Genomic DNA, 102,805 nt, shown 5'->3' on the forward strand with positions numbered 1-102,805 from the left:
TAATAATGGCTTTTCCAACGGCACCGCACGACTTAAAAAAGCTTGAGCATAATTAGGTGCCGGCACGAAATTACGACGATAAGATTTCGGCAGAGATTTAATCAGTGCAATCACTAATTCTTCACGCAAACCTGGAATTTGCCAGTCAAAACCTGTCATTTCCACTTGGTTGAGCAATGGCAATGGAATATGCACGGTCACCCCGTCCGCATCGGTACCTGGTTCAAATTGATAAGTTAATTTGAGTTTCAAATTGCCTTGATGCCAGAAATTCGGAAAATCCAGCTTGCTCACTTGTTCCGCATCATCATTAATCAAGAATGAACGTTCAAAATTAAGCAATTCCGGATCTTTTTGCTGCGCCTTTTTCCACCAGGTATCAAAATGTTTTTGGGAAACTACTTCCGTGCCAATACGTTGATCGTAAAATTCAAAAAGCGTACGGTCGTCCACCAAAATATCGCGGCGGCGACTTTTGTGTTCCAACTCCTCCACTTCTCGAACGAGTCGTTGATTTTCTTTGAAGAATTTATGTTTAGTATTCCAATCCCCTTCTACCAAGGCAGATTGAATAAAGATCTCGCGGCTTACCGTTGGATCAATAGCACCGTAATTCACTGGTCGCGCTGCTATAATCGGCACACCGTAAAGCGTGACTTTTTCATCTGCAATCACGGTGCCACGAGATTTAGACCAACGCGGTTCGGAATAGGATTTTTTAATTAGATGCTCGGCAAGTGGCTCAATCCATTCTGGCTCAATTTCCGCTACCATACGCCCCCAAAGTTTGGAGGTTTCCACTAACTCTGCCGCCATCACCCATTTCGGTTGTTTTTTGAAAAGCACAGAATTGGGGAAAATTGCAAAATGAGCATTACGTGCGCCAAGATATTGTTGTTTCTCCGCTTCTTTTAAGCCGATATGAGAAAGCAAACCACTTAACAGTGCGGTATGAATTTGCTGATATTCGGCTTTTTCGGAATTAATCGGCAAACCCATTTCACGCACGGTTAAACGAATTTGATGATAAATATCCTGCCACTCGCGAATGCGTAAATAATTTAAGAAATCCTTTTGGCATTGGCGGCGGAATTGGTTTTTACTCAATTCTTTTTGTTGTTCTTGTAGATAACGCCAAAGATTGAGGAAAGCTAAGAAATCCGATTTTTTATCGGCAAAACGGCGATGTTTTTCATCGGAAGCTTGCTGTTTTTCTTGTGGACGCTCACGCGGATCTTGAATAGATAATGCGGCGACAATAATCATTACTTCATGCAAGGCACCCTGTGAAACAGCACTCAGTAACATTTTCGCCAAACGTGGATCCACAGGGAGTTGTGATAATTGACGCCCTACTGCGGTTAATTGACGTTTCTCACCCGCTTTAGTGCGAACGGTTTCAAACGCACCTAATTCTTCCAACAGTTTTATCCCATCTTGAATATGGCGTTTATCCGGCGCATCCACAAATGGGAAGGCTTCAATATCATCCAAACCCAATGCCGTCATTTGCAAAATAACGGAGGCTAAATTGGTGCGTAAAATTTCAGGATCGGTAAATTCAGGACGAGAATTAAAATCCTCTTCCGAATATAAACGAATACAAATCCCTTCACTTACACGACCACAACGACCTTTACGCTGATTAGCAGATGCCTGCGAGATAGGTTCAATCGGTAAACGTTGGACTTTGGTGCGATAACTATAACGGGAAATTCGCGCAGTACCTGGGTCAATCACATATTTAATGCCTGGCACGGTCAATGAAGTTTCCGCGACGTTGGTCGCCAACACGATGCGATTTAATCCGCTCGGATGGAAAATTTTATTTTGTTCTTGCGCAGAAAGACGGGCAAAGAGCGGTAGAATTTCCGTATGTTTTAGATTTTGTTTTTGTAAGGCTTCGGCGGTATCGCGAATTTCACGCTCACCATTCATAAAAATCAAAATATCGCCCCGACCTTCTGCTTGCAGTTCATCCACTGCATTGAGAATGCCTTGTAGCTGATCTTGGTCGTCTTCTTCCACTACGGGGCGATAGCGTACTTCAACGGGATAGGTTCTGCCCGAGACTTCGATAATCGGGGCATTGTTGAAATGTTTAGAAAAACGTTCCACATCAATGGTCGCGGAAGTGATGATAAGTTTTAAATCACGACGACGTGGTAAAAGCTGTTTCAGATAACCAAAAATAAAATCATTGTTCAGACTGCGTTCGTGAGCTTCGTCGATAATCAAACAAGAATATTGATTAAGAAAACGATCGTTTTGAATTTCAGCAAGCAGAATCCCGTCAGTCATCAACTTGATTTGCGTATCATCACTGATTTGATCGTTAAAACGAACCTTATAACCAACTAAACCGCCAAGCTCCGTTTCCAGTTCTTCCGCAATACGTGCCGCCACCGAACGAGCGGCAATACGGCGCGGCTGAGTATGGCCAATCATGCCCAAATTGCCGAAACCTAATTCCAAACACATTTTCGGCAACTGCGTGGTTTTACCCGAACCGGTTTCCCCTGCCACTACAATGACCTGATGTTCAGAAAGCAGTTTTTGAATTTCTGCTTTGCGTTGGCTAACGGGCAAACTCTCTGGAAAAACAATCGGATTTTTGACCGCACTTTTACGATTTTCTACACGTAATTGGGCCTGTTCAATCTGCAGCTGAATTTCATCAGCCACAGCTTGTTGAGCTTCTTGGCTTTTAATTTTTCCAATCCCATGAATGCGGGCAGATAAACGGCGTTGATCCACCAACATGATATTCTTGAGTTTCGAAAAGAGAGATTGTTGTATCGGGTTTAATTCACGTCTGACTGATTTATTCTTCATATCTATTTACTTTTAAAACCACCGTAAGCCAAACAAAGCCAACCAATTAAAAATAACGTTCCGCCAATTGGTGTTACCCAAACAAGGAATTTGCTAGCTCCAAGGGCAAGTGCATAAAGACTGCCGCTAAAAAGAAGAATACCGTACGCCCAAGTCCCTGCAGCGAAATTAGCCATTTTGTTGGTAAACAATGCTTCACGGCATAATTGCAAAATGCCAATCGCAAAAATCGCAATGGTGTGGAACATTTGATATCTCACACCTGTTTCAATCCACGCTAATTCTTTAGGTTCTAAAACCTTGCTTAATCCATGTGCCGCAAAAGCACCAATCGTCACACATAAAAAACCGCTTAATCCTGCGATAAATAACCATTTGTTTTTCATTTAAAATTTTCCTATTAATACCGCTAAAATACCTGCGGCGATTAAAGGTCCCACCGGAATACCACCTAAGAAAGACACACCAATAATCGTACCAATTAATAATCCTGTCACCAAAACAGGTTGTTCACTCATTAATGGCACCCCTTTCCCCGCAAGCCATGCGACGAATACCCCTGTTAAAATAGAAACGCCCATTTTCCAGTTTAAAAATGAACTGAGATCGGGCAGTTGGATTGTTCCCGACACTAACGGTGCTAGCACACCAATCGTTAAGATGATGATCCCAATTTTGACACCGTATTGTTCGAGTATAGGAATATATTTGGATAATAAGGTTTGCTGCATGATTAATAACACAGCCGCTGAGATGGTGATTGCGCTGTTTTGACTCATTAAGCCCAAAACGATTAAGAAAACCAATAACAACGCGATCATATTGAATTGTAATGACATAATACCTCTAAAGTGCGGTCAGAAAGATGACCATTTTTTGGCATGTAAAGTTTTTGTAAATTATACCAATTTCTTGCTTTTCTGTGTTTTTTATTTACCTAAAAAAGGCTAGAATACAAGAGAACTTTCTTCTCATACTCCCTGTTTTTACTAAGGTTTCTTTGCCCTATGTCGAATGCCGTCAGCCCTGAATTAATTAAAACTGTTGTTCTACTTGCTACCAGTGTCACTATCGTGCCACTTTTTAAGCGTATTGGTTTAGGTAGCGTATTAGGTTATTTAGTGGCAGGCTGTTTAATTGGTCCTTCCGTTTTCGGCGTCATAAAAGATGCAGAATCGGTTCTCCACATGGCGGAACTGGGCGTGGTGATGTTCTTATTCATCATCGGTTTGGAGATGCATCCAGAACGTTTATGGGCCATGCGAAAAGCGATCTTCGGGCGAGGTTTTCTACAAGTGGGGCTATGTGGTGCACTGCTTACCTTTGCCGGTATCTATATTTTAAATCTTCCTAAAGAGGTAGCGTTTATCGCAGGTATGGGCTTTACCCTTTCTTCCACCGCTATTGTGATGCAGGTATTAGAAGAACGCGGAATTACGAACACACCAAAAGGCCAACGGGTGATTTCAACCTTAATCTTTGAAGACTTATCTATTGTGCCATTATTGGCTTCTATTGCCTTTTTAACGCCTGAAACAAAACACATTGAACATCAAACAAACTGGACATCTATTGCTGTTGCACTCGGTGCCGTTGTTGGTTTAGTGGTTGCAGGTAAATGGTTAATGAACCCTATTTTCCGCTTGATTTCCAAAGCCCATATTCGCGAGATGATGACAGCTGCCGCTTTGCTTGTGGTATTAGGTGCGGCATTAGCGATGGAAGCGAGTGGCCTTTCAATGGCGATGGGCGCATTCGTTGCGGGTGTAATGCTTTCAGAATCCGCATTCCGCCACCAATTAGAAGCCGATATTGAACCGTTCCGTGGTCTATTGCTCGGTCTTTTCTTTATGGGCGTAGGGATGTCACTTGATTTAACCTTGGTGTTCGACAATGCACTTTGGTTATTAGGTATCGTGTGCCTTTATATCATTGGCAAAGCCTTAGCCGTTTACACTGTTGCGCGTATTACAAAACTTGACCGAAAAGAATCCGTTGGACGAATGACCATTATGGCACACGGTGGTGAATTTGCATTCGTACTCTTCTCTGCTGCAACTACGGCAGGTGTAATGACAAAAGATCAAAATGCAACTTTTACTGCAGCTGTCATTATTTCGATGCTATTCTCCCCACTGATTGGTTTATTGATGCGTAAAATCAACCAACGTAAATCAACAAATCAAGAGGAAAAAGTAGACACTAGCGATCTTGATCCAATTGTGGATTTAGAAGATAGCGTACTCGTGATTGGTTTTGGTCGTTTCAGCCAAATCGTCTGTCAATCGCTTCTTGTTCGTGGCATTAACGTATCGGTGATTGACCGTAACATCGAAAACATCCGTGCAGCAGCCAAATTTGGTTTTAAAGTTTATTACGGTGATGGTATTCGCCTTGATGTATTACGTGCTGCCGGTATCGAAAAAGCGAAATGTGTCGTCATCGGGATTAACGATACAGATCGTATTGAAAGCATTGTTCAGAATTTGAAAGATGCTTATCCTAAACTCCCTATTTTAGCGCGAACTTATGACCGTAAAACAACAGTAAGCCTGATTAAACGAGACGTAGACTTTATTGTACGTGAAACCTTTGAATCTGCACTTACGCTCAGCCATGCAACATTAATGCAATTAGGTATCAATAAAATTGAAGCTGATGAGGTCATTGCAGAAGTTCGTTACTTAGATCAAGAACGATTGAATGAAGAAGTTTTACATGGCTTTTCTACGGACATCATCCGAAAATATTGGATGCCAAAACCTTTCATCAAACCACATTCTGATGCTGAAGCATTAAATGAAGAAACGGCTGAAATCTTAGAAAAAGAAGATGATATCAATGATGAAGCCGCAGTTGAAACCCTTCTTCATGATGATTCTGAAACTGAGAAACAAAAAGAAGTTGAATAACAAAAAAGCCCGATAAATCATTATCGGGCTTTTCTATTAGGCTTTCATTGTCACAATCCAGCAATTGTGGATTTGCTTATTCCGCTCAAAATCAAGTGGCAAGGTTTTCGCTGAAATTTCGACCGCACTTAATCCCAATTCATCTAATGCCTCAAAATCCATTTTAAAACCACGTTTATTGTTTGAGAACACGATGGTGCCGTTAGGACGTAAAATACGTTTAAGATTACGCATTAATTTGATGTGATCACGTTGTACATCCCAGCTGTCTTCCATACGTTTAGAATTCGAGAATGTTGGCGGATCCACGAAAATCAAATCAAACTGGCGCTCACATTTCTCTAACCACTGCAAACAATCTGCTTGAATGAGCTTATGCTGCTTACCTTCAATATCATTTAAAATCAGGTTTTGTTCTGCCCAGTTTAGATAGGTGTTTGACATATCCACGGTCGTCGTTGATTTCGCTCCGCCTAATGCAGCATGCACGGTTGCAGAACCGGTATAAGCAAAAAGATTGAGGAAATCTTTGCCTTTTGCCATTTCACCAACCATTTTACGGGTTAAACGATGATCTAAGAATAATCCTGTATCCAAGTAATCCGTTAGATTCACCCAAAGCCGTGCACCGTATTCATTTACATAGAAATATTCGCCTTTATTAGCCAGTTTTTCATATTGGTTGGTGCCTTTTTGTTTTTGACGTACTTTCAAAATCAGTTTATTGGTTTCAATACCGGTGACTTGTAAGGTTGCAGTCACTGCATCCAATAAACGTTGACGGGCTTTATTTTCATCAATATTTTTCGGTGCAGCATACTCTTGCACCACAATATGATCGCCATAACGATCCACTGCCACATTGTATTCCGGTAAATCAGCATCATATAAACGATACGCATCAAGGCCTTGCTGCTTCGCCCATTTTTCAATTTTCTTAATATTTTTCTGTAAGCGATTCGCAAAATCCACCGCTACCGTTGAAGTGCGGTCAAATTCAAGCGGATTTTCAACCGCACTTTCTTTGCGTTCAGAAATTTGATAATTCTTCTGAACACAATCTAACGGACCATTTTTCGCTTTAAATTGACGATGTGAACGCATACGTAAGCAATCAAGCAACGTAGATTCACTACTGAAAATCGACGCATTCCAACCACCAAATTCATTTTTAAGACGTTGTCCAAAGACTGAATATAGTGCAATCAAAGCAGGCGTTGTGCCTAAACGTTCACCGTAAGGCGGGTTACAAATCACTGTTCCCACTTCATCTGGGCTTGGATTTTTTAATGCGGCGACATCACCTTGTTTCCACTGAATTAAGTGTGCCACACCTGCATTTTGTGCATTCTTTTGTGCTTTTTTAAGTACGCGATGATCGAGATCGAAGCCATAAAAATGCGGTTTTGGATTTTGATTAAAATAAGTTTCAGCTTGCTGTACCGCCTCTGCTTTCACCTTATCCCAAGCATCTTGATTATGCCCTTTCCAGCAATCAAAGCCCCAATGTAAACGATGTAATTGCGGCGCAATTTGTGCTTCCATCTGCGCGGCTTCAATTAGCAAGGTGCCCGAACCGCACATTGGATCCACTAATGGTGTTCCTTTTTTCCAACCTGAACGAAGTACTATCGCTGCGGCTAAGGTTTCACGTAAAGGTGCTTGCCCTGTATCTTCGCGATAACCTCGTAAATGTAATGCTTCACCACTTAAATCGAGTGAAACGACGAGCTCTTCTTTATTCAAATAAACATGAATTCGCACATCTGGATAGTCTTTATCCACGTTTGGACGCGCTTTTCCTTGGCGTTCAAAATAATCCACAATGGCATCTTTCACACGCATCGCACCAAATTGGGTGTGACGAATTTCTTGGTTTGTCCCGTTGAAATCGACAAAAAATGTGGCTTTCTCATCAAAATAACTTAACCAATCCTGCCCTGTCACAATTGAATACAAGTCTAAATCACTATAAACCTTGCCATTTACAATGGGTAGCAAAATACGTGAAGCCAAACGTGACCATAATAAGCTGCGATAAAGTGTTTCATCATCAGCTTGAAAATGTACACCGCCTTGTGCAATTTTACATTCTGTTGCACCAAGCTCTGTCAATTCGACTTTTAAGAGTTCTTCAAAACCACGGGCAGTTGTGGCAAATAATTGTTTCATGCGTTTTCTCGATAGGGAAAAATTGGGCGGATTATAGCATAGTTTTAATTAGGATTTCGCCTAAGGCGACCTACTTTTCTTTGCTTGTGCAAAGCAAAGTAGGCAAAAGAAAACACACCCCAATTAAATCGCTAATCCTCATTCTTTTTCAATTTTCTTTACAGAAATTTTCGAACTCGCTTCGCTCAAACAAGCGAAAATTTCTTAAAAATTGAAAATCATTCGGGCGATTTAGATGGGGCAATAAAAAAACAGCCTTAAGGGCTGTTTTTAAAATAAAAGTAATTAAGATTATTTACTTAAACATTGAGCATAGCTATCAGCGGTGGCTTGAAGGAAATTCGCATAAGAATTTGGACCAAGCTGTACGTTATCGCCAATAGGATCTAAACGACCTACGTTAACTTTTGTACTTTGCGCAAGCGAATCAATCACTTTTGGTGTGAATTGAGGTTCAGCAAAAAGACAATTTACATGGTGTTCTTCAATCTCTTCTTTGATGTGAGCAATGGTTTTTGCACCTGGTGCCACTAATGGATTAATGGTGAAATAACCGGTTTGGTTTAAACCGTAAGCATCATTGAAATAGCTATAAGCATCATGGAATACAAAGAAGCCTTTATCTTTAAATGGCGCTAATTGCGCTTTGATTTTCTCGCTTTGCTCGGTCAAAGTGCGGTTAAAATCGGCTAAGTTTTTCGCAATAAGCTCTTTTTTATCCGGGTGTTGTTCTGTTAATTTATCCGCGACTTTCTGTGCCACAATTTGGCTAATGGCTGGTGAATACCATAAATGCCAGTTCACACTTAACCCATTTTCATCAACATCGTGGTCGTGATGGTCATGACCATGCTCGTGTTTATGATCGTGTCCATGTTTGTGATCATGTCCGTGCTCGTGTTCATCGCCTTCATGATAATGCTCATGATGCACTTTGCTTAAAAGTGGTTTAATTTCTGGAATATCAGAAATATTGATGACTTTTTTACTATCAATTTGACTAATCGGTTTTGCTAAGAAAGCATCAATATCTTCACCAACCCAAAGCACTAAATCCGCAGATTTCACTTTTTGCACATCTGAAAGTTTTAAGCTGTAATCATGTGGAGAAGCACCTGCTGGTACTAAAACCTGTGTATCCGTCACACCGTTTGCAATAGACGATGTAATAAAACCGAGCGGTTTCACGGAGGCCAATACATCTGCATTTGCCATCATTGGAAGGGTTAAAAGTGCGGTAGAAATTGCACTCATTTTTAATACTTGTTTCATGTTTGTTTCCTTACTTTTATTGGGAATTATTCTCAAAGCCAACATAGACTACGCCTTTTTGATAAAATTGCAACATTCCAAATAAAAAAATGAAGTGATATTTCTTCATCTTGTTAAATACTTTCATTCATAAAGAAAAAGCAACGTTTTCACGTTGCTTCATTTCTTTATTTTAATAACTTATCGATTACCCGAGAAACGGCAAAAAATCCAAAGGTTGCGGTGATCATAGTTACCGCACCAAAACCATTTGCACAATTCATGGTAGCTGATACTTCACAGCCCTCGCCCATTTTAGGGAAAATCAGAGGCTGGGTGGAAAACACCGCATCAACTGCAAACTTACGTTGTGGATTTTGAGTAAAATTGAAATCCTTACGTAAAACTGACCGCACTTTTGCCAATAATGGATCTTGAATCGTTTTGCTTAAATCAGCAATTTGAATTTTCGAAGGATCGGTCTGACCACCTGCGCCACCAATGGTAATAATCTTGATTTTATTACGTTTGCAATAGGCAATCATCGCGGCTTTCGTTTTCACGCTATCAATGGCATCAATCACATAATCATAGCCACGATTTAAGTATTCTGCTTGATTATCCGGTGAAATGAAATCATCGATAATATTCACCACACATTCTGGATTAATCAGCTTAACGCGCTCGGCCATCACTTCCGTTTTAAGCTTGCCAATATTGCCGCTTAATGCAGGAAGCTGACGATTAATATTAGTGACACAAATATCATCCATATCAATCATAGTGATCTGCCCTACGCCACTTCGCGCAAGTGCTTCCACTACCCACGAACCTACACCGCCAATACCAATGACGCACACATGAGCCTGACGCAAACGCGTCAAGCCTTCTGGTGTGTAAAGGCGACCAATGCCGCCAAAACGTTGTTCGTAGTTATCGACTCGAGCCATTATTGTAGTACCCAAACACGTCCATAGTGTTTTGATAACCCCGCAATATGACCCGCTTGATCGCCAATACCACGATATAAGTCGAAGTGGTGACCATTTACCGCTCCGCCCACATCAAGTGCCACCATTAAGTGTAATTTGTGTGTGCCCATCCAGTTACCCTCATTATCAATATCCGGTACTTCAACCAATAATACGGTTCCTGAAGGAATCACATTACGGTCAGAAGCAACAGCAGCCATTGGCACTAAAGGCACACCGGCAGAACCTTTCACTTCACCTGTTGGATCGTTTTTAAAGAAAACATAAGATGGATTACGTTCTAACAATTCTCGTACTCGAGATGGGTTTGCTTTCCCCCATTCACGAATCGCTTGAATAGACATTTTTTCTTTTGGAATTTCACCATCTTCTACTAACAAACGACCAACTGCTTGATATTTATAACCATTTTGACCTGCATAGGCTAAATAATTTAAATTACCATCACCGTAATCCACATAACCACTACCTTGTACACCAAGTAAGAAGTTATCCATCATTGAATCACTATAAGCAAGCTCTAAGCCTTTTCCTGCCAATGCGCCATTGTAAATTTCCGCACGGCTATAACGTTTATAGCTTGGCATCGCATAAATTGGATGTTGATATTGACCTTGTGCAGTACGGCGTGCATGAATCACTGGCGAATAATAACCTGTCATCAGCACGTTTTGATAACCATCAAAACCTTTCATAATCTGAGGATTAATGCCGTATTGTGCTAATTCATTTACATTTGCTCCTGCAAGCACCCAGTTAGTGATTTTGCCATAATTCGCCGCAAAGCGATTTGTTAATGAATTTGAGTAATCACGAACATTCGTCAACTGTGTTAAAAAATCACCTTGGTTAACGACTGCACCTTTGTTCTCCACGGAAGCCACTGGGCTTAAAATAGCTTGTTGATAAGTACGTCCGCTATACTTTGCCCCAAATTTTTGTGGATCATCGCCCGTTGCTGTACGCGGCAAGCTAGAATTATTTTTAGAAGAGACTTTACTTGGTGCTGAACCACATGACGCAAGCACCGAAACTGCCGCCATTACAGAGAGCATTTTTACAGCGAGATTTTGACGAAATTTCATTCTTATTTTCCTAAATTAAACTAACTCAATACAAAGTTGCATACGCTATCAAAAATTCCCTTTTAGGACTAGCACTATTTCATAAAATGATTAATTAATATTCACATTGTTTATTTTCTTAACAAACGGAAAGTCAAATTCAGTTTAAATCTTGCAATAATTTTTGAAACGAGTATATTACGCGCCATCAGACGCGGGGTGGAGCAGCTTGGTAGCTCGTCGGGCTCATAACCCGAAGGCCGTCGGTTCAAATCCGGCCCCCGCAACCAAATTACAAAGCACCGAAATTTCGGTGCTTTTTTCGTTTTTAGATAAAGATAAAATTGAATCGAAATAAAAAGGCACATGTCGTGAAACATTATGCCTTTATCTATCAATCTTATTAGATTTGATACTTTGTTTTATCGCCAATATCAAAGTGCAATGGCATTCGCCATTTTTGAACCGCAAGAATTAATAATAATCCACCAACGATCAACGATAAAATTCGGGCAATCCAACCCCCTTCAAATACCCAAGTAAACCAAAGTGCGGCGACAAATGCAGGTTGTAAATTTAACAGCGGTACTCTAAAACAGAAGTATTCTTTAAAACATAATCCACCTAGTGTTACTAATGCACCACCTAACGCTAATTCATGCCAACCTAAAAGCGCACATAAGAGTGCAAGCCACGTGGCAAATTGGAATGTTAAGCGGAAATGTTTTAAATAAATATGAAGGGATGATGCACAGCAAGTTGCTGCAATCAATATGGCAATTTGAGCCTGTTGAGGATACCAAGTTAAAGCCAAAATACTAAATGCCGCAATGACAAAGCCTGTGCGATAAATAATGACGGTGAGTTTATCCCAAACATCCATTGGAGATTGAATATGTGGATCAGCCATGTAATTTCCTTATTTTTGATAATAAAAAGTGCGGTCAAAAACACGCTCATTTTTGACCGCACTTTACATTGAGATTATTTTAATCGATCTAAAATCTTTTGATGAATACCACCAAAGCTACCGTTTGACATCACAAGAATATGATCCGTTGGTTTCGCTTCAGCCACAATCATATCGACTAATTTATCAACGCTTCCAGTGTAATGTGCCGGTTGAACACATTGTCCCGCAATTTCAGCCACATCCCATGGAATATTATCTGGTTGTAGCATAAACACGACATCAGCACGTCCAAGTGCTGGCGCAATTTCATCTTTATGCACGCCCATTTTCATGGTGTTTGAACGAGGCTCTAATACGGCAAGAATACGTACGCCACCGCCTACTTTATCACGCAACGCAGTAAGTGTCGCCAAAATGGCTTCTGGATGGTGAGCAAAGTCATCATAAACTGTAATACCGTTTACTTCACCCTTCACTTCTAAACGACGTTTTGCATTGATAAAGCTGCCTAATGCCTGACATGCATCTTCAATTTTCACACCTGCATGGTAAGCCGCTGCAATCGCCATTAAAGCATTGTGCATATTGTGCTGTCCGACAATATTCCATTTCACTTCAGCGACTTTTTGACCGTGATGGAATACAGCAAATTCTGAACAATCATTGGTAATACGTTCCGCAAACCATTCTTTATCTTTACCGATAAATTGCTGTTCTGACCAACAGCCCATATTAAGTGTTTCTTTCACGCTTTGTTCATCTGCAAAAGAAAGAACACGTCCTGTGGAAGGAATGGTTCTGATCATGTGATGGAATTGACGCTGGATCGCATGAAGATCGTCGAAAATATCTGCATGATCGAAGCTAATGTTGTTAATGATCAAGGTTTTCGGATTGTAATGAACAAATTTAGAACGTTTATCAAAGAACGCCGTATCATATTCATCCGCTTCAATCACGAAGAACTCGCTTTCCCCTAAACGAGCAGATGTACAAAAATTCCCCGCAATACCACCGATTAGAAAACCGGGTTTTAATCCATTTTGTTCTAAAATCCAAGTCAACATGCCCGTTGTTGTGGTTTTACCATGTGTACCCGAAACCGCTAACACCCAACGATTACGCAATAAATGGTCGTGTAACCATTGTGGACCGGATGTGTAAGGCAACGCATTATCCAAAACATATTCCACGCAAGGATTACCACGTTTCATGGCATTTCCTACAATCACCATATCGGGCGCAGGCTGAAGTTGAGCCACGTCATAATTAGGAATAATTTCAATACCCTGCTCTTGTAAAAAAGTGCTCATCGGTGGGTAAACATTGGTATCGGAGCCTGTGACTTTATAACCCATTTGTTTGGCAATCATCGCGACACCGCCCATAAAGGTCCCGCAGATGCCTAAAATATGAATATGTTTCATTGTTCTTCTCTAGTTGCTAAAAACGCTGACTATGATAAATCAACTCAAAGATTGAGTAAATAAGGGCTGTTTACATAAACAGCCCTCTTTCTTATTTGATTCGGTCAAAGCCCGCTTGAAGATCGGCAATTAATTCATCCGTGTCTTCAAATCCAATATGCAGACGAATTAATGAGCCCGTTAATTTACGTTCAATACCCGGGCGAATTTTCGCAATTTCTTCTGGTTGATTACATAAAATGAGCGATTCAAACCCGCCCCAAGAATAAGCCATCGTAAAAAGCTCAAAGTGATCCATAAAGGCGGCCAGCTCTTCATCATTTAAACGTTTATGTAATTCAAAAGAAAATAAACCGCTTGCGCCAGTAAAGTCACGTTTAAAGTTTTCATGACCTGGGCAACTTGGTAACGCTGGATGATACACCGCTTTCACTTGTGGTTGTTCACTTAACCATTTGGCCACTTTTAAACTACTTTCATGATGTTGTTTTAATCGTACGCCTAAGGTGCGAATACCACGTGCTGTCGTATAAGCGGAATCAGCGTCAACCATTTGTCCCATTAAATAAGAATGTTCACGCAATTTATCCCAAGTACGTGCATTAGCCACTGCGGTACCGATCATAATATCTGAATGCCCCACTAAATATTTGGTTCCTGCTTGAATAGAGATATCAATACCGTGTTCTAACGCTTTGAATAGTACGCCCCCCGCCCATGTATTATCGATCATAATGACAATTTCTGGGCTTACAGCTCTAACCGCTTTAACAATCGCGGGGATATCAGGCACTTCCATCGTTAAAGAGCTTGGCGACTCTAAAAATAAGACTTTCGTGTTTGGTTGCACGAGTTTGGCAACATCAGCACCTATCATGGGATCATAATAGGTTGTATCAATATGCATTTTTTTCAAAATCACATTGCAAAAATCTTGTGTCGGCTCATACGCCGCACCTGTCATTAAGACATGATCGCCTGTTTCCACAAAGGATAAAATAGCATTGGTTACTGCTGCGGCACCACAAGGATAAAGATAACAGCCAGCGCCCCCTTCCATTTCACACATTAAATCTTGAAGCGCAAAATGCGTTAACGTGCCACGGCGTCCATAGAAAAGCTCTCCCTTGTAACGATTTTTTGTACAATGTTTTTTATCTGCAATAGTGTCAAACACTAAAGAAGAGGCACGTTGGACCACCGGGTTTACCGCCCCTTGGGTAAAACGTTTTTTACGTCCGGCATGAACCAGTGTCGTTGATAAAGTATGATGTTCTGACATATATTTAACCTGTAACTTAGACAATATTAATTAATTCAATAGATAAAAACAGCTGTTAAAGTGCGGTCAATTTTTTTAGAATACTAACCGAATTTTTGCGTTAGCAAAATTTTTATTAACATTTATATAGGAATTATGACTATGGTATTAGTAACTCGTCAAGCTCCAGATTTTACTTCTTCTGCAGTTTTAGGCAATGGTGAAATCGTTAACAACTTCAATTTCAAAAAACACGTTAATGGTAAAGCGGCAGTATTATTCTTCTACCCATTAGACTTTACTTTCGTTTGCCCATCTGAATTAATCGCATTCGACCACCGTTATGAAGAATTCAAAAAACGTGGTGTTGAAGTGGTTGGTGTATCTATCGACTCAGAATTCACTCACAATGCATGGCGTAATACCCCAACTGAAAACGGCGGTATCGGTGCAGTTAAATATGCATTAGCAGCTGATGTTAAACACGAAATCGCTAAAGCATACGGTATTGAACATCCAGAAGAAGGTGTAGCATTACGTGCTTCATTCTTAATCGACAAAAACGGCGTTGTTCGTCACCAAATCGTAAACGACTTACCATTAGGTCGTAACATCGATGAAATGTTACGTATGGTAGATGCGTTACAATTCCACGAAGAACACGGTGAAGTTTGCCCTGCTCAATGGGAAAAAGGCAAAGAAGGTATGAAAGACAGCCCTGAAGGTGTTGCTAAATACTTGAAACAAAACGCTGACAAACTTTAATTTTTAAGAAAAAGCCACATTAAGTGGCTTTTTTTATTTTTGTAGATCCTTTAAAATGAACGTATCTTTAACCAAAGTGCGGTTATTTTTATGAAATATAATATTCCCATTTTCCTGACGATTCTCCGAGTGATTTTAATCCCATTCTTCGTCTTGGCGTTTTATCTCCCTATCCCTTCAGCGCCTTTTATTACCACTCTTATTTTCTTTATCGCGGGTGTCACTGACTGGTTTGATGGCTATCTTGCTCGAAAATTAAAACAAACAACCCGTTTTGGTGCGTTCCTTGATCCTGTTGCTGATAAAGTGATGGTGATTACTGCCCTTGTATTAATTGTGGAATATCAACATTCTTTCTGGATTACTATCCCTGCAATTATTATGATTTCACGTGAAATCATTATCTCTGCTTTACGTGAATGGATGGCTGAGTTGGGTGAACGTAATAAAGTAGCTGTTTCATGGCTGGGAAAAGTAAAAACCACCTCTCAAATGCTAGCTTTAGGTGGATTACTCTGGCGATATAACGTCTATATGGAAACATTGGCAATAATACTACTCTACTTGGCGGCGATTTTAACAGTTTGGTCAATGCTCCAATACTTAAAAGCAGCGAAAGGCAGCTTGTTAGATAACGTTGAATTATAGAATTGGCTAAATTTTAAATAAAAGGTGCGGTTATTTTAATCGCACCTTTTGTTTTTGAATTATTTTTAACCAATCAAAAAAATTTTTTACGAATTTTATTTGACACAATAAGATAAATCCGTAAAATACGCCCCGTTGTTTGGCAACAAGCAAACGCGGGAATAGCTCAGTTGGTAGAGCACGACCTTGCCAAGGTCGGGGTCGCGAGTTCGAGCCTCGTTTCCCGCTCCAAACTAACGGCGTGTTAGCAAAGCGGTTATGCACTGGATTGCAAATCCATGTAGCTCGGTTCGACTCCGGGACACGCCTCCATAACCACGCAGTTAGTTAATCACTCAATGCCCGAGTGGTGGAATCGGTAGACACAAGGGATTTAAAATCCCTCGCCTTTCGAGGCGTGCCAGTTCAAGTCTGGCTTCGGGCACCATTTCAAAATCATACCAGTGGGTCGTTAGCTCAGTCGGTAGAGCAGCGGACTTTTAATCCGTTGGTCGAAGGTTCGAATCCTTCACGACCCACCACTTTAAATCAGCACCTTAACGGGTGTTTTTTTATGCCTAAAATTTAGGATAAAGACTTTCCTACTCTCTTTTCTAAAAAACACATAAAAAAATAACCGCACTTTCGTACGGTTACTTATCCATATTCATTTTAAATAATTAGCCGTGATAACGTCCTACGCCTAATTCATCTTCTTTACGAGTACGATTCATCACTTCTTGTGGAGATTGTGCAATACGTAATCCCATTTGGTCTTCTGTACGCACTACTTCACCACGTAGAGAGTTAGTATAAACATCCGTAATCTTGATATCGACAAACTTACCAATCATATCTGGTGAGCCTTGGAAATTCACAATACGGTTGTTTTCCGTACGCCCTGTTAATTCCATAATATCTTTCTTAGATGGGCCTTCTACCAATACACGTTGCTCTGTACCAAGCATACGGCGACTATATTGTGCTGCTTGTTGGTTGATACGCTCTTGTAAAAGATAGAGACGTTGTTTTTTCTCTTCTTCAGTGACATCATCTGGCATATCAGCTGCAGGTGTGCCTGGGCGCGCGGAATAGATAAAGCTGAAGCTCATATCAAAGTTAACTTGCGCGATGAGATTCATTGTTTGTTCAAACTCTTTATTGGTTTCACCTGGGAAGCCAACAATGAAATCTGAGCTGATTTGAATATTTGGACGCACCGCACGTAATTTACGAATGATTGATTTGTATTCTAACGCGGTATGACCACGTTTCATCATCGTTAAAATACGGTCTGAACCAGCTTGTACTGGTAAGTGTACGAAGTCTACCAACTCAGGCGTATCACGATACACATCAATAATATCATCTGTAAATTCGATGGGGTGGCTGGTAGTAAAACGTAAACGGTCGATACCGTCAATAGACGCCACTAAACGCAATAATTCCGCAAATGTACAGATACCGCCATCAAATGTAGGGCCGCGATACGCGTTTACGTTTTGGCCTAATAAATTAATTTCACGTACACCTTGCTCTGCCAACTGCGCAATTTCAAATAACACATCATCAACAGGACGGCTCACTTCTTCACCACGGGTATAAGGCACCACACAGTAAGTACAATATTTATTACAGCCTTCCATAATAGACACAAACGCGGTTGGACCTTCTGCTCGAGGCTCTGGTAAGCGGTCAAATTTCTCAATTTCTGGGAAACTCACATCCACCACCGAACTTTTACCGCCACGAATTTGGTTAATCATTTCTGGTAAGCGATGTAAAGTTTGCGGACCAAATACGATATCCACATAAGGTGCTCGATGACGAATATGCTCACCTTCTTGTGAAGCCACACAACCGCCCACACCAATCACTAAGTTTGGATTTTGTTTTTTTAATTCTTTCCAACGACCTAACTGATGGAACACTTTTTCTTGTGCTTTTTCACGGATAGAACAGGTGTTAAGAAGTAACACATCTGCTTCTTCTGGAATATCTGTCAATTCCAAACCATGTGTATTTAAGAGAAGATCGGCCATTTTTGATGAATCGTATTCATTCATCTGACAGCCCCATGTTTTAATATGTAATTTTTGCGTCATATTGCTTAAAAAATAAAGATTAGTAAAAAGATAAAATCGGTCGGCTATTGTACAGATTTGTGGGAATTCTGGCTAGTGTAAAATGGACTTTTACCTATTTCGGTATAGAAAAAGTGCGGTTAAAATCATCTAAATTTTAACCGCACTTTGTTTAGTATCCTTCTTCTTCCATATTGGGTAGGAATGTTTTTTGTTTGATTCGTTTTACTCTCGTTTCAATTCGTCCATCTGGGTGTAGCTCAATTTCACGCCAACCTGGTTGTAAGGTATCTAACGCAAAATGATTGCTATCTGGCTTAAATTGAATACAAGTCGCTGGCGTTGCCATGGTTTGATACCCCTGCCAATAACCATCAACCTGTTGATGAATATGCCCGTATAAAATCCCTTTTACATTGTTGAATTGAGCAAGAACGGCTGAGAAGCTATGCGCATTACGCAAGTTATGCTGATCAAGCCATGCTGAATTCGTTGGTAATAAATGATGATGCAATACGACTAAGCTATGACGCGCTGGATTTTCTGCTAATTTTGTTTTTAACCAATCTAATTGGTAAGCACTTAATTCACCATGAGGCACACCGGATACTTGGCTATCTAACAAAATCACTTGCCAGTGTTTACCTAGAAGTAAATGTTTTGACGCGTTAATCGGCGGTTGGCTTAAATGTTCGACCATTTTGGGTTGAAAATCATGGTTACCCGGAAGCCAAAATACTGACTTATTTAACGGTTTAACCATTTCAACAAATCGCAGATAGCCTTCGTCGCTACTATCTTGTACCAAATCCCCTGTTGCAAGCACGACATCGTACTCAAAAGACTCCAACTGAATTTCTTTTAACACCTGAGAAAAACTTTCGTGCGTGTTAATACCTAATAAGTCTTTGCTTGTATCCTTAAATAAATGAGGATCGGTGATTTGTAATAATTTGACAACTTCACTCGCGGGTTCATATTCAAATCTATTGTTCATGGGACTCCTATTGCCAGCGTTGCTGCAATTGGGCGTAATTTAATTGAAGCCATTGCAAGCCCATTACTGCAATGCCATTATCAATTTTGCCATCACACATCCATTGATAGGCTTGCTCACGTTTCACCACATGAACACGGATGTCTTCATTCTCTTCAGCTAAACCATGAAGTCCCTTAGCTTGCGAGCTATCTACTCGACCAACAAACAAATGAATACGTTCGACGACACCACCCGGGCTATCCCACACGCTTAAACAATGAGTGAGATCTTGAACGGATACACCTGCTTCCTCTTCACTTTCACGCAAAGCGACTTCTTCAGGTTGTTCCCCCTCTTCTACCATGCCGGCGATCAATTCTAATAACCAAGGGGAACGAGCTGATTCAGGCTGATATGCACCAATACGTACTTGCTCAACTAAAACCACTGCATCTTCTTCCGGATCGTAAGCAATCACTGCAGAAGCGGCACCTTTGACCAACAACTCCCTTGTCACAACACCACTTTCTCCACCGGCAAAAAGCTTATGTTTAAACTGTACTTTCTTAAGTGTAAAAAAACCTTTATAAACAGTTTCTTCATTAAGAACTTCTATATCATGCTGACTAAACTGTTGAATTTCTGACATCATTACTCTCCTAGTATCGAGGTCGCATAATACTCCCATAAAAAAATAAAAAAAACTGACCCCTCTATTTTTTTGTCGAAACTTTGAAGCTGGTCACAAAAAAAGAAAACCTATGATGATTTCTTATTCATCATAGGTTTACATTAAAAATTTATTTAAATTAACAAACGCGGCTGGTTATCTCCCCATCTGCTACCTTCGTTTTAATGGTGTCGCCTGTTTTGACTTGCTTCACACTCACAATAGCATGTCCTTTGACATCTTCTGCGATGGAATACCCTCGTGCTAATACTTTTAATGGGCTTAATCCATCTAACTTGCCACACAATGTCGCCAATTTATTTTGACGTTCCGTGACTTGACGATTCGCCCCTAAATTTAACCACACTTGTAACTGAGCTAAATATTGGGATTGTTTTTGCAATCGATAAGGCAACGGATTTTGTTTTAAGCGCGCGGAAAGTGCGGTCAATTTTTGTTGCGTTTTATCCATTTGGCGCTGCATCGCTAACACGAGACGATGATGTAATTGCTCCGTTTTGGCTTTTTGCATCAATAATTGATTTTGCGGATGTTGGTTTTGCAGGCGTAAACGTAACTGTTGTAAGCGCTGTTGTTGATGACTAAAAATACGATCCAACGCCATCTCTAAGCGCTGTTGTTTATAGGCTAACTGTTGAAGTAATTCCTGCTGATTGCGACTCACTAACTCCGCCGCAGCAGAGGGTGTCGGCGCGCGTAAATCTGCCACAAAATCTGCGATGGTGACATCCGTTTCGTGACCTACCGCGCTGATAATCGGTAAATTTGAACGAAAAATTGCACGTGCTACTTCTTCTTCATTAAAGCACCAAAGATCTTCTAAAGAACCACCACCACGGCCGACGATCAATACATCCACTTCTTGACGCACATTAGCGAGTTCAATCATTTGGACGATTTCAGCCGTTGCTTCTTTGCCTTGCACTGCCGTTGGATAAATCACCACTTTTAAACTGGGATCTCGGCGAGCTAAAATATGCAGAATATCTTGTAAAGCTGCGCCAGTCGAAGAGGTCACAATACCTACGGCTTTAGCAAAATCCGGCAAGCTTTTCTTCAAGTTTTGTGCAAACAACCCTTCTGCCGCCAATTTCATTTTTAGCGCTTCAAATTGCTGTTGCAACAATCCCTCACCAGCAGGGTGCATAGATTCAATAATCAGCTGATAATCACCGCGAGGCTCATATAAACTGACATTCGCTCGTACCAAGACCTGCATGCCGTTTTGCGGACGAAACCCCACCCGTAAATTTTTCATGCGGAACATCGCACCGCGAACTTGGGCATTTTCATCTTTCAGCGTTAAATACCAATGCCCAGATACAGGTTGAGTGAAATTGGAAATCTCCCCCGTAAGCCAAATCTGTGAAAAATTCCCTTCTAGCATTTGGCGGGCGGCGCTGTTCAGTTGGGAAACAGAGTAAATGTTTTCAGACATTATTCAATCAACACCCAACCGTCATCTAGCCAGTTACAAATCGAATCGAGCAATAATTCCATCGTGCTTTCAGGATCTTCTGTATCATTCACTAAATTATTTAAGAATGTCCAATCTAACGCTTCACCATCAGAAAGGCGTTTCAACACTTCCGCTTCAATAACATTCACTTCATCCAACCATTCGCCATTAGCATAAATGCGGAGCGGATTTTCAGTGTAAAGCAATTTGCAGTTATTGTCCTGTATTAATACACCTTGTTCTTCTTCTAAAATTGACCGCACTTCGTCAGGTTCGGACATTTCATCGGATACTAACATTTCATAGCGACGCGAACTCACTGTGCCTGCTACCGCTTGTTTGAACAAGGCATCAAAGGCTTCAGACTCTGCCAATTTCGCTAAGAATTGTTTTTTCATTGCCTGAATATTTTCATCTGCCAATTTGCCCGTACGCTGCTCTGCTTGCGTTAAACGTAACGGTAATTGGAATTCGCTTAAATTCAATTCAGGATCTTGATGACAAAACGCTTTATTCACGTTATCAAAAATGTCTGCTAAATTCGGATAACGCAAACCAAAAGAAAAGGTCAAACAATCATCTTCAGCCACACCATAATGCGACATGCGAGCCGGAATATAAAGAATATCGCCTGGATTCATGACTTCATCAATGACCAATTCGCCCATATCATCAAAAATACGAATCGGCTGATTCGGTTTAAATTCTGTGGAAGAATCACACCATTTACCTAACTGCCAACGACGGTGGCCATAGCCCTGCACCAAGAACACATCATATTCGTCATAATGTTTACCAACGGAACCGCCTTTAGGTGCATAGGACACCATAATATCGTCACGTTGCCATTGTGGAATAAAGCCAAACTTATTCCAAAGCTGACCGAGTTCTGTACTCCATTGTTCTAGATTTTGGACGAGCACCGACCATTTCTCGGGTACATCTGCAAAATCTTCTTCAGATAACGGACTAAAAAACACTTTCCAATTATCATCTGAAAAGGTTTTTACCAAACGTGCGGTCACATCTTCGCCTTGTGCTAATTCGATAATATCGTCAGGCTCAAATTGACCAACAATTTCAGGCAAACCATTACGAATAATTAATGGTTTTTTCTGCCAATAATCACGCAGGAAAATTTCAGGGGTAATGCCATCAGGCAGACAATATTGGTTGGAAAGTGCGGTCATTTTTTTACTCCTTTTCCTGTTTTTCTTGTTGAGCTTTTTCTTGTGCGGCTTTGGCTTGCTCTGCTGCACGTTTACGACGAATTTCTTTAGGATCGGCTAATAATGGGCGGTAAATTTCAATACGATCGCCGTCTTTTAATTGATCGTTTAGTTTTGCTGGACGGGAATAAATCCCCACTTTATTTTCACGCAAATCGATCTCGGTAAACTGTTGTAAAATGCCCGATTGTAAAATAGCCGTTTGAATCATTGTGCCTTCATCCACTTTGAAGGACTTCAAATAATAGCGATCCGGCAAGGCATAAGCGATTTCAATATTAATTTGTTTCATGTTTTATTCTGTCTTAATGAGTTTTCCGTTATTATAGCGGAAAAGTGCGGTCAATATTAACGATAAAATCAGGAGCACATCATGAATTGGGTATTTTTTGCTATTGGTTCAGCCTTTTTCGCTGGACTTACCGCTATTTTAGGCAAATTAGGGGTTGAAGGCATTAACAGCAATCTTGCGACATTTATCCGTACGATTGTGGTTTTACTCGTTACAGCGGGTATCATTAGCGCACGTAACGAATGGCAACTGCCACAACATATTACCGCAAAACCATTTACCTTTTTAATTCTTTCTGGTGTTGCTACAGGCCTATCTTGGCTTTGTTATTATCGTGCGTTGCAAATGGCGCCCGCCTCTTGGGTTGCGCCCATTGATAAACTCAGTGTCGTGATTGCCATTATTTTAGGTGTGGTATTGTTAGGCGAACCCTTAAGTATGAAATTAGTCATAGGAAGTCTATTAATTCTCTCAGGTGTTTTAGTCTTATCCTTATAGATTGAGAAATTAGCCCTTTTTCGCTACAATACGCCACTATTTTTATTCAAGTAGAAAACTATGTCTGAAATTAAACTCATCGTGGGGCTGGGAAACCCTGGCGATAAATATGCGGAAACCCGCCACAATGCAGGGGAATGGCTGATTGAGCGTTTGGCTCGTCGCTTTAATGTTTCGCTTAATGCAGAAAATAAATTCTTCGGTTATGTAGGAAAAACACTGATTAACGGCAAAGAAGTGCGTTTTTTAGTGCCAACGACGTTTATGAATTTAAGTGGAAAAGCCGTAGGCGCACTTGCTAATTTTTATCGCATCAAACCAGAAGAGATTTTAGTGCTACACGATGAATTAGACTTACCGCCAGGCACCGTAAAATTAAAACAAGGTGGCGGACATGGCGGACATAATGGTTTAAAAGATATCGTGGCACAGCTTGGTAACAGCAACAATTTCTATCGTTTACGCATTGGCATTGGCCATCCTGGACACCGTGATTTAGTTTCAGGTTTTGTACTTAACAAACCCGCGCCGGCAGAAAGAGAAGCGCTCGATAAAGCGTTAGATGAAGCCACCGATTGCATTGAATTGCTTTTCAAAGAAGGCATGGTGAAAGCCACCAATCGCTTAAACAGTTTTAAAATTTAACTCAGAAGTGCGGTGAAAAAACACCATAAATTTTAACCGCACTTACGCTTACAATAAGGAAAACATCATGGGATTTAAATGTGGTATCGTTGGTTTGCCAAACGTCGGTAAATCTACCCTTTTTAATGCATTAACCAAAGCCGGTATCGAAGCGGCAAACTATCCGTTCTGTACAATCGAACCAAATACTGGCGTGGTACCAATGCCGGATCCGCGTTTAGATGCATTAGCGGAAATTGTTAAACCTGAACGTGTGTTGCCAACCACCATGGAGTTTGTAGATATTGCTGGTTTGGTTGCGGGGGCAAGTAAAGGTGAAGGCTTAGGGAATAAATTCTTGGCTAACATCCGTGAAACTGATGCAATTGGCCATGTTGTTCGTTGCTTTGAAAATGACGACATCGTGCACGTTGCAGGTAAAATCGATCCATTAAGCGATATCGAAACCATCAATACCGAATTAGCCCTTGCTGACTTAGACAGCTGTGAACGTGCCATCCAACGTTTACAAAAACGAGCAAAAGGTGGCGATAAAGACGCAAAATTTGAGCTTTCTGTGATGGAGAAAATCCTTCCTGTACTTTCTGAAGCAGGCATGATTCGTTCTGTTCCTTTAGATAAAGATGAGTTATTAGCAATTAAAAGCTATAACTTCCTCACATTAAAACCAACCATGTACATTGCTAACGTGAATGAAGACGGTTTTGAAAACAACCCGTATTTAGACAAAGTACGTGAGTTTGCAGAAAAAGAAGGCTCTGTTGTGGTGCCTGTATGTGCAGCGATTGAAGCTGAAATTGCGGAACTTGATGACGACGAAAAAATCGAATTCTTACAAGATCTTGGCATTGAAGAACCTGGCTTAAACCGTGTAATTCGTGCAGGTTATGCCTTATTAAATCTTCAAACCTACTTCACTGCGGGTGTGAAAGAAGTGCGCGCATGGACCGTTTCTGTTGGTGCAACCGCCCCTAAAGCAGCGGCTGTCATCCACACAGACTTTGAAAAAGGCTTCATCCGTGCAGAAGTGATTGCTTACGATGACTTCATCCAATTCAAAGGTGAAAACGGAGCAAAAGAAGCAGGTAAATGGCGCTTAGAAGGTAAAGACTACATAGTCCAAGATGGTGATGTCATGCACTTCCGCTTTAACGTATAAAAACGCTTCAGACCGCATAACTATGCGGTCTTTTTGTATTTATAAAAGGAAAAAAACAATGTCGGATAAATTAAATCAGCTCATCGAATTGTTAAAATTAGAAAAAATTGATGATCTTATCTTTCGCGGAGCCTGTGAAGACTTAGGTTTTCGCCAAGTGTTTGGTGGCCAAGTTGTGGCACAATCGCTTTCTGCCGCGATGCAAGTTGCACCACCTGAGCGAGTACTCCACTCTTGTCATGCTTACTTTTTAGCGCCGGGCGACAGCCAATACCCGATTATTTACGATGTGGAAACCTTGCGTGAAGGTCGCAACTTCTCTGCATTACGCGTAAAAGCCATTCAACATAAAAATGTGATTTGTCATGTCACCGCGTCATTTCAAGTACCTGAAGAAGGTTTCGATCATCAATCCGCTATGCCACAAGTACCAGGCCCTGAGCAATGTATTGATGAACACGAAATCATGTTAAAAGTGGCGCAGACTTTGCCTGAAAGCTTGAGTGAAAAATTTGCTCAAGAACGACCATTTCAGATTCATAGCCGATATTTGAACAATCCATTTGATGGCCGAGAACTCCCCCCCGAACAATATGCTTGGTTTAAAACCAATGGCGAAGCGCCATTAGATTTGCAGACACAACAATGTCTCTTAGCGTATTTTTCTGATTTCCACTGTATTTTGACCGCACTTCACCCACATGGGAAAGGCTTTTTACAGAAAGGGATGAAAGTAGCCACGATCGACCACAGTATTTGGTTCCACCGCCCTTTCAATTTAAATAATTGGCACTTACATGCCATTGAAAGTAACAATGCTTTTGCAGGACGTGGTTTAGCGAGAGGACAAATTTTTGCTGCAGATGGCACACTAATTGCCACCACACAGCAGGAAGGTTTAATTCGTTATCAAGAATAACCGCACTTTAAAACCAGGTGCAGACTACCCTTCGTAACCAATATCTTCGAAAGTTGGATTTTCTGCACCTTGTTTGGCTAATTCATCACAAATTTCATTTTCACGGTGGCCAGAATGGCCTTTCACCCACTGCCAATTAATGTTATGGGTTTGAATCGCCTGATCTAATGCAATCCATAAATCCTGATTTTTTACCGCTTTGCCCGTGCTCGCTTTCCAATTGTTTTTCTTCCAATTGTAAATCCATTGTGTGATGCCATTTTTCATATATTGGCTATCGCTATAAAGCGTCACATGACAAGGCTCTTTTAAGCCATTTAAAGCCTCAATCACAGCTCGTAATTCCATGCGATTATTGGTGGTTTTGAAATACCCTTTTGAAATATGTTTTTCATGCTGTTTATAGCGCAGGACAATCCCTATGCCACCGGCTCCCGGATTGCCTAGGCAAGATCCATCCGTAAAAATTTCAATCTGTTTTTGCATAACTAATTCGAGCTTGTGTAAAATAGGCAGTATTTTAAAGGAAACAAATAGGTAGAACAATGATAAATCCGGATCGCCAGATTGTACTGGATACTGAAACCACCGGTATGAACCAAATTGGCGCACATTACGAAGGACATTGCATTATTGAAATTGGCGCGGTGGAAATGATCAACCGTAAATATACGGGCAATAATTTCCATATTTATATTAAGCCGGATCGTTTGGTTGATCCCGATGCCATTAAAGTTCACGGTATTACGGATGAAATGCTGGCGGATAAACCGGATTTCAAAACAATTGCACAAGATTTTATTGAATACATTCGCGGTGCTGAACTGCTGATTCACAACGCGCCCTTCGATGTGGGCTTTATGGACTATGAATTCCGTAAACTCGGGTTAGATATCAAAACGAACGATATTTGCCTTGTTACCGATACGTTGCAAATGGCACGCCAAATGTATCCTGGAAAACGGAATAGCTTAGATGCGTTGTGTGATCGTTTAGGCATTGATAACAGCAAACGCACGCTCCACGGGGCCTTACTGGATGCGGAGATTTTAGCCGACGTTTATTTGTCCATGACAGGCGGTCAAACCAGCTTATTTGATGAAGAGCATGCAGATAGTTCGATTATCCAAACGACAGCCAATGTTCAAGATCTTCAAAGTACGGTCAATTTTTCGCAAAATTTAAAAGTGTTACAACCCACCGATGATGAACTCCAAGCCCATTTAGATTTCATTAAATTGGTCAATAAAAAAAGCGATGGCAAATGTTTTTGGTCTATTCGTACGGGTGAGGAAACCTCACATTAATCGGTTATCTATTAATCAGATAAACATAAAAAAGAAAAAAAAGATTGACGGTTTTAACGTTCATCATTATTATACCCAGCACTTAGCGGAGTGGTAGTTCAGCTGGTTAGAATACCTGCCTGTCACGCAGGGGGTCGCGGGTTCGAGTCCCGTCCATTCCGCCAATTTAAAACTTGTCTTAATATACTCACGGAGTGGTAGTTCAGCTGGTTAGAATACCTGCCTGTCACGCAGGGGGTCGCGGGTTCGAGTCCCGTCCATTCCGCCAATTAAGCCGAGATAATGAAGCACCTGAAGGTGCTTTTTTTATACCCGAATTTTACCTGCCAGCCAACATTCGCTATAATTAACTAAATTTACATTTTACAGAGATATTTTTATGACAACTCCTGTCGTTGCCTTAGTGGGTCGCCCAAACGTAGGTAAATCCACCCTATTCAACCGTTTAACCCGTACTCGTGATGCGCTTGTCGCAGACTTCCCCGGTTTAACCCGAGATCGTAAATACGGTCATGCCAATATTTCTGGCTATGATTTTATTGTGATCGATACTGGCGGTATTGATGGTACTGAAGAAGGCGTTGAAGAAAAAATGGCAGAACAATCCTTATTAGCGATTGAAGAAGCCGATGTCGTGCTTTTCTTAGTGGATGCACGCGCAGGTTTAACAGCAGCAGATATTGGCATTGCCAATTACTTACGTCAACGCACCAATAAAACAACCGTTGTTGTGGCAAATAAAACTGATGGTATTGATGCAGATTCACACTGTGCGGAATTTTATCAATTAGGATTAGGTGAAATTGAACAAATTGCTGCATCACAAGGCCGTGGCGTGACTCAATTAATGGAGCAAGTACTTGCCCCTTTAGCGGAAAAATTACAAGAAAATGAAGCAGAAAATGACCGCACTTCTGATGAAGAAGAAAAAGATGAATGGGATCACGAATTTGACTTCGATTCAGAGGAAGATACCTCATTAATTGATGAAGCATTAGACGAAGAGCTTGAAGAAGAACAAGATAAAAATATCAAAATTGCGATTGTAGGCCGTCCAAACGTCGGTAAATCCACATTAACCAATCGTATTTTAGGTGAAGAGCGCGTGGTCGTTTACGACATGCCAGGCACAACGCGTGACAGTATCTACATTCCAATGGAACGTGATGGTCAGCAATACACCTTGATTGATACAGCAGGTGTGCGTAAACGTGGTAAAGTGCATTTAGCCGTTGAGAAATTCTCTGTCATCAAAACATTACAGGCGATTCAAGATGCAAACGTGGTATTACTCACAATTGATGCGCGTGAAAACATTTCAGATCAAGATCTCTCTCTACTTGGCTTTATCTTAAATGCGGGTCGCTCACTGGTGATCGTCGTAAATAAATGGGATGGCTTAGATCAAGATGTGAAAGATCGCGTCAAATCCGAATTAGATCGCCGTCTTGATTTCATTGATTTTGCTCGTGTGCATTTTATTTCTGCTTTACACGGCAGTGGCGTGGGTAACCTTTTTGATTCGATTAAAGAAGCTTATACTTGCGCGACGCAAAAAATGACGACGTCTCTTCTCACCCGCATTTTACAAATGGCAACGGATGAGCATCAACCACCAATGATTGGCGGTCGTCGTATTAAATTAAAATATGCTCACCCAGGCGGCTATAATCCACCAATCATCGTGGTGCATGGTAACCAAATGGATAAATTACCGGATTCATACAAACGTTATTTATCTAATTATTATCGTAAGAGTTTGAAAATTATTGGTTCGCCAATTCGCTTGCTATTCCAAGAAGGTTCAAACCCATTCGCGGGTAGAAAAAATAAACTCACACCAAACCAATTACGTAAACGTAAACGCTTGATGAAGTTTATCAAAAAAGCGAAACGCTAATCTTAATAAACAAAGAGCGGTCAAAAATCACTGTGAATTTTGACTGCTCTTTTTATTGAAAAATAAATTATTCGTCTATGACTACTTTACCAATATAGCCTAGATTACGATAACGTTGAGCATAATCAATACCATAGCCGACAACAAATTCATCCGGAATAGAAAAACCAATCCATTCAACAGGTACTTCCACTTCTCGGCGAGAAGGTTTATCTAACAAGGTACAAATCGCTAAGCTTGCAGGATCGCGTAAATTTAAAATACCACGCACTTTTTCAAGGGTGTAACCCGTATCAATAATGTCCTCAACAATTAGCACGTGTTCATTACGAATATCGCCTTCAAGATCTTTCGTAATTTTCACATCGTGATTACTTGTCATTCCGCTACCATAGCTTGAAGTGGTCATAAACTCCACTTCTACCGGTAATTTAAATTCACGCACCAGATCGGCCATGAACATAAATGAACCACGTAAAAGACCGACAACAATCAGTTTATCAATGGCTTTTTGTTGATAAAAATGCGTAATTTCCGCGCCAAGTTCAGCTATGCGACTACGGACATCCGCTTCTGAAATCATAATATCGACGTGGTGTTTTTTCATGGTCTTTCCTTTTTAATTTAATCGTTTGCGTATTCTACAATAAAAAAGGCTGAAGTTTAAACCTTCAGCCTTTTTAACCCTAACGAATTTACTTTCTACTCTACCTGTTGAAGCAACCTGCAATCGCTACGAAACAGATGTGTGTATAGTAGCAGAAAGAAAATATCTGTCAATAAGAATTATTATCATTTTTATAAATTTATTAATTCCCTGAGATTTTCATCTTGTCGAGTAGGATTGAACCAGTTTGGATATTGGATCGATGTTCAACATCATCTGCTACTGCCACAATATTTTTCAACATATCTTGTAATTGACCAGCAATGGTAATTTCGGCAACCGGATATTGGATCTCGCCATTTTCCACCCAGAAACCGGCTGCGCCACGAGAATAATCCCCCGTCACAATATTGACACCTTGTCCCATGACATCGGTAACCAATAAACCAGTGCCCATCTGACGTAAAAGTGCGGTCAATCCCCCCGTTAAATTTGGTTTCACGAGCCAGTTGTGAATACCACCTGCATGACCAGTACTTTGCATGCCCATTTTTCTACCGCTGTAACTGGTGAGCAAATAGGTTTGCAACACGCCATCTTGAATAATCTCAAGATTCTGTGTGCGAACCCCTTCGCTATCAAAAGGCGTAGAGGCTAAACGTCTTAACAAATGAGGACGCTCACTAATTTGGAACCAATCTGGCAATACTTGTTTTCCAAGATGATCGAGCAAGAAACTAGATTTGCGATATAAGCTGCCGCCACTAATCGCCCCCGTTAAATGAGAAATTAATCCTGTTGCTACATCATTTAAGAAAATCACGGGCACTTCACGTGTCGTTAATTTTTGTGGATTTAGACGCGCAATCACTTTTTTCGCACAATTTTGCCCAACCCAATCCGCTGAAGAAAGCGCATCAAACTCACGTGAAACCGTATATTCGTAGTCATTTTCAAGTTGATCTAGCTCGCCACCAATCACCGAACAAGATAAAGAATAACGGCTAGATAAGTAACTTTGTAGCATGCCATGTGTATTGCCATAAACACGCACGCCGGTATGTGAATTAAAGCTTGCACCATTGCTATTCACAATTTTTTCATCGTATTCCAACGCCGCTTTTTCAGCTTCTAGCGCTAATTTTGTAGCCTGTTCAACATCAACATTTGCGCTATGATAAAGTGCTAAATCCGGTGCTTCGAAAGCCATTAATTCTTTATCGGCGAGCCCTGTGCAATCATCTGGCGAGGTATATTTTGCAATAGCGAGCGCGGCTTCAACGGTGTTTTTAATCGCTTCTTCACTTAAATCTGAAGTAGAGGCATTGCCTTTTTGTTGGCCTAAATAAACGGAAATACCTAATGCCCCATCGTTAGTAAATTCAACATTTTCAATCTCTTGCAGACGGGTGGAAACCGATAAACCACTCACTTTTGTCACACCTACTTCCGCGGTGGCGCCCGCTTTTTGGGCGGTTTCAATCGCAAAACTGACTGCATCACGCAATGTTTGCTCTTGAGATTTTAAAAGTGCGGTTAAATTTTCTGCTGTTTTCATGGTGATAATCCTATTAAAAATTTGCGCCATTTTATCTTATTTTGAAAGTTTATGCTAAAATGCACCAAATTTTTCATAAGGTAACAGAATGGCAAAACGTAAGAAAAAAGAAGCTTTTGATTGGGAAGATGAAGACCAAGAAGAGATTATTTGGGTAAGCAAAAGTGAAATCAAACGCGATGCTGAGGATTTAAAACAGCTCGGCGAGAAATTGGTGAACTTAACCAAAGCAAATCTGACTAAGGTTCCACTAGACGATAGCTTGAAAGATGCCATTGAATTAGCGCAACGCCTGCAAAAAGAGGCGCGTCGTCGCCAATTACAATATATTGGTAAGCTCTTACGCTCAATTGATGCAGAGCCTATTCGTGAAGCTTTAGAAAAAATTGAAAACAAACATAATCAACAACAAGCGATGCTGCATAAGTTGGAAATCTTACGTGATGAATTGGTTGCGAAAGGTGATGCGGCTCTGACTGATTTGTTAAATGAACATCCTTCTGCAGATCGCCAACACTTACGTAATTTGATTCGTGCAGCACAGAAAGAGAAGGAACAAAATAAGCCATCAAAAGCTTATCGCGAGATTTATCAGATCTTAAAAACACTCATTTTAGAAGACTAAAATACGGCTATTTTTGACCGCACTTTGTGTCAAAAAAGTGCTATGATTAGTTACCCTTTTAAGAAGGAAAGAACGTTATTTATGAATATTCGTTGGAATATTATTTTAGGTGTCATCGCCTTGGCTTTATTAGGCTGGTATTATTCGCTTAATCAAGATCATGGCGATTTACAAAGCCTAATCAAAAAGCCTGATAGCCCAGAATACGTCGGTAATAAAATGGAAACGACTGTATTCTCGCCAGAAGGAAAAAAACAATATCTCGCGATTTCCGACAAAGTGGAATATTACACACAAGACGGTCATACGGATTTTATTTCGCCGTTAGTCTATCTTTTTGATGTCTCTTTAGATAATAAAGACAAAGATACGAAAACCGATAAAATTCAATTAGAAAAACAAAATTGGAAGCTTAGCGCGAAAAAGGCAAAATTAACTAAAGATCAAATGCTCTATCTTGAAGGCGGCGTGGTTGTCGAGAGCCTTGATCCTTTATCTCGCCTACAACGTGTTGAGACTGAAGCCGCAGTAATTAATTTAAAAACACAAGACATTACTTCCGATACACAAGTAAAAATTAACGGATTAAACTTTAACTCTAGCGGATTGAAGCTCGTCGGAAATTTACGTCAGCAAGTTGCAACTCTAAAGGAACAGGTAAAAACATATTATGAAATCAACAAACAATAAAATTCTGCTTTTAACAGCGTTAATGATGACTTCTTTGTCTGCTTTTGCGTTAAAAGATGATACCAATAAACCGATTAACATTGTCTCAGATAATCAATCTTTAGATATGGAAAACAGCGTCGTAACCTTTACGGATAACGTTGTGATTACGCAAGGTTCCATCTTGATTAAAGCCAATAAAGTGGTCATTACTCGCCCACCAGAAAATTCAGGTAAAAAAGAAACTGTTGAAGCATTTGGTAGCCCTGTTACCTTCCACCAGCAACTTGATGATGGTAAACCTGTTGACGGTAGAGCGAATAAAGTTCACTACGATTTAGGCACTGAATTCTTAACATTGACCGGTAATGCTGAATTAAAACAATTAGATAGTAAAATTAACGGTGAACTCATCACTTATGATGTGAAAAAACAACAGTTAAAAGCCAATGGTAATGGAAAATCACGCGTGCAAACTGTCTTAATTCCGACCCAATTACAACAAAAAGGTAAAAAATAACCGATGTCTGTATTACAAGCTGAATTCCTCGCAAAAAGCTATAAGAGCCGAAAAGTGGTTTCTGATGTGAGTTTAACCGTAAACTCCAATGAGATTGTTGGCCTACTAGGTCCAAATGGTGCAGGTAAAACCACTACTTTCTACATGGTCGTCGGTTTAGTGCGTCACGATCAGGGAAAAATCACCATTGATGGCGATGATATTAGCGTATTACCGATGCATGAACGTGCACGTCGAGGAATTGGCTATTTACCACAAGAAGCCTCTATTTTCCGTCGTTTAACGGTGTATGAAAACCTTATGGCGGTATTAGAAATTCGCAAAGATCTCACTGCAGAACAACGCAGAGAGAGAGCGGATGAGTTAATTGATGAGTTCAATATTGGCCATATTCGTGATAGCCTGGGACAATCGCTTTCTGGTGGTGAACGTCGTCGTGTGGAAATTGCACGCGCCTTAGCGGCAAATCCCAAATTCATTTTACTAGATGAACCGTTTGCCGGTGTTGACCCTATTTCGGTGACGGATATTAAGAAAATCATCACGGATCTCCGTAATCGTGGCTTAGGCGTGTTAATTACCGACCATAACGTACGCGAAACCCTTGATGTCTGTGAACGTGCTTACATTGTTGGTGAAGGGAAAATTATCGCGACCGGCACACCGGAAGAAGTCATGAATGATGAGCACGTTAAACGTGTCTATTTAGGCGAACAATTTAAACTATAACCTATGAAATTTACGACATTGCTCTCCCCTGATGATATTCGTCAGGGGGTTGCTTTTTCTAGCAAGAAACGATTATTTGAATCTATTGCCGCTTTCGTTGTGGAAAAACTTCACTGCGAAAATGGTGAACAGGCTTGTTTTGAATGTTTATTTGAGCGGGAAAAATTAGGTAATTCAGGATTAGGTAATGGTGTCGCTATGCCTAAAGCCAAGTTACCTACTACTGTGTCAGATAAGATCCTAACGGTATTTATGCAATTAGAAACGCCTGTCGAATATGATGCTGTTGATAATAAACCGGTAGATATCGTTTTTGCAGTGCTCGTACCCGAAAATCACTGCCAAGAATATATTCCTGTTCTGGCAGAACTCAATGAAAAATTAACTGATAAAAACTTAATTAAACAACTTCGTTCAGCACAAAGTGCGGATGAAATTTGGCAAATTTTTGAATGTGCTGATCATTCAGAGGAATCTGAAGACGACACAAATTTAGATAATGTGGAACCTCAAGAGGTATAACCTAACCAACTAACCATAAGGAATCACGCAGATGGAAATTATTATTATCAGCGGTCGCTCCGGCGCAGGGAAATCTGTCGCATTACGAGCTTTGGAAGATATGGGCTATTATTGCGTGGATAATCTCCCTCTCGATTTACTTCCTCAACTCACCAATATTCTCGCCAAAACTCAAACGGCTGTTGCCATCAGCCTCGATATTCGAAATCTTCCCCATTCAAGTGCTGATTTAGACAAGATTCTGACAGATATTCAAGCCACTTATTCCGTCAAAATTATCTTTCTAGATAGCGATCGTAGTACACTTATTCGTCGTTACAGCGATTCACGTCGTCTTCACCCACTCTCAGCACAAGATCTCCCGCTTGAATCAGCGATTGATTTAGAATATCAGCAACTTGAGCCTTTAATTCAACATGCTAATTTTATTATTGATACCGCACCGCTTTCTACCCATTCGTTATCTGAACGTTTAAGAGAAGTTTTACGTGGTAATACGGATAAAGAACTTAAAATCGTGGTTGAGTCGTTTGGCTTTAAATACGGCATTCCGCTTGATGCCGATTATGTCTTTGATGTACGTTTTCTACCTAATCCGCACTGGAACCCAGAACTTCGTCCAATGACGGGGCTTGATGAACCTGTTGCACAATTTTTACTTGCGCATGATGAAGTGAATAATTTTATCTACCAAACACGCAATTACATTGAAACGTGGTTACCGATGTTAGAGCAAAATAACCGAAGCTATCTCACAATTGCTATCGGCTGTACAGGAGGTAAACATCGTTCTGTTTACATCGCTCAACAAATTGGTGAATATTTCCAAGCCAAAGGCAAGAATGTAAAAATTCAACATAAATCCTTGGAAAAGAATAAAAAGAATTAATCAAACCATAAAAAACGCAGCAACTTGCTGCGTTTTTTGTTAAACCACATATTGCTCAAAAATCTCGGGCAAATGCGTAATTAACGTTTCTTTTCCCGCCACGGTTTCATTCTGCCAAACTTGCAATAGCACATCTGGCGTAAATAATCGTGAGGCCTGTTCAGCTAAAGGTAAATAGCTAATATGCCAAGGCTCTCGACCCACTTTTTTACCTTCTGGTTGGCTTATAAATGGCAAAACAAAATCAAAGTGCGGTAGATTTTCAGTGAGAAATTCACTTAGCTCAAAAAAATAGCCACCGCTTTCATATTCCCATGGTTCAAGTTGTAATGATTGGCCTTGAGGTAAAAGATCAGGATCAAAAATATCGATTTCCGTTCCCCAATGATGACGACTTCCTCCTGGAAGCGCTGACCAACGTAAAATAGCTTGTGCTTTTTGCCAATCATCTAACGACGCTAAATCTAATGGATTTCCCGCATCATCATGCACTTTGCGTTCGCCGTTAAATTTACCGTTCCAAATGAGTTGTTGACGCTCAAAATCACGAAAGCTACTCGCGGGCTGCAAATTAAAGCCATTTTTGACCGCACTTTGCTGCAATCCTTGAAACGCTTTCATTGCCTCTGCTTGCAAAAAATGATTTGGAGAATGAGGTGTAGGCAAATTGATCAAATGTTCACGAGATTTGCCAGTTAACATTTCAGGCGTTAATTTCATCTTACTTGTCCAATAAATTCACTAACATTTGATGATAAATCTGACCGCACTTGGCTAGATCATCTACACTCACACATTCATTCACTTTATGAATCGTCGCATTAAGTGGCCCAAATTCCACCACTTCAGCTCCCATTAACGCAATAAAACGCCCATCAGAGGTACCACCGCCTGTTTCTGCTTGTGGTGTAATACCGGTTGTTTGCTCAATTGCCGTCGTTAATGCATCTAATAATTTACCCGGTTTCGTTAAAAATGGTTTACCTGATAAATTCCAATCAATACGGTATTTCAAACCATGCTTTTCGAGCATTTCTGCCACTTTCTGCTTAATAATTTCATCAGTTACTTCCGTACAATAACGTAAATTGAATTGCACATAAAGCTCACCTGGGATGACATTATTGCTTCCTGTGCCCGCATGAATATTCGCGATTTGCAAACTGGTCGGCGGGAAAAATTCGTTACCGTTATCCCATTGATATGTGGTTAATTCCTGTAAGAACGGCGCTGCTTTATGAATGGGGTTTTCCGCTAAATGAGGATAAGCGACATGACCTTGAATACCTTGAATATAGAGGTTGCCAGTAATCGAACCCCGACGACCATTTTTGACTACATCGCCTAATGTTTTTGAACTAGACGGCTCGCCTACCATGCAATAAGTGATTTTCTCACCGCGCGCCATTAAGGTTTCGACAACACGTACCGTGCCATCTTTCGCGGCAGCCTCTTCGTCAGAAGTAATCAACAAAGCAATCGTTCCTTTATGATTCGGATTAGCTTTCACATATTCTTCTGCCGCCACAATCATTGCTGCTAATGAGCCTTTCATATCTGCCGCACCACGACCATAAAGCACATCATCTACAATTTCGGCAGAAAATGGCGGATAAGTCCATTGCGTTTCATCTCCCGTTGGTACTACATCAGTATGCCCTGCAAAGGCGATAACAGGCTCACCGGCACCATGTTTTGCCCATAAATTTAACGTATCGTTGAAAGGCATCCATTCAATTTGAAAGCCGAGTTTTTCCAAACGCTCAGCGATTAGTTGCTGACACCCCTCATCATTCGGGCTAATAGAAGGGCGACGAATTAATGCTTGTGCAAGCTCAATAGTTTTTTGTTTCATAATATTCAGTGACGACTAAAAGTGCGGTCTAATTTAACAAAATTTTCCTTCAATTTAAATCTGTTCAAATAAAAAACGGATAACCTCGTTATCCGTTTTTATTAGTTTATGAAGAATCCTAGAATTGAACTTGTAAACGTAACCAATATTGACGTCCTGGCTCGTTCACTCGAACAGTTTGAAGCCCCGCTGAAGGATCTGCGCCTTTACTCACAAATTCTGCATAGGATTTATTAAATAAGTTATCAATTCCGCCCTGCAAAGTGGCATATTTATTAATTTTCCACCCTGTATTAAAGGATAACGTTCCAAAGCCTGCTGAAGCACCGATGTCCTGCCCAATAATGTTGCCTTGTCCCGTTGCATAGCGTTTTTGTGCAGAAACCACTCGCCATAATATTCCCGCGCTCAAGGTTTCATTATCCCAAGTTAATGAGTTTTTCCATTCTAATGGTGGTGTTTGAGCAAGTGGACGGTCGTCCGTGCGATTTTTACCATAAGTATAAGCCAGACTACTACCGATTTCCCAGTGATGTGCAAATTTCCATTTGCCTTCAATTTCGCCGCCTAATCGAGTTGCCTTGATATTACGAGCCGAGACATCTTTACCTACTCGTTCTAACATAATGAAATCGCGGACATCACTACCAAATAGCGACACAGAAAAATCAAAGGTATCATTTTTCCACATCAATCCCGTATCAATTTGACGGTTTTGCTCTTTATCTAAAACTTGGCTTGCACGGCGCTCCCAATAATCTGGCGCTCGCTCTGCAATCCCTACACCAGCATAATATTTAATACCATTTATTTCCTCTTCCCAACGGAAGAAACCTGAATGTAAACCATACGTATGATGTTTATTTGGGTGATTTGCAATTAAAGTGTCGTATTCAGCTTTCACTTCATCATAGCGATAACCAGAAATAAACTTACGACTATCACTTGCTGTCCAGGCCCCCTCAACAAATCCGCCCCATTGAGTAAAGTTTTGCTGTGGTTGATAAGGCTTGTGTCTATAGCCCTCACCATTCATTTCCATACGTGAAAGGTGTTTATCACGCATATAATCAATGCCTGTTTGCAAATTAATATCCGGCCAATCAAAGGTTGCTTTCAAATGCCCTGTATTGGTTTCACGCTTTGGATTCATTGCTTTTTTAACTTGATTTCCCATCATGCTTAAATAACGCATACTATAAGTATCCATCACGTGATCAATCTTGCTTTGACCGTAACGTAATTCTAGTTCAGTGAACCACGGGGTAATATTACGTTGTACAAATCGCACATTCCACGCATCACGATCAAATTTACTCCCATCCATCATTCGATCTGCATAAGCCGCTTCGCCTCGACTACGTTCATAAGTTCCGGTTAATAAGGTGTTTTCTGTCGGTGTGAAACCAAGCTGTAACATTTGATTACGACGCTCAAAAGAGGAATGAACTCGATTGCCATCGCCATCTTTGTAATTCCCCGCCTCATTGTGTGACATACTCGTACGTAAATAACCATATTTACCACCCGCCATCGCATCGAAATAAGCATCTCTACGTTTGTTTCCGCCAAGTGTGACACTGCCGTTTAAATAGGTATTTTGAGTATCAAATTCAGGCTCTTTACGCACAAAACGAACTGCGCCAGCCACCAAGCCAGAACCTTCAGTTACAGTTTGGGGACCTTTGGTCACCACCACTTCATCATAAGCTGATGGGAAAATATAAGCTGTAGGCGGATCCATTCGGTTGCTACACCCACCATAAATGAATTGATCGTCTGCTTGAATGTTCAAGCGAGAACCACCTAACCCGCGAAATAACGGATCGCCAGAACTCCCACCTTTACGAATCACGCTCATATTTGCCACAGATTGCAATAAATCTGCACCATCACCAGCAGGTAAAGGTTGAAGCGTTGTTTTAGGATTAAGTTTGACCGAATTGGTATTCGTCTGAGTAACACCTGTTACCACAATAGGATCCATTAATGTTACAGACTGCATATCCTCAGCAAAAGCATTAGATATAAAAAATGAAAGTGGAAGGAGGGCAAAATAAGATTTGTTATTCATAATCAATCCCTTGTTTTGGCACTTGAGTCATAAAAACCACAATTCAACCACATAAAATCTTTCAAACAAATACGCAACCGTTATAAAACATTTATCACATTAATGATTGAGATTGTAACAATACTGTAATGAATATGATTCTTATTAAGTGCAAAAGACAAGGTTAAAAGATGGCTATTTACTTATGCATTTCTGGTAAACATACTACTGCCAGCACTAATTGAGCTAATGCCAAAATAGTGCAAGGAAGGCCTAATAAAAAATAAGCTCCTATAATTGTATCAATAGTGCTATCCCAGTTTAAATCAACAAAATGCAAAGATAATCCGACGATAATAGGGATTAAAAAAGGCATAAAAAATGCCACCAATAAATACCGCCCATAGTAGCGACTTGCTTTTTCCCGAGTAACAAAAAAGATAAGTGTTGTCATCACCCCTGGTATAAATGAAATAAGAAAAGAAAGAAAAAATGCATCTCCAACAAACTCAGAAATAATGACTGCACATAATAATGCAATAAAAAAACTCCCAATAAAAAAACGTGGTATAGTCTTTTGTAATGCATTATTCATCTTTATATTTCCTTTCAAATAAAATTAATAACTCTAATAAGCAGATAAGAAAGCCTCCAGCTTTAATAAAGAACAAGGTTAAGAGGTTACTGTGTGTCCCATATTTTTATAAAACACGCTTGTGCTAACACCAGTTGAGCTACTCCCAATATACAAGCCAAAATACCGTGCGTTAGATAATACTCTACAAGCGTATCAATAGCATCATGCCAACTGTTTAAACAAATCAAATCGAATAATGTGGTCAGGATCGGAATTAAAAAGGGTGGCATCAAAAATGCCAGTAACAAATACCGCGAATAGTAGCTACTTGCTTTTCCCTGAGTGATGTAAAAAACAAACGTTGTAATCGCACTAGGTATAAATACGATAAAAAAAGTATAAAAAAATACCCATACCACGTCATCTGATGAGCTGCCATCCATTGAAGCAAGAAATAAATCAACGACGACTGTGCATAATAATGCAATAAAAAAACTCCCAATAAAAAAACTCCCAATAAAAAAACGTCGTATAGCTTTTTGCTGTTCATTTTGTTGTTCATTATTCATTTTTATATTTCCTTTTTTAATCAAAATTAGTAGTTCTAATAAGTAGATAAACAAGTAAAAATAAATTCTCTACTTTAATACTACTTAAATACTGCAATATATTCTTTTTCGTTGAAGCCAATCAATGCCTTACCATCTTGCAAAATAATCGGTCGTTTGATTAACGTTGGATTTTCAGCTAATACGGAAAGTGCGGTAGATTTCGAGAGTGTATTTTTCACATTTTCATCAAGATTACGCCAAGTTGTGCTGCGTTTATTGACTAAATTTTCCCAACCAAATTGGGCTTCTGCTTGTTGTAAGAATTGAGTATCTAATCCATCCACACGATAATCATGTAATTTATGTTGAATATTATGTTCAGTTAGCCACTTCAATGCTTTTTTCACCGTATCACAGTTTTTAATGCCATAAACGATAATCATATTCTCACCTCTAAAAACAAAAAATCCTCAATTCATTTAGAACGAGGATTTTAACTGCTACATGAATAAATCACAAATAGATTAGCCCGATACAAATTTTCACATCCAAAAGAAAAAGTGCGGTAAAAATCAACCGCACTTTTCAAAAGGGAAATTAGAATTCGTAACCTACGCCCACTTTAGCGCCATAGTTATTCACTTTAGTATCGTCAAAGCTACCTAAACGGTTATATTCTAAACCACCGTTTGCATACACTTTTTCTGCTAATTTATATTTAGCACCCGCGACTACGCCATAACCCACTTTGGTTTCAGAAGAGCTTTTATAGCGTTGATCCGCACGTTCTTCAAATTTGAAACGGTTTGCCGCAAGACGAGCACCAACATAAGGTTCAATTTGAGAGTTGGTATCGAAGTCATAGAATACTGTCGCACCTAAACCTTGAACTTTAGTTCCTTGGAAGTTACCGTGATGAGTATAATCACCTGCTACACGCACATTACCTAATTTGTAACCTACTGCAACACGAGGCTCAATTTTAGTTTTGCTTGAACCACCATTGCTTAATTTAGTTCTTGAAAGACCAAGATCACCTTCTGCATATAAACCTGCATTTGCAGTTGAAGCAACCGCTAATGCACCGACAACGATAGCTAATAATGATTTTTTCATTGGATAACCCCTGTTATTTGATTGAAAACACTAGAAATATACCACACTGCTTATGAATTTTCACTATGAAAAACCAATTTTCCCTGACATTTTCGACATAAATAGGCAATTTTATCTCGTTGAATGCGATTATGCCGACGAATCGTTAAATAATGGGTCTGACATTCGCATTGATAAGCAAACATTTTACCCTGTACACTTTCCACATCGAATTGATGGCAAGTATCAGCTGGAAGATTAAATAACTGTGTCATCACCGCTTGCCATTCCTGTCCATGCGGTTTCACTCGACCAAATACTTGATACACAATAAGATGGGCTAATTCATGGGGAACAACCTGATGAATAAATTCATCTGAGTTCTCGAGTAGCAAAGTGCGGTTAAATTTAATCTCATTTTTCTGCAAGTATGCAACGCCGGCCTTTACACCTCGCAAGTCATAACTGATTGTCGGAATGGGAAATTTCTGTTGAAAGTGACGTTCAGCCAGTTGTAATGTTTCTGCAAGCTTGCGTTGCACCTGCATTTTTAAATGCCGAAACTGAGTTTGATATGACATCATCATACTAAGTAAACAAAAACCGCTAAATTAGCGGTTTTTATCATATACATTTAATTTACTTATTTTAGACCTGCTGCCGCACGTAACTCTTCAGCGCGATCTACTTTTTCCCATGGGAACTGTTCACGACCAAAGTGTCCATACGCCGCAGTTTGGCGATAGATTGGTTGAATTAAATTTAACATTTTAATTAAACCATAAGGGCGTAAATCAAAGAATTCACGCACTAACTTAACCAATACTTCGTTTGATACTTTTCCTGTACCAAAGGTTTCTACCATGATAGAAGTTGGCTCTGCCACACCAATTGCATAAGAAAGTTGAATTTCACAACGATCTGCAAGGCCAGCCGCAACGATATTTTTTGCCACATAACGTGCTGCATAAGCGGCTGAACGGTCTACTTTTGATGGATCTTTACCAGAAAATGCACCACCGCCATGACGAGCTGCGCCACCGTATGTATCGACAATGATTTTACGACCTGTTAAGCCACAGTCTCCCATTGGGCCACCAATCACAAAACGACCAGTTGGGTTGATGAAATATTTTGTTTGTTGAGATAACCATTCACTTGGCAAAATTGGCTTGATGATTTCTTCCATCACGCCTTCATAAATTTCTTTTTGTGACACTTCTTCACTATGTTGTGTAGAAAGGACGACTGCATCTACACCCACGATTTTATTATCTTCGTATTTTAAGGTCACTTGGCTTTTCGCATCAGGGCGTAACCATGCTAATTTTCCGCTTTTACGCACTTCTGCTTGTTTTTCCATTAAACGATGCGCATAAGTAATCGCCGCAGGCATCAAGACTTCTGTTTCATTTGTCGCATAACCAAACATAATCCCTTGATCACCCGCACCTTGATCTAATGGATTCTCACGATCCACACCTTGGTTAATATCAGATGATTGCTTACCAATCGCATTTAATACCGCACAAGAATTGCCATCAAAACCCATCTCTGAGTGTTTGTAACCAATATCACAAATGACTTGTCGAGTGAGATTTTCAATATCAACCCATGCTGATGTAGTAATTTCACCACCAACTAACGCCATCCCTGTTTTTACATAGGTTTCGCAAGCCACACGAGCTTTAGGATCTTGTTTTAAAATTTCATCAAGTACCGCATCAGAAATTTGATCGGCAATCTTATCTGGATGTCCTTCTGAAACCGATTCAGAAGTAAATAAATAGCTAGACATAAGTTCTCTTCTTTTGGATGTATTGACGTATAGACGGCTATAATACGCTTTTTTGACTAATAAGCAAGCATTCCTATCAAGTATTTTTGAAATGTGACAAGAAGAACCTAAGCTTTACGACAGAATTCAGCTCATTAATGCATAAAATGGGCGACAAACGCCCATTTATTTACCAGATTTTACTTCACTAAATCCAACATTTCTTGTGCATTCGCCAAGGCAAGCTCTGTAATTTCACTGCCGCCGAGTAATCTTGCAAGAGCTGGAACTCTCTCTTCTTGAGAAAGTGCGGTCATTTTAGTTTCTGTTTTATCATCAACGGTAAATTTCTCAACATTAAATTGATGATGTCCATGGCATGCGACTTGTGGTAAATGAGTCACACAAAGCACTTGGCATTTATCGCCTAATTGACGTAATAATTTACCCACTACACTCGCGGTTTTACCGCTAATACCAACATCGACTTCGTCAAAGATCAGCGTTGGAATCGCCGATTGATCTGATGTTAAGACTTGAATAGCTAATGAAATACGAGAAAGCTCACCACCAGATGCCACTTTTGCTAATGGTTGTGCTTGTTGTCCTAAATTACTACGTAAAGTAAAGACGATATTATCTGCCCCATTTGACGCAACTTTAGTTAAATCCGAATTCACTTCAATAAAAAACTCGGCATTTTCCATTGCAAGTCCTTTGATAGAATGTGTAACCTGTTGGGCTAATTTCTCTGCAGCTTGGCAACGGCTTTCATGTAATTGTTTTGCCGTACGTTGCATTTTCTCAAAGGCAGCTTTTTCTTCTAGAATCAGGCGTTCTTCACTTTCTGAAAAATCTAAAAGTGCGGTCAATTCTGCTTTTAATTTTTGATGCCATTCCACCAACTCTTCAGGTTTCACATTATGCTTGCGAGCGAGTTGTAAAGCTTGACCTAGACGTTGTTCAATCTCTTGTAATAACATCGGATCTTGCTCAATATGAGAAGCAAGATGCTGCACTTCACTTGTCGCCTCTTGCACTTGAATAAGTGCATCATTCAACATTGTTTGAACAGAAGCATAGCGAGGATCTAACTCACTTAATTCATCAATATACTGTGTCGCACGATAAAGCATCGAATCGATACTCACGGTCTCATTTTCACTGAGTAACTGTAAGGCTGATTGTGATAACTGTGTCAGCTGTTCGCTATTTGATAGACGACGTTGATCCTCTTCCAATTCTAAATATTCATTTGGACGAAGTGCAAACTCATCCAACTCTTCTACCTGATATTGTAAAAGCTGTTTCTTCGCTTCATTTTCAGTAACTTTTTGTTGGAAGGTTTTAACTTGTGTTTGGAGATTTTTCCACGCGCGATAATCTTCTCGCATTTGTGCGAGCAAATCATGATGATGTGCAAATGTATCCACCAACTGAAGTTGGTAGTCATTTTTCAATAATAATTGTGAAGCGTGCTGCCCATTAATATGAATAAGATATTGACCAATTTCTTTTAATTGAGAAGCCGATACAGGCGTGCTATTAATAAAGGCTTTAGAACGCCCATCTGCATTGATGACACGGCGTAAAATACAATCGGAGGGATTATCAGGATCTAGCAATTCTTGTTCTTGCAACCATTGATAAGCGGGGTTCGTTGGTTCAATAGAAAAGGAGGCGCAGATTTCAGCTCTTTCCTGCCCTTCTCGAACCATAGACGTTTCAATACGTTGCCCTAAGCATAACCCCAACGCATCAATAGCAATGGATTTCCCTGCGCCGGTTTCCCCCGTGATCACAGACATTCCTTTCGCTAATTCAATCTCTAATTGACGAACAATCGCAAAATTATTGATGGTAAGTTGGGTTAACATAAAAAAATCTCCTTAACTGTATATTCATATATTATAACTGTCACAATATACAGTAAAGAGATTTTTAACTTTTGGGATTAGAAATTTTTAAGCCAACCTAATTTTGTACTTAATACATTGTAATAATTATAATTTTTAAGATGTAATAAACGTAGCTTGTGAGGGCTTTTTTCAATATGCACCACATCATCTGGGCAAAAATCTAGTGCAATTTGACTATCACAGCCTAATTCCAACTGTGAAGTATTATGTTCCGCAAAACGAATTGAAATCTTACTGTCGCCATCAATTACTAATGGTCGAGAAGAAAGTGTATGTGGGAACATCGGCACAAGGGCAATCGCATTTAAATTTGGTGTTAAAATTGGGCCGCCTGCGGAAAGCGAATAAGCGGTTGAACCTGTGGGAGTGGAAACAATCAAGCCGTCTGAACGTTGAGAAAAGGCAAATTTATCATTGATATAAACATGGAAATCAATCATGTGCGCAATTTTAGCGGGGTGAATCACCGCCTCATTTACAGCATTGCTACTGGAGATAATTTCTCCGTTTCGTTCAATTTTAGCTTCCAATAAAAAACGCTCTTCTACAAAAAATTCACCATGTTCTAAACACGCTTCGAGCTGTGCATAAGCATTTTTCGGGTCAATATCGGTCAAAAAGCCTAAGTTGCCTCGGTTAATCCCAATCATTGGAATATTATATTTAGCCAAAATGCGAGCACGCCCTAGCATATTGCCATCACCACCGATTACAATCACGAGTTGAGCTTGCTCTCCAATTTCTTCAACCGTTGCTAACACCTCTTCCGGTAAACCGAATTTTTCACCCACCTCTTTTTCAACTAAAACTTGATATCCTCGCTCTTTCAGCCATTGATACAAGTTTTTATGCATTTGCAAATTAATATCGCGACGTGGTTTTCCCATCAAGGCGATGGTTTTAAATGATTTGACTAATTCATCCATAACTATGATTGCTCCCAAGTACAGACTTACTGATTTTTGACCGCACTTGAATTTAAAATTTTAGCCATTATATTACATAGCAATTCAGTTTTGCTAAAATAGCACTAATTTTTGATAAATGGAGAAAAAGATGTCAGAACAAGCACAAAACTTAAATGAAAATGAAGAACTTGTTGAAGAAGTTCAGCAGGAAACCACCGCAACGGAAGATCCGTTAGAAGAAGCGATTGCCCGTGTACAAGAACTTGAAGAACAATTAAAAGCACAAGTAGAAGAAACCTCTAAAAAAGAGCAAGATTTATTGCTTCGTACGCGTGCTGAAATTGACAATATGCGTCGTCGCAGTGAACAAGACATCGAAAAAGCACATAAATTTGCGCTCGAAAAATTCTCAAAAGACATTTTAAATACGATTGATAACTTAGAGCGTGCGCTTGCAACGCCTGCCAATAAGGAAGATGAAAATATCAAAGCCTTATTCGATGGCGTCGAGCTGACTTTAAAAGAGTTACTCTCAACGGTTTCTCGCTTTGGTGTAGAGCCTGTTGGTGCAGTAGGTGATACCTTTAATCCAGATCTTCACCAAGCTATCTCTATGCAACCAGCAGAAGGCTTTGCAACGAATCAAATCACTACCGTTTTACAAAAAGGTTATACCTTAAATGGTCGAGTGATTCGCCCAGCCATGGTAATGGTTGCAGCTTAATTTCTTTTCTAAGACTAAAAGAGCGGACGATTTTTCGTCCGTTTTTTATTGCCAAAAATCTTGACATAGATCAAATTTATTAAAAAATAATTTGAGAATAATTCTCAATAAAAACTCTCTTGATTTCCAGATTTAGCAAGGTTCCTCCACAATTTTAAGCATCAAAAAACATAAAATAACACTACATATTGTGTGTTGATCTATTAAATAAAACTATATATAGTGCTTTCGTTTTTTTTAAAGTTAGCCTATATAGGAGTCATAAAATGAATGCTTTCTTCGTGATTAAGCGTGATGGTTCACGAATTGGGTTTGACCTACAACGTATTACTAATGCAATCAGAAAAGCGGCAAGTGCGGTCAATATTGTTGATGAAATGTATATCCATGATCTGAGCCAGCGAATTAATACCGAGATTTTTAGTCACTATCAGCATGAAATTGATATCAACCAGATTCAAAAAATCGTTGAAGATCACTTAATGACAAGCAAGTATCCACAAATTGCACGTGCTTATATTGAATATCGTCACGATCGTGATCTTGCTCGTGAAAAACGCAGCCAATTAACCAAAGAAATTGAAGGGCTGATTGAACAAAGCAACGTGGAATTACTCAATGAAAACGCAAATAAAGATGCGAAAGTGATTCCTACCCAACGTGATTTACTAGCAGGTATTGTGGCCAAACATTATGCTAAACGTCACATTCTGCCAAGAGATGTCGTGGAAGCTCACGAAAAAGGCGAAATCCATTATCACGACTTAGACTACGCGCCATTTTTCCCAATGTTTAACTGCATGCTGGTTGATCTAAAAGGTATGCTTTCACATGGTTTTAAAATGGGTAATGCCGAAATTGAACCGCCTAAATCTATCGGCACAGCAACAGCGGTTACTGCACAAATTATTGCTCAAGTAGCCAGCCATATTTATGGCGGTACAACCATTAATCGCATTGATGAAGTGCTTGCGCCGTATGTTCAACTCAGTTTTGAAAAACATTTGAAAAACGCTGCACAATGGCAAATTCCGGATGCGGAAGGTTATGCAAAAGCGCTAATTGAAAAAGAATGTTTTGATGCGTTTCAATCCCTTGAATATGAAGTTAACACGCTCCATACGTCCAATGGTCAAACGCCGTTTGTTACCTTTGGTTTTGGTTTAGGTACAAGTTGGCAAGAACGTTTAATTCAACAGTCGATTTTGAAAAACCGTATTCGTGGTTTGGGTAAAAATCATAAAACACCGGTCTTCCCTAAACTGGTCTTTACCATTAAAAAAGGCGTGAACCAAAACGAACAAGATCCGAACTATGATATTAAAAAACTGGCATTAGAATGCGCATCAAAACGCATGTATCCGGATATTTTAAACTATGATCAAGTGGTTAAAGTCACAGGCTCATTCAAAGCTCCAATGGGTTGTCGTAGCTTCTTGGGTGCTTATGAAGAAAACGGCCATGAAGTGCATGATGGTCGCAATAATTTAGGTGTGGTGAGTTTGAATCTACCTCGTATTGCTCTTGAAGCACAAGGAAACGAAGAAAAATTCTACCGCACTTTAGATGAACGCCTAGCCCTTGCGAAGAAAGCCTTGCTTACCCGTATTGCTCGGTTAGAAAATACGAAAGCCCGTGTCGCGCCAATTCTTTATATGGAAGGTGCGTGTGGGGTTCGATTAAAAGCCGATGATAACGTTGCCGATATTTTCAAAAATGGACGAGCATCAATTTCTTTAGGCTATATTGGCATTCACGAAACCATCAATGCGCTGTATAAAAAAGGGCATATTTTTGACGATGAACAACTGCGTGAAAAAGGCATCGCGATTGTTCGTCGTTTAAGCGAAGCGGTAAAACAATGGCAGAAAGAAACCGGCTATGCATTTAGCCTTTATTCCACACCAAGTGAAAACTTGTGCGATCGCTTCTGTCGTTTAGATACCAAACAATTTGGAGTTATTGAAGGCGTTACCGATAAAGGCTACTACACTAATAGCTATCACTTAGATGTAGAAAAAAAAGTGAATCCATACGATAAATTAGACTTTGAAATGCCTTATCCTGAATTAGCGAGTGGCGGCTTTATCTGTTATGGCGAATATCCTAACATTCAACATAACCTGAAAGCACTCGAAGATGTGTGGGATTATAGCTACGATCGTGTGCCTTATTACGGCACCAATACGCCAATTGATGAATGTTACGAATGTGGTTTCACAGGAGAATTTAATTGCACAAGTAAAGGCTTTGTTTGTCCGAAATGTGGCAACCATGACAGTGCAAAAGTGTCTGTAACCCGACGAGTTTGCGGTTATCTCGGCAGTCCTGATGCTCGTCCATTCAATGCGGGCAAACAGGAAGAAGTAAAACGTCGAGTGAAACACCTATAATGTCGCAACATTGATTATGATAAAATAGCTCATCAAAAGTGAGCTATTTTTATTTCAATAAATAAGGAAGTACCATGTCAACACTTACACAAATCACGCAATCCATCATGCAAGATCCCGATAATCAATCGTTCACAGCAAAAGGCATTGAACCGCTTTTTGCCGCGCCAACCACGGCTCGTATTAATATTGTCGGACAAGCCCCCGGAATTAAAGCCCAAGAAAGTCGTTTATATTGGAATGATAAAAGCGGTGATCGCCTACGTGAATGGCTCGGTGTGGATCGTGATACCTTCTATCATTCTGGTTTGTTTGCTGTCATCCCGATGGACTTTTATTACCCTGGAAAAGGCAAATCCGGTGATTTACCACCGCGCAAAGGCTTCGCAGAAAAATGGCATCCGCTAATTCTCGCTAATTTGCCTAATATTGAGCTGACGATTCTTATTGGACAATATGCACAAAAATACTATTTGCCAGAAAATAACCTTAATGTCACTGAGACTGTTCACCATTTCCGTGATTTTCTCCCTCAGTTTCTTCCGCTCGTTCACCCTTCTCCACGTAACCAAATTTGGCTCAAGAAAAATCCATGGTTTGAACAAGAGATTGTGCCAACATTACAAAAGCAAGTGAAAGCGATTTTATCCCGTTAAACAAATATTCCACGAATAAAGAGCGGTCAAAAATCAGGAGGTTTTTGACCGCACTTTGCTTTAATACTAATCAATTTTTAGTATGCATTATTTTCTGATTAATTACTCTTGTGCTACAATCGGCGGCCATAAAAAATATAAGGAGAAATATGCAATCAATCCCCGTCACCAATTCTCAACGAAAAGCGTGGAATAAACAAACCATTATATTCCTCTTTGATGTCGCGCTCTTTTTTATTTTACTTAATACCCTTCCTTTTGAACCGGCGGCAAATAAAGGATTATCTTTACTCGCATTTGTAGCCATTTTATGGCTTACCGAAGCCGTCAGTGTAACGATCACTGCATTGTTCGTGCCTATTTTATCTGTTCTGTTAGGATTAGCTAATAGTCGTGAGGCGCTTGTTGCCTTTGCAGATCCCACTATTTTCTTATTCTTTGGTGGTTTTGCACTTGCTACGGCATTAAATGTGCAAAAGATCGACCAAATGATTTCCAACAAAATCATGCAATTAGCGAAAGGTCGTCTCTTTGTTGCGGTGCTTTACCTCTTCTTAGCAACAGCATTTTTATCTATGTGGATGAGTAATACGGCCACGGCGGCGATGATGATCCCGCTTTCAATGACCATTTTAAGTCAGTTAGACCGTAATAAAGATCACAATACTTACGTATTCGTGTTATTAGGGATTGCCTATAGTGCCACCATTGGCGGGATGGGAACACTTGTGGGAAGCCCACCTAATGCGATTGCAGCCTCCCAACTTCATTTAGGTTTTGCTGACTGGTTAATGTATGGCACGCCAGCCATGTTAATTTTATTCCCGCTTATTATTGGTTGGTTATATCTTGTATTTAAACCTAAATTAGGCCTTCGTTTTGCTGCTGAATTTGAAAAAATTCACATGACCAAACAACGTATTTTAACGTTGGTCATTTTTATCACTGTAGCAATTCTGTGGATTTTTGGTGGGTACCTTAACCCAATTATTTCTCAATCATTAGGTTTGCCAAAACCTATTGGCAGCTTTGACAGTATGGTTGCACTCTCCGCAGCAATTGTCATTTGTGTAACGGGTATCGCAAGTTGGAAACAAGTGCAAGAAAATACAGAATGGGGTGTGCTGTTCCTCTTCGGTGGCGGTTTAACCTTAAGCTCGGTATTGACTGAGTCTGGTGCAAGTAAAATCATGGCAGATGGTATTGTCTTCATTATTGAAGGCGGTCACTACTATGTGATGGCATTAATTGTTGCCGCCTTTATTGTCTGCTTGACTGAATTTACGTCAAACACTGCAAGCGCAGCTTTACTGGTTCCAATCTTTATTTCCATCGCACAAGCACTGAATATGCCACCGCTTGGTTTTGCAATGATTATCGGCCTAGGGGCATCTTGTGCCTTTATGATGCCGGTCGGTACACCACCGAATGCGATTGTGTACTCAACAGGTTTTGTTAAACAATCCGAAATGATCCGCGTGGGTAAATTTATTGATTTAACCTGTATGCTAATTATCGGAACAATTGCTTATATCTTCTGGATGTAACCTTTAAAATCGAATAAGTGCGGTTAAAAACAAGATGATTTTTAACCGCACTTTTTTATTTTATTTACGCAAACGTTTGCCTGAAATAAAAATTAACGTATAATTCGCACAATTTTTTTACTTAGGGAAACCAAATGAATAACAACCTGCTTTATACGGTGGAAGACAAACCACCTTTCGGATTGAGTTTACTCCTTGCCGCACAACATTTACTTGCTGCACTAGGGGGAATTATTGCCGTACCATTAGTCATTGGTAACGTCTTAAAATTACCTACCGAAGACACCATTACGCTAGTGAATGCTGCACTTTTGATTTCTGGTGTGGTGACCGTTATCCAATGTAAAGGCTTAGGCCCTGTGGGTATTCGTTTGCCAAGTGTGATGGGGACCAGTTTTACTTTCGTTGCTGCTGCACTTGCCATCGGTTTCAGTGAATATGGCATCGCTGGTATTTTAGGTTCTTCTCTCATTGGTTCCTTAGTGATGATTATCGGCAGTTTCTTCATGCCGTATATTCGTAAATTATTCCCACCACTTGTGACAGGAACTGTCGTTATGATGATCGGCTTAAGTCTTATTCCAGTTGCCGTTGACTGGTTTGCTGGTGGTCAACGTGGTGATGCGAATTATGCGACGCCAGAAAATTTAATGATGGCGAGCTTTGTATTAGTGATAGTGGTCGCTCTCGTACAATGGGGTAAAGGCATTTTCTCTGCCGCAGCGATCGTTATTGGCATGATGACAGGCTATCTCGTCTGTTTAGCCATGGGCTGGGTAAGCTTTGAAGGTGTAAAACAAGCACAAACTTTTGCGATTCCGCAACCACTACACTTTGGCTTAGCTTTCCCTATTTCAGGTATTATCGGCATGTCTATTGCCTATTTAGTGACGATCGTTGAATCAAGCGGTAACTTCTTAGCACTAGGTAATGCCACCAAAACCGAAATCACTGGTAGACATTTACGAGGCGGGGTTTTAGCCGATGGTTTAGGATCAGCCTTAGCCGCCATTATGTCCACCACACCATTCTCTTCATTCTCACAAAACATTGGTGTCATTTCTCTAACTGGCGTGGCTAGCCGTCACGTGGTTGCGCTAACCGGTGTACTTCTAGCGCTAGCGGGCTTATTCCCTGTATTCGGTGCATTAATTGTATCAATTCCATTACCAGTATTAGGCGGTGCAGGCTTAATGATGTTCGCGATGATTATCGCTGCGGGTATCCAAATGTTGGATAAAGTGGCACGTAGCAAACGTAATGGTTTAATTATCGCGATTTCCATTGGCTGTGGCTTAGCCGTGACGACTCGTCCAGAATTACTTGATAAATTACCGCACTTTTTCAAAGAAGTGCTCGGTTCAGGCATTACTGTTGGCTCATTACTTGCCTTAATTCTTAACCTTGTGCTTCCAGAAGATAAAGTGGAAGAAACAAAAGAATAAAAATGCATCTCAACTAAGGGCAGATTAACACTGCCCTTTTCTTTTCCTGTAAAACATTTCTAAAACTGACCGCACTTTGTTAAAATCATGCATCATTTTCCATTTATGAAGGAATAAAAATGGCAGATTTACCTTTCTTCGTTGAGCTCAACGAACAAAATCTTACTGAAACGTTGCAACGTTCTGTTGAAACGCCACTTGTCATTAACTTTTATGCGCCAAGCCATAAAGAATCAGCTGATTTTGCAACAGTCCTACAACGTGTTGCAGAACAACATCAAGGACAATTTATTCTCGGCTTAGTCAATTGTGAAACAGAGCAAATGATTGCTGCTCAATTTCGTATTCAAGCATTGCCTACGACCTATCTTTTCAAAGAGGCTCAAGCAATAGATGCGTTCCCTGGTGCATTAGATGAAGCCAGTTTATTGCAACGTTTGAGTGCAATTTTGCCAAAAGAAGAAGATTTAAAATTCCAAAAAGCCTTGGATTTTTTACAAGTAGAAGATTACAACTCAGCCCTTCCATTACTGAAAGAAGCCTGGGAACTTTCGGATAAGAAAAACAGCGATGTGGCGTTACTTTATGCGGAAACCTATATCGCCATGAAAAAAACAGAACCTGCGGCAGATATTTTAGTGCAAATTCCGATTCAGGATCGCGATAGCCGTTGGCATGGATTACAAGCGCAGATTGAGCTTTTAATTAAAGCCGCTGATACGCCAGAAATTCAACAACTACAAGCGGATTATGCGAAAAATCCAACGCCTGAAATTGCGTTGAAATTGGCAGTACAGCTACATCAAGCTAATCGAAACGAAGAAGCATTGGGCTTATTATTTAGCATTCTTAAACAAGATCTTTCTGCGGAAAATGGTGAAGTGAAACAACAGTTTTTATCTATTTTATCAGCCATTGGCAATGCGGATCCTATAACCAATAAATATCGCCGATTGCTGTATTCATTGCTTTACTAATACGATCAACTATTTTTTTATGCATGAAGGCTTTATAATGAACGAATTCCAAAAGCCTCATGCTTTATTTTATAAACAAAGGATTCTTTATGTCAGACGTTAAACACAGTAAATTATTAATTTTAGGTTCAGGCCCTGCGGGTTATACCGCCGCTATTTATGCCGCACGTGCAAACTTAAAACCTGTTTTAGTGACCGGTCTTCAACAGGGCGGGCAACTTACCACTACTGATGAAATTGAAAACTGGCCGGGTGATTTTGAAATGACCACTGGTCCAGGTTTAATGCAACGTATGTTGCAACACGCCGAAAAATTTGAAACGGAAATCGTGTTTGATCATATCAATAAAGTCGATTTATCTTCTCGCCCATTCAAACTTTATGGCGATATGCAAACCTTCACATGTGATGCATTAATCATCGCAACAGGGGCATCAGCACGTTATATCGGATTAGAATCTGAAACCGCTTATAAAGGCCGTGGTGTTTCTGCTTGTGCAACCTGTGATGGTTTCTTCTATCGCAATAAACCCGTTGCGGTTGTCGGTGGCGGAAATACCGCCGTTGAAGAAGCTCTTTACTTAGCTAATATTGCTTCTGAAGTACATTTAATCCACCGTCGCGATAGTTTCCGCGCAGAAAAAATCTTAATCGATCGCTTATACAAAAAAGTCGAAGAAGGCAAAATTGTGCTTCATACTGACCGCACTTTAAATGAAGTGTTAGGTGATAACATGGGTGTAACAGGTGTTCGTTTAGAAAACGTGAAAACTGGCGAAAAAGAAGACGTGAAATTAGACGGTTTATTTATTGCCATCGGTCATGCGCCAAACACTGAAATTTTCCAAGGTCAGCTTGAACTTAACAACGGTTATATCGTCGTTAAATCAGGCCTTGAAGGCAATGCAACAGCGACCTCTGTAAAAGGTGTATTTGCTGCGGGTGATGTAATGGATCATAACTATCGCCAAGCCATTACTTCAGCAGGAACAGGCTGTATGGCGGCATTAGATGCTGAACGTTATTTAGATGCACAAGAATAAGTGCGCTAAATTCTCATGTAAGGTGCGTAAAACAAGGTTTCACGCACCTATTATTTTTCAAAGGTAGATTTTTTAATCCTCCATCCAACTCATCCTATCCTAGGATAAATAAAAACAATGGACAAACTTCGCCAAAAATATTTACAAAAATGGCTTCGTGCGCAGCAACAACCTGTTAAAAAATTAATGCGCACCAATATTGCCCTTGCCACACTTTCCTCCTTAATTCTGGTGGTTCAAACCTATTTTCTTGCGACATTGCTCGACAAGCTCATTATGCAACATGTCGATCGCGCTGAATTGATTCCATATTTTATTGCATTAATCATTACTTTTGCGTTGCGTGCGGTCATTTTATGGCTACGCGAAAAAATTGGCTTTAAAGCAGGTCGATTACTGCGCAATCACATGCGTCAAAAGATCTTAGACAAAATCCACCAAGTGGGACCTGCGACTATCAATAACAAACCAGCCGGAAGCTGGGCAAGTATCATGCTTGAACAAGTGGAAAATCTGCATAACTTCTATGCGCGTTTCTTACCACAACAAAGTTTGTCTGCCATTGTACCAATGGTGATTTTAATTGCCGTATTCCCACTCAACTGGGCGGCTGGACTGATTTTGATGGTCACTGCTCCACTTGTACCCATTTTTATGATTCTGGTGGGGATTGCAGCAGCAGATAGCAGCCAAAAAAATATGGCTACCCTTTCTCGCTTAAGTGCACAATTCTTGGATCGCTTACGTGGTTTAGAAACCTTACGTCTTTTCAACCGCACTTCAGAACAAACACAACATATTGAAAGCACAACGGAAGACTTCCGTGAAACGACCATGTCGGTACTTAAAATGGCGTTTCTCTCTTCTGCCGTGTTAGAGTTTTTCACGTCCATTTCCATTGCTTTAATGGCAGTGTACTTTGGTTTTAGCTACTTAGGCCAAGTTGAATTTGGTACTTATGGCACCACGCTGACCTTATTTACCGGCTTTTTCTGCTTAATTCTTGCACCAGAGTTTTATCAACCACTGCGTGATCTCGGGACTTACTATCACGATCGTGCAGCTGGTATTGGTGCTGCTGATGCCATTGTCGATTTCTTAGAAGCAGACTATTTAATTGCACATCAAGGCAATGAACAAATTCCAGCACAAAATGCGGTCGAAATTCAGGCTGAAAATTTAGTGGCGCTTTCGCCACAAGGTCAACCATTAACGAAGCCGCTTTCATTCCATATTCCGAAAGAAAGTCATATTGCCCTTGTGGGCCAAAGTGGTGCAGGAAAAACCTCTTTAATCAATGTATTACTCGGCTTCTTGCCCTATGAAGGCAGCTTAAAAATTAACGGTGTAGAACTTAATCAAAGCCGTTTAAGCTACTGGCGCAAACAAATTGCTTGGGTAGGTCAAAACCCATTACTGCTACAAGGTAGCATCAAAGAAAATCTACTTTTAGGCGATATTCAAGCAACTGAAGAGCAAATCGAACAAGCCTTGATTTCTGCGCAAGCGAAAGAGTTTACCGATAAATTAGGCTTAGATAGTGAAATTAAAGATGGTGGGATAGGGGTATCCGTAGGCCAAGCGCAACGCTTAGCTATCGCTCGCGCTTTACTACGCAAAGGCAATTTATTATTACTCGATGAGCCAACGGCTAGCCTCGATGCTCAATCTGAAAATCTGGTACTTGCTGCCCTTGCAGAAATGAGCCATAACCAAACCACCTTAATGATCACACACCGCATTGAAGATCTGAAACAATGTGACAACATTTTAGTGATGCAAGAAGGTGAAATTGTTCAACAAGGCCATTTCAACCAATTAAAAGATCAAGGCTTCTTTGCCGAATTATTGGCTCAACGAAAAGAGGATATTCAATAATGCGGGCTTTACTTCCCTTTTTACGTTTATTTAAATTCGCCAAGTTGCCTTTATTTTTAGGCTTGGTTTTAATGATCACAGGTCTAGCATCCAGTATTGGCTTACTGACCACATCGGGTTGGTTTTTAGCAGCAACAGCAATTGCGGGACTTGGTACATTATTTAATTTCTTCTATCCATCTGCTTCCGTGCGTGGGCTTGCTATTAGCCGCACCCTTTTCCGCTATTTTGAAAAGTTGGTGACACACGATGCGACTTTCCGCATTTTGGCTAAATTACGGGTACAAGTTTTTGAGAAAATTATTCCATTAAGCCCTGGTGTGTTAAATCGCTACCGTAACAGCGATTTGCTAAACCGCTTAGTGTCTGATGTAGATACTCTCGATAGCCTTTATCTTCGCTTAATTGCGCCATTTATTACGGCTATTTTTGTGATTCTAGCTATGTGCATTGGCCTAAGTTTCGTCAATACTCCTTTAGCCTTAGGTTTAGGCATTAGCCTACTTTTATTGGTATTCGTTATTCCAACCGTTTTCTACCAACTAGGTAAAAAATTTGGCGACAAACTCGTGCATTCACGTGCACTTTACCGCACACAATTCCTAGAATTTATCCAAGCGCAAGCTGAATTATTACTCTTTAATGCCGAAGATAAATTGAAAAATAACATGGCTAAAACTGAAGCTAACTGGCAAGCAGACCAGCAAAAAGAAGCCAATTTAAGTGGATTTTCAACCGCACTTTCACTCTTCTTAAATGGTTTGATTATTGCCGCAATGTTGTGGTTTAGCTCACAAGCGGAATTTGGCAACGATGAATATCGTATGGCATTTATTGCGCTCTTCACTTTTGCGGCCCTTGCATCGTTTGAAATCTTAATGCCATTAGGTTCTGCGTTCTTACATATCGGGCAAGTCATTGCGTCAGCTGAACGCGTGACAGATATTATCGAGCAGCAACCATTAGTGACCTTTAATGGCAAAGCGGAGTTCGATCAAAACGCCACAACATTAATTGAAACCAAAGATCTTTCTTTCACTTATCCTGAACGTCAAAATCGTGCTTTAGAGAATTTGAATTTAACCATTCAAAAAGGTAAAAAAGTCGCCATTTTAGGTAAAACAGGCAGCGGAAAATCCACGTTATTACAGCTTTTAGTACGCAATTACGATGCAAACCAAGGTCAGCTATTTCTTGCTGGCAAGCCGATTGCTGATTACGCCGAAGACACATTACGCAGCCAATTCTGCTTTTTAACGCAACGTGTTCATGTATTTAGCGATACACTTCGTCAAAATCTGCAATTCGCAAGTGCGGTCAATATTTCAGATGAAAAAATGATCGAGGTGTTAAATCAAGTTGGTTTAGGCAAATTGTTGGAACAAGAACAAGGCTTAGATATTTGGCTAGGTGATGGCGGCCGTCCACTTTCTGGTGGAGAACAACGTCGTTTAGGCTTAGCGCGTATTTTGCTTAATGATGCGCCAATTTTATTATTAGATGAGCCAACAGAAGGTTTAGATCGCGAAACTGAGCGCCAAATTTTACGTTTGATTCTTGCTCATGCTGAAAATAAAACCTTAATTATGGTGACTCACCGCTTAACGGCGATTGAGCAATTTGATGAACTTTTTGTGATTGACGAAGCGAAGCTAATTGAAAAAGGCACTTATGCAGAATTATTGCAATTAGAAAAAGGGTTCTTCAAACAATTAGTGGAGCGTGTGTAAAACAAGGAAGGATAAGTTGGGTGGAAATCTTCCCAGCTTATTCTCGGCACACAGAAATTCCGACTTTGGCTGCTTTCTTCCGAACCTGACCGAGTAAACCGGACACCGTTGCGAGAGACTGAGAAGATTTCCATTGATATCGCAATGCGACTAGGTGGGCTATTATGCAAGAATTGGCCCTGTATTGCAAAGGTTAATTTATCAATTCGGTGAATTTGACGAGAAAATCAACCGCACTTTTAAGGTAAAACCATGAACTATCTCCAATACTACCCTACCGATGTTGTAAATGGCGAAGGCACCCGTTGTACTCTTTTCGTTAGCGGTTGTACGCATGGTTGCCGTGGTTGCTACAACCAAAAGAGCTGGTCTTTTGATAATGGTGTATTATTTGATGAGGCGATGGAACAACAGATCATCAATGATTTAAAAGATACGCGCATTAAACGTCAAGGGCTCACACTTTCTGGTGGAGATCCGATGCATCCTCGTAATGTTGAAGCCTTACTTCCTTTTGTTCAACGTGTCAAAAAAGAATGTCCCGATAAGGACATTTGGGTGTGGACGGGATATAAACTGGATGAACTTGATGATTATCAACGTCAAATGTTGCCTTATATTGACGTGCTCATTGATGGAAAATTTATACAAGAACAGGCTGACCCAAGCTTAGTTTGGCGTGGTTCAGCCAATCAAGTAATTTACCGTTTTAAGGTTTAACCGAATAAGGTTAAGCTATTCTGCCAAGCCGTTTCTTTAATCACTTCAGCATTTTCACTTCTTAAACGGCATAACGCCTCAAAGGTGTGAACAATCCGTTCTGGTCGATTAGGTTGTCCTTGAAAGCCAAACACCGGCATATCTGGTGTATCCGTTTCTAACACCAACGCCTCTAATGGCAACTTCGCAATCGCCTGGAGCGTTTTATTCGCGCGCTCATAAGTAATAGTGCCGCCTACGCCAATTTTATAGCCTAAATCCACAAATCGTTTCGCTTGATCGTAACTCCCTGAAAAACCATGCACCACACCACATTTTGTCAAATTAGCCTGTTTCAAAAAGCGGAATAATTGCTCGTGGGATTTTCGACTATGCAAATTGACCGACAGATTGTATTTCTTCGCTAAATAAAGCTGACTTTCTAAAAAGTGCTGTTGCTTTTGCCATAATTCATCCGTCAATAAATCTGGAATCGCACACTCTAAACCAATTTCGGCTACGGCTGTACAATTTTGATCACGTACAGATAACGCCGTATCCAAAATTTCTAAATCGTTCTCTTGGTGTTCTTTGATATAAAGAGGATGCAACCCAAGTCCACAATAAAGATGCTCAGGGAAAAGTGCGGTCATATTTTGGATTGTTTTAAAATCCGATTCTTTTACCGCCACAATCAAAATTTTTTGCACATCAGCTTGCTTAGCGTTCTCCACGAGCTGAGCTAATGGCTCACCAGTGTCATGATGAAGATAATCAAGGTGGGTATGAGTATCGAAGAAAGGCATTGCGTTATTTCACTTAAGAAAAAAGTGTGTAGATTACGCATCCACACACCGAATTAATTATTCGACAGACACCGATGTAATCACGACATCTTCTGTTGGAACATCTTGGTGGAAACCTTTATTACCGGTTTTTACTTTTTTGATTTTATCAACCACATCCATGCCTTCAACCACTTCACCGAATACGGCATAGCCCCATTCTTGTACCACTTCACGGCCAAACATCTCTTTTGAACGGTAGTTTAAGAAGTCATTATCTGCCACGTTAATGAAGAATTGTGCCGTTGCAGAATGTGGATCAGAGGTACGCGCCATGGCGATTGTGCCACGTTTGTTACTTAAACGATTGTTAGCTTCATTTTGGATCGGTGCGTTTGTTGCTTTTTCACGCATTCCGCTTTCCATACCACCGCCTTGAATCATAAATCCATCAATAACACGATGAAAAATTGTGTTATTATAGAAACCGTTTTTACAATAGTTTAAAAAGTTTTCTGCAGTGATTGGCGCTTTATCAAAATCAAGTTTAATTTTAATATCGCCAAAATTTGTGTGTAATGTAACCATTTTGTTTTCCTCTTGAAAATTAAGGCATTCATTATTCCACAAATGGCGAGAAAGTGCCACAAGGAGCAGAAAAAGTACGGTCGTTTTCCAACTAGTTTTAAGAGAAAAAATATGTTAAAGATTTTTAATACCCTCACTCGTGAAAAAGAAGTGTTCAAACCTATCCATAAAGGAAAAGTGGGTATGTATGTGTGCGGCGTGACCGTTTACGATTTATGCCATATTGGCCATGGTCGTACCTTTGTATGTTTTGATGTGATTGCCCGCTATTTACGTTCTTTAGGTTACGATTTAACTTATGTGCGTAATATCACTGATGTGGACGATAAAATCATTAAACGTGCATTAGAAAACAAAGAAACCTGCGATCAACTTGTAGATCGCATGGTGCAAGAAATGTATAAAGATTTTGATGCGTTAAACGTACTACGTCCAGATTTTGAGCCTCGTGCGACGCATCATATCCCTGAAATTATTGAGATTGTGGAAAAACTGATTGCACGTGGTCATGCTTATGTTGCAGACAATGGTGATGTCATGTTTGACGTGGAAAGCTTTAAAGAATACGGCAAATTATCGCGCCAAGATCTTGACCAATTACAAGCCGGTGCACGTATTGAAATTAATGAAATCAAGAAAAATCCAATGGATTTCGTGCTTTGGAAAATGTCGAAAGAAAACGAACCAAGCTGGCCATCGCCATGGGGTGCTGGTCGTCCAGGTTGGCACATTGAATGTTCAGCGATGAACTGTAAACAACTTGGTGAACATTTTGATATTCACGGCGGTGGTTCTGATTTAATGTTCCCGCACCACGAAAATGAAATTGCGCAATCTTGCTGTGCTCATGGTGGTCAATATGTGAATTATTGGATCCATTCTGGCATGATCATGGTAGATAAAGAAAAAATGTCGAAATCCCTCGGCAACTTCTTCACTATTCGTGATGTATTAAACCACTACAATGCAGAAGCGGTGCGTTATTTCTTACTAACAGCACACTATCGCAGCCAGCTCAACTACAGTGAAGAAAACCTGAATTTAGCACAAGGTGCATTAGAACGTTTGTACACCGCTTTACGTGGCACCGATCAAAGTGCGGTTGCTTTTGGTGGTGAAAATTTTGTGGAAGCCTTCCGTGAGGCAATGGATGATGATTTCAATACACCGAATGCCCTTTCTGTCTTATTTGAAATGGCTCGTGAAATCAATAAATTGAAAACTGAAGATACAGAAAAAGCCAATGGTCTTGCTGCTCGTTTACGTGAATTAGCGGGTATCTTAGGTTTACTTCAACAAGATCCAGAAAAATTCTTACAAGCGGGCTCTGACGATGATGAAGTCGCAAAAATTGAAGCGCTCATCAAACAACGCAACGAAGCGCGTGCTGCTAAAGATTGGGCTGCTGCAGATGCGGCTCGTAATGAACTCACTGCAATGGGAATTGTGTTAGAAGACGGCCCTAACGGCACGACGTGGCGTAAACAATAATCTCACTTTGATACAAAAACTGCGGTCAAATTGACCGCAGTTTTTCTTTTAAGAAGAAAGCATTACATTTTCGGTTTTTCCATTGTTTTTGCTTTTTTCTTCATTTCTTTTGCTTTCATTTCTTTTGTTTTCATATCATCAGATTTCATTCCTTCTGATTTCATATTATCCATTTTCATGTCGTGAGATTTCATATCATGAGATTTCATCATCCCATCAGATGCCATTTTGTCATTTTGCATTGGCATAGCGTCTTTTGTCATCGGCATGGAATCTTTTGTCATCGGCATGGAATCTTTTGCCATCGACATTTCATTAGATTTCATATCGGTCGCATAAAGACTGGTTGCGAAGAAAAGTGCAGCAATAGCAGTAAAGGTTGTTTTTGAAGTAATATTTTTCATTTTGAATCTTCCTTAATTTGTGAATAATTAGCATTGGATGGAAAGGTTTCCCCTTTCATTATCATTAGACGAATGAGAAATCTATTTCTTACACTTTTTTCAAGGAAAAAATATGAAAACTGGAATTTCCAATAAAGACTTGGCTCAAATTAGAGAGCAAATGCTGAAATTTGCCACATTACAGGTGGGCGATTCTGTATTAGCTGAAGATTTGGTGCAAGAGAGTTTTTTAAGTGCATTTAACCATCTTGAGCAATTTAAACGACAAGCGGCATTTAAGACCTGGGTCTTTGCTATCTTAAAAAATAAAATCATTGATTTTCTTCGCCAGAAAGGCAAATTAGTGCTAGAAACCGAAATTGAAGATGAAGAACAAACTAATCATTTCTTTGATGAAGGGGGCCACTGGAAAGCTGAACATTCTCCACTCGATCTCGAACTGAGCGAAAGTGCGGTCTATTCTGAAGAATTCTGGCTGATTTTTGAAACTTGCTTAACTTGCCTGCCAGCCAAACAAGCCAAGATTTTTATGATGAGAGAGTTTTTGGAATTATCTTCCGAAGAAATTTGCCAAGAAAATCAACTAAGCATAAGTAACTTGCACACGACACTCTATCGTGCTCGCTTACAACTTCAAAACTGCTTATCTCATAAACTTTAAGGAGTGATTTTATGAAATGTCGCCAAGCGACTCGACTCATTTCAGATGCGCAAGAACGCTCATTAATGACTAAAGAAAAAATTGGGCTCAATTTGCATCTTGCCATCTGTACACATTGCCGTAAATTTCAACGAAATTGTGGCACATTGAGAAAATTAATGAAGGATTTCAAAGGATAAAAAAGCGGAAGAGAACTTCCGCTTATTACTCTATTACTTCGCCATTAATGCTGTTGCACGTGAAATCACTTCTTTGACTTCATCATCCGTCAATTTACCTTCTTTCACAAATTGCACCTTGCCGGTTTTATCAAGCAAAATAATCACGCTGTCTTTTTCACGTAATCCCCACGCATTTTTAACCGCACTTTTATCATCTAAAATCACTTGGCTATGGGCATTTTCTTTTTTGCCTTTTTCTGCGCTACTTTTCACAAACATACCCGTGCCCACAACGGCATCATCAGCATTAATAATGGTCGTGGTTTGATATTTGGCTTGGTTAAAATGAGCTGCTTTGATGGCTTCGATCATCGCTTGATTTTTCTCTTTTGCCGCACTTCTGCCTGCAATATGCTGAATCACACGGACTTTGCCAGGTAATGCCGTTGAGCTCCACGATTTATACGCTACATCATTGCCATTTAAAGTGATTTCGCCTTTATCCGAAACCGTTACATTGGCTAAAAGTTGATTAGGTTGAATATTGTGAGCGAATGTATTGGCTGAGATTAAACTCCCCATCACAGCACTCAAAAGCATGATTTTTTTCATAAATACCTCATAAATTCCGTGAAATGCCCATTTTTTGGCGAATAGTCACTTTTTTGTTATACTCCGTGCGCATTATACTTTGCTTAAATCAGATAAAGAAGGAAAAAGAAATGGATCAAATGCCAGCTTGCCCAAAATGTAAAGGTGAATATGTTTATCATGATTCTGTGAATTTTATTTGCCCTGATTGTGGCAATGAGTGGAATGGTAACGAAGCAGTTGAAGCCGATGAAGATCAACTGATTGTCAAAGACAGCAACGGTAATTTATTAGCCGATGGTGATGATGTGCTTTTAATTAAAGATTTAAAATTAAAAGGTTCATCTGAAGTGTTGAAGAAAGGCACTAAATTCAAAAACATCCGTTTAGTCAACGGTGATCACAACGTCGATTGTGGCAAAATCATGTTGAAATCAGAGTTCTTGAAAAAAGCTTAAGAATTCCCAATAAAAAGAGCGGTCGATTTTAACGTTGTTTTAAATCGACCGCTCTTTTTTATTTTCATTATACCTTCGCAGGTTTCACTATTTCACTTGGATAACAACCAAGCACTTTCAGATAATTACTGAATTGCTTAAGCTCTTCCAAGGCAATTTGGGTATCTGGATGATGAATATTTCCTTCAATTTCTAAATAGAACATTTCTTCCCAAGGTTTGCCATAAATAGGACGAGATTCAAGCTTGGTCATATTAATACCGTGCTTTTTAAACACAAGTAAGGCGTCTACTAAAGAACCGGCTTGTTGCGATGTGGTCATCAACAATAAGGTTTTCGTGTGGATTTGCGGTGAAACTTCACGTGCTTGTTTGGCTACGACAATGAAACGCGTAATATTGTTTTCTTGGTTGGCAATATTATGTTTTAACACATGTAAGCCGTAAAGCTTGCCACCATCTTCATTGCCTAATGCCGCAATATTCGGTTTATTCAAGCTTGCCACGAGTTGCATCGCATGAGAGCTACTTTCACAGAATTCAATATGCACACGCTCAAGACTTTGAATAAATTGACTACACTGCTGGATCACTTGTGGATGGCTATAAAGCGTATCAATTTTGCTTAAATCATCTTGCTCATTCACTAAAACACAGTGCTTGATAGGATAAGCTAACTCGCCCACCAAAGATAAGGTGGTATGTTGAAGCAAATCATAAACTTCATTAATTGCACCTGACGTAGTGTTTTCTAAAGGCAGTACACCATAATCAGCTTCTCCACTTTCAACCTTTTCAAAAATTTGAGCAAAGGAATCACAACTGATTTCAGCAAACTGCTGATTATAACGAGCCGCATAATTACGCGCAGCCAAATTAGAGTAAGAACCACGCTTGCCTAAAAAAGCAATATGTAACGTTTCTTCTCGTTGCTCATTGAGCTTTTTCTGCAAATACACTTGCTGTGTGAGCACAGAATCTTCAATGATCTTTTGGAAGACCGATGTAATATACTGTGGTTCAAGCTGATAATTTTGGCTTTCAGCAAATTGCACAAGCTCTTGTAAAAGTTGCTGCTCACGCTCTAAATCACGCAACGCTTTTTGCGTCACTTCTTTGCTTCTTACTACATCATATGCCAGGCGATGACGCTCAGAAAGCAGCTTTAACAAGCTACGATCAATTTGCGTAATTTGCTGACGAATTTCTGATAAATCTAATGCCATTTCATTCCTTATTTAAAGGTTACTTCATTATGAGGGATATATTTTTCAGCATTAATAGGTGAATTTTTCTCAAAAAATTCTTTTAAAACATCCGCATCAATAAAACCTGTGTTGACGAAAGTTGGATTTTTTGTCATGACTGGATAACCATCTCCACCTGCTGCATTATAGCTTGGTAAAGAGATACGGTAAGTTTTATTTAAATCCAATGGTTTACCTTGAATTTTCACATTTTCAACTTTCTTCTCCGCACAATTTACTGTCATGCTGATACCTGAGTATTGTGCGTAAGCACCAGAATCCACTTCTTTCAATGCCACCACATTTAAATAATCCAGTAATTCTTTACCGGTTAATTCAAAATAGCTCACAATATTACCAAATGGATGGATTTTTAAAATATCTTTATAAGTTACATCACCTTCTTGGATAGAATCACGAATACCACCAGAGTTCATGATACCAATGTCAGCTTTCGCTTTTTGGCGTTGTGCTTCTGCAATTAAGTGACCAAGGTTAGTTTGTTCAAAACGGATAATGGTACGATCGCCTTCTAACTTACCTTTTAGTTTACCCACTTTTTGGCTTAATAATGCATCGCCTTTATCTTGGTAAGTTTTTAAAAGTTTTTCCATTTCTGGATCTTGTGGAATCTCTTCGGCATAGTTCACATATTCTGTTTTACCGTCTTCTTTTTTCACTTTTTTCTTCAAGTTCACTGGAATTAATTGATAATTCACTAATTTTAATTCACCATTTTTGAACTCAAAGTCAGCTCGACCAACGTATTTGCCCCATTCAAACGCTTGCATAATCCAAGTGCCGTTTTGGAAATCTGGTTTACATGGCTGAGTTGGTTGATAATCTTTAATCCATACGCCTTTATCATCCACACAAATCGGATCATGGCTGTGACCACCGATAATCATATCGAATGCGCCTTTATCTAAATTACGTGCAAGGCTCACATCACCCGGCGCATTTGAACCATGTTTCGCATCATAGTAATAGCCCATATGCGTTAAAGCAATTTTTACATCTGGCTTAACTTTTTCATTTAGCTCTTTTAATGTGGCTTTTGCTACTGTTGTAGGATCTTCAAACTTCACATTGTGAAGATATTCTGGGTTGCCTAATTTTGCAGTATCTTCTGTGGTTAAACCGACCACTGCAATTTTAAGATCTTGTTTATTTAAAATCGTATAAGGCTTAACTAAGGTTTTACCTGTTTTGGTGTTAATTACGTTTGCTGATAAGAATGGGAAGTTTGCCCATTTTTCTTGCATATCAAGAATTTGTAGTGGATTATCAAACTCGTGGTTACCTAATACAGTTGCCTCATAACCCATTGCGTTCATTGCTTTAATATCAGGTTCTGCTGTTTGCATATCTGACTCAGGTACACCAGTATTAAAATCACCTGCATTTAATAAAATGAGTGACCCACCTTTTTGCTCGACTTCAGCTTTTACACGATTAACAATTGTTTTGTGAGCAGGAAAGCCATATTCACCTTTTGCATTCGGCCAAAAATGTCCGTGCGTATCATTAGTGTGCAATATGGTAAATTGATAGGTTTTGTCCTGTTCATATGCCATTGCAGCAGACGTTACTAGCACAAGAGGAAGCACGGTAAATAATTTTTTCATAATAAAAATACCTCTATTTTTGACCGCTCTTTACCTTCGCAGAAAACAAAAATAACAGAGCAAGATGGGAAATAAAAAAGCTATACTCCCGAAAGAAGTATAGCTTTTCAACAAAACATTGTTAGATGAGTACCTGTGCAGGTGCAACATAACCTTGTGGAACTTGTTTCTTATCTTCAAAGGTAACAAATTCCCACGCTTCCTGATCAGCTAGTACTGCACGGAGTAACTTATTATTTAAACCGTGACCAGATTTATAGGCTTTGAAATCACCGATAATGTTATAGCCACACATATAAAGATCGCCAATCGCATCAAGCATCTTGTGACGAACTAATTCATCTCTGAAGCGTAATCCGTCTTCATTTAAGATACGGTAATCATCTAATACGATGGCATTATCTAGGCTACCACCTAATGCAAGACCTTGAGATTGAAGATACTCAATATCTTTCATGAAACCAAAGGTTCTTGCACGGCTAATTTGATGTACGAATGCTTGTGCAGAGAAATCCATCACATAATTACGTACATTTTTACTAATCGCTGGATGATCAAAGTCGATTGTAAAATCTAAACGGAAACCATTATAAGGTTTGAATTCTGCCCATTTGTCACCGTCTTCTACTCGTACCTTTTTCTTAATACGAATAAATTTCTTCGGTGCATTTTGTTCTTCAATACCTGCGTCTAAAAGCAAGTAAATGAATGGGCTTGCACTACCGTCCATGATTGGAATTTCAGGTGCATCAACTTCGATAATGATGTTATCAATACCTAAACCAGCCAACGCTGCATTTAGGTGTTCTACAGTTGAAACACGCACACCTTGCTCATTCACAAGTGCAGTACAAAGCATTGTATCACGCACTGAATCTGCATTCGCAGGGAAAGTCACCGGCGGATTGAGATCAGTACGGCAGTAAATCACACCTGTATTTGGCATAGCCGGACGCAACGTTAACGTTACTTTTTTACCGCTATGTAAGCCTACACCAGTGACTTTAATGCTTTGTTTTAATGTTCTTTGTTTAATCATCTCTTTTACCTTATTGCTTCACAACAAGATTACTTCTACTCTTATTTCTCATCACGACCAAATGATGCCGGATTAAAGAAATTAGGATTATTTCTTAACTGTTCTAAACGGCTTGGGTCAAGCGGTTTATTTAAGTTACCGTATTGTGGATTTTGCTCCTGTGCTGGTTCTGGCTGTGGATTATGTCTTAATGCATCTAAACCATGTAAACCAACTGGCGGTTGTGGCTGAATCGTTTCTTGTGCTACGGGTTGTTGAACTGGCGCTTGTTGTACTGCTGCTTGAGGACGAGCAATTACGACTGGCTCAGCCGCAACAACATCACCTAAACCTGTTGCAACGATCGTGACACGAATTTCATTGCTCATTTCAGGGACTAAACTGGTACCCACAACGATAGTCGCGTCTTCTGATGCAAAGCTACCTACAGTGTCACCTACCACGTTAAATTCGTCAAAGCCGAGATCCATACCTGAGGTAATATTAACAAGGATACCCTTAGCGTTAGAAAGATCGACTTTCTCTAATAAATCATTTTTAATTGCAAGACGAGCTGCTTCTTCTGCACGGCCCGCACCTGGTTCACTTTGAGCTGAACCGAAACCAATCATTGCTTGGCCCATTTCCGACATAACGGTTCTTACGTCTGCAAAGTCCACGTTGATTAAACCTGGAGACGTAATCATATCGGAGATGCCCATAACAGAGTTACGTAATACGTCATTTGCAGCAGCAAAAGCATCAATTAACGTTGCATTTTTCGGGAGAACTTTTTGGATTTGTTGGTTAGGAATAATGATCATTGAATCCACGTATTGTGAAAGATCTTTAATCCCTAATTCAGCAAATTGCATACGTTTTTTGCCTTCAAAGCTAAATGGCTTAGTAACAACAGCAACAGTTAAAATACCTAATTCTTTCGCAACTTTAGCGACGATTGGTGCGGCACCAGTACCTGTACCACCGCCCATACCGGCTGCGATAAAGACCATGTCTGCACCTTCAAGCATTTTACGGATTTCTTCTTGGTCATCTTCAGCCGCTTTACGACCTACATTTGGGTTTGCCCCCGCACCAAGACCTTTCGTTGTTGCCCCACCAATTTGTACAGTTTGTTGAACTTGGCTTTTGCGTAATGCTTGCGCATCGGTATTCACCGCATAGAATACGATTTTACCGTGCTCTTCGCTATCAATTGCACTTTCGCCCAAGAAATTACCATTGAATTCTTGTTGCACCATGTTAGCAACCATGTGGTTAACTGCGTTACCGCCGCCTCCACCGACACCGACAACCTTAATCAGTGCACCTGTTTGCTCTTCAAAATCACCATACTCTGGGTATAACATTTGCTGTTCTCCGTTACTGCTAATACTCTGCTAGCATATTAATAAAAGTTAAATCTTTCTTATTGTAAATGAAAAAGTCAAAATGATCAAAATTCTGATTTCACTTTATTGAAAATATTTTTAAGGCCTTTCCAGAATTTTCTGCCAACACCTTCATCACCATAGTTACTATCTACAGGATCATTATCACTATTTTGATGATGGTATTGTAATAATCCAACTACAGTTGAATATTGTGGACGGTTTACATAATCCGTTAAACCCGTAATATTCAATGGACTACCAATACGCACTTGGCAACCAAATACATTTGAAGCACAATCTTTTAAATCTTCAATTTGTGCGCCACCACCGGTAATAACGACACCAGCAATTAATTCAAATTTAATATGTTTGCTTTCTAAATCTGCTTTGAGCTTATCTAATTCGTCCTTAACAACGCCTAATAGTTCAATATATCTTGCTGAAGTGATTAAAGATAAATCACTTTTTGTTAAAGCACGTGGCGCTCGACCACCAATACTTGCTACTTCAATTTTCTTATCGCCATGTAAACGTGCCGGATATAATGCACTCGCATAATTCACTTTAATGCGTTCAGCTTCTGCACGAGAAACGGTACATGCATGGGCAATATCATTGGTTACAATGTTCCCTGCGTAAGGAATAACCTTGCTGAAACGCAACGAGCCATTGGTGTAAACCATCATATTCATGGTACCTGCACCAAAATCAACTAAGCAAACACCAAGATCTTTTTCATCTTCAGTTAAAACAGAATGTGTTGCTGCAAAGCCGGAGAACACGACTTTATCGACTTGTAATCCGCAACGCTCTACTGCTTTTTTCAAGTTATTTTGCCAGTCTTGATGACACGCAATTAAGTGTACGTTTGCTTTTAAACGAACACCTTGCAAACCTAATGGGTTTTTAATATTAACTTGTTTATCTACGGCATATTCTTGTGGAATGATGTGTAATAAAGAAAGACCCTCAGGTAATTTTACTGAGCTCGCTGTATGTAAAGCATCATCAATTTCATCTTGAGTTACTTCATTTTCAGAAATAGCAACAAAGCCGCTCTCATTCAGGCTTTGAATATGTTCACCTGTAATCGCAAGAGTCACGCTCATAATTTGACAATCGGCCATTGATTCAGCTGCTTCAATGGCACGTTGGATAGAATTAACAACGGCATCTAAATCAGTAATACTGCCACGATCAATCCCTTTTGATGGACAACTGCCCACGCCAAGTACATTTACTACGCCATCAGGAAGGACTTCCCCAACGACAGCAACAACTTTTGATGTACCAACTTCAAGACCTACAATTACTTTCGGTTCCAACTCTTTTGCCATTTTCTTATTACACCCAATGAATTATTTTTTATTTCTCTGTCAATCCAACCGCTGCTGATGCAGATGCATAGCGCAAATCTACATAATCAATTCGTTTACCTTCAGGCACTTCAATTTGTGGATAAATCGTTACAAATCGATCTAATTTTGGTTTCCAATCTCCGCGTCCAAGTTTCAATACTATATCATTATCTAGCGTAACTTGCCACGCACCACGATCATCAATTGTCACACCTTTAACCACCAAATTTTTCGCTTTAAAATCAGCAAAAATTTGATTCCAAGCCTCTAATACTTTCAAGCTTTGATAATCCGGACCACCTAAATAAGGTAAAGCTTTTTCTTTTAACTTATCCATCGGCAATTGGAAAACTGTTCCCTCTTTTGTAACGAACTCTGTTTTGTTCCAAATGGCGACTGGCTGATATTCTGATAACCAGATACTTAAACGATTTGGCCAAATTTTACGAACTACCGCACCTTTTACCCAAGGAATTGTTTCAAGCTGCTCTTGAATTTGCTTAACGTCCTGTCCCCAGAAGCCCTTAAGTGACCCCATTTTGAGTAATACATCTTGCACATCCGGATAAGTGGTAAATTCATTTTGACCTACTAAGGCATAAGCAGTAATTTTTCTATCACCGTCTAAGCTTTCCAGCCAACTTTGCCAGTTTGAATAAACAAAATACCCTAGCCCCGCACAAAGTAACACCAAAGCAAGTTTAATCGGCAACATAAAACGGAATTTACCCTCTCCGTTAGATGAGCGACCAAATTGCGTTGGCGGTGTATTTTTGCGCTTAATTACATTCATTACGCACTCAACTCCAAAATTTTCACGACGAGTTGTTCAAATGAAATACCGACTGTTGACGCTGATTTAGGGAACAAACTGTGACTTGTCATGCCAGGATTTGTGTTTACTTCGACTAAACGGAAATTACCTTGTGCATCAGTCATCACATCAATGCGGCTCCAACCACGACACCCTACGACGTCATAAGCACGTTTAACTAATTTCGCTAATTCTTGCTCACGTTCAGCTGAAAGGCCCGCAGGGCAAAAATATTGAGTGTTATCTGAAATATATTTCGCATCGTAATCATAAAACTCACCTTCTGGCACAATGCGAACAGCCGGCAATACTTCGCCACCTAAAACAGGTACCGTTAATTCATCACCCGCTAACCATTCTTCAATCAAAATGGTGTTATCAAATTTAAGTGCATAATCGACCGCACTTTTTAATTCTTCGACTACTTTTACTTTCGTTAAACCCACACTTGAACCTTCAAGAGACGGCTTAACCATTAAAGGTAAACCTAATTTTTCGACCACAGCTTGTGGGTTTAGTTCGTGAGCGTTTTCTTTCGTCACGATCTCCATATCGGCAACAGGTAAACCAAAGGCTTTCCATAACATTTTAGTGCGCATTTTATCCATGGTTAACGCCGAAGCCATCACACCACAACCGGTGTAAGGTAAACCGATTTGTTCTAATAAACCTTGCATGGTGCCATCTTCACCACCGCGACCATGTAAAATGTTAAAAACGCGATCAAAACCATCTGCTTTTAAATTCGCGACATTATATTCTTTAGGATCGATACCGTGCGCATTATAGCCTTGACTCACTAATGCATTTAACACAGCTGCACCAGAATTAAGAGATACTTCACGTTCAGCTGATGTGCCGCCTAACAACACGGCAATTTTTTCTTGTTTTAAATTCATTGTTTTATCCTGTTTTCCTTTTATTCTTCATTGAAAAGTGCGGTTATTTTTTCAATGTATTTATGCTTTCCAACGCTCTGCTAAACCACGAGAAATTTTGCTTACACTTCCCGCACCTTGGGCAAGAATTAAATCACCATCTTGAATAATTTGATCTAATACATCACCAAGTTGTTCCGTATCAGAAACTAAAATAGGATCGACTTTTCCTAGGTTACGAATAGAACGACAAAGTGCTTTACTATCTGCACCGACAATTGGTGCTTCACCTGCGGCATACACGTCTAACATAATCAATGCATCCACTTGGGATAATACCTGCACGAAATCATCAAATAAATCGCGAGTACGTGAATAACGGTGTGGTTGGAAAATCATCACAATACGTTTATCTCCCCAGCCTTCACGTGCTGCTTTGATTGTCACGCCAACTTCTGTTGGGTGATGACCATAATCATCCACTAAGCGTACTTTACCATTTGGACGAATAAACTCGCCTAATTGGTCGAAACGTCTGCCCGCACCTTGGAAATCAGCAAGCGCTTCTAAAATCGCTTCATTGCCAATGCCTTCTTCTTTTGCTACTGCAAGTGCTGCGGTTGCGTTTAACGCATTGTGTTTACCCGGTACATTTAATAATACATTAATACGTTCACCACTTGGACAAACTACGGTGTAATGGCCTTGGAAACCGGTTTGTTCATAATCTTCGATACGATAATCAGCATGTTCACTGAAGCCATAGGTTAATACTTGGCGACCAACTTGAGGAACAAGTTCCATTAATACCGCATCATCTGCGCACATCACCGCTAAACCGTAAAACGGTAAGTTATGTAAGAATTTTACATAGGTGGCTTTCATTTTCTCAAAGTCACCTTCATAGGTATCCATATGATCCGGTTCAATATTGGTCACCACAGAAACCATCGGCTGTAAGTGTAAGAAAGAGGCATCACTTTCATCTGCTTCAGCGATTAAATAACGACTTGCACCTAAATGCGCATTTTTACCGGCTGATTTAACTAAACCACCATTAACGAAAGTTGGATCCAGTTTCGCTTGAGTATAAATCATCGAAATCATAGCTGTAGTAGTGGTTTTACCATGGGTACCTGCTACCGCAATACCATGACGGAAACGCATAATTTCAGCCAACATTTGTGCTCGCTGAATCACTGGAATACGATTTTGTTTTGCGGCGATTAATTCAGGGTTATCTTCATGGATCGCACTTGATACAACTACTACACTTGCCCCTTGCACATTTTCCGCTTGGTGACCAATGAAAATTTTTGCGCCTGCTTGAGCAAGACGCTGAGTCACAACACCATCTGCAATATCAGAACCAGAGATATCATAACCTTCATTTAATAAAATTTCGGCAATTCCACTCATACCAGCACCACCGATACCAATGAAATGAATTTGTTGAACCCGACGCATCTCAGGGATAATCTTTCTAATTTCGTCCGAAATATGTTTCATATTATTTCACCTTTATTTTTAACCGCACTTTTAGATTAAGGATTTATTTACTCCCCTTAACTTCTCTGTTCTTATTTCGCATTCTCTACGATGACATCAGCTACACGTTTAGCCGCTAATGGTGCTGACATTTCTTTTGCTTTAATCGCCATCACTAACAAGGTTTCACGATCTATTTTTTCTAAGAAATCAACTAACACATCCGCATTTAATTCATTTTGCTGAACGATTTTTGCTGCACCGACATCGGCAAGATATTTTGCATTTAAATATTGTTGCTGATCTTTATGCTGGAATGGTACGAAAATTGCTGGAGTCCCTACTGCAGCTAATTCACATACTGTTAAGGCACCAGAACGACAAATCACCACATCCGCCCAGGCATAGGCTTCTGCCATATCATCAATAAATTCTGTAATTTTGACCAAACCGGCATGTTCACCATAAAGTGCGGTCACACTCTCAACTGAACCTTTACCCACTTGATGACGCACTTCTAGTTTATCTGCCAAACGTGCTACTACTTGTGGAATCGTTTGATTGAGTACGCGAGCACCTTGACTCCCCCCCACGACAAGCACTCTCAGTTTTCCACTTCTTTCTGAAAAACGCGATTGTGGTGATGGCATTTCAAATAAATCTTGGCGAACCGGGTTTCCTACCACTTCGGCATCTTTGAATGCCGTTGGGAAAGCTTGTAATACACGTGTCGCAATTTTTGCTAACCATTCATTGGTTAAGCCCGCTACGGCATTCTGTTCATGTAAAATAACCGGCACGCCACAAAATTTTGCCGCGATGCCACCTGGGCCAGATACATAACCACCCATACCTAATACCGCATTAGGTTGATATTCTTTGATAATTTTACGAGCTTGCAATACTGCTCTTAAAATAGCAAAAGGTGCGCCTAGTAATGCTTTAATGCCTTTACCACGCAACCCAGAAATTTGAATAAAACGAATCGGAATACCATGTTTTGGTACAAGTTGTGCTTCCATTCGATCTTTGGTACCTAACCAGCAAATTTCCCAACCTTCTTTTTGTAAGGTTTGAGCAACCGCAATGGCGGGGAAAACATGTCCACCAGTACCACCCGCCATAACTAATAATTTTTTACTCATAAATATCCCTAATCATCTCTCAAACGCGCTTGACCACCTCGTTGTAATCTATTCTCATGGTCAATACGCAATAAAATCCCTACGGTCGCCGACATAATAATGATACTTGAACCACCGTAACTCACTAATGGGAAAGTTAAACCTTTTGTTGGTAACATCCCTAAGGCCATGCCTAGATTGACAAAACCTTGGAAGAAAATCCAGAAACTAATACCTAAAGCAAAAAAGCCACGGAAACGTTGTTCTAACATGAGTGATTCTCGTCCGATTTTCATCGCTCGGAAAATCAGTAACCCTAAGAGAATCACAACCACTAAAATACCAATAAAACCGAACTCTTCACCAATAATCGCCATGATAAAGTCAGTATGTGCTTCAGGAAGATAATCGAGTTTTTGAATGGAGTTACCGAGTCCTTCCCCACTAATTTCACCACGACCAAACGCCATTAAAGAGTTAGTCAGCTGGAATCCTGTTCCGTATGGATCTTTAAATGGCTCTAAGAAACCGGTAAAACGTTTTAAACGATAAGAGGCGGAGAGAACCAGCCATACAAAGAGGAGTATGCCTGTACCAATTAGCAAAATAAATTGCCAAAAATTTGCACCGACAATAAAAAGCATGCCAAAGGTAATAACGAAAAGTACAACGGTACTCCCTAAGTCAGGCTGAGCTAGTAAGAATATCCCTAATACGCCCATCACAATGAAAGGCTTAGCCGCACTGAATTTTTTACCACGAACTTCATCATAACGACGCGTAAAATAGCTCGCCAGGAAACAAGTTAAAGCTAGCTTAGCAAATTCCGCAGGCTGGAAATTTAAAATTCCTAAAGAAATCCAACGTTTAGCCCCATTAACAGAAGTCCCGATACCAAGAACCAGTATTAATAAAACAATAGCTAACAAGAAGACTTTTGCGTGCCACTTTTCCCATTGAGAGGAAGAAATTTGGAGAGTTAAATAACAAGTTGCTAAAGAAAGTAAGACATACACGGCATCACGTTTAGCAAAATAGAATGTATCATTAAATACGCGTGCACTGTAAGGCATCGAAGCAGAAGTTACCGCCACTAAACCAATCAGTAATAGCACGACAAAAAGCCAAAACAATGCGCGATCATAGAGCAACCCTTGCGGCGTCACTCTCGCCCATTGTTCATAATTTTGTTTAATTTTATTGATAAATTCCATTACTATCCTAATTCTTTAAGCTAATTTTGCTAAACGAGTAAACTCTTCGCCACGTTTTTCAAAAGAGGCAAACTGATCCAAACTTGCACAAGCAGGAGATAATAACACCATATCGCCTGATTTTAAATGTGGACGTAAAAATGCAATCGCTTGTTCCATAGTTTCAAACAAATGGCTTTGACTTGAAAGTGCGGCTAGTTGTTTGCCATCACGACCAAAGCAATACGTTGAAATATGAGGCTGATTGATTAAATCCTTTAATTCAGAAAAATCTGCACCTTTACCATCACCACCTAATAAAAGGTGTAACGTACCCTCAACATATAAACCTGCTAATGCGGCAACGGTGCTACCTACATTAGTGGCTTTGGAATCATTAATCCAACGAACGCCATTCGCTTGATGCGCTAATTGGAAACGATGGTCTAAGCCTTTAAATTGACGAAGTGCGGTACGAATTGCCTCTAAATTTATGCCTACTGCTTGCGCTAACGCTGTCGCCGCTAAAATATTCATGTAATTATGACGGCCAACTAAGGTCGCTTCATCACAAGGTAAAATCACTTCCTCTTTCGCCATTAAGTACTGTTTACCATTTTCGGTTTTTAACCAGTAATCCGCTTGATTTTCAGCAAAAGACACTACCTTCTTAGCTTGATTTTCACCTTCGCCAAACGTGAGTTTATCTTCTAAATTCACTACTGCTGTTTCCGCATTGTGGTAAATACGCAATTTGGCTTGGCGATAATCTTCTAAATCAACATAGCGATCCATGTGATCTTCAGTCACATTAAGCACTGTCGCTGCAGCCGCTTTCAAACTATAAGTGGTTTCAAGTTGGAAACTGGAAAGCTCTAATACATAAAGATCGCAATCTTCATTTAATAATGACAACGCAGGGATGCCAATGTTTCCCCCCATGCCTACTTTTATTCCTGCAGCTTTCGCCATTTCATAGACTAATGTTGTTACGGTGCTTTTACCGTTAGAGCCTGTAATCCCGATAATTGGCTTGGTGGCAGTTCGACAGAATAATTCAATATCCCCTATTACTTCTACGCCCGCTGAAAGTGCGGCCTGAATTTCAGGTGTTTTTACCGCGAGTCCTGGGCTAATGACAATAATATCGCTTTCAAGTAACCATTGTTGATTTAGGCTACCTGTATGTAAGGGAACATTTTTAGGTAATTTATCCGCACCTGCTGGATGTTGACGTGTATCAATCACTCGGATGTTAGCTTGTTGAGATTGAAGATATTCAACGCAAGAAAGGCCTGTTTTTCCGAGACCTATAATGGTGATAGTTTTATTTTGATATAGAGTTGTCATGTTGTTTTTCTTCTCTCGTATTCTGGGATCACGCAGGGTGCAACAAGTGCACCCTACAAAAATTATCTTAGTTTGAGCGTTACAAGCCCCATCAACACCAACATCAAGGAAATAATCCAAAACCGAATAATCACTCTTGGTTCTGGCCAGCCTTTCAATTCAAAGTGGTGATGAATTGGCGCCATTCTAAAAATACGTTGTTTTCTTAATTTGTAAGAACCCACTTGCAAAATCACAGACAAGGCTTCAACAACAAATACACCGCCCATAATCACTAATAAGAATTCTTGACGAACAAGGATGGCAACAACACCCAGTGCGCCACCAAGGGCAAGGGAGCCGACATCGCCCATAAAGACTTGAGCTGGATAAGTATTAAACCATAAGAATCCTAAGCCTGCGCCTACGATTGCGGTACAGAACACCACCACTTCAGAACTATATTTGATATAAGGGATATGTAAATATTCTGCAAAATTAACGTTACCGGTCGCCCATGCGATTAAAGCAAATGCACCTGCAACTAACGCTGTTGGCATGATCGCAAGACCATCTAAACCGTCAGTTAAGTTTACCGCATTGCCTGTACCCACAATTACAAAGTAAGACAACACAATATAGAATAGACCCAATTGCGGCATGATATCTTTGAAGAATGGAATCACTAAACGGGTTGCATCGGTATCATGACCTAACCAATACAACCAAATGATTGCTACTAATGCAACTACTGACATCCAGAAATATTTCCAACGCGCAATTAAACCATCGGTATTTTTACGCGTGATTTTACGGAAATCATCCACAAAGCCAATGGCACCATAGCCAAACAATACAAATAAGCAAATCCAGACGTAAGGATTCGTTAAGTTAGCCCATAATAACGTACTCACACCGATGGAGAATAAAATCATCACTCCGCCCATGGTTGGGGTGCCTTTTTTAGCAAAGTGACTTTCAGGACCGTCATTACGCACTTCTTGACCAAATTTTAAAATTTGAAGGCGTTTGATCACTTTCGGACCAATCCATAAAGAAATGAAAAGTGCGGTTAATAATGCCAAAATCGCACGTACAGTAATATAAGAAATGGCATTAAATGCCGTTTCATAGCGAACTAAATATTCAGCAAGCCAAACTAACATAAGCTATCCTTTAATGAATAAATCGTCTCTTCCATTTTCATTGAGCGCGAGCCTTTCGCTAATACGACGACTTTTTGGTTTTCTTGTAATTTCTGTTTAATAATATCTAACGCATAAGCTGTTAATTCAGCTTTATCTTTAAAATGTTTTCCCAAAACAGCCTCAGAAATGACCGCACTTTCTGTTCCATAAGAAAGCACTAAATCTAATTTAGCTTGTTTTGCATGCTCGCCCACTTGTTGATGACATTTTAGACTATCCTCGCCTAATTCTTTCATATCGCCCACAAGTAGAATACGGAAAGCATCGTAACCTTTTAAAACATCAATTGCCGCTTGTAAAGAATCCACATTTGCATTGTAAGTATCATCTAATAGCAACAAATTTTCATTCACTTGAATAGGGAATAAACGCCCTTTTACTTGAGAACGGTGTTCAAGTCCTGCTTTAACATCAGCAAGACTTGCGCCGACATTCATAGCAAGTGCGGTCGCTGCCAAGGCATTTTTTACATTATGCTCACCTAAATAAGGCAAATTAATTTCAGTGCTACCTTTTGGTGAAACTAACGAAAACGTTGAGCCATTAGATGAATGTTTTACATTTTCAGCTTTGTAATCGCCACCATTAAAATATTGAATAGCATGGGAACCAATTTCTTTTTGCCACAATTCAATATAATTATGTTCACAGTTAATAATGGCTACACCATTTGGGGTTAAACCACAATAGATTTCCCCTTTCGCACGAGCTACACCTTCAATTGAACCAAAACCTTCTAAATGTGCAGCCGCGACATTATTCACTAATGCAGCTTCAGGCTGTGCAAGATGCGTCGTGTAATCAATTTCACCTTGATGATTGGCACCTAACTCAATGACAGCAAATTTATGCAGCTCTGTTAAGCGTAATAATGTGAGTGGTACGCCAATATCGTTGTTGAAATTACCATTGGTAAACAGCACTGCCTCTGCATTACCTGCAGTTTGTTGCAGAATCGAGGCTGTCATCTCTTTCACTGTAGTTTTGCCCGATGAACCTGTCATCGCCACGGTACGAGGATTAATTTTTTCACGTAACCATTTTGCTAATTGACCAAGGGCTAAACGCGTATCTGCAACAACCAATTGTGGCGTGGCTATTTCGGTGTTGGCTTGTTGCACGACTAAGGCTGTCGCACCTTGCTCAACGGCTTTATCTAAGTATTGATGTGCATCAAAATGCTCACCTTTTAATGCAAAGAAAAGCGAGTTGGATACCGCTTTACGAGTATCCGTATTGATATTTTCAACAACGACCTGCTCATCGCCAATAAGATCAGCATTTAAAATTTGGGCAAGTTGTTGGGTAGTAAGTTTAATCATTATGTTTATTTTTTCGTTAAATAGATTTCAGCCACTTCTTGATCAGAGAAATGAAGTGTTTTATCCCCAATGATCTGATAGTTTTCATGACCTTTACCAGCAATCATAATCACGTCATTTTCAACTGCATTCTCAATGGTAAATTTAATGGCTTCTTCACGATCCGGAATCACACCAACATCTTCCATTCGGCTAAAACCTGTAAGGATATCTGCTTCAATTTTATTTGGATCTTCTGTGCGTGGATTATCTTGGGTCACAATGACTAAATCAGCAAATTGCTCTGCCGCTTTTGCCATCAGCGGACGCTTGCCCGCATCACGATCACCGCCACATCCAAAGATACACCAAAGTTTACCTTTACAATGTTCTCGTGCGGCATTTAATGCTTTTTCCAATGCGTCTGGAGTATGCGCATAATCAACGATAACTGTTGGTTTGCCTGCTTTCTTAATCAATTCCATTCTTCCATTTACTCCTTTTAGCTGTGAAACAGTACGGATAAGATCATTGAAAGAATAACCTAAAGCCAATAAAACGGCTGTAGCTAACAACAGATTACTCACGTTAAAAGCGCCAATTAATGGGCTATGTAATGTTCCATTACCCCAACTTGAAGCAACATCAATTACAGCACCTTCGTGAGTAAAACGAATCTGTGTTGCATAAAGCCATTGTTTAGAAGTTGGTTGAAAATCTGGGCGACAGCTGACAGCAATACCATTTGGTAATTCACTTAACCACGCAGCCCCAATTGGATCGTCAGCATTGAGAATTTGTAATTCGGGCGCTAAATCAATGAAAAAGCGTTTTTTAGCTTCGGCATACTTTTCCATTGTCTCGTGATAATCCAAGTGATCACGACTTAAATTAGTAAAAATAGCAGCCTTAAATTTAAGGGCTTCAACGCGATGTTGAACTAAACCATGTGAAGATACTTCGATAGAAGCAAAATCTGCCCCTTTCTCCACAAAATCAGCGAGGTTTTCTTGAACTTCAACGGCTGAACCTGTGGTATTTTTTGCTTCCTTGACTTGACCTAATAAACCATTGCCAATGGTGCCCATGACAGCGGCTTTGTGGCCTAATAGCGTAGCCCATTGAGCTAATAATTGAGAAACCGTAGTTTTACCGTTTGTTCCTGTGACACCAACTAAAGTTAATTTTTCGGAAGGATTGTCATAAAACTGACCTGCCAATGCTGAAAGATTGGCAGATAAATGATAGTAGTGAATCACTGGCACATTATTTTGCCATTGGATGTTCAAATGATCGTTTTCTAAATCTGTCTCTAAAACGACCGCACTTGCACCAGAAGAAATAGCTTGAGGAACAAATTGACTCGCATCAAAACGATGCCCTTTTACTGCCACAAATAGATCTCCTTGAGTCACTTTGCGGCTATCTAACACCATCGCCTTTACATTAATGTCTGAAAGCACCGGAAGATCAAAAAGTGCGGTCAATTTTTTCATTGTTTTGCCTTTTCTTAATTCATTTTTTCAAGTTTTTGATCGCTTAAGCGAACAGTGCGTCTTGCTGTTTTTTCTGTTGGTTCTGCATCTGGCGCAATACCATTAGCGCGTAATGCATAACCCATAATGCTAGAGAATACTGGCGCTGAAACCGCACCACCATAATACTGCCCTGCTTTCGGATCGTTAATCAAAATAACTAATGCATAACGTGGATCGCTAATTGGTGCAATACCCGCTGTAAATGCGACATATTTATTAACATAGTGACCATTTTCAATTTTACGCGCCGTACCTGTTTTCACACCAACACGATAACCTTCAACCATCGCACGTTTATTTTTGATTGCCACTTTCTCTAACATACCCACGACGTCTTTCGTGATTTTTTCAGAGAAAACACGTTGACCAATAACCGGCGGATCAACTTTAGTGATAGAAAGTGGACGATAAATCCCAAAGCTACCTAAAGTAGCATAGGCACGCGCAATTTGTAATGGTGTTGAAGTAATACCATAACCATAAGCCACAGTTGCACGTTCGATATCTGCCCAACGTTTACGGTTTGCATTTAATACACCGCGTTGCTCACCGATTAAGCCTAACTCAGTATCTTTACCTAAGCCTGCATTTTGGTAAGTTTCCATTAATGCTGAAGGTGGCATACGTAACGCAAGACGGCTCACACCACGGTTACTGGAGTTAATCAAAATTTCATCTAAGGTTTGTTGTGGGCGAGGTGCCACATCGACAATTTCTTTACCACTTACGGTAAATGAACCCGTATTAATTACCTCATCACGTCTCACTGCGCCACGTTGAAGTGCGGTCAACACGACGAAAGGTTTTACGGTTGAACCCGGTTCAAATGTATCAGTAATGGCACGGTTACGTTTTAACTCGTCTTTTACATTAGCTAAGTTATTCGGATTGTAGGAAGGCGCGGTTGCCATGGCTAATACTTCACCCGTACGTACATCCACCAATACGGCTGTGCCTGATTCTGCTTTGTTCTCTGTTACCGCTTTTTTGATTTCACGATACACCATGGATTGTAACTTTTCATCAATACTTAAGGTGACATCTTGTGCATCGTATTTTTTCTCATCAGCAATATGTTCAACCACATTACCACGTTTGTCTTTACGAACAACACGCGCACCGTCTTTACCCACTAACATTGAATTGAAGCTTGCCTCAACCCCTTCAATCCCTTTACCATCAATGTTAGTAAAGCCAATTAATTGAGCCGCCTCTTCTACACGAGGATAAAAACGACGTGGTTCTGTCTCTAATGAGATACCTTTAATTTTGAGTTCACGGATATAATTCGCTTTGCTCGCTTCTACTTGACGTGCTAAATACAAGAAGCCTGATTTTGCATTTTTCTCAATTTTTTTCACCAACTCGGCTGGTGTCATATTTAATTCGTTAGCAAGGGCTTTAATACGTTCTTTATCATCTAATGCATTTTCTTTTAGCATTAAACGCGGTTCAGCCACGATTGCACTCATCGGTACACTCACCGATAACAATTGACCGTTACGATCTAAAATTGAGCCGCGAACAGAGAGGACATCATCTTTACGTAGTGAACGTTTGTCCGCTTCACCAGAAAGGGTTTCAGAATTAACAGATTGCACATAAGCAGCACGAGCCACTAATGCGCCTAAGCCTAAGAAAATAAAACTTGTCGCGATGAGATAACGACCACGAAGGAAGCATTTCTCAAACACCATCTTCGGTTTATTTGGTTTTACTGACGCAGGTTGAGCCAATTTTCTAATTGTTTTCTTTGGCTTTCCTGGTTTCTTAGAGGAATTAAATCTAACCATTTTATTCAAAATCCCTATTCAAAAATAACCACTTCTTGTTCACTTTGAACACGTTGCATTTTTAATGTACCGATTGCAATGGATTCAACTCTTGTATTATCACTTTCGGTTGCTTCTTGTAATTGCAAATTGCGATATTCGTTTTCAAGGGCTTGGTGTTGTAATACCAACTGCCCGTTTTCAGAAATTAAGCCTCGTGTTTGGTGGGTCATCCAAATTGTGCCCATTGCAGAAGCTAAAATTAATAAAAGTAAGACGACAATTAATTTATTAGAAGAAAAAATATCTTCAACGAGAATATGTTGTAAAGGATAACGTTCGCTATTTTCTAACATTTTATTTCACCCTTTCCGCTATACGTAACACCGCGCTTCTTGAACGTGGATTCGCTGAAATTTCTGCCTCACTTGGCTGGATTGCCTTACCAATGATTTTTAATTTTTGATTACGTTGGATTTGATCTTCACGTAATGGTAAACCTCTCGGGATATCCTCACCTTTACTTTGTTTACGCATGAAATGTTTTACCATTCTGTCTTCAAGTGAATGGAAACTGATAATCGATAAACGCCCTTCTGGTGCCAACATATCTAATGCAGAATTCAATACACTTTCTAACTCATCTAATTCAGCATTAATATAAATTCGAATGGCTTGGAAGCTACGAGTTGCTGGATGTTTATGTTTATCTTTAAACGGTACAGATTGAGCAATTAATTCAGCGAGCTGAGAAGTACGACTTAAACATTCTGTGCCATTTTTAATCGCACTTTTGTTGAACTCTACGATGGCAGTCGCAATTCGTTTTGCAAAACGCTCTTCCCCGAAGGTTTTTAACACCCAAGTTAAATCATCAACAGATACCTGTTTTAGCCACTCTGCCGCGGATAAACCTTGTGTGGTATCCATGCGCATATCTAACGGGCCATCTTTCATAAAACTGAAACCACGCTCTGCTTCATCAAGCTGTGGAGATGATACGCCTAAATCCAGCAAAATACCGTCAATTTTACCAACTAAATCGAGTTTTTGACAGATATCTGGAATGTGTGAAAAGCTATTATGTTCAATATGAAAACGAGGGTCTTGAATTTTTTCAGCTTCAGCAATTGCACGAGGATCACGATCCACTGCAATTAAACGACCATGTTCAGAAAGCTGCGAGAGAATGAGGCAAGAATGACCACCACGACCAAAGGTACCATCGATATAAATTCCGTTTTCTTTCAACGCCAAACCATTCACCGCTTCGTGAAGCAAAACCGTGATATGTTCAGGTGCAGAAAAGGAATTTTGCGTAGTCATAAATAAAAAGTAAACGTTAAATCAAAATCGATAAAGAAAAGATAGAGCGGCGCAAGCACCGCTTATCCTGCTAGTGCTGCTGTTCTATAATGACAGCATTTTTAGTTCTTCAGAAGCACCAAATTCAGCACTTGAGCCAATTTCAATGTCTTCATCAATTTGTGCATACCATTCGGTATCACTCCAAATTTCAAATTTATTCAACTGCCCTACCAACATTAAGCCTTTTTCTAATTTTGCGTGTTGACGTAATGGACCACTTAATAAGATACGACCTTGCGCATCCATTTCACATTCTGTGGCATAACCGAGCATAACACGTTGTAAACGGCGTTGATTTGGGTCAAAGTTGGAGAGTGAAAGTAGTTTTTGTTCGATTTTTTCCCACTCATCTAAAGGATAAAGTAATAAACAAGGCTGACGAATATCAACAGTACAAACCATTTGGCCTTGGTTCTTTTCCATGATTTCAGCACGATAACGAGTAGGAATCGCTACACGACCCTTCGCATCTAAATTTACCGCTGCTGCACCACGAAACATTTTTCTACCTTTAAACGTTTATTTTTAGAAAAATTAGCAGAATTCTCCACAAAATTCCACTTTTCACCACTTTATGTAAGTTTATCGGTTGTAGCCTTAACTTGCAAGCAATTAAAACGTAAAGATTGGTAAATTTTGGTAATAAAATAAACAAAAAAACCGTTTGAGGTTTTCCTCAAACGGTTTTTCAATTTTTAACTCAATTTGACTAGTTATTTACATACGCTTCTTCGTCACGTTCACCTAATGGTTTAAGCTGTGTGAAGAATAATACTAAACAAAGTACTGTTAAACCTAAGCCGATATAAACAGATAATTGATAGTCTAAACCGAAACCAATTTTGTTGTATGCAAGGTAAGTAAAACATACGGTACTGATAAATGCCGCAGGGATTGTACATATCCAGTGGAATTTATTATAGCGATATAAATACGCAGCTGCAGTCCATAACATAACCATCGCAGTAGTTTGGTTCGCCCAAGTGAAGTAACGCCATAAGATAGAGAAATCCACTTTTGATACGATATAACCAACCACGAATAATGGCACAGCAATAATTAAACGTTTAGCTAAGGTTTTTTGTTCTAAATGGAAAAATTCTGCAATAACAAGACGTGCCGCACGGAATGCTGTATCGCCTGATGTAATTGGAAGAACAACCACACCTAACACGGCAAAAATACCACCAACAAGACCTAAGAAGTGGATAGAAGAGTCATAAACCACTTTAGAAGGAGAACCTGCTTTAATCGCTGCTAATAAATCTGGTAAAGAATCATAGAAACTTAAACCAACTGCACACCATACTAACGCAATCACACCTTCACCGATCATCGCACCGTAGAAAATGAAACGTCCTTCTTTTTCGTTTTCAGTACAACGCGCCATTAACGGGCTTTGTGTTGCGTGGAAACCAGATAATGCACCACAAGATATTGTTAAGAACAAGAGTGGCCATAATGGTAAATCTGCACGGGTTTCAAAGTTTTGGAAGAATTTCTCAAAAGACATACCGTCCACAGAACGATAGAAAGAAATTGGGTCTGCTGAGCTAAGATCTGCACTTACTAAACCATATACCATACCTACAGACATAAAGAGTAATAATGCACCGAAGAATGGGTAGATACGACCGATGATTTTATCAACCGGAAGTAATGTCGCAAGAATATAGTAAATGAAAATGATACCAGTCCAAACACTGATAACAGTCGCTTTATCCATACCCCAAACGGTAATACCACCTGCTTCAGCTACCTGATGGATTTCTTCCGCATTGCTAATAGAAATGCTACCTGATGCAGCACCGAACACATCCATTGTAATCGTACCCATTAATTGAGCTGGACTTGCAACGAATACCACACCCACTAATAATAAAAGTACAACCGCTAAGATGTTAATAAATGCTTTAACTGGACGACCTAAGTATTTACCTGCGAGGTTAGGCATAGATGCACCGCCATTACGCACACTTAACATTCCACAGAAATAATCGTGTACCGCACCCGCAAAGATACAACCCACCACAATCCAAAGCATTGCAACTGGTCCGTATAACGCACCAAGAATCGGACCAAAGATTGGGCCTGTACCTGCAATATTTAATAATTGAATTAACCAAATCTTAGTTTTAGACATTGGCATATAGTCAACGCCATCATTCATGGTATACGCTGGCGTTTGACGATTTGGATTGATCACAAAAATGCGCTCAATCACTCGACTATAAAAGAAATAACCTGCAAGCAATAACGCCACGCAGAAGAAAAACCACAACATAAAAAATACTCCTCAGGAATAAATGAATACCGAAATTTAGTCATATACTAGACTTCGTCGGCGGTATTCTAAGTGAAAATCATCAAAATCAAAATTTTAATTTTTACATTGTTTCAATTTTGTGATCCATGTCACGTTTATCATTACGTTTTTTTCACTTACAATAGGGATATAAATTAAAATAACTAATAAAGGATCATCAATGGCTCTCACCCGCTGCCCTGAATGTCGTAAAAAAATCAGCGAATCTGCTCAATTTTGTCCAAATTGTGGTTTTTCTTTTAAAGAAGAAGATCTTGAAATTTACAAACAAAAACTCGAAGAACGACGCCAGCATAATGCCGAAATTAATCGAAAAAGCACTAAACTTCACCTTATCTGGTTCGCTATTTTCACTATCGTTATTTTGCTCGCAAGCTGGCTGACAGGAGAATAAAAAATGCGGTCAAAAAACCATAAAAATTATGACCGCACTTTAATTAGAACCCTATCCGTCTTGTCGTTGCAGAAAACGCTGGTTTCACTTCACATTCACCTTGTAATGCGCTCAGCCAATCTTGCACCTTTTGAAAAGGGGAAAATTGATGACGACGAGCCACCGCAGCAAAATCCCCAGGCGTCAGCAGATTAAGCGATTCAATCTGACTTAAATCCTCTTCCGATAATGATGGCAACCCTAAGATTTCAGCCTGTTGTTTAGCGAAATCTAAACGTTGTGGCAGCGTTAAATAATCAAACTTCAGTTTCAAATCAAAACGGCGTAAAGCAGCAGGATCGAGTACCTCAATTAAATTTGTTGATACCACCATCAATCCCTCAAAACGTTCAATTTGCGTTAGCATTTCATTTACTTGTGAACGTTCCCAACTACGTTCTGCGCCATCACGTGAAAACAGGAACGTATCCACTTCATCTAGCACCTATAATGCATTATCAGCTTTCGCTTGCTCAAAAGCTTGTGCGATATTCCGTTCTGTCCCGCCTACATAAGGATTAAGTAAATCTGAGCCTTGTCTTAGCAACAGCGGCATATCTAACTGTTCTGCAAGCCATGCTGCCCAAGCAGTTTTTCCTGTTCCCGGCGGGCCATAGCAACAAATTCGCCCTTTTTTCGACCGTTTTAACCCTTCACTAATACGATGAATATTGTCATTACAAGCCACATAATCTAAGTTATAGTCAGCTTTACCTAAAACAAGCGGTTCGATTTTCGGTTTATTTTGCGACTTTAACGTTTGATTAAACATCATGAGCAAAGTCTCAGCAAAATTTGACGTATTGAGTTCCTTTGCCACCCGAATTGTGCGGCTTAAAATCGCAGGCGTTAATAACCGCACTTTAGCAAAATGCTGGACATAAGCCGGACTTAATTTTCCCTCAGTCAGTTGCGTAATGAGTGCTGACTTATTTTTCAACGGCAAATCTGGCATTTCTAAAATTAAATCAAAGCGACGTAAAAAAGCAGGATCTATGCCCGAAACAGAATTAGATGACCAAATCATCGGCACGTTATTGTTTTCCAATAACTGATTCATCCAAGCTTTATTCTGCTGTGCCACTGATTGCTCAAAGAAACTAGCGCGAAAAACATCTTCTATTTCATCAAAAATCAATAGCGAAGATTGTCCTTCTAACACCTTCTGCGCAAAACGACATTTATTCAAACGATCTTCTGCGCTAATCACATCCCCATCTCCATCCATATAGGTAATGTTATGCACCGAAACGCACAACGCTTTACCCAACAAAGTTGCCAACTCTGTTTTTCCCGTACCTGGTGCACCATAAATTAAAATATTTACGCCTTTTCTATGAGTAGCAAATGAGGACTGAAGATAATCCAGCATCATGGTTTTCATCTTACCTAGATAAGAAAAATTGTCTAAACTTAAACTCGTTTCAATCGCAGGCTGAGTGCACGATTTTAATAGCATCTGTTCATTTAATGCTTCCGAGATAAACTCATCAAAATCTAGCATTTTGCCCCAATCCAAATATTCATGGATTCTATCTGGATTATAGTTTCGAGCGAGCAAGCCATAGCCTAATAGTTTTCCTTTATCTTTTAAGGCAGAAATAATGTCCGATTTGGGTAAATCAAATAAATTTGATAATACCTCACCTAGCTCTGCCAAATTAGATTTTGGTAATGCTCCACTCAATTCTTTCAATGCTTCATCTAAACGGAACTGAATAGCTAAGCGAAAAACTGTCTGCTCAGCTGTATTCAATGATAATAATTGAGTCAATTTATCGATATTTTGTTGAATAATTGAATTCTCGTTTACGCAAAGTGCAGTCAATTTGGGCAATGTTTTATTTCGTGCTTGTAATAATTTTTTCACTTTCGCACGGAAATCATCACAACGCTCCATTTCACCCGGTAAACCTAAAGCCGCTGCAATATTGTCATATCGCCAAACATCCTCATGAAAAACCTCTGAAAATCCTCGATGCTCTAATAAAAGTTGCAACATTAATTTTTCGGTATAAGGAGAAACCAACGACGGGTTAAGTTTGAATTTCGACATAATCATCACTCCAATAAAAAATGCTCAAACCTAATAGGTTTGAGCATAGTTTAAAAAGGATAGCGACAGATTGTGTCGTCTAGATTAAATGTAACGTTTTTAGATAATCATCCATATCTATTGGTGTAAATGCTTGATATGAGAGATATAATGGATGTCTAGGCTGACCTCTTTTCGTCAATGTCCCCACTTGAAACCAATTAGGCTTACAACTCTCCAGTTTTTTATAAATCATTTTAATACTGTCTAGTAAATAAGCACGAGAAAAAATATTATTTCCCCATGCCAATAAGATATTAGCCTGCTTTTCTTTTTTTATTAACTCATAAATAATAGAAAGATTTTCCTCCAGTATTTTTTTATCAGCCTCATCAGGTAAATCATCTGGATACGTATCTCGTTTAGGATATAAATTTAGCATAATAAAGCTAGTGTAGCCGTTATACTCAGCTAATCCCATTACCTTTCTAATTGTATTATCAGGTGTTTTATCACATGCAGTACTTGGATTTAACCCAATTACAAAAAGTGTTTTTTCTGACTGATAACCTAACGCATAACGATAATTATTTTCTGCATCAGTAAGATAAACATCAATAAGATATTCCATAACATACTCCATTAATTAACTTATTTTGATTAATAATTATACTCTACAAATCACCACCGATAAATCATCATAAAACTTCTGTTTCGTAATTAATTTACGACACACCGTCAATCTTGATTTGTCATTATCATATTGTTTCCAAATCTTTTCTCTCATTTCTTCTGAAAGGCCATCTGTTAACCCATCAGAACACAGTAATAAACTTTCCCCTTGTTGAATTTCAATTTCTTGATAAAAAATTTTATCTTGGAATTCGGAATAATCGGCGACTAAACAAGAAGAAACGCCGCCATAAATCGTGGCAAAATCTTCCTCTTTTTTATCGGGGAAATCAGCTAACAATTCAGAAAGAATAGAATGATCTTGGGTGATTTGTTGCCATTTATCTTGGGCATCAATTAAATAAGCACGGCTATCCCCTACGCTGAGAATTTTGGCTTTACGAGTGATTTGATCAATTTCGGCAGCCACAAACGTGGTCGCCGAACCAAAATAATCCTCTGCTAACTCTGCTGATAAACTGGATTGTAAATCGTAGATCGTTTGGCGACTTAGGCTTTCCATTTTGCTTAATAATTGCATTGCCAATTTGCTCGCTTTTTCCGAACGATTGCTATTGGAAATACCGTCTGCCACGCCCACAATAAAGTGCGGTCGGTTTTCAAGGCGTTTTTCAGCCGTTTTGAGTTTATATTGAAACACCGACTCGCCATTAAAAAGGGCATCTTGGTTGTGTCGCTTATTGCTGCCAATTTGTTGGCAGAAGGTAATTTCGCAAAAATTTTCCATTATTCAACCGCTTGTTGAGAAGGATTTAGAAGGCGATCAATCGCTTTTAGCGCATCTAACGCTTTCATTTCTAGACTTAAAAAGTGCATTTTCGGCACGCCTGCATCTTGTGGGTTAATACGGATAAATCCGCCCTTTTTTGCTTTTGCCGTACGTTCAGAAAATCGACGCACAGTTGGAATGGCTTTCCCCGCTCCCAGTTCGATAACGACGAGATTTTGCACTTCTTTCAACCATAAATCGAGCTTATTTCGTTTTAAATTTTGATAATTACTGCTGTAAAAATAATCGTCAAACATGAGTACATTTTGTCTTGCCAAACGCTGACAATAAGGGCAACGAGGTGGCTCACTTAATAAGCGCAAGTTTTCGTTATCCACCACTGGTTGAAATTCTTTTGCAGACCAGCTCAAATCACGGCAATTATGCGCACACTGCAAGCGCTCTAGTGTGCCATGCACTTCATAAATACGCCCCTCTTCAAACCCCGCTTTCTGAAAATGCCCATCCACATTGCTTGTAAAAACAAAATAACCATGCGGTTTGCTTTCTGCCCAACGTTTTAAAATTTGGTAGCCCTCATGCGGGCTTGTTGCACGATATTGCGACAAACGATGCCCATAAAACCAATAAGCTAACTCTTGATGGGTTTCATAAGCCAATGGTGTCGCAATATCTTGGAAATTGATATTACGGCCTTTAAACATTGGGTAGGCATTCCAAAACCCGCCTACACTTCTAAAATCCGGCAAACCTGAATCCACGCTCATTCCTGCCCCAGCAGTAATTAAAATGCCATCGGCCTTTCGGATAAGTTCCACTGCATAATTTAAATCATTTTTCATAATACTTTTCCCTGTCCATTTTTCATTGATGAAATAACGCCTGCTTCTTCTAGTTGTTCTACAATTCTCGCAGCTCGATTAAAGCCTAAACTAAATTTGCGTTGAATCCGTGAACCAGATGTAAATTTTTCTTGTTGCACGAATTTTTTTACATCCTCAAAAAGTGGATCTCGTTTAAAAGTGACTTTCATTGCCATAAGTTTTCTCCTGTGTTGTTTCTATAAAAGGGCTTAAGCGTGTTGTAAGAGGTAAAAAACTCTCTTTTATGGAAAAAATTATATGGAAGGAAGCGACATTTCGTGTCGCTGGAGAATGTTACAAGCGGTTATTTTTAGAAGATCTTTTACAAATAAGATTATCCTTATTGCAATATGTATATTTATCTGTTTATATATACATATAACTTATTAAGGAAAAGAATATGAATCATCAAAATCCGATTGAAATTTACCAAGCTCAAGATGGCACAACGCAAGTGGAAGTGAGATTTGAAAATGATACCGTTTGGCTAAGTTTACAGCAGATGGCTGATTTATTTGGACGAGATAAGTCTGTTATTTCACGTCATTTACGCAATATCTATACTGATGGCGAGTTAAATAGAGAAGCAACTGTTGCAAAAAATGCAACAGTTCAAATTGAAGGCAAAAGACAAATTAATCGAACAATCGAATACTATAATCTTGATGTAATTATATCTGTGGGTTATAGAGTTAATTCTATTTTAGGTACTAAATTTAGAATCTGGGCAACTGCACGTTTAAAAGAATATCTGACTCAAGGCTATACCATTAACCAAAAACGTTTGCAGCAAAATGCTCACGAATTAGAGCAAGCACTTGCACTTATTCAAAAAACGGCAAATTCATCGGAATTAACGCTAGAAAGCGGTCGTGGACTAGTGGATATTGTCAGCCGTTATACGCATACCTTTTTATGGCTACAACAATATGATGAAGGTTTACTTACTGAACCACAAACACAGCAAGGCGGTACATTACCGACTTATGCCGAGGCTTGTTCTGCACTAGCAGAGTTAAAATCACAGCTGATGGCAAAAGGTGAAGCAAGTGATCTGTTTGGACGTGAACGAGATAATGGCTTATCTGCGATTCTAGGTAATTTAGATCAAAGTGTATTTGGTGAACCTGCTTATCCAAGCATTGAAGCAAAAGCGGCACATTTACTTTATTTTGTCGTCAAGAATCATCCTTTTTCAGATGGTAATAAACGTAGTGGCGCATTTTTATTTGTAGATTTCTTACATAGAAATGGGCGTTTGTTTGATCAGAATGGACTTCCTGTTATCAATGATACTGGGCTTGCAGCACTCACTTTATTAGTGGCAGAATCTGATCCAAAACAAAAAGAAACGCTTATTAGGCTTATTATGCATATGCTTAAACAAGAGAATAAATGATAAATAGCGACCGAAGTCGCTATTTATTTAAAAAGTGCGGTCGATTTTCTATGATTTTTTAATTTTCTCTAATAATTCGGCGACCACCTTCGGAACTCCCTCACCCGCTTTTTCTTTTATTACGATAACTTGCTTACGAACAAAGCCTGTGTTGGGATTAGGATCGATCAAATAGATAAGTGAACCATATGGAGCGAGATTTACCAATCCATTAGCTGGATAAACTTGTAATGAAGTGCCAATAACAATCACAATATCTGCCTTTTTCACTAACTTTTCTGCTTTAGGAAACATGGGTACATTTTCCCCAAAAAAGACTATATGTGGACGCATTGGATGACCGTGATTATCCTTATCCTCTAACAGTTGATCACCCAAACATGGAACAATGTAATCGGTATTAAAACTGCTGCGAGCTTTATTCAATTCACCATGTAAATGGAGTACGTTAGTACTTCCCGCTCGCTCATGTAAATCATCCACATTTTGAGTGATTATATGAACTTCATAAAACTCTTCCAATTCAACCAAAGCTAAGTGTGCAGCATTTGGCTCTGCAGCTTGAGCATTACGACGTCGTTCATTATAAAACGCCAATACTTTTGCACGGTTTTTCTTTAAGGCTTCAGGCGTACAAACTTCCTCCACTTTATGCCCAGCCCATAAGCCATCTTCTGCTCTAAAAGTAGGAATACCACTTTCAGCACTAATTCCAGCTCCCGTTAATATCACGCAAATTGGTTTATTTTTCTCTGTCATTTTTCAGGCTCCTTTTTCTTCTAAAATTTCATCAATCTGTCTATCTCTAGCCATCATGCCAAATATATTCCCTGCTTTATAAAGGGGTTGATAAGTATAGCTTTCAATATGCAAGAATGACTTCTCTGAAAGGCGTTGAAAATATTGTTTTAGCTGTGATTTTGAGCGTAATAACACGTCATATTCGGCTTGAATATGAGCACACATTGCTTCAATACGCATTTTAAATTCATCACTGAGATAAGGGCTGATAATTAAATAGACCGTTTTGTGTTCGGTTGATGTTTCATCCGCATAAATACAGGCTAAATTAAACACTTGCCATTTATAGCGATCTGCAAAAGCAGCAATGACTCGGCTTTGCTCCTCATTTTCAACTTGCACGAGGGCGGCCGGCTTTTTTAAACAATCTTGCAAAATGTCACTTGGTGTAAAAGGCCCGCAATCTAAGTAAGATAGTACACAGTTCCAGTTAGCAAATTGTTCAGTACCAAAATGTAAGTGTTTGCCTTCGAATTTATCCGCCCCATTTTTAGTGCGATCATCAATTAAATAATCGCCTTTGTTCAGGTTTTTATGGTGAGATAAAATTAACCGTTTGTATAATGCCGAGCCTTTTTCTTCGCCGAAATAACGCTGAATCCATTTTACTTTATCACTCCAAGCTGATGGATTATGCCAAGGGGCGGTAGAAAGTGCATAAATATGATATTTCTTCATCAATTTATGAACGGCTGAAATGGCGTTAGGTATCGGCTCCATTAAGCTAAAAATGCCCTCGACCTCATCATATCGACCTTCATACTCTTGCTTAGTTTTCTCATCTAATTTTGCAATACCAGACGGGAAATCAACCATCACATTATCCATATCAATATAAACAATTTTCTTCATTTTAATGCCCTCTCTGTTGATGGCTTAATGATAAAAGATGAAGCGACAATTTATGTCGTTAGGCATTTTCGTCTAAATAAGTGCGGTCAATTTCTTGGTAATCTTCACCAAAATGGGCAATCCACCACTCCAGCATAGCGCTCTCAATCACGGTAGCGGAAATTTCATATTCAGAGCCACAATCTTTTACCGTTTGATCGGTTGATAATGGTGTTTCTGTCAAAAATCCACCTGTTTCTTTATCAATGCGGAAGGTTAGGCGAATTTTCTTACCTGAGCTAAAACCAAAGTTTTGGCTTTCGATATGCGCTTTTAAACTAAATTTTGGGCGTTCAAATTGCATCGTACTGACATTAACCGAAATAAATCGATGTAACGCAAGATGTCTAATCGCTCCACTCTCATATTGAACCACCAAATAAGTACTTGGACCTTGCTGCACTAATGCAAGGGGTTTAACTTGAGCATCACGTATATTTCCATCATTCTTACGATAGATCATGTTAATGTATTTATTATGATAAAGAGCAATACTTACTTTATTGAATACTTCAGGATCAATCTTTGCGGGTAATAATGGCTGGCTAGTGGGAGCAATCCCAGCTTTATTCAACCACTCAGAGGCTTCCTTTTTCTGATTTTTGCCATAAGCTAAATTATATTCCGCCTGTTTAAAGAAACCGTCCATTGACCGCATAATATTGGTTGGCAAAATACCAGTTAAATATTGCTTTGCCAGCATCAACACTAACGATTGTTGTTCATTTAAAATCGGCATATCTAAGCCTTTCGCATCAGGCTTCCAGCGATAGCTATAGGGCTTATCATTGGTATTGCAATCAATTTCAAACTGCTCACATAACGTATTCAGTGCACGCTGAATACTGCGCAAATCGCGCTCAATGCCTAATGCGAGCAATTTCTCTCGCAATTCTAATGAGCTAATGGAATAGTTTTTCGGAATTAAACGTAATAGTTCGAGATGGAATTTTAGGGAAGATGATTCGGACATAATTGCCTCATAAATAAAAATATTTTCTTTAATCATATAAAAAATCGGGCAATTTTTAAACTGCCCGATTTGTTTCTATTTTTGACCGCACTTTATGCTTTGGCGGTATCAATACGTTCGAATGACAACACTTTATTTTCTAACTGACGAAGTAATAAAGTGGCAATGCCGGTAATGATGAGATAAATTCCACCTGCAATACCGTAGATAGTGAGTGCATCATATTCTGTGCCGTAAAGTTGGCGTGCATATCCCATGATATCCATGATCGTGATGGTAGAAGCTAATGCTGTACCCTTAAATACCAAGATAATTTCATTGGTATAAGAAGGAAGCGCACGTTTTAATGCATAAGGAATTAGGATTTTTAACGTCTGCATACGACTTAACCCTAATGCCGCACAGCTTTCCCATTGACCTTTAGAGATCGCTTTGACTGCGCCATGGAATAATTGGGTTGAATAAGCGGCACTATTCAAGGCTAAAGCTAATGCTGCACAGAACCATGCGTTGGAGAATAATCCCCATAATGGACTTTCCACCAACCATTGGAATTGACCAGGGCCAGCATAAATTAAGAAAAATTGCACTAAAAGCGGGGTCCCTGTAAATAAAACAAGGAATAAATTGACCGCACTTTTCACCAATTTATTGCCAATAGAAAGCAAGAAGGTTAGTCCCAATGCTAAGAAAAAGGCAATAAACAAAGATACGACTGTAAGCAACAGGCTAGTCGGAATGCCTTGAGCAATCACTGCTAAATACTCTTGAAACATTATTCGACTCCCCGTTCAAATCGAGTGAAACGTAATTCTAATTTGCGAATACCCGCTTGGCTGATCAACGTAATCACTAAATAAATCAACGCAGCAATACCATACCAAGTAAAAGGTTCATGAGTATTTGTATTGATGTACCCAGCCTGACGCATTAAATCATCAACACCAATTAATGACACCAATGCCGTATCTTTTAATAACACGAGCCATTGATTGCTTAAGCCCGGTAAAGCGTGTCGCCATACTTGCGGCATAATCAAATGAATGAAAGTATAAGGTCGGCTTAATCCTAACGCTGCACCTGATTCCCACTGCCCTTTTGGAATAGCTTGGATCGCACCACGTAAGGTTTGTGAAGCATAAGAGGCAAAAATCAAAGACAATGCAAATACTCCACAACCAAAGGCGCTGAATTCAATATACTCCCCCGTCAGCATTTCTACTACTTGGGTTGAACCAAAATAAATCAGTAGAACCACTAAAATTTCCGGTAAACCACGCAATAAAGCGATCACAACAGAAGCGGGTTTCGCAATAAAGACATATTTATTCGCTTCTAAAGCCGTAAAAATAATACTGAGCAATAAACCGACAATTAACGAGCAAATAGCAAGCCCTAAGGTCATTAGGGCTGCATGTCCAATTAATGTAAGATAATCATAAAACATAGATTATTTTGTCATCCATTTGTCATAGATTTTTTGGTATTCACCATTTGCTTTCACGGTTTCTAAACCTTTATTTAAGCTTTCTAGCAATTCTTTGCTTGATTTATTCACCGCAATACCTAAACCATTACCGAAATATTTTTTGTTAGTCACTTTCTCACCAACAAATTGAATTTCAGGCTCTTTAGAAATCATATCAGACAATACGGCAGTATCACCGAAGATGATATCAATACGACCATTTTTTAAGTCTAAGATCGCATCTTGTAAGCTTGCATAAGATTTTGCATTATATTGCTTGGTTTCTGCTGCGGTATATTGTTGGAATGTTGTTCCGTTTTGAACACCAATTGTTTTTGCTGAAGCTAAATCTGCTTTGCCTTTTAAAGCGACATAACTTGCTGTGCTGTCATAATACGCATTAGAAAATGAAACTTGTTTTGCACGCGCTTCAGTAATATCCATTGCAGAAATCGCTGCATCAAAACGTTTTGCTTTCAAGCTTGGAATTAATGCATCAAAAGATTGGCTTTTGAAATGACAAGTCGCTTGAATTTCTTTACAAATTGCATTCGCTACATCCACATCAAAACCGATAATTTCACCTTTTTCATTTGTTGTTTCAAATGGCGGGTAGCTCGGCTCCATCGCGAAAGTGATTTCTTGTGCATTTGCAGCAAAAGCTGAGCCCATTAACATTGCGCTTAAAAGTAATTTTTTCATGTCGTGTTTCCTTATTCTGAGTGTGAAAGATATTGTTTAAATTGTTCGGTTTTTGGATTATCAAAGCAATCTGCACTGCCCATTTCAATAATCTTACCTTGTTCCATATAGACGACCTTGGTCGCCACTTTTTGTGCCACGTTCACTTCGTGGGTCACAATCACCTGAGTAATACCTGTTTGTTGAAGTTCTTTAATAATATCAACGACTTGAGCTGTAATTTCAGGGTCCAGTGCTGCCGTTGGTTCATCAAACAACAACACTTGTGGTTTCATCATTAATGCTCGAGCAATTGCAACACGTTGTTGCTGACCGCCTGATAAGTGAAGAGGAAAACGATCGGCATGCTCTTCCAAACGTAAACGTTTTAAAAGTTCTAATGCATCTTTTTTCGCTTCTTCTTCGCTAATGCCTAATACTTTTTGGGGCGCTTCAATTAGGTTTTCAATCACCGTTAAATGCGGCCAAAGATTGTATTGTTGAAATACCATGCCCACATCTTGACGAAGTTGACGAATGGCTTTCGGATTATTATTCGCTTGAGACAAATCAAAATGATTATTCGCAATATGCAATTCGCCAGAGGTCGGCACTTCTAATAAATTTAATGTACGGATTAACGTACTTTTTCCTGCGCCACTTGGTCCAAGTAACACCACGGTATCGCCTTCTTGTGCATCAAGATTGATATCAAACAATGCCTGTGATGAACCATAAAAGAAATTCAAATTTTTAACACTAATCGCCATACTAAGTTTACTGCTATCCTCTCTTGATTTCTAAGAATGAATAAATATTACTTTTTAGTGATTAATTATGCAAGTATTTTTGTAAAAAAATCCCAAAAAACTTTTTGGGATCTTTAAATCATTGAATTTTAAACCGCACTTATCGCGAATTAGGCCTCTTTCGCCATCTCAAATTCAACTAACATCATCAAAATATGAATCACTTTGATGTGGATTTCTTGAATACGATCTGCATAACCGAAGTGTGGCACACGAATTTCAACATCCGCTAAGCCTGCCATTTTACCGCCATCTTTACCAGTCATCGCAATCACTTTCATGCCTTTTGCTTTCGCGGCTTCAATCGCATTTAAGATATTTTTAGAATTCCCAGAGGTCGATAATCCAAATAAAACATCACCTTCTTTACCCACTGCTTCAACAAAGCGAGAGAATACATATTCATAACCAAAGTCATTACTTACACAGCTTAAATGACTCACATCTGAAATTGCAATCGCAGGATAACCTGGACGATTTTCACGATAACGACCAGTGAGTTCTTCTGCAAAGTGCATGGCATCACAGTGGGAACCACCATTACCGCAAGATAATACTTTACCGCCATTTTTAAAGCTTTCGGCTAACAATTTAGCTGCTTTTTCAATGAGTTTGATGTTGTTATCATCTGAAACAAACTTATTTAATACATCTTGAGCTTCCACAAGCTCAGCTTTAATTTGATCAAAATACATTTTATTCTCCTTAAAAATTAAATTCGAAATAGCGTTGGCATTGTATAGCGTTCATTTCAAATAATCTAGCGCCCTTTTTCAGCTTACGTCTCATTATTTTGCGATATCTATCGCAAATCCAGCTAAAAACACTTCAAAAAATGACCGCACTTTTTAAACTCAATAAATTTAAAAAGGAGAGATTATGCGAGCGATTTACTTTTTACTTTACCTTCTATTCAGCCAAATAACCTGGGCGAACGAGCGTGATTTAATGCTATTAAGCACTTATGAAAACCAAGATGTTCAAGGTTGGGTGATGTCTGAAAAATTGGATGGGGTACGAGGTTATTGGGACGGCAAAACATTATTAAGTCGTCAAGGGCTACCCTTGCCTGCGCCGACCTATTTTACCGCTCAATTTCCACCTTTTGCCATTGATGGTGAGCTCTTTAGTGAACGTAATCAATTTGAAGAGATTGCTTCTATCACGAAGTCTTTTAAAGGTGATAATTGGGCAAAATTAACACTTTATGTTTTTGATGTGCCTAATGCATCAGGCAATCTCTTTGAACGTCTCAAAACCTTAGAAGATTATTTGAAAGAACACCCTACGCCTTATATCAAGATTATTCCGCAAATTCCGATACGAGATAAAACACATTTATTCGAGTATTTGCATGAAGTGGAAGCGAAAAAAGGTGAAGGGATTGTATTACGTAATCCTCATGCGCCTTACGAAAGAAAACGCAGTACACAAATTTTAAAGTTAAAAAGCACTTATGATGAAGAATGCACTGTGATAGCACATCACAAAGGAAAAGGACAATTTGAGAATATACTCGGCTCGCTTACCTGTGAAAATCATCGTGGAAAATTCAAAATCGGCTCAGGATTTAATCTGAGTGAGCGTGAAAATCCACCACCTATTGGCAGCACAATCACCTATAAATATCGTGGATTAACCAACTCCGGAAAACCTCGTTTTGCCACTTATTGGCGAGAGAAAAAATAAGAGCGGTCAAAAACATCGCTATTTTTGACCGCTCTTTATATTTAATAACTCAATTATAGGTGTTGATTAATAAACGCCGCTAATTGATTTTTCGGTAATGCACCCACTTGTGTTGCAACAAGTTGGCCATTTTTGAAAAGTAGTAAAGTTGGGATACTACGTACACCAAATTGACCTGCAACTAATTGGTTGTCATCTACGTTGATTTTAACGATTTTTGCTTTACCTGCGAATTCAGGTGCGATTTCATCTAAAATTGGCGCAATCATTTTGCAAGGGCCACACCATGGTGCCCAGAAATCCACTAATACAGGGATATCAGATTGCACAACAGTAGTTTCAAAATCTGCATCATTAATATGTAATACTTCGCTCATTTTTGTTTCCTTATTTAATAAGGTGCTGACGAATCAACACCTAACGTTAATTAATGTTGTGCATAATAACACAAGGTATATTGGATTGCACAGATTAGTCCGATTGATAAAAACTAATTACTTAAGCTGTGCAAATGCCTGTAATAAATCGGCTTTGATGTCTTCCACATCTTCTAAACCAACAGAAAAACGTAATAATGTGTTTGTAATACCACGAGCGACGCGTTCTGCTTCTGGAATATCCATATGGGTTTGGGTCGCAGGATAGGTAATAAAACTTTCTGTACCGCCTAAGCTTTCCGCAAAGGTAATCAACTTGATCGATTTTAAGAACGTATTTACCCAATTTTCATCTTTCAAACGGAAAGATAGCATTCCGCCTTTGTTTGGATATAACACGCTATCAATTTGTGGTTGTTCGCGTAAAAATTCCGCAATCGCCTTCGCATTATCTTGATGGCGTTTCATACGTAATGAAAGGGTTTTCATACCACGCACGGTTAACCAAGAATCAAATGGCGAAAGTACGGCACCTGCACCATTTTGAATATAAGCGATACGATCACAAAGTTCTTGTCCTTTTGCAATAATCAAGCCCACTAAACTATCATTATGACCTGCAATATATTTTGTACCACTGTGGATCACAATATCTGCGCCTAAATCTAATGGACGAGATAGCACAGGAGTTAAGAAGGTATTATCCACAATCATTAATAAATTGTGCTTTTCCGCTAATTTCGCAATTTCTGCTACATCACACTCTTCCATTAATGGATTTGATGGGGTTTCAATAAAAATTGCTTTTGTATTCGCTGTAATTGCGGCTTCAATTTCAGTTAAAGAAGCGGTGTTCACATAAACGGGTTTTACGCTGTTGTTATTTTTATAGGCAAAATCCAATAAACGATAAGTCCCACCATATACATCACTTGACACAATCCATTGATCAGGGCCTTTAAATAGGTTCATCAGCACTTGAATTGCCGCCATGCCAGAGGAAAAGGCAAAACCACGATCACCATTTTCTAATTTTGCTACGGTATCTTCCAAAACACTACGTGTTGGGTTTTTCGTGCGGGTATAATCAAACCCTGTGCTTTCACCAATCCCATGGTGGCCATAAGCCGTTGAAAGATAAATGGGCGTTGAAACCGCACCAGTGCGCTCATCACTGCGATTTCCCGCTTGAGCTAATAATGTATCGATAGAATATTGTTGTGTCATAATTTACCTCTAAAACATGCAAAAATTTGACCGCACTTTTCTTGATTTAATGGCGAACAAAACGCTCCAATTTTGTCACAAACCCAATCACGATAAAAGTAGAAATTGAAAACTAAGCTAAAATTATATTCTTGAGTCAAATTTTGCTGTAATTTCAACCGAAACGAAGATTTTTTCAACATTTGAATTTTTTTTTCAGATCTTCGATTGACAGAATTTCAAATTCCCGTAAAATGCACCGCACTAACAGCGTATGCGGGAATAGCTCAGTTGGTAGAGCACGACCT

Annotated in this window: 99 protein-coding genes, 7 tRNA genes, 1 other RNA gene and 1 pseudogene; 39 read left to right on the forward strand and 69 right to left on the reverse strand. The window is 39.6% G+C overall.

The genetic code is table 11. The features are described from left to right. From hrpA to HMPREF2732_RS03725, 3 genes are all read right to left on the reverse strand, one after another. On the reverse strand, positions 1–2,835 hold a 2,835-nt coding region (hrpA, locus tag HMPREF2732_RS03715), incomplete at its 3' end, for an ATP-dependent RNA helicase HrpA (RefSeq protein WP_070591264.1). Between the two features lie 2 nt (positions 2,836–2,837). Then, entirely contained in the window at positions 2,838–3,221 is a 384-nt protein-coding gene (locus HMPREF2732_RS03720) for a DUF423 domain-containing protein (protein ID WP_070591267.1), read from the reverse strand. Continuing rightward, positions 3,222–3,674: a DUF441 domain-containing protein gene (locus tag HMPREF2732_RS03725; protein WP_070591270.1), complete on the reverse strand. Its 453-nt coding sequence runs from the start codon at positions 3,672–3,674 to the stop codon at positions 3,222–3,224. 168 nt (positions 3,675–3,842) lie between these two features. Here HMPREF2732_RS03725 and HMPREF2732_RS03730 point away from each other — a divergent pair, with 168 nt between their 5' ends. Continuing rightward, complete coding sequence (locus HMPREF2732_RS03730) at positions 3,843–5,747, forward strand: monovalent cation:proton antiporter-2 (CPA2) family protein (protein WP_070591273.1); 1,905 nt, start codon at positions 3,843–3,845, stop codon at positions 5,745–5,747. A 36-nt stretch (positions 5,748–5,783) separates the two neighbouring features. Here HMPREF2732_RS03730 and rlmKL read toward each other — a convergent pair whose 3' ends face one another. The 4 genes from rlmKL to mltA all read right to left on the reverse strand — a co-directional run bounded on the left by rlmKL (position 5,784) and on the right by mltA (position 11,247). Next, positions 5,784–7,919, reverse strand: coding sequence for a bifunctional 23S rRNA (guanine(2069)-N(7))-methyltransferase RlmK/23S rRNA (guanine(2445)-N(2))-methyltransferase RlmL (rlmKL, locus tag HMPREF2732_RS03735; protein ID WP_070591276.1), 2,136 nt, complete (start codon positions 7,917–7,919; stop codon positions 5,784–5,786). A 291-nt stretch (positions 7,920–8,210) separates the two neighbouring features. Next, positions 8,211–9,191 carry a zinc ABC transporter substrate-binding protein ZnuA gene (znuA, locus tag HMPREF2732_RS03740; protein WP_070591278.1) on the reverse strand — a complete coding sequence of 327 codons (981 nt, stop codon included), beginning with the start codon at positions 9,189–9,191 and terminating at the stop codon, positions 8,211–8,213. 167 nt (positions 9,192–9,358) lie between these two features. Next, a complete protein-coding gene (gene tcdA / locus HMPREF2732_RS03745) occupies positions 9,359–10,120 on the reverse strand; it encodes a tRNA cyclic N6-threonylcarbamoyladenosine(37) synthase TcdA (RefSeq protein WP_070591280.1) in 762 nt (253 codons plus the stop codon). Next, on the reverse strand, positions 10,120–11,247 hold the full coding sequence (gene mltA / locus HMPREF2732_RS03750) for a murein transglycosylase A (protein WP_070591284.1): 1,128 nt from the start codon (positions 11,245–11,247) through the stop codon (positions 10,120–10,122). Before mltA ends, tcdA begins: the two co-directional genes overlap by 1 nt. Before the next feature lie 192 nt (positions 11,248–11,439). On the opposite strand from mltA, the gene HMPREF2732_RS03755 reads away from it, so the two are divergent. After that, positions 11,440–11,516: transfer RNA gene (locus tag HMPREF2732_RS03755), tRNA-Met, on the forward strand. 113 nt (positions 11,517–11,629) lie between these two features. On the opposite strand, the gene HMPREF2732_RS03760 is transcribed toward HMPREF2732_RS03755, so the two are convergent. From HMPREF2732_RS03760 to metC, 3 genes are all read right to left on the reverse strand, one after another. Then, complete coding sequence (locus HMPREF2732_RS03760) at positions 11,630–12,136, reverse strand: DUF2301 domain-containing membrane protein (protein ID WP_070591288.1); 507 nt, start codon at positions 12,134–12,136, stop codon at positions 11,630–11,632. 74 nt (positions 12,137–12,210) lie between these two features. Beyond that, complete coding sequence (gene mpl / locus HMPREF2732_RS03765) at positions 12,211–13,566, reverse strand: UDP-N-acetylmuramate:L-alanyl-gamma-D-glutamyl-meso-diaminopimelate ligase (protein WP_070591290.1); 1,356 nt, start codon at positions 13,564–13,566, stop codon at positions 12,211–12,213. A 91-nt stretch (positions 13,567–13,657) separates the two neighbouring features. After that, the gene (gene metC / locus HMPREF2732_RS03770) at positions 13,658–14,848 is read right to left on the reverse strand and encodes a cystathionine beta-lyase (protein WP_070591293.1); all 1,191 of its coding nucleotides are present in this window, start codon (positions 14,846–14,848) and stop codon (positions 13,658–13,660) included. 141 nt (positions 14,849–14,989) lie between these two features. Here metC and HMPREF2732_RS03775 point away from each other — a divergent pair, with 141 nt between their 5' ends. The 6 genes from HMPREF2732_RS03775 to HMPREF2732_RS03800 all read left to right on the forward strand — a co-directional run bounded on the left by HMPREF2732_RS03775 (position 14,990) and on the right by HMPREF2732_RS03800 (position 16,761). Continuing rightward, on the forward strand, positions 14,990–15,592 hold the full coding sequence (locus HMPREF2732_RS03775) for a peroxiredoxin C (RefSeq protein WP_049370140.1): 603 nt from the start codon (positions 14,990–14,992) through the stop codon (positions 15,590–15,592). A gap of 90 nt (positions 15,593–15,682) precedes the next feature. Beyond that, the gene (gene pgsA, locus HMPREF2732_RS03780; protein WP_070591295.1) at positions 15,683–16,240 is read left to right on the forward strand and encodes a CDP-diacylglycerol--glycerol-3-phosphate 3-phosphatidyltransferase; all 558 of its coding nucleotides are present in this window, start codon (positions 15,683–15,685) and stop codon (positions 16,238–16,240) included. A gap of 155 nt (positions 16,241–16,395) precedes the next feature. Then, a tRNA-Gly gene (locus tag HMPREF2732_RS03785) sits at positions 16,396–16,471 on the forward strand. Positions 16,472–16,478: 7 nt separating this feature from the next. Further along, positions 16,479–16,552, forward strand: a tRNA-Cys gene (locus HMPREF2732_RS03790). Between the two features lie 28 nt (positions 16,553–16,580). Next, positions 16,581–16,667: transfer RNA gene (locus tag HMPREF2732_RS03795), tRNA-Leu, on the forward strand. Positions 16,668–16,685: 18 nt separating this feature from the next. Further along, positions 16,686–16,761 (forward strand) — tRNA-Lys (locus HMPREF2732_RS03800). A 138-nt stretch (positions 16,762–16,899) separates the two neighbouring features. Here HMPREF2732_RS03800 and miaB read toward each other — a convergent pair. From miaB to HMPREF2732_RS03830, 6 genes are all read right to left on the reverse strand, one after another. Further along, complete coding sequence (miaB, locus tag HMPREF2732_RS03805) at positions 16,900–18,324, reverse strand: tRNA (N6-isopentenyl adenosine(37)-C2)-methylthiotransferase MiaB (protein WP_070591298.1); 1,425 nt, start codon at positions 18,322–18,324, stop codon at positions 16,900–16,902. A gap of 151 nt (positions 18,325–18,475) precedes the next feature. After that, entirely contained in the window at positions 18,476–19,300 is an 825-nt protein-coding gene (gene cpdA, locus HMPREF2732_RS03810) for a 3',5'-cyclic-AMP phosphodiesterase (RefSeq protein WP_070591300.1), read from the reverse strand. A 7-nt stretch (positions 19,301–19,307) separates the two neighbouring features. After that, the gene (nudF, locus tag HMPREF2732_RS03815; RefSeq protein ID WP_032804069.1) at positions 19,308–19,931 is read right to left on the reverse strand and encodes an ADP-ribose diphosphatase; all 624 of its coding nucleotides are present in this window, start codon (positions 19,929–19,931) and stop codon (positions 19,308–19,310) included. Between the two features lie 160 nt (positions 19,932–20,091). Then, entirely contained in the window at positions 20,092–21,411 is a 1,320-nt protein-coding gene (gene xseA, locus HMPREF2732_RS03820; RefSeq protein WP_070591302.1) for an exodeoxyribonuclease VII large subunit, read from the reverse strand. Continuing rightward, positions 21,411–22,622, reverse strand: coding sequence for a ribosomal protein uL16 3-hydroxylase (locus tag HMPREF2732_RS03825; RefSeq protein WP_070591305.1), 1,212 nt, complete (start codon positions 22,620–22,622; stop codon positions 21,411–21,413). Before HMPREF2732_RS03825 ends, xseA begins: the two co-directional genes overlap by 1 nt. Positions 22,623–22,626: 4 nt before the next feature. Further along, the gene (locus tag HMPREF2732_RS03830) at positions 22,627–22,953 is read right to left on the reverse strand and encodes an RnfH family protein (RefSeq protein WP_049355806.1); all 327 of its coding nucleotides are present in this window, start codon (positions 22,951–22,953) and stop codon (positions 22,627–22,629) included. Between the two features lie 81 nt (positions 22,954–23,034). On the opposite strand from HMPREF2732_RS03830, the gene HMPREF2732_RS03835 reads away from it, so the two are divergent. The 4 genes from HMPREF2732_RS03835 (at position 23,035) to tesB (ending at position 26,174) form a co-directional block, all read left to right on the forward strand. Further along, positions 23,035–23,451 carry an EamA family transporter gene (locus HMPREF2732_RS03835; protein WP_070591308.1) on the forward strand — a complete coding sequence of 139 codons (417 nt, stop codon included), beginning with the start codon at positions 23,035–23,037 and terminating at the stop codon, positions 23,449–23,451. A 60-nt stretch (positions 23,452–23,511) separates the two neighbouring features. Further along, the gene (gene pth, locus HMPREF2732_RS03840) at positions 23,512–24,096 is read left to right on the forward strand and encodes an aminoacyl-tRNA hydrolase (RefSeq protein WP_014065080.1); all 585 of its coding nucleotides are present in this window, start codon (positions 23,512–23,514) and stop codon (positions 24,094–24,096) included. 67 nt (positions 24,097–24,163) lie between these two features. After that, complete coding sequence (gene ychF, locus HMPREF2732_RS03845) at positions 24,164–25,255, forward strand: redox-regulated ATPase YchF (protein WP_005698295.1); 1,092 nt, start codon at positions 24,164–24,166, stop codon at positions 25,253–25,255. A 58-nt stretch (positions 25,256–25,313) separates the two neighbouring features. Continuing rightward, positions 25,314–26,174, forward strand: coding sequence for an acyl-CoA thioesterase II (gene tesB, locus HMPREF2732_RS03850; protein WP_070591310.1), 861 nt, complete (start codon positions 25,314–25,316; stop codon positions 26,172–26,174). Between the two features lie 24 nt (positions 26,175–26,198). On the opposite strand, the gene rnhA is transcribed toward tesB, so the two are convergent. Next, on the reverse strand, positions 26,199–26,660 hold the full coding sequence (gene rnhA / locus HMPREF2732_RS03855) for a ribonuclease HI (RefSeq protein ID WP_070591313.1): 462 nt from the start codon (positions 26,658–26,660) through the stop codon (positions 26,199–26,201). Positions 26,661–26,719: 59 nt separating this feature from the next. Between rnhA and dnaQ the strand changes: the two genes are divergently transcribed. The 4 genes from dnaQ (at position 26,720) to der (ending at position 29,381) form a co-directional block, all read left to right on the forward strand. Beyond that, a complete protein-coding gene (gene dnaQ / locus HMPREF2732_RS03860) occupies positions 26,720–27,481 on the forward strand; it encodes a DNA polymerase III subunit epsilon (RefSeq protein WP_070591317.1) in 762 nt (253 codons plus the stop codon). Between the two features lie 87 nt (positions 27,482–27,568). After that, positions 27,569–27,645: transfer RNA gene (locus HMPREF2732_RS03865), tRNA-Asp, on the forward strand. Positions 27,646–27,672: 27 nt separating this feature from the next. Next, a tRNA-Asp gene (locus tag HMPREF2732_RS03870) sits at positions 27,673–27,749 on the forward strand. A 111-nt stretch (positions 27,750–27,860) separates the two neighbouring features. After that, positions 27,861–29,381 (forward strand): ribosome biogenesis GTPase Der, encoded by a 1,521-nt coding sequence (der, locus tag HMPREF2732_RS03875; RefSeq protein WP_049366279.1) that lies wholly within the window; start codon positions 27,861–27,863, stop codon positions 29,379–29,381. 67 nt (positions 29,382–29,448) lie between these two features. Here der and hpt read toward each other — a convergent pair whose 3' ends face one another. Together hpt and pmbA are read right to left on the reverse strand one after the other, a co-directional pair. Further along, positions 29,449–29,988, reverse strand: a complete 540-nt coding sequence (hpt, locus tag HMPREF2732_RS03880; protein ID WP_049366276.1) for a hypoxanthine phosphoribosyltransferase — start codon at positions 29,986–29,988, stop codon at positions 29,449–29,451. 202 nt (positions 29,989–30,190) lie between these two features. Then, on the reverse strand, positions 30,191–31,546 hold the full coding sequence (gene pmbA / locus HMPREF2732_RS03885; protein ID WP_070591321.1) for a metalloprotease PmbA: 1,356 nt from the start codon (positions 31,544–31,546) through the stop codon (positions 30,191–30,193). 88 nt (positions 31,547–31,634) lie between these two features. On the opposite strand from pmbA, the gene yjgA reads away from it, so the two are divergent. The 6 genes from yjgA (at position 31,635) to rapZ (ending at position 35,500) form a co-directional block, all read left to right on the forward strand. Then, complete coding sequence (gene yjgA / locus HMPREF2732_RS03890; RefSeq protein WP_070591325.1) at positions 31,635–32,171, forward strand: ribosome biogenesis factor YjgA; 537 nt, start codon at positions 31,635–31,637, stop codon at positions 32,169–32,171. 81 nt (positions 32,172–32,252) lie between these two features. Then, positions 32,253–32,861, forward strand: coding sequence for an LPS export ABC transporter periplasmic protein LptC (lptC, locus tag HMPREF2732_RS03895; RefSeq protein ID WP_070591329.1), 609 nt, complete (start codon positions 32,253–32,255; stop codon positions 32,859–32,861). Beyond that, positions 32,842–33,360: a lipopolysaccharide transport periplasmic protein LptA gene (gene lptA, locus HMPREF2732_RS03900; RefSeq protein ID WP_049366269.1), complete on the forward strand. Its 519-nt coding sequence runs from the start codon at positions 32,842–32,844 to the stop codon at positions 33,358–33,360. The genes lptC and lptA overlap by 20 nt, the downstream gene beginning before the upstream one ends. Positions 33,361–33,363: 3 nt before the next feature. Beyond that, the gene (lptB, locus tag HMPREF2732_RS03905; RefSeq protein ID WP_005696470.1) at positions 33,364–34,089 is read left to right on the forward strand and encodes an LPS export ABC transporter ATP-binding protein; all 726 of its coding nucleotides are present in this window, start codon (positions 33,364–33,366) and stop codon (positions 34,087–34,089) included. Positions 34,090–34,092: 3 nt separating this feature from the next. Further along, positions 34,093–34,611, forward strand: a complete 519-nt coding sequence (ptsN, locus tag HMPREF2732_RS03910) for a PTS IIA-like nitrogen regulatory protein PtsN (RefSeq protein WP_070591331.1) — start codon at positions 34,093–34,095, stop codon at positions 34,609–34,611. A gap of 31 nt (positions 34,612–34,642) precedes the next feature. Continuing rightward, entirely contained in the window at positions 34,643–35,500 is an 858-nt protein-coding gene (gene rapZ / locus HMPREF2732_RS03915; protein WP_014065069.1) for an RNase adapter RapZ, read from the forward strand. Positions 35,501–35,539: 39 nt separating this feature from the next. Here rapZ and HMPREF2732_RS03920 read toward each other — a convergent pair whose 3' ends face one another. The 11 genes from HMPREF2732_RS03920 to HMPREF2732_RS03970 all read right to left on the reverse strand — a co-directional run bounded on the left by HMPREF2732_RS03920 (position 35,540) and on the right by HMPREF2732_RS03970 (position 46,253). Further along, complete coding sequence (locus HMPREF2732_RS03920) at positions 35,540–36,220, reverse strand: M15 family metallopeptidase (protein ID WP_070591334.1); 681 nt, start codon at positions 36,218–36,220, stop codon at positions 35,540–35,542. 1 nt (position 36,221) lies between these two features. Next, a complete protein-coding gene (dapE, locus tag HMPREF2732_RS03925) occupies positions 36,222–37,355 on the reverse strand; it encodes a succinyl-diaminopimelate desuccinylase (RefSeq protein WP_070591336.1) in 1,134 nt (377 codons plus the stop codon). A gap of 118 nt (positions 37,356–37,473) precedes the next feature. Beyond that, positions 37,474–39,429, reverse strand: coding sequence for a TonB-dependent copper receptor (locus HMPREF2732_RS03930; protein ID WP_070591339.1), 1,956 nt, complete (start codon positions 39,427–39,429; stop codon positions 37,474–37,476). A 178-nt stretch (positions 39,430–39,607) separates the two neighbouring features. Continuing rightward, on the reverse strand, positions 39,608–40,003 hold the full coding sequence (locus HMPREF2732_RS03935) for a hypothetical protein (protein ID WP_070591340.1): 396 nt from the start codon (positions 40,001–40,003) through the stop codon (positions 39,608–39,610). 86 nt (positions 40,004–40,089) lie between these two features. After that, positions 40,090–40,554: a hypothetical protein gene (locus HMPREF2732_RS03940; protein ID WP_070591342.1), complete on the reverse strand. Its 465-nt coding sequence runs from the start codon at positions 40,552–40,554 to the stop codon at positions 40,090–40,092. A gap of 80 nt (positions 40,555–40,634) precedes the next feature. Further along, positions 40,635–40,979: an ArsC family reductase gene (locus tag HMPREF2732_RS03945; RefSeq protein WP_005699881.1), complete on the reverse strand. Its 345-nt coding sequence runs from the start codon at positions 40,977–40,979 to the stop codon at positions 40,635–40,637. A gap of 154 nt (positions 40,980–41,133) precedes the next feature. Then, the gene (locus HMPREF2732_RS03950; RefSeq protein ID WP_070591344.1) at positions 41,134–41,652 is read right to left on the reverse strand and encodes an opacity family porin; all 519 of its coding nucleotides are present in this window, start codon (positions 41,650–41,652) and stop codon (positions 41,134–41,136) included. A gap of 50 nt (positions 41,653–41,702) precedes the next feature. Continuing rightward, positions 41,703–42,218 carry a SprT family zinc-dependent metalloprotease gene (locus tag HMPREF2732_RS03955; protein WP_070591346.1) on the reverse strand — a complete coding sequence of 172 codons (516 nt, stop codon included), beginning with the start codon at positions 42,216–42,218 and terminating at the stop codon, positions 41,703–41,705. A 56-nt stretch (positions 42,219–42,274) separates the two neighbouring features. Continuing rightward, on the reverse strand, positions 42,275–43,429 hold the full coding sequence (gene metK, locus HMPREF2732_RS03960; protein WP_005696483.1) for a methionine adenosyltransferase: 1,155 nt from the start codon (positions 43,427–43,429) through the stop codon (positions 42,275–42,277). A 179-nt stretch (positions 43,430–43,608) separates the two neighbouring features. Then, positions 43,609–45,285 (reverse strand): DNA repair protein RecN, encoded by a 1,677-nt coding sequence (gene recN / locus HMPREF2732_RS03965; RefSeq protein ID WP_049370120.1) that lies wholly within the window; start codon positions 45,283–45,285, stop codon positions 43,609–43,611. Between the two features lie 77 nt (positions 45,286–45,362). Next, entirely contained in the window at positions 45,363–46,253 is an 891-nt protein-coding gene (locus tag HMPREF2732_RS03970) for an NAD(+) kinase (RefSeq protein WP_049370119.1), read from the reverse strand. A 130-nt stretch (positions 46,254–46,383) separates the two neighbouring features. On the opposite strand from HMPREF2732_RS03970, the gene grpE reads away from it, so the two are divergent. The 9 genes from grpE (at position 46,384) to cydC (ending at position 58,628) form a co-directional block, all read left to right on the forward strand. After that, the gene (grpE, locus tag HMPREF2732_RS03975; RefSeq protein ID WP_148129038.1) at positions 46,384–46,959 is read left to right on the forward strand and encodes a nucleotide exchange factor GrpE; all 576 of its coding nucleotides are present in this window, start codon (positions 46,384–46,386) and stop codon (positions 46,957–46,959) included. A 266-nt stretch (positions 46,960–47,225) separates the two neighbouring features. Further along, positions 47,226–49,352 (forward strand): anaerobic ribonucleoside-triphosphate reductase, encoded by a 2,127-nt coding sequence (gene nrdD, locus HMPREF2732_RS03980; protein WP_070591350.1) that lies wholly within the window; start codon positions 47,226–47,228, stop codon positions 49,350–49,352. Positions 49,353–49,426: 74 nt separating this feature from the next. Next, positions 49,427–50,008: a uracil-DNA glycosylase family protein gene (locus tag HMPREF2732_RS03985; protein ID WP_070591351.1), complete on the forward strand. Its 582-nt coding sequence runs from the start codon at positions 49,427–49,429 to the stop codon at positions 50,006–50,008. A 149-nt stretch (positions 50,009–50,157) separates the two neighbouring features. Continuing rightward, a complete protein-coding gene (locus tag HMPREF2732_RS03990) occupies positions 50,158–51,555 on the forward strand; it encodes a DASS family sodium-coupled anion symporter (protein ID WP_070591355.1) in 1,398 nt (465 codons plus the stop codon). Between the two features lie 134 nt (positions 51,556–51,689). Further along, positions 51,690–53,000 (forward strand): nucleobase:cation symporter-2 family protein, encoded by a 1,311-nt coding sequence (locus tag HMPREF2732_RS03995; protein WP_070591358.1) that lies wholly within the window; start codon positions 51,690–51,692, stop codon positions 52,998–53,000. 119 nt (positions 53,001–53,119) lie between these two features. Next, a complete protein-coding gene (locus tag HMPREF2732_RS04000; protein ID WP_070591362.1) occupies positions 53,120–53,977 on the forward strand; it encodes a co-chaperone YbbN in 858 nt (285 codons plus the stop codon). An 89-nt stretch (positions 53,978–54,066) separates the two neighbouring features. Next, positions 54,067–55,020: a thioredoxin-disulfide reductase gene (gene trxB / locus HMPREF2732_RS04005; RefSeq protein WP_049367778.1), complete on the forward strand. Its 954-nt coding sequence runs from the start codon at positions 54,067–54,069 to the stop codon at positions 55,018–55,020. Between the two features lie 117 nt (positions 55,021–55,137). Continuing rightward, positions 55,138–56,898, forward strand: coding sequence for a heme ABC transporter permease/ATP-binding protein CydD (cydD, locus tag HMPREF2732_RS04010; RefSeq protein ID WP_070591364.1), 1,761 nt, complete (start codon positions 55,138–55,140; stop codon positions 56,896–56,898). Beyond that, positions 56,898–58,628 (forward strand): heme ABC transporter ATP-binding protein/permease CydC, encoded by a 1,731-nt coding sequence (gene cydC, locus HMPREF2732_RS04015; protein ID WP_070591366.1) that lies wholly within the window; start codon positions 56,898–56,900, stop codon positions 58,626–58,628. Before cydD ends, cydC begins: the two co-directional genes overlap by 1 nt. A 26-nt stretch (positions 58,629–58,654) precedes the next feature. On the opposite strand, the gene ffs is transcribed toward cydC, so the two are convergent. Next, positions 58,655–58,753, reverse strand: an RNA gene (ffs, locus tag HMPREF2732_RS04020) — signal recognition particle sRNA small type. 127 nt (positions 58,754–58,880) lie between these two features. On the opposite strand from ffs, the gene nrdG reads away from it, so the two are divergent. Next, positions 58,881–59,348 (forward strand): anaerobic ribonucleoside-triphosphate reductase-activating protein, encoded by a 468-nt coding sequence (gene nrdG, locus HMPREF2732_RS04025; RefSeq protein WP_005696501.1) that lies wholly within the window; start codon positions 58,881–58,883, stop codon positions 59,346–59,348. Here nrdG and HMPREF2732_RS04030 read toward each other — a convergent pair. Together HMPREF2732_RS04030 and HMPREF2732_RS04035 are read right to left on the reverse strand one after the other, a co-directional pair. Further along, positions 59,345–60,133: a TatD family hydrolase gene (locus HMPREF2732_RS04030; protein WP_070591369.1), complete on the reverse strand. Its 789-nt coding sequence runs from the start codon at positions 60,131–60,133 to the stop codon at positions 59,345–59,347. The two genes, nrdG and HMPREF2732_RS04030, sit on opposite strands and share 4 nt — an antisense overlap. A gap of 57 nt (positions 60,134–60,190) precedes the next feature. Beyond that, complete coding sequence (locus tag HMPREF2732_RS04035) at positions 60,191–60,700, reverse strand: peptidylprolyl isomerase (protein ID WP_005699853.1); 510 nt, start codon at positions 60,698–60,700, stop codon at positions 60,191–60,193. 111 nt (positions 60,701–60,811) lie between these two features. Here HMPREF2732_RS04035 and cysS point away from each other — a divergent pair, with 111 nt between their 5' ends. Continuing rightward, the gene (gene cysS, locus HMPREF2732_RS04040) at positions 60,812–62,191 is read left to right on the forward strand and encodes a cysteine--tRNA ligase (RefSeq protein WP_049366230.1); all 1,380 of its coding nucleotides are present in this window, start codon (positions 60,812–60,814) and stop codon (positions 62,189–62,191) included. A 62-nt stretch (positions 62,192–62,253) separates the two neighbouring features. Here the strand turns inward: cysS and HMPREF2732_RS04045 are convergent, their stop codons facing one another. After that, positions 62,254–62,595 (reverse strand): hypothetical protein, encoded by a 342-nt coding sequence (locus HMPREF2732_RS04045; RefSeq protein ID WP_049370109.1) that lies wholly within the window; start codon positions 62,593–62,595, stop codon positions 62,254–62,256. 112 nt (positions 62,596–62,707) lie between these two features. Here HMPREF2732_RS04045 and HMPREF2732_RS04050 point away from each other — a divergent pair, with 112 nt between their 5' ends. Both HMPREF2732_RS04050 and HMPREF2732_RS04055 read left to right on the forward strand, forming a co-directional pair. Further along, positions 62,708–63,256, forward strand: coding sequence for a sigma-70 family RNA polymerase sigma factor (locus HMPREF2732_RS04050; protein ID WP_049370108.1), 549 nt, complete (start codon positions 62,708–62,710; stop codon positions 63,254–63,256). A gap of 11 nt (positions 63,257–63,267) precedes the next feature. Continuing rightward, positions 63,268–63,435 carry a zf-HC2 domain-containing protein gene (locus tag HMPREF2732_RS04055; RefSeq protein WP_049366225.1) on the forward strand — a complete coding sequence of 56 codons (168 nt, stop codon included), beginning with the start codon at positions 63,268–63,270 and terminating at the stop codon, positions 63,433–63,435. 33 nt (positions 63,436–63,468) lie between these two features. On the opposite strand, the gene HMPREF2732_RS04060 is transcribed toward HMPREF2732_RS04055, so the two are convergent. Further along, positions 63,469–64,029: a YtfJ family protein gene (locus HMPREF2732_RS04060; protein WP_049366223.1), complete on the reverse strand. Its 561-nt coding sequence runs from the start codon at positions 64,027–64,029 to the stop codon at positions 63,469–63,471. Positions 64,030–64,139: 110 nt separating this feature from the next. On the opposite strand from HMPREF2732_RS04060, the gene HMPREF2732_RS04065 reads away from it, so the two are divergent. Beyond that, on the forward strand, positions 64,140–64,466 hold the full coding sequence (locus tag HMPREF2732_RS04065) for a zinc ribbon domain-containing protein YjdM (RefSeq protein ID WP_049370107.1): 327 nt from the start codon (positions 64,140–64,142) through the stop codon (positions 64,464–64,466). A gap of 67 nt (positions 64,467–64,533) precedes the next feature. Here the strand turns inward: HMPREF2732_RS04065 and pheA are convergent, their stop codons facing one another. From pheA to HMPREF2732_RS04160, 19 genes are all read right to left on the reverse strand, one after another. Beyond that, positions 64,534–65,691, reverse strand: a complete 1,158-nt coding sequence (pheA, locus tag HMPREF2732_RS04070; protein WP_049373917.1) for a prephenate dehydratase — start codon at positions 65,689–65,691, stop codon at positions 64,534–64,536. 8 nt (positions 65,692–65,699) lie between these two features. Then, positions 65,700–67,340 (reverse strand): bifunctional UDP-sugar hydrolase/5'-nucleotidase UshA, encoded by a 1,641-nt coding sequence (gene ushA, locus HMPREF2732_RS04075; RefSeq protein WP_070591370.1) that lies wholly within the window; start codon positions 67,338–67,340, stop codon positions 65,700–65,702. A gap of 121 nt (positions 67,341–67,461) precedes the next feature. After that, positions 67,462–68,379, reverse strand: coding sequence for a UDP-3-O-acyl-N-acetylglucosamine deacetylase (gene lpxC / locus HMPREF2732_RS04080; protein WP_049370105.1), 918 nt, complete (start codon positions 68,377–68,379; stop codon positions 67,462–67,464). A 41-nt stretch (positions 68,380–68,420) separates the two neighbouring features. Beyond that, positions 68,421–69,728 (reverse strand): cell division protein FtsZ, encoded by a 1,308-nt coding sequence (ftsZ, locus tag HMPREF2732_RS04085; RefSeq protein WP_005696524.1) that lies wholly within the window; start codon positions 69,726–69,728, stop codon positions 68,421–68,423. Positions 69,729–69,814: 86 nt separating this feature from the next. Beyond that, complete coding sequence (gene ftsA / locus HMPREF2732_RS04090; protein WP_070591373.1) at positions 69,815–71,089, reverse strand: cell division protein FtsA; 1,275 nt, start codon at positions 71,087–71,089, stop codon at positions 69,815–69,817. Between the two features lie 28 nt (positions 71,090–71,117). Next, complete coding sequence (locus tag HMPREF2732_RS04095) at positions 71,118–71,903, reverse strand: cell division protein FtsQ/DivIB (RefSeq protein ID WP_070591377.1); 786 nt, start codon at positions 71,901–71,903, stop codon at positions 71,118–71,120. Then, a complete protein-coding gene (locus HMPREF2732_RS04100; RefSeq protein ID WP_070591379.1) occupies positions 71,903–72,823 on the reverse strand; it encodes a D-alanine--D-alanine ligase in 921 nt (306 codons plus the stop codon). Before HMPREF2732_RS04100 ends, HMPREF2732_RS04095 begins: the two co-directional genes overlap by 1 nt. A gap of 60 nt (positions 72,824–72,883) precedes the next feature. Then, the gene (gene murC, locus HMPREF2732_RS04105; RefSeq protein WP_070591383.1) at positions 72,884–74,311 is read right to left on the reverse strand and encodes a UDP-N-acetylmuramate--L-alanine ligase; all 1,428 of its coding nucleotides are present in this window, start codon (positions 74,309–74,311) and stop codon (positions 72,884–72,886) included. A gap of 71 nt (positions 74,312–74,382) precedes the next feature. After that, the gene (gene murG, locus HMPREF2732_RS04110; protein ID WP_070591386.1) at positions 74,383–75,435 is read right to left on the reverse strand and encodes an undecaprenyldiphospho-muramoylpentapeptide beta-N-acetylglucosaminyltransferase; all 1,053 of its coding nucleotides are present in this window, start codon (positions 75,433–75,435) and stop codon (positions 74,383–74,385) included. 8 nt (positions 75,436–75,443) lie between these two features. Next, complete coding sequence (ftsW, locus tag HMPREF2732_RS04115) at positions 75,444–76,628, reverse strand: putative lipid II flippase FtsW (RefSeq protein ID WP_049366214.1); 1,185 nt, start codon at positions 76,626–76,628, stop codon at positions 75,444–75,446. 15 nt (positions 76,629–76,643) lie between these two features. After that, positions 76,644–77,957 (reverse strand): UDP-N-acetylmuramoyl-L-alanine--D-glutamate ligase, encoded by a 1,314-nt coding sequence (gene murD / locus HMPREF2732_RS04120; protein WP_070591389.1) that lies wholly within the window; start codon positions 77,955–77,957, stop codon positions 76,644–76,646. Between the two features lie 62 nt (positions 77,958–78,019). Further along, positions 78,020–79,102, reverse strand: a complete 1,083-nt coding sequence (gene mraY / locus HMPREF2732_RS04125; RefSeq protein WP_005696533.1) for a phospho-N-acetylmuramoyl-pentapeptide-transferase — start codon at positions 79,100–79,102, stop codon at positions 78,020–78,022. Further along, the gene (gene murF, locus HMPREF2732_RS04130; RefSeq protein WP_070591391.1) at positions 79,096–80,466 is read right to left on the reverse strand and encodes a UDP-N-acetylmuramoyl-tripeptide--D-alanyl-D-alanine ligase; all 1,371 of its coding nucleotides are present in this window, start codon (positions 80,464–80,466) and stop codon (positions 79,096–79,098) included. The genes mraY and murF overlap by 7 nt, the downstream gene beginning before the upstream one ends. Before the next feature lie 5 nt (positions 80,467–80,471). Then, positions 80,472–81,941 (reverse strand): UDP-N-acetylmuramoyl-L-alanyl-D-glutamate--2,6-diaminopimelate ligase, encoded by a 1,470-nt coding sequence (murE, locus tag HMPREF2732_RS04135; protein ID WP_070591395.1) that lies wholly within the window; start codon positions 81,939–81,941, stop codon positions 80,472–80,474. Positions 81,942–81,955: 14 nt separating this feature from the next. Beyond that, on the reverse strand, positions 81,956–83,776 hold the full coding sequence (locus HMPREF2732_RS04140; RefSeq protein WP_049366208.1) for a penicillin-binding transpeptidase domain-containing protein: 1,821 nt from the start codon (positions 83,774–83,776) through the stop codon (positions 81,956–81,958). Between the two features lie 14 nt (positions 83,777–83,790). Beyond that, positions 83,791–84,111, reverse strand: coding sequence for a cell division protein FtsL (ftsL, locus tag HMPREF2732_RS04145; RefSeq protein WP_005696538.1), 321 nt, complete (start codon positions 84,109–84,111; stop codon positions 83,791–83,793). A 1-nt stretch (position 84,112) separates the two neighbouring features. Continuing rightward, the gene (gene rsmH, locus HMPREF2732_RS04150; RefSeq protein WP_070591397.1) at positions 84,113–85,081 is read right to left on the reverse strand and encodes a 16S rRNA (cytosine(1402)-N(4))-methyltransferase RsmH; all 969 of its coding nucleotides are present in this window, start codon (positions 85,079–85,081) and stop codon (positions 84,113–84,115) included. An 84-nt stretch (positions 85,082–85,165) separates the two neighbouring features. After that, entirely contained in the window at positions 85,166–85,624 is a 459-nt protein-coding gene (gene mraZ, locus HMPREF2732_RS04155) for a division/cell wall cluster transcriptional repressor MraZ (protein WP_005696540.1), read from the reverse strand. Positions 85,625–85,832: 208 nt separating this feature from the next. Further along, a complete protein-coding gene (locus HMPREF2732_RS04160; RefSeq protein WP_070591399.1) occupies positions 85,833–87,407 on the reverse strand; it encodes a carbon starvation CstA family protein in 1,575 nt (524 codons plus the stop codon). A gap of 202 nt (positions 87,408–87,609) precedes the next feature. Here HMPREF2732_RS04160 and HMPREF2732_RS04165 point away from each other — a divergent pair, with 202 nt between their 5' ends. Continuing rightward, positions 87,610–87,843 carry a zinc ribbon domain-containing protein gene (locus HMPREF2732_RS04165; RefSeq protein WP_014065022.1) on the forward strand — a complete coding sequence of 78 codons (234 nt, stop codon included), beginning with the start codon at positions 87,610–87,612 and terminating at the stop codon, positions 87,841–87,843. 43 nt (positions 87,844–87,886) lie between these two features. Here the strand turns inward: HMPREF2732_RS04165 and HMPREF2732_RS04170 are convergent. The 5 genes and pseudogenes from HMPREF2732_RS04170 to HMPREF2732_RS04190 form a co-directional block, all read right to left on the reverse strand. Further along, positions 87,887–89,938: pseudogene (locus tag HMPREF2732_RS04170) on the reverse strand (AAA family ATPase). Between the two features lie 79 nt (positions 89,939–90,017). Then, positions 90,018–90,548, reverse strand: coding sequence for a DUF1643 domain-containing protein (locus tag HMPREF2732_RS04175; protein WP_070591401.1), 531 nt, complete (start codon positions 90,546–90,548; stop codon positions 90,018–90,020). 36 nt (positions 90,549–90,584) lie between these two features. After that, complete coding sequence (locus HMPREF2732_RS04180; protein ID WP_070591404.1) at positions 90,585–91,337, reverse strand: PP2C family protein-serine/threonine phosphatase; 753 nt, start codon at positions 91,335–91,337, stop codon at positions 90,585–90,587. Next, complete coding sequence (locus tag HMPREF2732_RS04185) at positions 91,337–92,182, reverse strand: SIR2 family NAD-dependent protein deacylase (protein WP_070591406.1); 846 nt, start codon at positions 92,180–92,182, stop codon at positions 91,337–91,339. Before HMPREF2732_RS04185 ends, HMPREF2732_RS04180 begins: the two co-directional genes overlap by 1 nt. Then, complete coding sequence (locus HMPREF2732_RS04190; RefSeq protein ID WP_070591408.1) at positions 92,179–92,379, reverse strand: DNA translocase FtsK; 201 nt, start codon at positions 92,377–92,379, stop codon at positions 92,179–92,181. Before HMPREF2732_RS04190 ends, HMPREF2732_RS04185 begins: the two co-directional genes overlap by 4 nt. Positions 92,380–92,603: 224 nt before the next feature. On the opposite strand from HMPREF2732_RS04190, the gene rhuM reads away from it, so the two are divergent. Then, entirely contained in the window at positions 92,604–93,602 is a 999-nt protein-coding gene (gene rhuM / locus HMPREF2732_RS04195) for a virulence RhuM family protein/type II toxin-antitoxin system death-on-curing family toxin (RefSeq protein ID WP_070591411.1), read from the forward strand. A 48-nt stretch (positions 93,603–93,650) separates the two neighbouring features. Here rhuM and HMPREF2732_RS04200 read toward each other — a convergent pair whose 3' ends face one another. The 8 genes from HMPREF2732_RS04200 to lpcA all read right to left on the reverse strand — a co-directional run bounded on the left by HMPREF2732_RS04200 (position 93,651) and on the right by lpcA (position 99,920). Further along, on the reverse strand, positions 93,651–94,361 hold the full coding sequence (locus HMPREF2732_RS04200) for an SIR2 family NAD-dependent protein deacylase (protein WP_070591413.1): 711 nt from the start codon (positions 94,359–94,361) through the stop codon (positions 93,651–93,653). Between the two features lie 3 nt (positions 94,362–94,364). Further along, positions 94,365–95,255, reverse strand: coding sequence for a 5' nucleotidase, NT5C type (locus HMPREF2732_RS04205; RefSeq protein ID WP_070591416.1), 891 nt, complete (start codon positions 95,253–95,255; stop codon positions 94,365–94,367). A gap of 58 nt (positions 95,256–95,313) precedes the next feature. Continuing rightward, a complete protein-coding gene (locus HMPREF2732_RS04210; RefSeq protein ID WP_186821532.1) occupies positions 95,314–96,270 on the reverse strand; it encodes a helix-turn-helix transcriptional regulator in 957 nt (318 codons plus the stop codon). 89 nt (positions 96,271–96,359) lie between these two features. Beyond that, positions 96,360–97,043: an arginine ABC transporter permease ArtM gene (gene artM / locus HMPREF2732_RS04215; protein WP_070591419.1), complete on the reverse strand. Its 684-nt coding sequence runs from the start codon at positions 97,041–97,043 to the stop codon at positions 96,360–96,362. After that, positions 97,043–97,714, reverse strand: a complete 672-nt coding sequence (gene artQ, locus HMPREF2732_RS04220; protein ID WP_005696554.1) for an arginine ABC transporter permease ArtQ — start codon at positions 97,712–97,714, stop codon at positions 97,043–97,045. Before artQ ends, artM begins: the two co-directional genes overlap by 1 nt. 3 nt (positions 97,715–97,717) lie before the next feature. Beyond that, complete coding sequence (locus HMPREF2732_RS04225) at positions 97,718–98,437, reverse strand: arginine ABC transporter substrate-binding protein (protein ID WP_049370084.1); 720 nt, start codon at positions 98,435–98,437, stop codon at positions 97,718–97,720. Positions 98,438–98,448: 11 nt separating this feature from the next. Further along, positions 98,449–99,186, reverse strand: coding sequence for an arginine ABC transporter ATP-binding protein ArtP (gene artP / locus HMPREF2732_RS04230; protein WP_049370083.1), 738 nt, complete (start codon positions 99,184–99,186; stop codon positions 98,449–98,451). 149 nt (positions 99,187–99,335) lie between these two features. Beyond that, positions 99,336–99,920, reverse strand: a complete 585-nt coding sequence (lpcA, locus tag HMPREF2732_RS04235; RefSeq protein WP_014065007.1) for a D-sedoheptulose 7-phosphate isomerase — start codon at positions 99,918–99,920, stop codon at positions 99,336–99,338. A 184-nt stretch (positions 99,921–100,104) separates the two neighbouring features. Between lpcA and HMPREF2732_RS04240 the strand changes: the two genes are divergently transcribed. Then, positions 100,105–100,914, forward strand: a complete 810-nt coding sequence (locus HMPREF2732_RS04240; RefSeq protein WP_070591423.1) for a DNA ligase — start codon at positions 100,105–100,107, stop codon at positions 100,912–100,914. Positions 100,915–100,967: 53 nt separating this feature from the next. Here HMPREF2732_RS04240 and trxA read toward each other — a convergent pair whose 3' ends face one another. After that, positions 100,968–101,291: a thioredoxin gene (gene trxA, locus HMPREF2732_RS04245; protein WP_005696559.1), complete on the reverse strand. Its 324-nt coding sequence runs from the start codon at positions 101,289–101,291 to the stop codon at positions 100,968–100,970. Positions 101,292–101,408: 117 nt separating this feature from the next. Beyond that, entirely contained in the window at positions 101,409–102,518 is a 1,110-nt protein-coding gene (locus HMPREF2732_RS04250; RefSeq protein WP_070591427.1) for a methionine biosynthesis PLP-dependent protein, read from the reverse strand. Positions 102,519–102,805: the final 287 nt, after the last annotated feature.

The organism is Haemophilus sp. HMSC061E01, assembly GCF_001810345.1.
GTDB lineage: Bacteria > Pseudomonadota > Gammaproteobacteria > Enterobacterales > Pasteurellaceae > Haemophilus_D.

What these genes read in the sequence shown, in the direction of transcription:
- ftsW (WP_049366214.1), bottom strand. Translation starts at nt 76,628, where the DNA reads ATGGAATTTATCAATAAAATTAAACAAAATTATGAACAATGGGCGAGA.
- mraZ (WP_005696540.1), bottom strand. Translation starts at nt 85,624, where the DNA reads ATGTTTCGTGGTGCAGCAGCGGTAAATTTAGATGCGAAGGGTCGTGTA.
- HMPREF2732_RS03945 (WP_005699881.1), bottom strand. Translation starts at nt 40,979, where the DNA reads ATGATTATCGTTTATGGCATTAAAAACTGTGATACGGTGAAAAAAGCA.
- murE (WP_070591395.1), bottom strand. Translation starts at nt 81,941, where the DNA reads ATGAAAAAATTGACCGCACTTTTTGATCTTCCGGTGCTTTCAGACATT.
- lpxC (WP_049370105.1), bottom strand. Translation starts at nt 68,379, where the DNA reads ATGATTAAACAAAGAACATTAAAACAAAGCATTAAAGTCACTGGTGTA.
- HMPREF2732_RS04240 (WP_070591423.1), top strand. Translation starts at nt 100,105, where the DNA reads ATGCGAGCGATTTACTTTTTACTTTACCTTCTATTCAGCCAAATAACC.
- HMPREF2732_RS04100 (WP_070591379.1), bottom strand. Translation starts at nt 72,823, where the DNA reads ATGAATTTAAAACAAGAAAAAATTGCCGTGTTGTTAGGCGGCACATCA.
- HMPREF2732_RS04035 (WP_005699853.1), bottom strand. Translation starts at nt 60,700, where the DNA reads ATGGTTACATTACACACAAATTTTGGCGATATTAAAATTAAACTTGAT.
- HMPREF2732_RS03730 (WP_070591273.1), top strand. Translation starts at nt 3,843, where the DNA reads ATGTCGAATGCCGTCAGCCCTGAATTAATTAAAACTGTTGTTCTACTT.
- HMPREF2732_RS04140 (WP_049366208.1), bottom strand. Translation starts at nt 83,776, where the DNA reads ATGGTTAGATTTAATTCCTCTAAGAAACCAGGAAAGCCAAAGAAAACA.
- HMPREF2732_RS03835 (WP_070591308.1), top strand. Translation starts at nt 23,035, where the DNA reads ATGAATTGGGTATTTTTTGCTATTGGTTCAGCCTTTTTCGCTGGACTT.
- nudF (WP_032804069.1), bottom strand. Translation starts at nt 19,931, where the DNA reads ATGTCAGAAATTCAACAGTTTAGTCAGCATGATATAGAAGTTCTTAAT.
- HMPREF2732_RS04160 (WP_070591399.1), bottom strand. Translation starts at nt 87,407, where the DNA reads ATGTTGTGGTTTTTCTTCTGCGTGGCGTTATTGCTTGCAGGTTATTTC.
- HMPREF2732_RS04060 (WP_049366223.1), bottom strand. Translation starts at nt 64,029, where the DNA reads ATGAAAAAAATCATGCTTTTGAGTGCTGTGATGGGGAGTTTAATCTCA.
- HMPREF2732_RS04050 (WP_049370108.1), top strand. Translation starts at nt 62,708, where the DNA reads ATGAAAACTGGAATTTCCAATAAAGACTTGGCTCAAATTAGAGAGCAA.
- cydD (WP_070591364.1), top strand. Translation starts at nt 55,138, where the DNA reads ATGGACAAACTTCGCCAAAAATATTTACAAAAATGGCTTCGTGCGCAG.
- pheA (WP_049373917.1), bottom strand. Translation starts at nt 65,691, where the DNA reads ATGGCATTAGATTTATCAGAAATTCGTCAGCAAATTACGCAAATTGAT.
- mpl (WP_070591290.1), bottom strand. Translation starts at nt 13,566, where the DNA reads ATGAAACATATTCATATTTTAGGCATCTGCGGGACCTTTATGGGCGGT.
- HMPREF2732_RS04065 (WP_049370107.1), top strand. Translation starts at nt 64,140, where the DNA reads ATGGATCAAATGCCAGCTTGCCCAAAATGTAAAGGTGAATATGTTTAT.
- xseA (WP_070591302.1), bottom strand. Translation starts at nt 21,411, where the DNA reads ATGTCTGAAAACATTTACTCTGTTTCCCAACTGAACAGCGCCGCCCGC.
- cydC (WP_070591366.1), top strand. Translation starts at nt 56,898, where the DNA reads ATGCGGGCTTTACTTCCCTTTTTACGTTTATTTAAATTCGCCAAGTTG.
- rnhA (WP_070591313.1), bottom strand. Translation starts at nt 26,660, where the DNA reads ATGCAAAAACAGATTGAAATTTTTACGGATGGATCTTGCCTAGGCAAT.
- HMPREF2732_RS03725 (WP_070591270.1), bottom strand. Translation starts at nt 3,674, where the DNA reads ATGTCATTACAATTCAATATGATCGCGTTGTTATTGGTTTTCTTAATC.
- metC (WP_070591293.1), bottom strand. Translation starts at nt 14,848, where the DNA reads ATGTCAGAACATCATACTTTATCAACGACACTGGTTCATGCCGGACGT.
- pth (WP_014065080.1), top strand. Translation starts at nt 23,512, where the DNA reads ATGTCTGAAATTAAACTCATCGTGGGGCTGGGAAACCCTGGCGATAAA.
- HMPREF2732_RS04190 (WP_070591408.1), bottom strand. Translation starts at nt 92,379, where the DNA reads ATGGCAATGAAAGTCACTTTTAAACGAGATCCACTTTTTGAGGATGTA.
- HMPREF2732_RS04165 (WP_014065022.1), top strand. Translation starts at nt 87,610, where the DNA reads ATGGCTCTCACCCGCTGCCCTGAATGTCGTAAAAAAATCAGCGAATCT.
- HMPREF2732_RS03995 (WP_070591358.1), top strand. Translation starts at nt 51,690, where the DNA reads ATGAATAACAACCTGCTTTATACGGTGGAAGACAAACCACCTTTCGGA.
- pmbA (WP_070591321.1), bottom strand. Translation starts at nt 31,546, where the DNA reads ATGAAAACAGCAGAAAATTTAACCGCACTTTTAAAATCTCAAGAGCAA.
- cysS (WP_049366230.1), top strand. Translation starts at nt 60,812, where the DNA reads ATGTTAAAGATTTTTAATACCCTCACTCGTGAAAAAGAAGTGTTCAAA.
- tesB (WP_070591310.1), top strand. Translation starts at nt 25,314, where the DNA reads ATGTCGGATAAATTAAATCAGCTCATCGAATTGTTAAAATTAGAAAAA.
- pgsA (WP_070591295.1), top strand. Translation starts at nt 15,683, where the DNA reads ATGAAATATAATATTCCCATTTTCCTGACGATTCTCCGAGTGATTTTA.
- hpt (WP_049366276.1), bottom strand. Translation starts at nt 29,988, where the DNA reads ATGAAAAAACACCACGTCGATATTATGATTTCAGAAGCGGATGTCCGT.
- ftsZ (WP_005696524.1), bottom strand. Translation starts at nt 69,728, where the DNA reads ATGTTATACCCAGAGTATGGTGATTTTGAAGAGCAAACAGGTGCACTG.
- HMPREF2732_RS03970 (WP_049370119.1), bottom strand. Translation starts at nt 46,253, where the DNA reads ATGGATGAATTAGTCAAATCATTTAAAACCATCGCCTTGATGGGAAAA.
- trxA (WP_005696559.1), bottom strand. Translation starts at nt 101,291, where the DNA reads ATGAGCGAAGTATTACATATTAATGATGCAGATTTTGAAACTACTGTT.
- HMPREF2732_RS03760 (WP_070591288.1), bottom strand. Translation starts at nt 12,136, where the DNA reads ATGGCTGATCCACATATTCAATCTCCAATGGATGTTTGGGATAAACTC.
- metK (WP_005696483.1), bottom strand. Translation starts at nt 43,429, where the DNA reads ATGTCTAGCTATTTATTTACTTCTGAATCGGTTTCAGAAGGACATCCA.
- HMPREF2732_RS03940 (WP_070591342.1), bottom strand. Translation starts at nt 40,554, where the DNA reads ATGAATAATGAACAACAAAATGAACAGCAAAAAGCTATACGACGTTTT.
- HMPREF2732_RS04030 (WP_070591369.1), bottom strand. Translation starts at nt 60,133, where the DNA reads ATGCCTTTCTTCGATACTCATACCCACCTTGATTATCTTCATCATGAC.
- nrdG (WP_005696501.1), top strand. Translation starts at nt 58,881, where the DNA reads ATGAACTATCTCCAATACTACCCTACCGATGTTGTAAATGGCGAAGGC.
- ushA (WP_070591370.1), bottom strand. Translation starts at nt 67,340, where the DNA reads ATGAAAAAATTATTTACCGTGCTTCCTCTTGTGCTAGTAACGTCTGCT.
- HMPREF2732_RS04225 (WP_049370084.1), bottom strand. Translation starts at nt 98,437, where the DNA reads ATGAAAAAATTACTTTTAAGCGCAATGTTAATGGGCTCAGCTTTTGCT.
- mraY (WP_005696533.1), bottom strand. Translation starts at nt 79,102, where the DNA reads ATGTTAGTTTGGCTTGCTGAATATTTAGTTCGCTATGAAACGGCATTT.
- mltA (WP_070591284.1), bottom strand. Translation starts at nt 11,247, where the DNA reads ATGAAATTTCGTCAAAATCTCGCTGTAAAAATGCTCTCTGTAATGGCG.
- rsmH (WP_070591397.1), bottom strand. Translation starts at nt 85,081, where the DNA reads ATGACTACGCAAAATTCCTTTTCTGCACCTGAACATATCACGGTTTTG.
- HMPREF2732_RS04205 (WP_070591416.1), bottom strand. Translation starts at nt 95,255, where the DNA reads ATGAAGAAAATTGTTTATATTGATATGGATAATGTGATGGTTGATTTC.
- murC (WP_070591383.1), bottom strand. Translation starts at nt 74,311, where the DNA reads ATGAAACATATTTCGGACGAAATTAGAAAGATTATCCCTGAGATGCGT.
- HMPREF2732_RS04180 (WP_070591404.1), bottom strand. Translation starts at nt 91,337, where the DNA reads ATGGAAAATTTTTGCGAAATTACCTTCTGCCAACAAATTGGCAGCAAT.
- trxB (WP_049367778.1), top strand. Translation starts at nt 54,067, where the DNA reads ATGTCAGACGTTAAACACAGTAAATTATTAATTTTAGGTTCAGGCCCT.
- tcdA (WP_070591280.1), bottom strand. Translation starts at nt 10,120, where the DNA reads ATGGCTCGAGTCGATAACTACGAACAACGTTTTGGCGGCATTGGTCGC.
- HMPREF2732_RS04095 (WP_070591377.1), bottom strand. Translation starts at nt 71,903, where the DNA reads ATGAATGTAATTAAGCGCAAAAATACACCGCCAACGCAATTTGGTCGC.
- artP (WP_049370083.1), bottom strand. Translation starts at nt 99,186, where the DNA reads ATGGCGATTAGTGTTAAAAATTTGAATTTCTTTTATGGTTCATCACAG.
- znuA (WP_070591278.1), bottom strand. Translation starts at nt 9,191, where the DNA reads ATGAAACAAGTATTAAAAATGAGTGCAATTTCTACCGCACTTTTAACC.
- HMPREF2732_RS04000 (WP_070591362.1), top strand. Translation starts at nt 53,120, where the DNA reads ATGGCAGATTTACCTTTCTTCGTTGAGCTCAACGAACAAAATCTTACT.
- ychF (WP_005698295.1), top strand. Translation starts at nt 24,164, where the DNA reads ATGGGATTTAAATGTGGTATCGTTGGTTTGCCAAACGTCGGTAAATCT.
- murG (WP_070591386.1), bottom strand. Translation starts at nt 75,435, where the DNA reads ATGAGTAAAAAATTATTAGTTATGGCGGGTGGTACTGGTGGACATGTT.
- yjgA (WP_070591325.1), top strand. Translation starts at nt 31,635, where the DNA reads ATGGCAAAACGTAAGAAAAAAGAAGCTTTTGATTGGGAAGATGAAGAC.
- lptB (WP_005696470.1), top strand. Translation starts at nt 33,364, where the DNA reads ATGTCTGTATTACAAGCTGAATTCCTCGCAAAAAGCTATAAGAGCCGA.
- HMPREF2732_RS03935 (WP_070591340.1), bottom strand. Translation starts at nt 40,003, where the DNA reads ATGAATAATGCATTACAAAAGACTATACCACGTTTTTTTATTGGGAGT.
- nrdD (WP_070591350.1), top strand. Translation starts at nt 47,226, where the DNA reads ATGAATGCTTTCTTCGTGATTAAGCGTGATGGTTCACGAATTGGGTTT.
- rlmKL (WP_070591276.1), bottom strand. Translation starts at nt 7,919, where the DNA reads ATGAAACAATTATTTGCCACAACTGCCCGTGGTTTTGAAGAACTCTTA.
- recN (WP_049370120.1), bottom strand. Translation starts at nt 45,285, where the DNA reads ATGTTAACCCAACTTACCATCAATAATTTTGCGATTGTTCGTCAATTA.
- HMPREF2732_RS03955 (WP_070591346.1), bottom strand. Translation starts at nt 42,218, where the DNA reads ATGATGATGTCATATCAAACTCAGTTTCGGCATTTAAAAATGCAGGTG.
- murF (WP_070591391.1), bottom strand. Translation starts at nt 80,466, where the DNA reads ATGATTAAACTTACTACCCAACAACTTGCCCAAATTTTAAATGCTGAT.
- HMPREF2732_RS04055 (WP_049366225.1), top strand. Translation starts at nt 63,268, where the DNA reads ATGAAATGTCGCCAAGCGACTCGACTCATTTCAGATGCGCAAGAACGC.
- grpE (WP_148129038.1), top strand. Translation starts at nt 46,384, where the DNA reads ATGTCAGAACAAGCACAAAACTTAAATGAAAATGAAGAACTTGTTGAA.
- HMPREF2732_RS03990 (WP_070591355.1), top strand. Translation starts at nt 50,158, where the DNA reads ATGCAATCAATCCCCGTCACCAATTCTCAACGAAAAGCGTGGAATAAA.
- HMPREF2732_RS03950 (WP_070591344.1), bottom strand. Translation starts at nt 41,652, where the DNA reads ATGAAAAAATCATTATTAGCTATCGTTGTCGGTGCATTAGCGGTTGCT.
- HMPREF2732_RS04200 (WP_070591413.1), bottom strand. Translation starts at nt 94,361, where the DNA reads ATGACAGAGAAAAATAAACCAATTTGCGTGATATTAACGGGAGCTGGA.
- lptC (WP_070591329.1), top strand. Translation starts at nt 32,253, where the DNA reads ATGAATATTCGTTGGAATATTATTTTAGGTGTCATCGCCTTGGCTTTA.
- HMPREF2732_RS04045 (WP_049370109.1), bottom strand. Translation starts at nt 62,595, where the DNA reads ATGAAAAATATTACTTCAAAAACAACCTTTACTGCTATTGCTGCACTT.
- dnaQ (WP_070591317.1), top strand. Translation starts at nt 26,720, where the DNA reads ATGATAAATCCGGATCGCCAGATTGTACTGGATACTGAAACCACCGGT.
- dapE (WP_070591336.1), bottom strand. Translation starts at nt 37,355, where the DNA reads ATGAAACAAAAAACTATTGAGCTTGCACAAGCATTAATTCGTCGCCCT.
- HMPREF2732_RS04250 (WP_070591427.1), bottom strand. Translation starts at nt 102,518, where the DNA reads ATGACACAACAATATTCTATCGATACATTATTAGCTCAAGCGGGAAAT.
- HMPREF2732_RS03775 (WP_049370140.1), top strand. Translation starts at nt 14,990, where the DNA reads ATGGTATTAGTAACTCGTCAAGCTCCAGATTTTACTTCTTCTGCAGTT.
- ftsL (WP_005696538.1), bottom strand. Translation starts at nt 84,111, where the DNA reads ATGTTAGAAAATAGCGAACGTTATCCTTTACAACATATTCTCGTTGAA.
- ftsA (WP_070591373.1), bottom strand. Translation starts at nt 71,089, where the DNA reads ATGGCAAAAGAGTTGGAACCGAAAGTAATTGTAGGTCTTGAAGTTGGT.
- miaB (WP_070591298.1), bottom strand. Translation starts at nt 18,324, where the DNA reads ATGACGCAAAAATTACATATTAAAACATGGGGCTGTCAGATGAATGAA.
- rapZ (WP_014065069.1), top strand. Translation starts at nt 34,643, where the DNA reads ATGGAAATTATTATTATCAGCGGTCGCTCCGGCGCAGGGAAATCTGTC.
- artM (WP_070591419.1), bottom strand. Translation starts at nt 97,043, where the DNA reads ATGTTTCAAGAGTATTTAGCAGTGATTGCTCAAGGCATTCCGACTAGC.
- ptsN (WP_070591331.1), top strand. Translation starts at nt 34,093, where the DNA reads ATGAAATTTACGACATTGCTCTCCCCTGATGATATTCGTCAGGGGGTT.
- der (WP_049366279.1), top strand. Translation starts at nt 27,861, where the DNA reads ATGACAACTCCTGTCGTTGCCTTAGTGGGTCGCCCAAACGTAGGTAAA.
- HMPREF2732_RS03830 (WP_049355806.1), bottom strand. Translation starts at nt 22,953, where the DNA reads ATGAAACAAATTAATATTGAAATCGCTTATGCCTTGCCGGATCGCTAT.
- cpdA (WP_070591300.1), bottom strand. Translation starts at nt 19,300, where the DNA reads ATGAACAATAGATTTGAATATGAACCCGCGAGTGAAGTTGTCAAATTA.
- HMPREF2732_RS03985 (WP_070591351.1), top strand. Translation starts at nt 49,427, where the DNA reads ATGTCAACACTTACACAAATCACGCAATCCATCATGCAAGATCCCGAT.
- lpcA (WP_014065007.1), bottom strand. Translation starts at nt 99,920, where the DNA reads ATGTATTTTGATCAAATTAAAGCTGAGCTTGTGGAAGCTCAAGATGTA.
- murD (WP_070591389.1), bottom strand. Translation starts at nt 77,957, where the DNA reads ATGACAACTCTATATCAAAATAAAACTATCACCATTATAGGTCTCGGA.
- rhuM (WP_070591411.1), top strand. Translation starts at nt 92,604, where the DNA reads ATGAATCATCAAAATCCGATTGAAATTTACCAAGCTCAAGATGGCACA.
- artQ (WP_005696554.1), bottom strand. Translation starts at nt 97,714, where the DNA reads ATGTTTTATGATTATCTTACATTAATTGGACATGCAGCCCTAATGACC.
- HMPREF2732_RS04185 (WP_070591406.1), bottom strand. Translation starts at nt 92,182, where the DNA reads ATGAAAAATGATTTAAATTATGCAGTGGAACTTATCCGAAAGGCCGAT.
- lptA (WP_049366269.1), top strand. Translation starts at nt 32,842, where the DNA reads ATGAAATCAACAAACAATAAAATTCTGCTTTTAACAGCGTTAATGATG.
- HMPREF2732_RS04175 (WP_070591401.1), bottom strand. Translation starts at nt 90,548, where the DNA reads ATGGAATATCTTATTGATGTTTATCTTACTGATGCAGAAAATAATTAT.
- HMPREF2732_RS03930 (WP_070591339.1), bottom strand. Translation starts at nt 39,429, where the DNA reads ATGAATAACAAATCTTATTTTGCCCTCCTTCCACTTTCATTTTTTATA.
- HMPREF2732_RS03920 (WP_070591334.1), bottom strand. Translation starts at nt 36,220, where the DNA reads ATGAAATTAACGCCTGAAATGTTAACTGGCAAATCTCGTGAACATTTG.
- HMPREF2732_RS03720 (WP_070591267.1), bottom strand. Translation starts at nt 3,221, where the DNA reads ATGAAAAACAAATGGTTATTTATCGCAGGATTAAGCGGTTTTTTATGT.
- HMPREF2732_RS03825 (WP_070591305.1), bottom strand. Translation starts at nt 22,622, where the DNA reads ATGACCGCACTTTCCAACCAATATTGTCTGCCTGATGGCATTACCCCT.